The organism is Streptomyces sp. NPDC000983, from assembly GCF_040299205.1.
In the GTDB taxonomy this organism is placed as follows: domain Bacteria; phylum Actinomycetota; class Actinomycetes; order Streptomycetales; family Streptomycetaceae; genus Streptomyces.
Genome location: NZ_JBEPBM010000007.1, coordinates 197,678 through 293,646 on the forward strand (window position 1 = coordinate 197,678; position 95,969 = coordinate 293,646).

General features: G+C 72.1%; 77 protein-coding genes and 1 pseudogene. 54 read left to right on the plus strand and 24 right to left on the minus strand.

Going from position 1 to position 95,969, the window contains the following annotated elements:
- Nucleotides 1-62: 62 nt before the first annotated feature.
- From ABT296_RS10815 to ABT296_RS10845, 7 genes are all read right to left on the minus strand, one after another.
- Complete coding sequence (locus ABT296_RS10815; protein WP_351925510.1) at nt 63-782, minus strand: LAETG motif-containing sortase-dependent surface protein; 720 nt, start codon at nt 780-782, stop codon at nt 63-65.
- Nucleotides 783-932: 150 nt separating this feature from the next.
- Complete coding sequence (locus ABT296_RS10820) at nt 933-2,054, minus strand: LOG family protein (protein WP_351925512.1); 1,122 nt, start codon at nt 2,052-2,054, stop codon at nt 933-935.
- Between the two features lie 37 nt (nt 2,055-2,091).
- Nucleotides 2,092-2,499, minus strand: coding sequence for a VOC family protein (locus tag ABT296_RS10825; protein ID WP_351925514.1), 408 nt, complete (start codon nt 2,497-2,499; stop codon nt 2,092-2,094).
- A 107-nt stretch (nt 2,500-2,606) separates the two neighbouring features.
- A complete protein-coding gene (locus tag ABT296_RS10830; RefSeq protein ID WP_351925516.1) occupies nt 2,607-4,046 on the minus strand; it encodes a hypothetical protein in 1,440 nt (479 codons plus the stop codon).
- On the minus strand, nt 4,028-4,768 hold the full coding sequence (locus tag ABT296_RS10835) for an ABC transporter ATP-binding protein (protein ID WP_351925518.1): 741 nt from the start codon (nt 4,766-4,768) through the stop codon (nt 4,028-4,030). The genes ABT296_RS10830 and ABT296_RS10835 overlap by 19 nt, the downstream gene beginning before the upstream one ends.
- Before the next feature lie 204 nt (nt 4,769-4,972).
- Nucleotides 4,973-6,337 (minus strand): aspartate aminotransferase family protein, encoded by a 1,365-nt coding sequence (locus ABT296_RS10840; RefSeq protein ID WP_351925520.1) that lies wholly within the window; start codon nt 6,335-6,337, stop codon nt 4,973-4,975.
- 19 nt (nt 6,338-6,356) lie between these two features.
- A complete protein-coding gene (locus ABT296_RS10845; protein ID WP_351925522.1) occupies nt 6,357-6,887 on the minus strand; it encodes an Lrp/AsnC family transcriptional regulator in 531 nt (176 codons plus the stop codon).
- Between the two features lie 168 nt (nt 6,888-7,055).
- On the opposite strand from ABT296_RS10845, the gene ABT296_RS10850 reads away from it, so the two are divergent.
- From ABT296_RS10850 to ABT296_RS10880, 7 genes are all read left to right on the plus strand, one after another.
- Entirely contained in the window at nt 7,056-8,495 is a 1,440-nt protein-coding gene (locus ABT296_RS10850) for a gamma-aminobutyraldehyde dehydrogenase (RefSeq protein WP_351925524.1), read from the plus strand.
- A gap of 125 nt (nt 8,496-8,620) precedes the next feature.
- Nucleotides 8,621-9,799, plus strand: coding sequence for a polyamine ABC transporter substrate-binding protein (locus ABT296_RS10855; RefSeq protein ID WP_351925526.1), 1,179 nt, complete (start codon nt 8,621-8,623; stop codon nt 9,797-9,799).
- A 166-nt stretch (nt 9,800-9,965) separates the two neighbouring features.
- The gene (locus ABT296_RS10860) at nt 9,966-10,319 is read left to right on the plus strand and encodes a sortase-dependent protein (protein ID WP_351925528.1); all 354 of its coding nucleotides are present in this window, start codon (nt 9,966-9,968) and stop codon (nt 10,317-10,319) included.
- The gene (locus ABT296_RS10865; RefSeq protein WP_351925530.1) at nt 10,316-10,936 is read left to right on the plus strand and encodes a class F sortase; all 621 of its coding nucleotides are present in this window, start codon (nt 10,316-10,318) and stop codon (nt 10,934-10,936) included. Before ABT296_RS10860 ends, ABT296_RS10865 begins: the two co-directional genes overlap by 4 nt.
- Nucleotides 10,933-11,430 (plus strand): RNA polymerase sigma factor, encoded by a 498-nt coding sequence (locus ABT296_RS10870; RefSeq protein WP_351925532.1) that lies wholly within the window; start codon nt 10,933-10,935, stop codon nt 11,428-11,430. Before ABT296_RS10865 ends, ABT296_RS10870 begins: the two co-directional genes overlap by 4 nt.
- Nucleotides 11,414-11,908, plus strand: coding sequence for a hypothetical protein (locus tag ABT296_RS10875; protein ID WP_351925534.1), 495 nt, complete (start codon nt 11,414-11,416; stop codon nt 11,906-11,908). Before ABT296_RS10870 ends, ABT296_RS10875 begins: the two co-directional genes overlap by 17 nt.
- A gap of 57 nt (nt 11,909-11,965) precedes the next feature.
- Entirely contained in the window at nt 11,966-12,511 is a 546-nt protein-coding gene (locus tag ABT296_RS10880) for a hypothetical protein (RefSeq protein WP_351925536.1), read from the plus strand.
- Here ABT296_RS10880 and ABT296_RS10885 read toward each other — a convergent pair.
- From ABT296_RS10885 to ABT296_RS10895, 3 genes and pseudogenes are all read right to left on the minus strand, one after another.
- Nucleotides 12,501-13,640 carry a serine hydrolase domain-containing protein gene (locus ABT296_RS10885; RefSeq protein ID WP_351925538.1) on the minus strand — a complete coding sequence of 380 codons (1,140 nt, stop codon included), beginning with the start codon at nt 13,638-13,640 and terminating at the stop codon, nt 12,501-12,503. The genes ABT296_RS10880 and ABT296_RS10885 overlap by 11 nt on opposite strands.
- 143 nt (nt 13,641-13,783) lie before the next feature.
- Nucleotides 13,784-14,530 carry a glycerophosphodiester phosphodiesterase gene (locus ABT296_RS10890; protein WP_351925540.1) on the minus strand — a complete coding sequence of 249 codons (747 nt, stop codon included), beginning with the start codon at nt 14,528-14,530 and terminating at the stop codon, nt 13,784-13,786.
- Nucleotides 14,531-14,540: 10 nt separating this feature from the next.
- Nucleotides 14,541-15,701, minus strand: a pseudogene (locus tag ABT296_RS10895) (adenosine deaminase); the annotation flags it as partial.
- Between the two features lie 431 nt (nt 15,702-16,132).
- On the opposite strand from ABT296_RS10895, the gene ABT296_RS38715 reads away from it, so the two are divergent.
- Nucleotides 16,133-16,363: a DUF4190 domain-containing protein gene (locus ABT296_RS38715; protein WP_502977223.1), complete on the plus strand. Its 231-nt coding sequence runs from the start codon at nt 16,133-16,135 to the stop codon at nt 16,361-16,363.
- Nucleotides 16,364-16,531: 168 nt separating this feature from the next.
- Here ABT296_RS38715 and ybiA read toward each other — a convergent pair whose 3' ends face one another.
- Nucleotides 16,532-17,086 (minus strand): riboflavin biosynthesis intermediates N-glycosidase, encoded by a 555-nt coding sequence (gene ybiA, locus ABT296_RS10900; RefSeq protein ID WP_351925542.1) that lies wholly within the window; start codon nt 17,084-17,086, stop codon nt 16,532-16,534.
- A 211-nt stretch (nt 17,087-17,297) separates the two neighbouring features.
- Between ybiA and ABT296_RS10905 the strand changes: the two genes are divergently transcribed.
- The 8 genes from ABT296_RS10905 to ABT296_RS10940 all read left to right on the plus strand — a co-directional run bounded on the left by ABT296_RS10905 (nt 17,298) and on the right by ABT296_RS10940 (nt 26,906).
- Nucleotides 17,298-18,833 carry a gamma-aminobutyraldehyde dehydrogenase gene (locus ABT296_RS10905; RefSeq protein ID WP_351925544.1) on the plus strand — a complete coding sequence of 512 codons (1,536 nt, stop codon included), beginning with the start codon at nt 17,298-17,300 and terminating at the stop codon, nt 18,831-18,833.
- 53 nt (nt 18,834-18,886) lie between these two features.
- A complete protein-coding gene (locus ABT296_RS10910) occupies nt 18,887-20,134 on the plus strand; it encodes a polyamine ABC transporter substrate-binding protein (RefSeq protein WP_351925546.1) in 1,248 nt (415 codons plus the stop codon).
- Nucleotides 20,131-21,288, plus strand: a complete 1,158-nt coding sequence (locus ABT296_RS10915) for an ABC transporter ATP-binding protein (RefSeq protein WP_351925548.1) — start codon at nt 20,131-20,133, stop codon at nt 21,286-21,288. The genes ABT296_RS10910 and ABT296_RS10915 overlap by 4 nt, the downstream gene beginning before the upstream one ends.
- On the plus strand, nt 21,288-22,214 hold the full coding sequence (locus ABT296_RS10920) for an ABC transporter permease (RefSeq protein ID WP_351925550.1): 927 nt from the start codon (nt 21,288-21,290) through the stop codon (nt 22,212-22,214). The genes ABT296_RS10915 and ABT296_RS10920 overlap by 1 nt, the downstream gene beginning before the upstream one ends.
- Nucleotides 22,215-23,015 carry an ABC transporter permease gene (locus ABT296_RS10925; RefSeq protein ID WP_351925552.1) on the plus strand — a complete coding sequence of 267 codons (801 nt, stop codon included), beginning with the start codon at nt 22,215-22,217 and terminating at the stop codon, nt 23,013-23,015.
- Nucleotides 23,016-23,038: 23 nt separating this feature from the next.
- Nucleotides 23,039-24,466 (plus strand): NAD(P)/FAD-dependent oxidoreductase, encoded by a 1,428-nt coding sequence (locus tag ABT296_RS10930; protein WP_351925554.1) that lies wholly within the window; start codon nt 23,039-23,041, stop codon nt 24,464-24,466.
- A gap of 116 nt (nt 24,467-24,582) precedes the next feature.
- The gene (locus tag ABT296_RS10935) at nt 24,583-25,044 is read left to right on the plus strand and encodes a hypothetical protein (RefSeq protein WP_351925556.1); all 462 of its coding nucleotides are present in this window, start codon (nt 24,583-24,585) and stop codon (nt 25,042-25,044) included.
- Between the two features lie 68 nt (nt 25,045-25,112).
- Entirely contained in the window at nt 25,113-26,906 is a 1,794-nt protein-coding gene (locus ABT296_RS10940; protein WP_351925558.1) for a chitinase, read from the plus strand.
- Here ABT296_RS10940 and ABT296_RS10945 read toward each other — a convergent pair.
- On the minus strand, nt 26,845-27,717 hold the full coding sequence (locus tag ABT296_RS10945) for a phosphatase PAP2 family protein (RefSeq protein WP_502977224.1): 873 nt from the start codon (nt 27,715-27,717) through the stop codon (nt 26,845-26,847). The genes ABT296_RS10940 and ABT296_RS10945 overlap by 62 nt on opposite strands.
- Before the next feature lie 158 nt (nt 27,718-27,875).
- A complete protein-coding gene (gene gabT / locus ABT296_RS10950) occupies nt 27,876-29,210 on the minus strand; it encodes a 4-aminobutyrate--2-oxoglutarate transaminase (protein ID WP_351925560.1) in 1,335 nt (444 codons plus the stop codon).
- Nucleotides 29,211-29,450: 240 nt separating this feature from the next.
- Here gabT and ABT296_RS10955 point away from each other — a divergent pair, with 240 nt between their 5' ends.
- The 3 genes from ABT296_RS10955 (at nt 29,451) to ABT296_RS10965 (ending at nt 35,237) form a co-directional block, all read left to right on the plus strand.
- Nucleotides 29,451-31,550: an ATP-binding protein gene (locus ABT296_RS10955; RefSeq protein WP_351925561.1), complete on the plus strand. Its 2,100-nt coding sequence runs from the start codon at nt 29,451-29,453 to the stop codon at nt 31,548-31,550.
- Between the two features lie 92 nt (nt 31,551-31,642).
- On the plus strand, nt 31,643-33,247 hold the full coding sequence (locus ABT296_RS10960; protein WP_351925562.1) for a PucR family transcriptional regulator: 1,605 nt from the start codon (nt 31,643-31,645) through the stop codon (nt 33,245-33,247).
- Between the two features lie 544 nt (nt 33,248-33,791).
- Nucleotides 33,792-35,237, plus strand: a complete 1,446-nt coding sequence (locus ABT296_RS10965) for an aldehyde dehydrogenase family protein (protein ID WP_351925564.1) — start codon at nt 33,792-33,794, stop codon at nt 35,235-35,237.
- 159 nt (nt 35,238-35,396) lie between these two features.
- Here ABT296_RS10965 and ABT296_RS10970 read toward each other — a convergent pair whose 3' ends face one another.
- Nucleotides 35,397-38,216, minus strand: coding sequence for a glycoside hydrolase family 3 C-terminal domain-containing protein (locus ABT296_RS10970; protein ID WP_351925566.1), 2,820 nt, complete (start codon nt 38,214-38,216; stop codon nt 35,397-35,399).
- Between the two features lie 391 nt (nt 38,217-38,607).
- On the opposite strand from ABT296_RS10970, the gene ABT296_RS10975 reads away from it, so the two are divergent.
- The 7 genes from ABT296_RS10975 to ABT296_RS11005 all read left to right on the plus strand — a co-directional run bounded on the left by ABT296_RS10975 (nt 38,608) and on the right by ABT296_RS11005 (nt 49,841).
- Entirely contained in the window at nt 38,608-40,299 is a 1,692-nt protein-coding gene (locus tag ABT296_RS10975; RefSeq protein ID WP_351925568.1) for an extracellular solute-binding protein, read from the plus strand.
- A gap of 27 nt (nt 40,300-40,326) precedes the next feature.
- Nucleotides 40,327-41,361 carry an ABC transporter permease gene (locus ABT296_RS10980; protein ID WP_351925570.1) on the plus strand — a complete coding sequence of 345 codons (1,035 nt, stop codon included), beginning with the start codon at nt 40,327-40,329 and terminating at the stop codon, nt 41,359-41,361.
- Nucleotides 41,358-42,287: a carbohydrate ABC transporter permease gene (locus ABT296_RS10985; protein WP_351925572.1), complete on the plus strand. Its 930-nt coding sequence runs from the start codon at nt 41,358-41,360 to the stop codon at nt 42,285-42,287. Before ABT296_RS10980 ends, ABT296_RS10985 begins: the two co-directional genes overlap by 4 nt.
- A 364-nt stretch (nt 42,288-42,651) precedes the next feature.
- Nucleotides 42,652-44,865, plus strand: a complete 2,214-nt coding sequence (locus ABT296_RS10990; RefSeq protein WP_351925574.1) for a WD40/YVTN/BNR-like repeat-containing protein — start codon at nt 42,652-42,654, stop codon at nt 44,863-44,865.
- Nucleotides 44,865-46,832, plus strand: a complete 1,968-nt coding sequence (locus tag ABT296_RS10995) for a beta-galactosidase (RefSeq protein ID WP_351925576.1) — start codon at nt 44,865-44,867, stop codon at nt 46,830-46,832. Before ABT296_RS10990 ends, ABT296_RS10995 begins: the two co-directional genes overlap by 1 nt.
- The gene (locus tag ABT296_RS11000) at nt 46,829-49,087 is read left to right on the plus strand and encodes a glycosyl hydrolase family 95 catalytic domain-containing protein (protein ID WP_351925578.1); all 2,259 of its coding nucleotides are present in this window, start codon (nt 46,829-46,831) and stop codon (nt 49,085-49,087) included. Before ABT296_RS10995 ends, ABT296_RS11000 begins: the two co-directional genes overlap by 4 nt.
- 37 nt (nt 49,088-49,124) lie before the next feature.
- Complete coding sequence (locus tag ABT296_RS11005; RefSeq protein ID WP_351925580.1) at nt 49,125-49,841, plus strand: glycoside hydrolase family 12 protein; 717 nt, start codon at nt 49,125-49,127, stop codon at nt 49,839-49,841.
- A 64-nt stretch (nt 49,842-49,905) separates the two neighbouring features.
- Here ABT296_RS11005 and ABT296_RS11010 read toward each other — a convergent pair whose 3' ends face one another.
- On the minus strand, nt 49,906-51,948 hold the full coding sequence (locus tag ABT296_RS11010) for a glycoside hydrolase family 31 protein (protein WP_351925582.1): 2,043 nt from the start codon (nt 51,946-51,948) through the stop codon (nt 49,906-49,908).
- A gap of 68 nt (nt 51,949-52,016) precedes the next feature.
- Nucleotides 52,017-53,024, minus strand: coding sequence for a LacI family DNA-binding transcriptional regulator (locus ABT296_RS11015; RefSeq protein WP_351925584.1), 1,008 nt, complete (start codon nt 53,022-53,024; stop codon nt 52,017-52,019).
- 357 nt (nt 53,025-53,381) lie between these two features.
- Between ABT296_RS11015 and ABT296_RS11020 the strand changes: the two genes are divergently transcribed.
- From ABT296_RS11020 to ABT296_RS11050, 7 genes are all read left to right on the plus strand, one after another.
- The gene (locus tag ABT296_RS11020; RefSeq protein WP_351925586.1) at nt 53,382-55,313 is read left to right on the plus strand and encodes an acyl-CoA dehydrogenase family protein; all 1,932 of its coding nucleotides are present in this window, start codon (nt 53,382-53,384) and stop codon (nt 55,311-55,313) included.
- Between the two features lie 86 nt (nt 55,314-55,399).
- Nucleotides 55,400-56,656, plus strand: a complete 1,257-nt coding sequence (gene dxr / locus ABT296_RS11025) for a 1-deoxy-D-xylulose-5-phosphate reductoisomerase (protein WP_351925588.1) — start codon at nt 55,400-55,402, stop codon at nt 56,654-56,656.
- Nucleotides 56,653-57,957: a M50 family metallopeptidase gene (locus tag ABT296_RS11030; protein WP_502977225.1), complete on the plus strand. Its 1,305-nt coding sequence runs from the start codon at nt 56,653-56,655 to the stop codon at nt 57,955-57,957. The genes dxr and ABT296_RS11030 overlap by 4 nt, the downstream gene beginning before the upstream one ends.
- 202 nt (nt 57,958-58,159) lie before the next feature.
- Nucleotides 58,160-59,317, plus strand: a complete 1,158-nt coding sequence (gene ispG, locus ABT296_RS11035; protein ID WP_351925590.1) for a flavodoxin-dependent (E)-4-hydroxy-3-methylbut-2-enyl-diphosphate synthase — start codon at nt 58,160-58,162, stop codon at nt 59,315-59,317.
- Between the two features lie 139 nt (nt 59,318-59,456).
- Nucleotides 59,457-60,305 (plus strand): GNAT family N-acetyltransferase, encoded by an 849-nt coding sequence (locus ABT296_RS11040; RefSeq protein ID WP_351925592.1) that lies wholly within the window; start codon nt 59,457-59,459, stop codon nt 60,303-60,305.
- Nucleotides 60,306-60,337: 32 nt separating this feature from the next.
- On the plus strand, nt 60,338-60,868 hold the full coding sequence (locus ABT296_RS11045) for a GNAT family N-acetyltransferase (RefSeq protein ID WP_351925594.1): 531 nt from the start codon (nt 60,338-60,340) through the stop codon (nt 60,866-60,868).
- 81 nt (nt 60,869-60,949) lie between these two features.
- The gene (locus ABT296_RS11050; protein ID WP_351925596.1) at nt 60,950-62,653 is read left to right on the plus strand and encodes a proline--tRNA ligase; all 1,704 of its coding nucleotides are present in this window, start codon (nt 60,950-60,952) and stop codon (nt 62,651-62,653) included.
- 66 nt (nt 62,654-62,719) lie between these two features.
- Here ABT296_RS11050 and ABT296_RS11055 read toward each other — a convergent pair whose 3' ends face one another.
- Nucleotides 62,720-62,965 carry a hypothetical protein gene (locus tag ABT296_RS11055; RefSeq protein WP_351925598.1) on the minus strand — a complete coding sequence of 82 codons (246 nt, stop codon included), beginning with the start codon at nt 62,963-62,965 and terminating at the stop codon, nt 62,720-62,722.
- A gap of 189 nt (nt 62,966-63,154) precedes the next feature.
- Entirely contained in the window at nt 63,155-63,475 is a 321-nt protein-coding gene (locus tag ABT296_RS11060) for a helix-turn-helix domain-containing protein (protein ID WP_351925600.1), read from the minus strand.
- Between the two features lie 447 nt (nt 63,476-63,922).
- Here ABT296_RS11060 and ABT296_RS11065 point away from each other — a divergent pair, with 447 nt between their 5' ends.
- Genes ABT296_RS11065 through ABT296_RS11080 form a run of 4 tightly spaced genes read left to right on the plus strand, consistent with a single transcriptional unit; the run spans nt 63,923 to nt 66,535 of the window.
- Nucleotides 63,923-64,513, plus strand: a complete 591-nt coding sequence (locus ABT296_RS11065) for an RNA polymerase sigma factor (protein ID WP_351925602.1) — start codon at nt 63,923-63,925, stop codon at nt 64,511-64,513.
- The gene (locus tag ABT296_RS11070; RefSeq protein ID WP_351925604.1) at nt 64,510-65,313 is read left to right on the plus strand and encodes a BN159_2729 family protein; all 804 of its coding nucleotides are present in this window, start codon (nt 64,510-64,512) and stop codon (nt 65,311-65,313) included. The genes ABT296_RS11065 and ABT296_RS11070 overlap by 4 nt, the downstream gene beginning before the upstream one ends.
- Nucleotides 65,310-65,963 carry a WhiB family transcriptional regulator gene (locus tag ABT296_RS11075; protein WP_351925606.1) on the plus strand — a complete coding sequence of 218 codons (654 nt, stop codon included), beginning with the start codon at nt 65,310-65,312 and terminating at the stop codon, nt 65,961-65,963. The genes ABT296_RS11070 and ABT296_RS11075 overlap by 4 nt, the downstream gene beginning before the upstream one ends.
- A 32-nt stretch (nt 65,964-65,995) precedes the next feature.
- On the plus strand, nt 65,996-66,535 hold the full coding sequence (locus ABT296_RS11080) for a hypothetical protein (RefSeq protein ID WP_351925608.1): 540 nt from the start codon (nt 65,996-65,998) through the stop codon (nt 66,533-66,535).
- 129 nt (nt 66,536-66,664) lie between these two features.
- Here the strand turns inward: ABT296_RS11080 and ABT296_RS11085 are convergent, their stop codons facing one another.
- From ABT296_RS11085 to ABT296_RS11095, 3 genes are read right to left on the minus strand one after another with little or no spacing between them, the layout of a single operon-like run.
- Complete coding sequence (locus ABT296_RS11085; protein WP_351925610.1) at nt 66,665-67,567, minus strand: aminoglycoside phosphotransferase family protein; 903 nt, start codon at nt 67,565-67,567, stop codon at nt 66,665-66,667.
- A 27-nt stretch (nt 67,568-67,594) separates the two neighbouring features.
- Nucleotides 67,595-68,059: a ferritin-like domain-containing protein gene (locus ABT296_RS11090; protein WP_351925612.1), complete on the minus strand. Its 465-nt coding sequence runs from the start codon at nt 68,057-68,059 to the stop codon at nt 67,595-67,597.
- Nucleotides 68,056-68,583: a hypothetical protein gene (locus tag ABT296_RS11095; protein WP_351925614.1), complete on the minus strand. Its 528-nt coding sequence runs from the start codon at nt 68,581-68,583 to the stop codon at nt 68,056-68,058. Before ABT296_RS11095 ends, ABT296_RS11090 begins: the two co-directional genes overlap by 4 nt.
- Before the next feature lie 196 nt (nt 68,584-68,779).
- Here ABT296_RS11095 and rimP point away from each other — a divergent pair, with 196 nt between their 5' ends.
- The 9 genes from rimP (at nt 68,780) to ABT296_RS11140 (ending at nt 80,792) form a co-directional block, all read left to right on the plus strand.
- Entirely contained in the window at nt 68,780-69,307 is a 528-nt protein-coding gene (rimP, locus tag ABT296_RS11100; protein WP_351925616.1) for a ribosome maturation factor RimP, read from the plus strand.
- A 2-nt stretch (nt 69,308-69,309) separates the two neighbouring features.
- Nucleotides 69,310-70,296, plus strand: a complete 987-nt coding sequence (gene nusA, locus ABT296_RS11105; protein ID WP_351925618.1) for a transcription termination factor NusA — start codon at nt 69,310-69,312, stop codon at nt 70,294-70,296.
- A gap of 90 nt (nt 70,297-70,386) precedes the next feature.
- A complete protein-coding gene (locus ABT296_RS11110) occupies nt 70,387-70,665 on the plus strand; it encodes a YlxR family protein (protein ID WP_351925620.1) in 279 nt (92 codons plus the stop codon).
- A gap of 146 nt (nt 70,666-70,811) precedes the next feature.
- Complete coding sequence (gene infB, locus ABT296_RS11115; RefSeq protein WP_351925622.1) at nt 70,812-73,940, plus strand: translation initiation factor IF-2; 3,129 nt, start codon at nt 70,812-70,814, stop codon at nt 73,938-73,940.
- 150 nt (nt 73,941-74,090) lie between these two features.
- Complete coding sequence (locus tag ABT296_RS11120; RefSeq protein WP_261719582.1) at nt 74,091-74,384, plus strand: DUF503 domain-containing protein; 294 nt, start codon at nt 74,091-74,093, stop codon at nt 74,382-74,384.
- A 33-nt stretch (nt 74,385-74,417) separates the two neighbouring features.
- A complete protein-coding gene (rbfA, locus tag ABT296_RS11125; RefSeq protein WP_351925625.1) occupies nt 74,418-74,864 on the plus strand; it encodes a 30S ribosome-binding factor RbfA in 447 nt (148 codons plus the stop codon).
- Nucleotides 74,861-75,766 (plus strand): tRNA pseudouridine(55) synthase TruB, encoded by a 906-nt coding sequence (gene truB / locus ABT296_RS11130; RefSeq protein WP_351925627.1) that lies wholly within the window; start codon nt 74,861-74,863, stop codon nt 75,764-75,766. The genes rbfA and truB overlap by 4 nt, the downstream gene beginning before the upstream one ends.
- Nucleotides 75,767-76,238: 472 nt before the next feature.
- Nucleotides 76,239-79,706 carry a trypsin-like peptidase domain-containing protein gene (locus ABT296_RS11135; protein ID WP_351925629.1) on the plus strand — a complete coding sequence of 1,156 codons (3,468 nt, stop codon included), beginning with the start codon at nt 76,239-76,241 and terminating at the stop codon, nt 79,704-79,706.
- Between the two features lie 126 nt (nt 79,707-79,832).
- Nucleotides 79,833-80,792 carry a bifunctional riboflavin kinase/FAD synthetase gene (locus ABT296_RS11140; RefSeq protein WP_351925631.1) on the plus strand — a complete coding sequence of 320 codons (960 nt, stop codon included), beginning with the start codon at nt 79,833-79,835 and terminating at the stop codon, nt 80,790-80,792.
- Nucleotides 80,793-80,860: 68 nt separating this feature from the next.
- Here the strand turns inward: ABT296_RS11140 and ABT296_RS11145 are convergent, their stop codons facing one another.
- Both ABT296_RS11145 and ABT296_RS11150 read right to left on the minus strand, forming a co-directional pair.
- Complete coding sequence (locus ABT296_RS11145) at nt 80,861-84,526, minus strand: SCO5717 family growth-regulating ATPase (protein WP_351925633.1); 3,666 nt, start codon at nt 84,524-84,526, stop codon at nt 80,861-80,863.
- A 478-nt stretch (nt 84,527-85,004) separates the two neighbouring features.
- Complete coding sequence (locus ABT296_RS11150) at nt 85,005-85,331, minus strand: DUF397 domain-containing protein (protein WP_351925635.1); 327 nt, start codon at nt 85,329-85,331, stop codon at nt 85,005-85,007.
- A 317-nt stretch (nt 85,332-85,648) separates the two neighbouring features.
- Here ABT296_RS11150 and rpsO point away from each other — a divergent pair, with 317 nt between their 5' ends.
- The 5 genes from rpsO to ABT296_RS11175 all read left to right on the plus strand — a co-directional run bounded on the left by rpsO (nt 85,649) and on the right by ABT296_RS11175 (nt 91,119).
- Nucleotides 85,649-85,936 (plus strand): 30S ribosomal protein S15, encoded by a 288-nt coding sequence (rpsO, locus tag ABT296_RS11155; RefSeq protein ID WP_015657483.1) that lies wholly within the window; start codon nt 85,649-85,651, stop codon nt 85,934-85,936.
- Nucleotides 85,937-86,286: 350 nt separating this feature from the next.
- Nucleotides 86,287-88,506, plus strand: a complete 2,220-nt coding sequence (locus ABT296_RS11160; protein ID WP_351925671.1) for a polyribonucleotide nucleotidyltransferase — start codon at nt 86,287-86,289, stop codon at nt 88,504-88,506.
- Nucleotides 88,503-89,882, plus strand: coding sequence for a M16 family metallopeptidase (locus tag ABT296_RS11165; RefSeq protein WP_351925638.1), 1,380 nt, complete (start codon nt 88,503-88,505; stop codon nt 89,880-89,882). The genes ABT296_RS11160 and ABT296_RS11165 overlap by 4 nt, the downstream gene beginning before the upstream one ends.
- A gap of 41 nt (nt 89,883-89,923) precedes the next feature.
- Nucleotides 89,924-90,676: a 4-hydroxy-tetrahydrodipicolinate reductase gene (gene dapB / locus ABT296_RS11170; RefSeq protein ID WP_351925639.1), complete on the plus strand. Its 753-nt coding sequence runs from the start codon at nt 89,924-89,926 to the stop codon at nt 90,674-90,676.
- Entirely contained in the window at nt 90,676-91,119 is a 444-nt protein-coding gene (locus ABT296_RS11175; RefSeq protein ID WP_351925640.1) for a tetratricopeptide repeat protein, read from the plus strand. Before dapB ends, ABT296_RS11175 begins: the two co-directional genes overlap by 1 nt.
- 43 nt (nt 91,120-91,162) lie before the next feature.
- On the opposite strand, the gene ABT296_RS11180 is transcribed toward ABT296_RS11175, so the two are convergent.
- Complete coding sequence (locus ABT296_RS11180; protein WP_351925642.1) at nt 91,163-91,714, minus strand: SCO5741 family PH domain-containing membrane protein; 552 nt, start codon at nt 91,712-91,714, stop codon at nt 91,163-91,165.
- A gap of 233 nt (nt 91,715-91,947) precedes the next feature.
- Between ABT296_RS11180 and thyX the strand changes: the two genes are divergently transcribed.
- From thyX to ABT296_RS11195, 3 genes are all read left to right on the plus strand, one after another.
- Nucleotides 91,948-92,688, plus strand: coding sequence for an FAD-dependent thymidylate synthase (thyX, locus tag ABT296_RS11185; protein WP_351925644.1), 741 nt, complete (start codon nt 91,948-91,950; stop codon nt 92,686-92,688).
- Between the two features lie 210 nt (nt 92,689-92,898).
- Nucleotides 92,899-93,798, plus strand: a complete 900-nt coding sequence (gene dapA, locus ABT296_RS11190) for a 4-hydroxy-tetrahydrodipicolinate synthase (RefSeq protein WP_351925646.1) — start codon at nt 92,899-92,901, stop codon at nt 93,796-93,798.
- A 154-nt stretch (nt 93,799-93,952) separates the two neighbouring features.
- On the plus strand, nt 93,953-95,638 hold the full coding sequence (locus ABT296_RS11195; protein WP_351925648.1) for a ribonuclease J: 1,686 nt from the start codon (nt 93,953-93,955) through the stop codon (nt 95,636-95,638).
- The last annotated feature ends 331 nt before the right edge of the window (nt 95,639-95,969 follow it).

A 95,969-nucleotide genomic window follows, 5' to 3' on the forward strand; every position in this document is an offset into this window, starting at 1 on the left:
CCCGGGATCCGGCTACGGCGGGCCCCCTCGCCCGACGGCGCAGGTGGCCCGCCGTTTCGGCGTCAGCGGTCGTTGCTCGCGCCGCGTCGGCGCAGGCCGAAGAAGACGGCGCCGCCACCGATGGCGACCAGCGCGACCGCGATGCCCGCGATCAGCGGGGTGTTGGAGTCGGCGCCGGTCTCGGCGAGGTTCGACTCACCGGCCGGGGAAGGGGCGTTGCTGGAGGTGTCCGCGGGGGCGGTGCTGTCGCCCTCGGAGGGCGTCGCGGCCGGGGTCTCCTCGGCCGGGGTGGAGGCGTCGTCCGACGGGGTCGCGCTCGGGGTGGCGCTGTCCGACGGGGCCGGGGTGTCGTCCTTCTTGCACGCGGTGGACGGGGTCGTGAGGTTCGGCTTGATGTCCTCGTCGACCTGGTTGCCGGCCTTGACGTGGATGCGGTACTCCGCGTCCGGCTTCCAGTCCTCGGCGAAGGTGATGGTGACGCCCTCGCGCGAGCCCTCCACGACCTGCTCGCCGACCTTCTTCAGGTCGGCGCCGTTGTTCTGCAGGTAGACGGTGACCGTGGCCGGGACACCGGTCGGGTCCACGTCGGTGACGGTGATGACACCGTTGTCGCCGTCGCACTTGGCCTCGGCGGAGAACTCGTTGATGTTGCACGCGAACGCGTTGCCGCCGACACCGAGCACGAGAGCGGCCGAGGCGGAGGCGATACCGAGCGCGCGCACGGAGCGGGCGACGGCACGGCGGGATATGCGGGAGGCGGGGGAGGCTGACAGGACTGGCACGTTGGTCCTTCACTTGGTGCGCGTATGCGGGGGGTTGAAGGAGCGGTGACGCACACGCATCTCCACTCCCGGGAGGCTCACAGGTTTATAAGTGCTGCGTAAGTAGTGTCAACGCATATGCAGACCCTGGGCCTTGGCTTTGCCCTCTTATTAATCCCCGAGACGTTTCAACGCCTCCGGAACCTCCTCGATCCGGTCGACCAGGGCGATTCGGGACTCCATCGACCGTTCCCGCGCGAGCGACTTCAGCAGCGGCCAGGCCGGCAGGCGCTCCGTCCAGTGCGCCCGGTCCACCAGCACCATGGGTGTGGGCTCGCCCCGGGACCCGTAGTAGTTGGGCGTGGCGTTGTCGAAGATCTCCTGCACGGTGCCGGCGGCGCCCGGCAGGAAGACCACGCCGGCGTTCGCGCGGGCCAGCAGGCCGTCCTCGCGGGTGGCGTTGGCGAAGTACTTGGCGATGTGCGAGGCGAAGGCGTTCGGCGGCTCGTGCCCGTAGAACCAGGTGGGGATGCCGACCGAGTCGCCGCCGCCGGGCCAGCGGTCGCGCACCTCGAAGGAGGCGGTCGCCCAGGAGGTGATCGACGGGGTGAACCCGGGTTCCTTGGCGAGGAGTCGGAGGGCCTCGCCGAGCATCGCGTCGTCGAGCGGAGCGGCGTACGCGCCGAGGTTCGCCGCCTCCATGGCGCCGGGTCCGCCGCCGGTGGCGACGGTGTACCCGTCCCGCGCCAGCTCCCGTCCGAGACGGGCGGCGCCCGCGAACGCGTCGGTGCCGCGGGCCATGGCGTGACCGCCCATGACGCCCACCACCCGCGCGCCGCGCAGGAGTTCGTCGAGCGCGTCGGAGACGGCGTCGTCGTGGACGGAGCGGAGCATCGAGCCGAGGATGTCGCCGTCCGCCTTGGTCCGCTGGAACCAGGCGTAGGTGAGGGCGTCGGGCGTCCGCTCGTAGCCCGCCCGCAGTCCGGTGAAGAGTTCGTCCGGGGTGTAGAGCAGGCCCCGGTACGGGTCGAAGGGGAGGTCGGGTACCGGCGGGAAGACCATCGCGCCGTCCGCGCGGACCTTCGCCTCCGCGTTCTCGCGCATCGGGCAGCCGAGGAAGACGGCGCCCGTCGTGTCCGTGGCGAGCAACTCACGTGTGCGGTCCGTCAGATCGACGGCCTGGACACGGAATCCGGCGAGGGTGCCACGCGCCGAGACGGTGGCGTCGAACTCCTGGAGCGTTTCTATCTCACGGTCGTCGTGGTGGGCCGCATGGGCGGGCATCGTCTGCACCCGCCCATGCTAGAACCGCACCCGACAAGGCAGTTGGTCAGCCCTCGACGGCGGCCGGGTCCATCCACACGACCTCCCAGCCGTGGCCGTCGATGTCCTCGAAGCCGCGGCCGTACATGAAGCCCATGTCCTGGACCCGCTCCGAGGCGGTGCCGCCGGCGGCGACGGCCTTCTCGACCAGCTCGTCGACCTTCTCGCGGCTCTCCGCGCTCAGACAGAGCAGCACCTCGCTGGTCTTGGTGGCGTCCGCGATCTCCTTGTCGGTGAACGTGGAGTAGAAGGGCTTGGTGAGGAGCATCGCCACGATGGTGTCGCTGATCACGACGCTCGCCGCGTTGTCGTCGCTGAACTGGGCGTTGAGCGAGTAGCCCAGGTCGGTGAAGAACTTCTTCGAGGCGTCGAGGTCGGCCACGGGCAGGTTCACGAAGATCATCTGCTGGTACATCGGGGTTTCTCCCATCGGTGTCGGTCGGTTCGCAGGGGTAGACGGGGGACCCCGGCGGAACTCATCGGCGTTCGGAGATCTTTTTTCCGAGGATTCCGCGGACCGCCTCAGCGGGCCAGCGGCAGCGCCGCCAGCTCGGCCACGATCAGCGTCAGCGGCCCGAACACGGCCAGCAGGGCGCCCGCGCGCAGGGCGGCGGCGCCGCGCAGCACGGTGGGCGGGGCGCCCAGGCGGAGCAGGGCGGCCGTGGTGTCGGCGCGGGCCTGGCGGGCCTCGACGGCCGCGGTGAGCAGGGTGGCGACGGCACAGCAGGTGACGACCGTGGCGCCGAGGACGGTCAGCGGGCCGAGGGCACGGCCGGAGCCGGACGGGTCGTTGAGCACGGCCATGGCGTACCCGGCCGAGGCCACCGCGCAGACGATGCCGAGCGGGCGGCCGATCCGGACGGCCTCCTGCATCAGGATCCGCCCGGCCAGCAGCCGCAGCGCGCCCGGGCGGACGGACTGCAGCAGTCGGCCGCACAGGTGGGTCAGGCCGGGACCGGCGAGGGCCAGGCCGACGGCGGTGAGCGCCCAGCCGACGAGGACGGCGGCGGGGCCGGTGGGCAGCCCGCTGGGCATGGCGGCGGCACGCGTACCGACGGTGCTCGCGTACGCCTCCACGGCCAGCCCGGCGGCGAGGACGGCGACACCCCAGGGCAGGCCGGTGGGGGTGGCCGTGAGCGCAGGGCCGTCGTCCGCGGCGGACGAGGTGGACACGGTGGGCGCGGCGGACGGGGCGGAGCCCGGGTCCGCCTGGGCCGGCTCGTCGCCCGGACGCGGGAAGCCGTACGGGGAGCCGTACGAGGAGCCGTCGCCCTCGGACACACGGTCCGCGAGGGCGGGACCGCCGGCCGGAGCCGGAGCCGGAGCCGGGCCCCGGCCCGCGCCCCGCGACCCGAAGCGGCCGTACGCGCCGAACGTCTCCCGCGTCCCCGGCCCGCGGCCGGGCGCGAAGCGGCCGAGGTGCCGGGCGCCCGCCGCCCTGGCCTGCCGGGCCTCGCGGGGCCGGGTGACCAGGGCCACCGACGCCGAGGCCGCCGCCGGGACCAGGGCCAGCAGGGTCAGCGCCGCGGGCAGCGGCAGCGGCTGCGACGCGGCCAGGAACTCCTCGGCCGTCCCGTCGAACGGCATGCCCGTCAGGTCTCCGCGCAGGTGGAGGAAGAACAGCAGCGCCAGCATCGACCCGAGCAGCGTCGACAGCGCCGTGGTGGCGGCCGACACGGCCATCAGGCGCAGCGGGCCCAGTCCGATCGCTGCGAGCCCCGGGCGGGGCCGGGTGCCCGGGTCGGTGCGGGCCACCGCGACGGCGAAGTGCACCGTCGCGGCCAGCGGCGCCGCGCACCAGACCAGGCGCAGCACGGACGAGCCCGGGGAGTCGCCGTGGGTCATGGCGTGGCCCAGGGCGCACAGCAGCAGGAATCCGGTGCCCGCCGAGGCCGCCGCCACCAGCAGGCGGCGCAGCTGTACGGCGGGACCGGAGCGGCGGGTCAGACGGAGAGCGAGCACGCCGCCCGGCCTTCCGCCTCGGCCATCGGCGGCAGGTGGACCGTGTGCACGCGCCGCCCGTCCAGCAGCGCCACCGTGCGGTCCGCGAGCGCCGCGGTCTCCGTGTCGTGGGTGGCGAGGACGACGGTGATGCCGTGCGAGCGGGCCGCCGTGGTGAGCGTGCGCAGCACATGCGCGCGGTCGGCGCGGTGCAGCGGCGCGGTGGGTTCGTCGGCGAACAGCACCGTCGGGGCCGGGGCCAGCGCGCGGGCGATGCAGACGCGCTGGCGCTGCGCCTGGGTCAGCTCACGGGGCCGCCTGCGGGCGCACTCGCCGATGTCGAGGCGCTCCAGCCACTCCAGCGCCGCCGTCTTGGCGCGCCGCCGGCCGGTGCCGCGGAGCATGAGGGGCAGCGCGGCGTTCTCCCAGACGTCCAGCTCGGGGACCAGCGTCGGCTCGGGGTCGATCCAGCCGAAGCGGTCCCGGCGCAGCCGTTCACGGCCGACGGGGCCCAGGGTGTGCACGGGCGCGCTGTTGAACCAGACCTCACCGCGCTGCGCGGGCAGCTGGCCGGACAGACACCGCAGGAGCGTGGTCTTGCCGCTGCCGCGCGGGCCGCTGACGGCGAGGATCTCGCCCTCGCGTACGCCGAGCGAGACACCGCCGAGCGCGGGCGAGCCGTCGGGGTGGGTGAAGTGCAGGGCTCGGGCCCAGAGCACATCGTTGTCGGGCGGGGCCTCCATGCGCGTACACCTCGTTCTGATCCGTTTTCCCTGCCGTGATCCCCCGTGCGGGGGAACGAAGACAGGGCCGATCGGTCACTCGGCACGCTAGGCAGTCCGTGCGGAAGGGCCGGACAGCACGCGGCCCCGGGCCGCCGTTTCTCACTCGAACGGACGGCACCGGGGCCGGTGTTGATCATGCAGAACTACGATCGCTCCGGACGGTCAGAGCTTCGTCCACGCCTCCGTCAGCGTCGCCCGCAGGATCTGCTCGATCTCGTCGAAGGTCTCCTGGTTGGAGATCAGCGGCGGGGCGAGCTGGATGACCGGGTCGCCGCGGTCGTCGGCACGGCAGTACAGGCCGTTGTCGAAGAGGGCCTTCGACAGGAAGCCGTACAGGACGCGCTCGGTCTCCTCCTCGTTGAAGGACTCCTTGGTGGCCTTGTCCTTCACCAGTTCGATGCCGTAGAAGAAGCCGTTGCCGCGGACGTCGCCGACGATCGGCAGGTCGTGCAGCTTCTCCAGGGTGGCGCGGAAGGCGCCCTCGTTGTCGAGGACGTGCTGGTTGAGGCCCTCGCGCTCGAACAGGTCGAGGTTGGCGAGGCCGACCGCGGCGGAGACCGGGTGGCCGCCGAAGGTGTAGCCGTGCAGGAAGGTGTTGTCGCCCTTGTAGAACGGCTCGGCCAGGCGGTCGGAGACGATGCAGGCGCCGATCGGGGAGTAGCCCGAGGTCATGCCCTTGGCGCAGGTGATCATGTCCGGGACGTAGCCGAACTTGTCGCAGGCGAACGTCGTGCCGAGGCGGCCGAAGGCGCAGATGACCTCGTCGGAGACGAGCAGCACGTCGTACTGGTCGCAGATCTCACGGACCCGCTGGAAGTAGCCGGGCGGGGGCGGGAAGCAGCCGCCCGCGTTCTGCACGGGCTCCAGGAAGACCGCGGCGACGGTGTCCGGGCCCTCGAAGAGGATCTGCTGCTCGATCTGGTCGGCGGCCCAGCGGCCGAAGGCCTCGGGGTCGTCGCCGAAGAGCGGGGCGCGGTAGATGTTGGTGTTCGGGACCTTGTGCGCACCCGGCACCAGCGGCTCGAAGGGGGCCTTCAGGGCCGGCAGGCCGGTGATGGACAGGGCGCCCTGCGGGGTGCCGTGGTAGGCGACCGCGCGGGAGATGACCTTGTACTTGGTGGGCTTGCCGGTCAGCTTGAAGTACTGCTTGGCGAGCTTCCAGGCGGTCTCGACGGCCTCGCCGCCACCGGTGGTGAAGAAGACCTTGTTGAGGTCGCCCGGGGCCTCGTGGGCCAGCCGCTCGGCCAGCTCGACGGCCTTGGGGTGGGCGTAGGACCAGACGGGGAAGAAGGCCAGCTCCTGCGCCTGCTTGGAGGCGGTCTCGGCGAGCTCGGTGCGGCCGTGGCCGGCCTGGACCACGAACAGGCCCGCGAGACCGTCGAGGTACCGCCTGCCCTTGTCGTCGTAGATGTAGGTGCCCTCGCCCCGGACGATGGTCGGAACGGGCGACTTCTCGTACGAGGACATGCGGGTGAAGTGCATCCACAGGTGGTCGTACGCGGTCTGGCTGAGGTCCTTGGAGCTCACGGTTATCGGGTCCTCACGGCTATCGGGTTCCCCACATGTAGGTCTGCTTCTTGAGCTTCAGATAAACGAAGCTCTCGGTGGAGCGCACTCCGGGGATGGCGCGGATACGTCGGTTGATGACTTCCAGCAGGTGGTCGTCGTCCTCGCAGACGATCTCCACCATCAGGTCGAAGGACCCGGCGGTCATCACCACGTACTCGCACTCGGACATCGAGGTCAGCGCGTCGGCGACCGACTCCACGTCGCCCTCCACATGGATGCCGACCATCGCCTGGCGCCGGAAACCCACGGTGAGCGGGTCCGTGACGGCGACGATCTGCATCACGCCCTGGTCGAGCAGCTTCTGGACGCGCTGGCGCACGGCCGCCTCGGACAGGCCCACGGCCTTGCCTATGGCGGCGTAGGGACGGCGGCCGTCCTCCTGGAGCTGTTCGATGATGGCGAGGGAGACGGAATCCAGGTGCGGCGAGCTGCCGTTTCTGGATTCGCGGGGGGACTCGCGGGAGTCCCTGAGGTCTGCGCTTCGACTGGCCACGGCCTCACTGTGCACGAGGTCTCGACGGTTTCGCAAGGGCCCGGCGATGAAATTCGTTGTTTACGTGGGCGACTCCTGCGGATTTCGCAGTTCTGGCGGGATCGGGGGTGTTGAAAACGTCGGGACGCCGATTAGGGTGGGTGTCTCAGCAATCGGACAGTGCAACCTGACAGGAGGCCGGCAGTGAGCACCGAGCTGCGTCGTCTGCGCAACTACATCAACGGTGAGTTCCGGGACGCCGCCGATGGACGGACCACCGAGGTGGTCAACCCCGCGACGGGCGAGGCGTACGCGACCGCGCCGCTGTCCGGGCAGGCGGACATCGACGCCGCCATGGAGGCCGCCGCCCTCGCCTTCCCCGCCTGGCGCGACGCCACCCCCGCCGAGCGCCAGAAGGCCCTCCTGAAGATCGCCGACGCCTTCGAGGAGCGGGCCGAGGAGCTGATCGCGGCCGAGGTGGAGAACACCGGCAAGCCGATCGGTCTGACCCGGACCGAGGAGATCCCGCCGATGGTGGACCAGATCCGGTTCTTCGCCGGTGCGGCCCGCATGCTGGAGGGCCGCTCGGCCGGCGAGTACATGGAGGGCATGACCTCCATCGTCCGCCGCGAGCCGGTCGGCGTCTGCGCGCAGGTCGCGCCGTGGAACTACCCGATGATGATGGCCGTGTGGAAGTTCGCCCCGGCCATCGCCGCGGGCAACACGGTCGTGCTGAAGCCCTCGGACACCACCCCGGCCTCCACCGTGCTGATGGCCGAGATCATCGGCTCGATCCTGCCCAAGGGCGTCTTCAACGTCGTCACCGGCGACCGTGACACCGGCCGCCTCATGGTCGAGCACCCGACCCCGGCGATGGCCTCCATCACCGGTTCGGTCCGCGCGGGCATGTCGGTCGCGGAGTCCGCGTCCAAGGACCTCAAGCGGGTCCACCTGGAGCTGGGCGGCAAGGCGCCGGTCGTGGTCTTCGAGGACACCGACATCGCCAAGGCCGTCGAGGACATCTCCGTCGCGGGCTACTTCAACGCCGGCCAGGACTGTACGGCCGCCACCCGCGTCCTGGTCCAGGAGTCCATCCACGACGAGTTCGTGGCCGCCCTCGCCAAGGCCGCCGCCGAGACGAAGACGGGGCAGCCGGACGACGAGGACGTGCTCTTCGGCCCGCTGAACAACCCCAACCAGCTCAAGCAGGTCTCCGGGTTCATCGAGCGGCTGCCCGCGCACGCCAAGGTCGAGGCCGGCGGCCAGCGGGTCGGCGACAAGGGCTACTTCTACGCCCCGACCGTCGTCTCCGGCCTGAAGCAGGACGACGAGATCATCCAGAACGAGGTCTTCGGCCCGGTCATCACCGTCCAGTCCTTCTCGGACGAGGCGCAGGCCGTCGAGTGGGCCAACGGCGTCGACTACGCCCTCGCCTCCTCGGTGTGGACCAAGGACCACGCGCGCGCGATGCGGATGTCGAAGACGCTGGACTTCGGCTGCGTCTGGATCAACACCCACATCCCGCTGGTCGCCGAGATGCCGCACGGCGGCTTCAAGAAGTCCGGCTACGGCAAGGACCTCTCCGGCTACGGCTTCGACGACTACACGCGCATCAAGCACGTCATGACGTCCCTGGACGGCTGACCCTCCCCGCACCGGGCCGCGGGTGCCGGACACCGAGTCGTCATCGACAAGGTGTCCGGCACCCGCGGTTTCGTTTGACGAGCCGTCCATTGTCCGGCCCGGCCGGCGGGCGCCATGCTGCGGGAATGCTCCCCTCGACGCGCACCCCGCGGCTGTCCCGCCGTTCCCTGCTGCTGGCCCTCGGCGGCGGCGCGCTCGCCGGCTGCGGGGTGCCCGCCGCCTACGTCGACCCCGGCGACCGCGCCGGAGCCGACCTGTCCGCCACCGAACGACGGCTCACCTGGGCCAACTGGCCGCTCTACATCGACGTCGACGACGAGGACGCGACCAGGCGGCCCACGCTGGACGGCTTCGAGCGGCGGACCGGCATCGCGGTGGAGTACGTCGAGGAGATCAACGACAACGACGAGTTCTTCGGGAAGATCAGCCCCGCCCTGATGAACCGTCAGCGCACCGACCGCGACCTCGTCGTCGTCAGCGACTGGATGTGCGCGCGGTTCGTACGGCTGGGCTGGGTGCAGGAGATGGACCGCTCCCGGCAGCCCAACGTCACCGAGTACCTCGACCCGCTGCTGCGTTCGCCCGCCTTCGACCCCGGCCGCAGGTCCGCGGTGCCGTGGCAGTCGGGGATCACCGGCATCGCCTACAACCGCCGCCGGGTGGGCCGCGAGATCCGGCGGGTGTCGGAGCTGTGGGCGGACGACCTGAAGGGGCGCGTCACCCTGCTCTCCGGTCTCGACGAGGCGTTCGCGCTGCTGATGCAGGGCAACGGCGTCGACATCACGCGGTGGACCGCCGACGACTTCCGCACGGTGTGCGAACAGGTCCGGCGGAAGGTGGACAGCGGTCACATCCGCCGCTTCACCGGCAACGACTACATCAAGGACCTCTCCAGCGGCGACGTACTGGCCTGCCAGGCGTACTCCGGCGACGTCATCCAACTCCAGGCGGACGACCCGGACATCGAGTTCGTCGTGCCCGAGGAGGGCGCCGAACTCTGGTCGGAGTCGCTGATGATCCCCAACCTCGCCCGCCACAAGACCAACGCCGAGCGGCTGATCGACTACTACTACGAGCCCGAGGTCGCCGCGGAACTCGCCGCCTGGGTGAACTACGTCTGCCCGGTCCCCGCCGCCCGGGACGTCCTCGCCGGGTCCAAGGACGAGGAGACCGCGGCCCTCGCCGAGGACCCCCTGATCTTCCCCGACGCGGCGATGCGCGAACGGCTCGCCGTCGCCCGGGACATCACCGCCGGGGAGCGGGTCGACTTCGGCAAGGAGTGGAACGCGATCGTGGGCCTGTAGGGCCTGTAGGGCCTGTAGGGCCTGTGGTGCCGGTAGGGCCTGGCGGTACTTTGCCTGTTCTTTACAACCCGGTCGGCCTCTGCCTCGTCTCTCCGCCCGACCACTCACGCGGTACGCCCGGCCACCGTCCGGGAACCGGTGCCGCGCGGACGAAGGAGAGCGATTCATGCGCCGAACGACCATCGGTGTCCTGGCACTGACGTGCACCGCCGTACTGGCATCCGCCGGACCGGCCCTCGCGGACGGGGGTACCGCGACCCCGAGCCCCGTCTCCACCGGCGCGCCCACCGAGCGGCCCGGGGACTCGCCCGCCGAGGCCCCCAGCCCGGTGCCCAGCACCGAGCCGACCCGGGCGCCCGCCGAGGACCAGGTGTCCGCCGTACCGAGCGGCGCCCCCGACACCGGCGTGACCGCCGGCTCGGACGGGTCGGACGCCGGGCTGATCGGCGGGGGAGCGGCCGTCGTCCTGGGCGGCGGGGCCCTGTTCCTCGTACGGCGCCGGCGGGCGACCGGCGCATGAGCCCGCTCTCCAGGCGCGCCCTCGGTGCCCTGGCGCTCGCGGCCCCGCTGGCGGCGTGCGCCCCCGGCGGGTCCGCCGCGGCCGGGGGCGCAGGCTCCGCGGATTCCTCGGCGCCGAGCGCGCGGGGCACCGTACGGCCCGCCCCGCCCGGCCCCGCGGACCCGGTCCGGCTGCGGATCCCGGCGATCGGGGTCGACACCCCGCTGATCAGGCTGGGGCTGGCCCCGGACGGCACCGTGCGGGTGCCCCCGGTCACGGCGGACGACCGCGCCGGCTGGTACGAGCACTCGCCGGCGCCCGGCCGGCCCGGCCCGTCGGTGATCCTCGGCCATGTCACGGTCGGCGCCTACGGGGACGGGGTGTTCCGGCGCCTGGGCGAACTGCGCCCCGGCGACCGGATCGCGGCGCGCCTGGAGAACGGCACGACCCCCGAGTTCACGGTGACCCGGCTCAGGACGGTGGCCAAGTCCCGCTTCCCCACACAGGAGGTCTACGGGAACGTGGACCGGCCGGAACTGCGTCTCATCACCTGCGGAGGGCCGCGCGGCGGCGACGGGTACCGCGACAACGTCATCGTCTTCGCCGCCCTGGCGTCCGGCACCTCGGGAGAACGTTGAAACGGTCCGGCTCGCGCGACAGGGCCGCCTCGGAGCTCTTCGCCGCCGTCTATCCACGCCTCGCCGGCTGGTGCCGCCGACTGGTCGACGACGACGAGACGGCCCACGAGATCGCGTCCGAGGCGTTCACCCGGCTGTGGGCGCGCTGGACGGCGGTGGCCGAACCGCGCGGCTTCCTCTACGTCACCGCCGCCAACCTCGTGCGCGACCACTGGCGCAAGTGCGAACGCGAGCGCAGGGCGGTGCGCCGGGCCGGCGACGAGATGGCCGTCGGTCCGCGCAACGAGCAGGCGGACCCCTCGGTCCGCCTGCTCGTGCAGTCCCTGCCCGAGCGGCTGCGCGTACCGATCCTGCTGCACTATTACGCCGACATGCCCATCCGGGAGGTGGCCGCGCTGACCGACCGCAAGGAGGGGACCGTCAAGGCGGACCTCCACGCGGCCCGCGAACTGCTCCGCGCCCACCTGAGGAGAAGCGTTGATCAGACACTCTGACGAGGGCCCGGACCTCGACCCGGACGACCCGCTCACCCTCCTGCTGCGGCCCCCCGCCGAGTACCTCGGCCCGCCGCCCGGCCGCTTCGGCGCCGTCCGCCGGGCCGCGTCCCGCCGCCGGAGGCTCAGGGCGGCCGTGGGAGCCGCCGTGACCTGCGGTGCCGTGGCCCTCGCGGTCCTGCCGTCGGTCCTGTCGGGGACCAGCGCCCCGGCGCGCCCGGCCGATCCCCTCGCCCCGCCCCCGGTGACCGCACCCGCGACCGGTCCCTCCGAGGCCCCCACCCCGGCGCCGGCCGCCCCGTCCGACGCCCCCTCCACCTCGCCCACCGCCTCCCCGACGCCCGAGCCGTCGACCGCGCGCCCCGGCGACGATGCCACCCGGACGTCCCCGCCGGCCGCGAACACCCGCCCGGCCGACGTCCCTTCGGAGCCGACCACGGCCGTCCCGTCCGTCGGACCGTCCACGAGGGAGAGGTGATCCACCCCACGCCGGAACACTTTTGAACACGTTCAACTTCGGGCGTACGCTGCCGTCATGAGCGACAGAGCCGCCCTGCTGAAGGGCATTCGCGTCTGGTTGGTGTTCTTCGTCGTCTGTCTGGTGCTCAGCGGCGCCACCGCCTTCCCCCTCGTCCACGAACTGCGCTGGACCGAGGAGCTGTTGAGGTCCCTCTCGGTGCCCGAGCACCTGCCGGCGCTCATGGAGTGGATCGAGCGGGTGCGCCGGGGCCTCGACACCGCCGACGCCGAGTACCCCTTCCTGCTGTACGGCACGGACTGGCTGGCCTTCGCCCATCTCGTCATCGCCGTCGCCTTCTACGGGCCCTACCGCGACCCGGTCCGCAACATCTGGATCGTCGAGTGGGGCATGATCGCCTGCGCCGGCGTCATACCGCTCGCCCTGATCTGCGGACCGGTCCGCGGCATCCCCTTCTGGTGGAGCGTGATCGACATGGCCTTCGGGGTGTTCGGAGTGATCCCGCTGTACGTCGTACGGCGCCGGATCAAGCGGCTGGAGGCGCTGACCGGCGTCACCGAGGTGCCCGCCGCCCCCAACGCCCCCGCCGCCGTCAGCGGTTGAACGCGGGGAACGCGAACCGCTGCACGATCGGCAGGCCCTCGCCCTTGGCGTCCGTGGAGTTGACGGAGTACACCACGGTCCGGGAGAGGTCCCGGGTCGCCGCGACCACGGTGTGATAGCCGGGGCGGGAGCCGGTCTTGCCCCAGATCACCCTGCCGTTGAGCTCGAAGCGCTCCAGACCCGCGCCCATCGTGGCGCCCGGCACGTCCGGCACGGTGAACATCTCCCGCAGCTGCGGCTCGGGCACCGCACGGCCGCTGAACAGGCCCACCAGCAGCCGCTCCAGGTCCGCCGTGGTCGAGATCATGTCTCCGGCGGCGAAACGGTCGGTCATGTTCCACTCGGTGACGTCCGTCAACTCGCCGCCGATCCAGTCGTATCCGCGGTTGTGCGGGCCGTGGATCCGCGGGTCCCCGCCCTGGGGGAAGGAGCTGTGCCGCATGCCCAGCGGCCGGAACACCCGCACCTGCGCCTGGTGCGCGAAGGAGTCGCCGGTCACCTTCTCGATCAGCAGACCGAGCACGGTGTAGTGGATGTTGCCGTACCGCTGCCGCTCGCCGGGGCCGTACGAGGGGTCGGGGCCCTTGGCGACGGACGCGGCGACCACCTCGGCCGGGGTGAGGGTCTCGAAGCGGTGCTCGTACCCGGCCTCGACGGAGTCGCCGAGCGAGGCGCCGGGCTGGAGGTTGCTGGTGAAGTTCAGCAACTGCCGTACGGTGATGGGCTCGAAGTCGTCGGTCAGCAGGCCGGGGAGGTACTCCTGGACCGTGCCGTCGAGCGAGATCCGGCCCTCGGCGGCCAGGTTCAGGGCGACCGCCGCCGTCACCAGCTTGGTCGTCGAACCCGCCCGGAAGCGGGCGTTCTTCAGGGCCGGGGCGCCGGACCGGAGGTCCCGCACACCGGCCACGCCGTGCCAGCTGCCGTCGCCGCCCACCCGGACCTGCGCGGCGGTCGCGGTGTCGTCGGGCAGCCCGGCCAGCGCCGCGCGCAGCGCCTCGACGTCGGGTCCGGCCGTGGTGGTGGCCGTGACGGCCGGGGCCGGCGCGGCGGAGGCGGGCGCGGCCAGCGGGACGGCGGCCAGCGCGAGGGCCAGGGAGGCGGTCAGGGCGTAGCCGTGGGTGCGTCGCATCGGTGCTCCAGGGATCGACGATGTGTCGTGATCATCCTGCGAGCGCGGCCCCCCGCACCGGATCGTCGGTGAGGAGGGCCGTCGGCCCTGGCGTCTCCCCCAGCAACACCCCTGATTCCTGCGGGTGTTGTAGGGGATCGCACCTACGGGCGCGGAGCGGGACGCCGGTCGGGGCGCAGCGCCGGGCGCCGACGGGCGCTTCGGTCGGGGCGGGTGAGCGCGTGGAGCGTGTCGATGCGGTTGGTGGTGATGGAGTCGACGCCCAGCGCGATCAGCCGGCGCATCGACCGGCGGGTGTCGGGCGTCCACACCGACAGCAGGTGTCCGCCCGCGTGGACGCGCTCGGCGAGCGCCCGGTCCACCAGGCCGAAGCGGTAGTTGAGCCACCGCGGCCGGACCGCGTCGAGCAGCGCGGGCCGGGGCGGCGCGAGCGTCGTCCAGGTCAGCGCGATCTCCGCGTCCGGGTCGGCGGCGCGCACCGAGAGCATGGCGCGGGCGCCAGCGCAGTAGTACACGCGGTCGGCCGCGCCCGACTCCCGGACCACGTCCACGATCCGGCGCGCGGTGCGCACGTCCGGTTCGCCGGGCAGGTCGAGCATCAGCCGGTGACCGGCGGTGGCCGCCAGCGCCTCGGCCAGCGTCGGCACCCCGCCGTCGGTGCGGTCCCGCACCTCGTCCGCCGACAGCGAGCGCAGGGGCCGGTCCAGCCCCCACAGCCGCTTCAGCGTCCCGTCGTGCAGCAGGACGGGCACGCCGTCCCGGGTCAGCCGTACGTCGGTCTCCACCGCGTCGGCGCCCCTCAGCAGCGCCGAACGCAGCGAGTCGAGCGTGTTCTCGCGGAACAGGTACGGATTGCCGCGGTGGGCCACGGCGGTCACGGTGTCGGTCATCGGCGCGCGGTCAGGAGGCCGGCCGGGCGGCGGTGTACGCGTCGATCTCGGCCCCGAGCCGGGCCTTGCCGGGCTCGTCCAGGAACGACGCCTCGACCGCATTGTGCGCGAGGCGGGCCAGGCCGGGCTCGTCCAGGGAGAGCAGCCGGGCGGCCACCGCGTACTCGGTGTTGAGGTCGGTGCCGAACATCGGCGGGTCGTCGGAGTTGATCGTCACCAGGACCCCGGCCCGGACGAACTCCTTCACCGGGTGCTCGTCGAGGGTGCGCACGGCCCGGGTGGCGATGTTGGAGGTGGGGCACACCTCCAGCGGGATCCGCCGCTCCGCGAGGTGCTCCAGCAGCTTGGGGTCCTGCGCGGAACTGGTGCCGTGGCCGATGCGCTCGGCGCCCAGATGGGTGAGCGCGTCCCAGACCGTCTCCGGGCCCGTGGTCTCGCCCGCGTGCGGCACGGAGCGCAGGCCCGCGGCGATGGCCCGGTCGAAGTACGGCTTGAACTGCGGCCGCGGTACGCCGATCTCGGGGCCGCCGAGGCCGAACGAGACCAGGCCCTCCGGGCGCAGCCGGTCGTCCGTGGCGAGCCGCACCGTCTCCTCGGCGGCCTCCAGGCCGGCCTCGCCGGGAATGTCGAAGCACCAGCGCAGCACGGTCCCGAACTCGGCCTCGGCCGCCTTGCGGGCGTCCTCGATGGCGTCCATGAAGCCCCGGGGGTCGATACCGCGGCGCGTGGAGGAGAACGGGGTGATGGTCAGCTCGGCGTACCGCACCTGCTGCCGGGCCAGGTCGCGGGCGACCTCGTAGGTCAGCAGCCGGACGTCCTCCGGGGTGCGGATCAGGTCCACCACCGACAGGTACACCTCGATGAAGTGCGCGAAGTCCGTGAAGGTGAAGTAGTCCGCCAGCGCCTCGGGGTCGGTGGGCACCCGGGAGTCGCGGTGGCGGGCGGCCAGCTCCGAGACGATGCGCGGGGAGGCGGAGCCGACGTGGTGCACATGGAGTTCGGCCTTGGGCAGGCCGGCGATGAAGGCGTGCAGGCCCTGCGGGGTGCCGGCGCCGGTGGTGGCGGTGCGGTCGGTCAAGGTTCCTCCCCGGAACGGCGCCGTTCGCCGGGGGCGGCGGGGCGCGGGTGATCGGCTGATCGGTGGCTCGGGATCATCGTAGGCCGGGGGCGGGGGGTGCGGGGGGTCGCCGTAGCATGGCGGGACGCGCGACGGAGGGGGCCCGCATGTCCGACGACACGCCGCAGAGTGGGCCGGGGGGTTCCTCGGCGGACTCCGGGGGGAATCCGTGGGCGCCGCCTGCGGACGCCTCGCCGGCGGTTCAGGGGTCGGAGGGGCCCGGGTACACCATGTGGTCGGTTCCTTCGGTTCCTTCGGCGCCCTCGGTGCATGACCAGCAGACGATGGCCTCCATGCCGGTGCCGCATGTGCCGCTGCCGCCGTACGGGCAGGGGGAGCCTGTGCCGCCGCCGCCCATCGCGCCCGACGGGCCCGGGCAGGTCGCCTATGGGCATCCCGGGCCCTACGGGGGTGTCGGGGCGTATGGGGCGCCGGGTGGTTATGGCTATCCGTGGGGTGGTGGGCAGCCGGTGCCCAGTAACGGGATGGGGATCACCTCGCTGGTGCTCGGGATCATCTCCGCCGCCGGGTTCTGTCTTTGGCCGGTGGCCATCGTGGTGGGGGTGCTTGCGGTGATCTTCGGGTTGATCGGGCGGGGGAAGGCTCGGCGGGGGGAGGCCACGAATGGGGGGCAGGCGTTGGCGGGGGCGATCTGTGGGGTGGCGGGGGTTGGGTTGGGGTTCTGCATGGTGGTGTTTCTGATCGCTACGAGGTAGCTCCGCGGGGTTGGCGGATCTTGGTGCGGCGCCGTTTGGGCTGGTCGCGCCGTTCCCCGCGCCCCTGTGGGGGTGGGCGGTTGTTTGTTGGGTGCGGCCTCGTTGTGGCTGGTCGCGCCGTTCCTCGCGCCCCTGTGGGGGTGGGTGGTTGGGCGGGGATTTTTGTGGTCAGGGAGTGAGGCGGGCTCTGGCTTCCATCAGGGCGAAGCCCAGGAGGTTGGGGCCCTTCCAGCGTTCCGGGTGCCAGGCTTCCTTGTCCTTCGTGGAGAGGCCGATGCCCCAGATCCTGTCCACCGGGCTCGCTTCCACCAGGACGCGGTGGCCCGTGCCCAGGAGGAACGTGCGCAGGTTCTCGTCCGAGGAGAACTTGTGGACGCTGCCCTCGACCACGATGTCGAACCGTTCGCGTGCCCAGACCGTCTCGTCGAAGCCGCGCACCAGGCGCCCCGCGTTCTTCGCCTCCGCGGGGTGCTCCGCCGCGAGGACCAGGCGCTCGGCCTCCGCGTCGCCGAACAGCCTCGCCTTGGCCGCCATCATCCAGTGCTCGGCGGTCGCGTACGCCACGCCGTCCACGGTGAACGGCGACGGCCACCACTGACTCAGACAGCTCGCCGTGACCCGCCCGTCATGAGCGGGCCGGTGCCCCCAGAAGTGCAGATACTTGATGTCCGCCCCTGCGCGGACCTCCCTGACCAGGGCGTCCCGAGAATCGATCTTTGCCATGCACGCGAGTCTGACAGGCACCACGGACACTCCGTCCTGGGTTTTTCGCGTTCACTCGACACCTGGTCGACAGATTCCGTCGCGTAACCAAAAGGCAACAACGGAATCACTTGTTGGAGTCGTATTGCTCTGTCAGGATCGGCACTCAAATCGAGCTGGAGCTACGCCACCCGACCCCGTGAACCGCGGGGCGAAGGCGGAGGAGAGCGACATGCACAACCCGGGCAACGCCACCCCGGAACGATTCCCCGCACACGAGCGCTTCGCGGCCGGTGCGCAGTACATCGCGGGCCGCCTCACCCGGGGCACCTCGGGCCGTACGCACGCGGTCGTGGACCCCGCCACCGGGGAGGAGGTCCTCACCTACGAGCTGGCCGGCACCGCCGACGTGGACGCCGCCGTCGCCGCCGCCCGCGCGGCCTTCCCCGCCTGGGCCGGCGCCACCCCGGGCGAGCGCTCCGACGCGCTGCACCGGCTGGCCGCCGTGCTCGCCGAGCGCGCCGAGGAATTCGCCCGCGCCGAGTCCCTGCAGTGCGGCAAGCCGCTGAAGCTGACCCGTGAGTTCGACGTGCCGGGCACCATCGACAACACCGCTTTCTTCGCGGGTGCCGCCCGGCATCTGCAGGGACAGTCGGCGGGGGAGTACTCCGGGGACCACACGTCCTACGTACGGCGTGAGCCGATCGGTGTCGTGGGGTCCATCGCGCCCTGGAACTATCCGCTCCAGATGGCCGCCTGGAAGATCCTCCCGGCGATCGCCGCGGGCAACACCATCGTGCTCAAGCCCGCCGAGCTGACCCCGCTGACCTCGCTGCTGTTCGCTGAGGCGTGCACCGCGGCCGGGCTCCCCGACGGTGTCGTCAACATCGTCACCGGGACGGGCAAGGAGGCCGGTGAGCGTCTCGTCGGCCACCCCGACGTCGCCATGACCTCCTTCACCGGGTCCACCGCGGTCGGCAGGCGGGTCGCCGAGATCGCCACCGCGACCGTCAAGCGGATCCACCTGGAGCTCGGCGGCAAGGCGCCCTTCCTCGTCTTCGACGACGCCGACCTGGACGCCGCCGTCAACGGCGCGGTCGCGGGGGCGCTCATCAACACCGGCCAGGACTGCACGGCCGCCACCCGCGCGTACGTGCAGCGGCCGCTGTACGAGGCGTTCGTGGAGCGGACCGCCGCCCTCATGGAGACCGTCCGGCTCGGCGACCCCTTCGCCGCCGGGACCGACCTCGGGCCGCTGATCTCCCACGTCCAGCGCGACCGGGTCGCCGCCTTCGTGGACCGGGCCCGCGGCTACGCCCGCGTGGTCACCGGCGGCGAGGCCCCCGAGGGCGACCTGGGCAAGGGCGCGTACTACCGGCCGACGCTGGTCGCCGACGCCGCCCAGGACAGCGAGATCGTCCAGTCCGAGATCTTCGGACCGGTCCTGGTGGTCCTGCCCTTCGACACCGACGACGAGGGCATCGCCCTCGCCAACGACACCCCGTACGGTCTGGCCGCCTCCGCGTGGAGCCGGGACGTGTACCGGACGGGCCGCGCCACCCGCGAGATCAAGGCGGGCTGCGTGTGGGTGAACGACCACATTCCGATCATCAGCGAGATGCCGCACGGCGGCTACAAGGCGTCCGGCTTCGGCAAGGACATGTCCGCCTACTCCTTCGAGGAGTACACGCAGGTCAAGCACGTCATGTTCGACAACACGGCGGTCGTCAGGAAGGACTGGCACCGCACGATCTTCGGGGACCGATAGCAGCCAGGCCGCTCGACCGGCGGCCGCCCACCCTCCGAAAGGGCACCAAGCGCATGGAGCAGTTCGAGCCCGACCGCCTTTCGCCGGCCCAAGTGGCCGCCATGCGGCGCAGCTTCCGCAACGGCAGGGCCTCGCTCAGCCGCCGTTCGCTGCTGCGCGGCTCCGCCGGCGGGGCGCTCGCGGTCGGCGGCCTGGGCGCGCTGAGCGCCTGCGGCATCCCGGCGGCGGGCAAGACCGAGGGCGGCCAGTCGGCCGACGACCACTCGGCGAAGGAGAAGAGCGTCAGCTTCTCCAACTGGACCGAGTACATGGACGTCGACGACAGCGGCAAGCGCCACCCCACCCTCGACCAGTTCGCCGAACGCACCGGCATCAAGGTCAAGTACACCGAGGACATCAACGACAACGTCGAGTTCTTCGGCAAGATCAAGCCCCAGCTGGCGGCCGGCCAGGACACCGGGCGCGACCTCATCTGCGTCACCGACTGGCTCGCCGCCCGGCTGATCCGGCTCGGCTGGGTGCAGAAACTCGACCCGTCCAACCTGCCCCACGCCTACGCCAACCTGTCCTCCCAGTTCCGCTCCCCGGACTGGGACCCGGGCCGCGCCTACTCCTACGTATGGCAGGGCATCTCCACCGTCATCGCCTACAACAAGAAGGCGCTGGACGGGGTCGAGGTGAAGACCCTCTCCGACCTGCTGGACAACCCCAAGCTCAAGGGCCGGGTCGGGTTCCTGTCGGAGATGCGCGACAGCATCGGCATGACCCTCCTCGACATGGGCAAGGACCCCGGCGACTTCACCACCGACGACTTCGACGCGGCCGTCGCCCGGATCCAGAAGGCCGTCGACAAGGGCCAGATCCGCCGCTTCACCGGCAACGACTACACCTCCGACCTGACCAGCGGCGACTTCGCCGCCTGTATCGCCTGGGCCGGTGACGTCGTGCAGCTCAAGGCGGACAGCCCCGACATCGACTTCCTGATGCCCGACAGCGGCTACATCACGTCGACGGACAACCTGATGGTGCCGAACAAGGCCCGGCACAAGACCAACGCGGAACGGCTCATCGACTTCTACTACGAGCCGAAGGCGGCCGCCGAACTGGCCGCGTACATCAACTACGTCTGCCCCGTCGACGGGGTCAAGGACGAACTGGCGAAGATCGACGAGGATGCGGCGAACAACCCGCTGATCATCCCCGACAAGGCCATGGCGGCGAAGTCCCGCGCCTTCCGCTCGCTGAGCTCGAAGGAAGAGACCGAATTCGAAACGAAGTTCGCGAAGCTGACGGGGGCGTGACCGACGTGACCACCCAGAACGACACCACCGGCGACGTCCGCCTCACCGGGATCAGCAAGACCTACGGCGGCTTCACCGCCGTACACCCGCTGGACCTCACCGTCCCCCAGGGCTCCTTCTTCGCCCTGCTCGGCGCCTCCGGCTGCGGCAAGACCACCACCCTGCGCATGATCGCCGGCCTGGAGGAGCCGACGTCCGGCACCGTCTTCCTCGGCGACCAGGACGTCACCGGGCTGCCGCCGTACAAGCGGCCGGTGAACACCGTCTTCCAGTCCTACGCGCTCTTCCCGCACCTCGACATCTTCGAGAACGTCGCCTTCGGTCTGCGCCGGCGCGGCATCAAGAGCGTGAAGAAGCAGGTCGAGGAGATGCTGGAGCTGGTCCAGCTCGGCGAGCAGGCCCGCAAGAAGCCGCACCAGCTCTCCGGCGGCCAGCAGCAGCGCGTCGCGGTCGCCCGCGCGCTGATCAACCACCCCAAGGTGCTGCTGCTCGACGAGCCGCTCGGCGCCCTCGACCTCAAGCTGCGCCGCCAGATGCAGCTGGAGCTCAAGCGCATCCAGACCGAGGTCGGCATCACCTTCGTGCACGTCACGCACGACCAGGAGGAGGCCATGACGATGGCCGACACGGTCGCCGTGATGAACGCGGGCCGCGTCGAGCAGCTCGGCGCCCCCGCCGACCTCTACGAGAACCCGCGGACGACGTTCGTCGCCAACTTCCTCGGCACCTCCAACCTCATCGAGGCCGAGGTCGACACCGGGAGCGGCGCGGAGATCGTGGTCAGGGCGGGCGGCGGCAAGCTCGTCCTGCCCCGGGCCCGCTGTACGGCCCCCGCCGAGACCGGCGGCAAGGTGCTGGTCGGTGTGCGCCCCGAGAAGATCTCCCTCACCCACGCCGACGACGCGGGCGAGATACCCGACGGCCGCAACCGCCTCACCGGCAAGATTGCCGACGCCTCGTTCATCGGCGTCTCCACGCAGTACGTCATCGACAGCCCCGTCTGCCCCGAACTCTCGGTCTACGCCCAGAACGTGGACCGCGACGCCCGGCTGGTGCCCGGGGCCGACGTCGTCCTGCACTGGTCCCCGGCCCACACCTTCGGACTGGACGCCGCCCAGGCCATCGACGCCGGCATCCAGGAAGAGGCGGTCTGATGGCGACGGTCACCGAGGCGCCGCCGGTGGCGCCGGCCCCCGAGAAGGCGAAGCCCCCGCGCAGGCGGGGCCGCTGGACCCCGTACCTCCTGCTGCTGCCCGGACTCGCCTGGCTGGTGGTGTTCTTCGCGCTGCCGATGGTCTACCAGGCGTCGACCTCGGTGCAGACCGGCTCGCTGGAGCAGGGCTACGAGGTCACCTGGCACTTCTCCACCTACTGGGACGCGCTGACCGAGTACTACCCGCAGTTCCTGCGGTCGGTGCTGTACGCCGGTTCCGCGACGATCCTGTGTCTGCTGCTGGGCTATCCGCTGGCGTACCTCATCGCCTTCCGGGCCGGCCGCTGGCGGAACCTGATCATGATCCTGGTGATCGCGCCGTTCTTCACCAGCTTCCTGATCCGCACCCTCGCCTGGAAGACGATCCTCGCGGACGGCGGCCCGGTGGTGGGCGCGCTGAACTCGCTGCACGTCCTGGACGTCACCAGCTGGCTCGGCATGACCGCGGGGGACCGGGTGCTGGCCACCCCGCTGGCCGTGGTCTGCGGTCTGACGTACAACTTCCTGCCGTTCATGATCCTGCCGCTCTACACCTCGCTGGAGCGGATCGACGGCCGGCTGCACGAGGCCGCGGGCGATCTCTACGCGCGGCCGGTCACGACCTTCCGGAAGGTCACCTTCCCGCTGTCGATGCCGGGTGTCGTCTCCGGCACGCTGCTCACCTTCATCCCTGCCGCCGGTGACTACGTCAACGCCGATCTGCTCGGTTCCACCGACACCCGCATGATCGGCAACGTCATCCAGTCGCAGTTCCTGAGAATTCTCGACTACCCGACGGCGGCGGCGCTCTCCTTCATCCTGATGTTCGCGATCCTCATCATGGTGTCGCTGTACATCCGTAAGTCCGGCACGGAGGATCTGGTTTAAATGGCCTTCGTCAACTGGCTCCGGCGCAATTTCGTCGTCATCGCGGGCCTTTTCACGCTCGGATACCTGCTGCTGCCGAACATCGTCGTGACGGTGTTCTCCTTCAACGAACCGAAGGGCCGCTTCAACTACGAGTGGCAGAAATTCTCCACCGACGCCTGGACCGACCCCTGCGGGGTCTCGGGGCTGTGCTCCTCGCTCACCCTCAGCCTCCAGATCGCCTTCTGGGCGACGCTCGGCGCCACCGCCCTCGGCACGATGATTGCCTTCGCCCTGGTCCGCTACCGGTTCCGGGCGCGCGGCGCGGTGAACTCGCTGATCTTCATGCCGATGGCCATGCCCGAGGTCGTGATGGCCGCCTCGCTGCTCACCCTCTTCCTCAACATGGGTGTCCAGCTGGGCTTCTGGACCATTCTCATCGCCCACATCATGTTCTGCCTCAGCTTCGTCGTGACGGCCGTCAAGGCACGCGTCATGTCGATGGACCCGAGGCTGGAGCAGGCCGCGCAGGACCTCTACGCCGGTCCCCTCCAGACCTTCCTCAGGGTCACCCTGCCGATCGCGGCACCCGGAATCGCCGCGGGCGCGCTGCTCGCCTTCGCGCTCTCCTTCGACGATTTCATCATCACCAATTTCAACGCGGGCTCCACCGTCACCTTCCCCATGTTCGTCTGGGGTTCGGCACAGCGCGGAACGCCCGTTCAGATCAATGTCATCGGTACCGGCATGTTCCTCATCGCCGTACTGTTCGTCCTGGCCTCCATGGTCATCAGCGGCCGACGCAACAAGCAAAAGGCGTAAAGCCAATGTAGGGAGTTGAAATCATGGCCCCTGGCGCCATGAGTCGTGGCAATCACTGGACAAAGGCACTTTCTGAAGCGCAGCCGGTTCCGTACTGGCTGGACGACCCCGGCAGGCCGCACCCCGCGCCCGCGCTCACCGGTCCCGAGAGCTGCGACCTGCTGGTCGTCGGCGGCGGGTACAGCGGACTGTGGACCGCGCTGCTGGCCAAGGAGCGCGACCCGCACCGGGACGTCGTCCTGCTGGAGGGCCGCGAGGTGGGCTGGGCCGCCTCGGGCCGCAACGGCGGCTTCTGCGCCGCCTCCCTCACCCACGGGCTGCCCAACGGGCTGACCCGCTGGCCCGACGAGATCCACAGGCTGGAGGAGCTGGGCGCCCGCAACCTCGACGAGATCGAGGCGGCGGTCGCCCGGCACGGCATCGACTGCGACTTCGAACGCACCGGCGAGATCGACGTCGCCACCGAGACCTACCAGGCGTGGGAACTGCGCGACTGGTACGAGGAGATGGAGCGCCGCGGCCTCGCCGAGGGTGTGGAGTTCCTGGACGCCGACGCGGTCCGCGCCCACGTCGACTCGCCGACCTTCCAGGCCGGCCTGTACGACCGCCGCGGGGTCGCCATGCTCAACCCCGCCAAGCTGGTCTGGGGCCTCAAGGCGGCCTGCGTCCGCCTCGGCGTCCGCGTGTACGAGCACACCCCCGCCCTCACCCTGAAGCCGTACGGCGCCGGAATGTCCGTCTCCACGCCCTACGGCGAGGTCCGCGCCCGCCGGGTCGCCCTCGGCACGAACATCTTCCCCAACCTGGTCAAGAGGGTCCGCGCCTACACCGTCCCGGTCTACGACTACGCCCTGATGACCGAGCCGCTCAGCCCCGAGCAGCTGAAGTCGGTCGGCTGGCAGGGCCGTCAGGGCCTCGGGGACAGCGCCAACCAGTTCCACTACTTCCGGCTCTCCGCGGACAACCGGATCCTGTGGGGCGGCTACGACGCCGTCTATCCCTACGGCGGCCGGGTGCGCGCCGAGCACGACGACCGCCCGGAGACCTACGCGAAGCTCGCCGGGCACTTCTTCACCTGCTTCCCGCAGCTGGAGGGGGTGGGCTTCACCCACGCCTGGGGCGGCGCGATCGACACCTGCTCGCGGTTCTCGGCGTTCTTCGGCACCGCCCACCAGGGCAAGGTGGCCTACGCGGCGGGCTTCACCGGGCTCGGGGTCGGCGCGACCCGGTTCGGCGCCGACGTGATGCTGGACCTGCTGGCCGGGGAGCGCACCGAGCGCACCGAACTGGAGATGGTCCGCAGGAAGCCGCTGCCGTTCCCGCCCGAGCCGTTCGCCTGGACCGGGATCGCGCTGACCAAGTGGTCGCTGGCCCGCGCCGACGCGCACGGCGGGCGGCGCAACCTGTGGCTGAAGGCCATGGACCGGCTGGGTCTGGGCTTCGACAGCTGACCCTGTGACCCGTCTCACCCGGACGGGTGAGGAGAACCCGCGTAATGGCGGGCCGGGACCTTCCTCTCCCTCGTGGCGCACAAGGCGTCCACGACGGAAAGAGGGAGGTCCCCGTCATGACAGGGGCGAAAACGGCGGTCGAGTGGCTCGCGTCCGTGGCTCCGGACCCCGAGTCCTGCCGCTGGGAGTGGGAGCGCAACCCGCACGGGGTCGCGCTGCTGCCCGCCGGGAGGGCCTGGGACGTGCTCATCCTGCCGGGCGAACTCGGCTATCCCACCCTCGACGTGCTGACCCGGGTGCTGGACCTGCCGGGGCCGGTGCTCGTCGACTTCGGCGACGCGCGCATGGGCTTCTTCGTGCCGCCGGGCACCGCGGCCCGCTGGCTGGGCACCGGGATCCGCAGCGCGGGCGCCGGCACCTGGATCGTGGTGCCCTACCCCGGGCGCGCCACCGGCGGCGTCCGCTGGCTGGTCCCGCCGGACGGCTCCGGCACCCTCACCGACCCGGCCCTGCTGGAACTGGCCATGCACGAGGCGGCGGCGGGCCTGGCGACGGAGGGCGACGGCCGGAACCCTTGACAAGCTGATTGGTCTGGACCAAATTGAGCGCGCTCCACCCTCCAATTCCCCCATGCCCGGAGGCACTTGTGGACCGCCCCAGACCTCTCCTCGCCCTGCTCACGGCCACCCTGCTGGCCGGAACCGGCATCACCGCGCTCTCGTCGGCCGCCCGTGCGGCCGACGCGGACCTGGCCAGGAACGGAGGCTTCGAGTCCGGACTCGACGGGTGGACCTGCACCGCGGGCACCACCGTCGGCTCACCCGTGCGCAGCGGCGCCTCGGCGCTCCGGGCGACCCCCGCCGGCAGCGACAACGCCCGGTGCGCGCAGACCGTGACCGTGAAACCGGACTCCCAGTACACCCTCTCCGGCCATGTCCGCGGTTCCTACGTCTACCTCGGCGCGAGCGGTACCGGCACCACCGACGTCTCCGCGTGGACCCAGTCCGCCCCGGACTGGCAGCGGCTCGGCACCACGTTCCGCACCGGCCCCTCCACCACCAGGGTCACGATCTACACCCACGGCTGGTACGGCACCGGCGCCTACCACGCCGACGACGTCTCCCTGGTCGGCCCGTCCGTCGACCCCGGTCAGCCACCCGCCCCGCCCACGGGCCTGCGCACCGGCACGGTCACCTCCTCCAGCGTCGCTCTGTCCTGGACCGCGGCGAGCGGCGCCACGAGCTACGCCGTGTACCGCGACGGGGCCAAGGTCCAGACGGTGAGCGGCACTTCGGCGACGGTGACCGGACTGGCGCCACAGACGGCGTACTCCTTCCAGGTCGCCGCCGTGAACGACGCCGGGGAGTCCGCGAAGTCCGCCGCGGTCACCGCGACCACCACCGCGGGCGGCGGCGGCTCCTCCGACCTGCCGCCGCACGCCCTCGTCGGCTATCTCCACGCCAGCTTCGCCAACGGCTCCGGGTACACCCGGCTCGCCGACGTCCCCGACAGCTGGGACGTCATCGACCTGGCCTTCGGCGAGCCGACCTCGGTCACCTCCGGAGACATCCGCTTCGACCGCTGCCCGGCCACCGAGTGCCCGGGCGTCGAGAGCGACGCCGACTTCAAGGCCGCGATCCGCGCCAAGCAGGCGGCCGGCAAGAAGGTGCTGATCTCCATCGGCGGCCAGAACGGCCAGGTGCAGCTCACCACGACCGCCGCCCGGGACGTGTTCGTCAGCTCGGTCTCGAAGATCATCGACGAGTACGGGCTCGACGGCCTCGACATCGACTTCGAGGGCCACTCGCTCTCCCTGAACGCCGACGACACGGACTTCAAGAACCCGAAGACCCCCGTGATCGTGAACCTGATCTCGGCCCTGAAGACCCTCAAGGCCAGGTACGGCGACGACTTCGTGCTGACCATGGCCCCGGAGACGTTCTTCGTCCAGCTCGGCTACCAGTACTACGGCACCGGCAGGTGGGGCGGCCAGGACCCGCGGGCCGGGGCCTACCTTCCGGTCATCCACGCCCTGCGCGAGGACCTCACCCTGCTCCACGTCCAGGACTACAACTCGGGCCCGGTCATGGGCCTCGACAACCAGTACCACTCCATGGGCGGCGCCGACTTCCACATCGCCATGACCGACATGCTGCTCACCGGCTTCCCCGTCGCCGGCGACGCGAACAACGTCTTCCCGCCGCTGCGCCCGGACCAGGTGGCGATCGGCATGCCGGCGTCCACCAACGCGGGCAACGGCCACGTCGCCCCCGCCGAGGTCGTCAAGACCCTCGACTGCCTGACCCGAAAGGTGAACTGCGGCTCGTACGCCACCCACGGCACCTGGCCCGCGCTGCGCGGCCTGATGACGTGGTCGATCAACTGGGACCGCTACTCGAACTGGGAGTTCCAGCGGACCTTCGACGGCTACTTCGGCTGACCGCGAGCACGAAGCACGTCAGCAGGAGCGTGCCCAGGCACCAGCCGCCCGCCACGTCCAGCGGCCAGTGGTAGCCGCGCCGGACCAGGCCGAAGGAGACGCCCAGGACCAGGGCGAGGCAGACAGCCACCAGGGCGCGGCGGGCGGCCGGGGAGCGCAGCAGGGGCAGCAGGAGCAGGGTCGCGGTGCCGTAGGCGACCACCGCGGTGGTCGTGTGACCGGAGGGGAAGTAGCCGGTGGCCGGCGGCACGGCCGGGGTGCCCGGCCGGTCGGTCAGCACCTTGAGCGGTACGACCAGGGCCGGGACCAAGGCCATCAGCAGCGTCCCGGCCGCGGCCGGCCACCACCAGTGGCCCGCACCGGCCCGCCGGGACCGCAGGGCCGTGTACCCGAGGGCCAGAGCCAGCACGGGTACGGCGACCTGCACGTTGCCCAGGTCGGAGAGGAGTTCGGAGACGCGATCGGGGTGGACGAGTGCTCGGCTGAGCCGCTCGTCCACCCGTACCAGCGGGCCGTCGGCGACGACCTGCCAGGTGATCAGCGCGAAAAGCAGGGCCGGAAGCCCGAGAAGTCCCAGGAGGGAGCGGAACGAGGTCGGCCGCCCCGGAACAGGGGGGGTGGTTCCGGGGCGGCCGTCCGGACCGGATCGTCGCGCGCCCCGGGGGGTTTGGGGCGGGCGACCGTCCGATCGGTGAGGAGATCCGGAGCCAGAGGCCCCGTTCGTGTGCGCGAGGGCACGACCGGGTCGAAGCTGGGGAGGCCCCGGCCCGGTGTCGCCCACAGTGCCCTGTGGACGGGGTGTATCTCTCATCTGGGTAGAACCTACGACAGGGGGTGGGTCCAGGACAGCAGGATCGGAGTCCCGACAGACACCTCGCACACGTTCTTCACACGCTCCTGCCTCCGTGGCCCCGGTCCCGCGCGGCCGTCGAGCGGCCTTCGCGCGGGACCGGTGGGGCCCGTGGGGCGTCAGATGCGGGAGAAGGCCTGCTCGATGATGTCGAGGCCCTCGTTCAGCAGGTCCTCGCCGATCACCAGCGGCGGCAGGAAGCGGAGCACGTTGCCGTAGGTGCCACAGGTCAGGACCAGCAGGCCCTCGGCGTGGCAGGCCTTGGCGAGGGCGGCGGTCGCCTCCGCGTTCGGCTCCTTGGTCGCGCGGTCCTTGACCAGCTCGATGGCGATCATCGCGCCGCGGCCGCGGATGTCGCCGATGATGTCGAACTTCTCGGCCATGGCGCCGAGACGGGCCTTCATGACCGCCTCGATGTCCTTCGCCTTCGCGTTGAGGTCCAGCTCCTTCATCGTCTCGATGGAGCCGAGGGCGCCGGCGCAGGCCACCGGGTTGCCGCCGTAGGTGCCGCCGAGGCCGCCCGCGTGCGCGGCGTCCATGATCTCGGCGCGGCCGGTGACGGCCGCCAGCGGCAGACCGCCGGCGATGCCCTTGGCCGTGGTGATCAGGTCCGGGACGATGCCCTCGTCCTCACAGGCGAACCACTGGCCGGTACGGCAGAAGCCGGACTGGATCTCGTCGGCGACGAAGACGATGCCGTTGTCGTTGGCGAACTTCACGATCGCCGGCAGGAAGCCCTTGGCCGGCTCGATGAAGCCGCCCTCGCCGAGCACCGGCTCGATGATGATCGCGGCGACGTTCTCGGCGCCGACCTGCTTGCTGATCTGGTCGATGGCCTGCGCGGCGGCCTCGGGGCCGGCGTTCTCGGCACCGGTCGGCCAGCGGTAGCCGTAGGCCACCGGCACCCGGTACACCTCGGGCGCGAACGGACCGAAGCCGTTCTTGTACGGCATGTTCTTCGCGGTCAGCGCCATCGTCAGGTTCGTCCGGCCGTGGTAGCCGTGGTCGAAGACGACGACGGCCTGGCGCTTGGTGTACGCGCGGGCGATCTTCACCGCGTTCTCGACGGCCTCGGCGCCCGAGTTGAACAGCGCGGACTTCTTGGCGTGCTCACCCGGCGTGAGCTCGGCGAGCGCCTCGGCGACCTCGACGTAGCCCTCGTACGGCGTGACCATGAAACAGGTGTGCGTGAAGTCGGCGAGCTGGGCGCTCGCCCGGCGTACGACCGCCTCGGCGGAGGCGCCGACGGAGGTCACGGCGATACCGGAGCCGAAGTCGATCAGGCGGTTGCCGTCGACGTCCTCGATGATGCCGCCGCCCGCGCGCGCGGTGAACACCGGCAGCACGGAACCCACGCCCTGCGCCACCGTCGCGAGACGGCGGGCCTGAAGCTCCTGCGACTTCGGGCCGGGAATGGCGGTGACGACGCGGCGCTCCTGCGGAAGGTCGGTCATGAGGGGCTCCTGGGGGTTTTGCGGATGCTTGTCTTCTCTTTTCTCGCAGGCTAGGACGGAGAACGGGGGGTGGGCATGCTCCATGTGGGCGTTGTCGGCGTGGTCGGTTGTCCGCCGTGGACATAGCGGCAGCGGGGCTCCGCCCAGCGTGCCGGGGCGGCTAACGGTGAACTCCCCTTGCGGGGGCGTTAGATTGACTCGCTGACGGTGGACGGAACGGCTGGTCAGGGGGCAACGGCGATGGACAGCGACGGGACGCAGGACGCGCGGGGCACGCATGCGACACCTGTGCCGCGATCACGCTCCGCCGTTCCGCCCAGGCCGACGGCGCCGCCCAGGCCGGACGGGTCCGCCTTCCTGGCGTGGCTGCGGACGTCCCGGCCGGAGGCCGCGCCGGGGGTGTGGCGGTTCGGGCACGTGGCCCGGCCGGAGGAGGAGCCGGAGGTCGTCCCCGCACGTCAGCTCTTCAGCGGGGCGCTGATCGCCTTCCTGGTCGGCTGGCTGATCTGGTCGCTGCTGTGGAACGGCTACCTCGGCGGCTGGTGGGTCCTGCCGCTGCTGGCCATGACGGACTCCTGGACCGACGCCCACTCGATGAGCCGGGTGGTGCTCAGCTACACCTGGTACGTCGTCGTCGCGCTGACGATCATGGTGAGCGTGGGGCGGCTGGGCCGCTGGTCGGAGATCTGGCGCCGCTACCTCGCGCCCGTCCTGCGCCGGGTCACCGCCCCCCAGGCCGCCCAGACGCCCCCGCCCCCGCAGGAGGACCCCGCCGAGTGGCCCGCGCTGCGCGCCGCCGGGGCCCAGGACGCCGCCGAGCGGCTCGCCGCCGAGGCGCGGGCCGGACGGATGCGGGACGTCGACCACGCCCGCATCACCCGGGCCTGGCAGAGCGTGCGCAGCGGCCGCCACCCCCTCGCCACCTTCACCGGCGCGGTGCTCCAGGACGGCGCCGCCGCCTGTCTCCACCCCTCCGGCGCCCGCGACCTGCCCGCCCGGCACGCCCGCCACGACCTGGTGACCGGCCAGGTACGGCTCGGCACCACCGCCGACGACGCCCGCAACCCCTACGCCTACCGCGGCACCGGACTCGCCCTCGGCCCCGAGCTGCTCGGCACCTCGATGATCGCCGTCGGCCCGGCCGGCGCCGGAAAGACCGGCAGCGTCGTCCGGCCGCTCGCCGAGTCGCTGTGCCTGCACGCCCTCGCCGGACGCGCCGCCGTCGTGGTCGTCGGCGCCGCGGGCGCCGGGCTCGGCGAGGCCGACGCCTACGACGTCGTCGTCCGCGTCGGGAACCCCGAGTCCGTCTACGACCTCGACCTGTACGGCGGCACCACCGACCCCGACGAGGCGGCGGCCGTGCTGGCCGAGGCCCTGGTCGGAGATCTCGCCGACCCGCACCCCGGCAGCGACAGCCGGCGCTCCACGACCGTACTGGCCCAACTGCTCGGCCCCTTCCGGGCGGTCCACGGACGCTTCCCGTCCGTGCCGGAGCTGCGCCAGCTGCTCGACGGCGCCCCCGGACCGCTCGCCGCGCTGCGCACCGCGCTGGAGGGCTCCGGGCAGGAGTCGCTGCTGCGGGAGCTGGACGCGCGCGAGCGGCAACTGGCGCACCCCGGCGACGTGGGGGGCGTCCTCGCCGACCGGGTGGCGCTGCTGGACCGGCCCGCGTTCGCCGGGTTCTTCGACACCTCGGGACAGTCCCGGCCCTTCTCGCTCAAGGCCCTGGACCACCCCGTACGGGTCCGGATCGACCTGCCCGCGCGCGGGCACGCCGACGCCTCACGGATGCTGGCCCGCCTCGTCCTGGCCCAGTTCACCGCGAGCGTCGCGGTGCGCGAGGACCGTTCGCTGTTCGCCTGTCTGATCCTCGACGACGCGACCGGCGTGGTGACCCCCGAGGCCGTCCGCGGCATCCAGCGGCTGCGGTCCGGGAACGCCGGGGCCGTCCTGACCCTGCGCAGCCTGGACGACGTGCCCAGGCCCCTGCGCGGACCGCTGCTGGGCGCCGCCGGATGCCGGATGGCGCTCTCCGGGCTCACCCCGTGGGACGGCCAGGACTTCGCAGAGGCGTGGGGCAAGGAGTGGACCGAGGCACGCGACGTCACCGACCGGCAGATCATCGCCGAGACACCGGCCGGGAAGGCGGTGCACGCGGTGCGCCGGGTCATCACCGGCAAGGCGCCGACCGCGCGGGCCGTCACCGTGCGGCAGGTCGAGCGGGAACGCTGGTCGGCCTCCGAACTGGCGCACGCGGTGCCGCCGGGGCACGCGGTGCTGTCGCTGACCAGCGTGCGCGGCGAGCACGCGCCGCCGCTCCTGGTGGACCTGCGGCAGTGACCTCGCCTCCGTACGGTGCGGCGGAATCGGCATAGGCTGTTCATACACGGCGGCCAAAAGTTCGGCGCCGCCCCCGTCGACCCGAAGGCCCCATGCCTCCCACGCTCGCCTCACTCGTCCACCACTCCGCGCTCAAGCTGACCGTGCGGGCGGGCGAGGACCGGCTCGACGTGCCCGTGCGCTGGGCCCATGTCAGCGAACTCGCCGACCCCGTCCCGTACATGGAGGGCGGGGAACTGCTGCTGATCACCGCGCTGAAGCTGGACGCCGAGAACCCCGCGGAGATGCGCCGCTACGTCAAGCGCCTGGCCGGCGCCGGGGTCGTCGGGCTCGGCTTCGCGGTCGGCGTCAACTACGACGACATCCCGCGGCCCCTGGTCGACGCCGCCCGCCAGGAGGGGCTGCCGCTGCTGGAGGTGCCGCGCCGCACGCCGTTCCTCGCGATCAGCAAGGCCGTCTCGGCGGCCATCGCCGCCGACCAGTACCGGGCGGTCACCGCCGGGTTCGCCGCCCAGCGCGAACTGACGAAGCAGGCCCTCAACGACGGGCCCGAGGGGCTGCTCGCCGCGCTCGCCGCGCAGGTCGACGGCTGGGCCGCGCTCTACGACGCCTCCGGCGCCGTCGTCGCCACCGCCCCCGAGTGGGCGGTCCGCCGGGCCGCCCGGCTCACCGCCGACGTGGAGCGGCTGCGGGAACGGCCGGCGCCCGCCTCCGCGGTCGCCGGCGGACCCGAGAACGAGGACCGGGTCGAACTGCACAGCCTGGGCACCGGCCGCGGACCCCGCGCCGCGCTGGCCGTCGGCACGGCCGCGGCCCTCGGCACCGCCGAGCGGTACGCCGTCCACTCCGCCATCGCCCTGCTGACCCTCACCACGGAACGCTCCCGCTCGCTGCACGCGGCGGAGCAGCGGCTCGGCGCGGCGGTGCTGCGCATGCTGCTCGCGGGCGAGCCGGACCACGCCCGCGCCGTCGCCGGGGACCTGTACGGGCAGGTCCTCGACGCGCCCTTCCGGATGATGGTCGCCGAAGCCGTGACGCCGGCCGGCGTGGAGGCCGCCGCGGGGCACGGCGGCGATCCGCTCGGGGCGCTCGCCGAGGTCGTGGAGTCGGCCGCGGCACGGGCCGGGGAGGCGGTGCTGGTGGTCCCGGAGGGGCAGCGGCTCGTCGTGCTCGCCGGGGACGGCGGCGCCGCGGTGTCCGCGTGCGCGGAGTACGCGGCGGAGCTGGAGGCCGCGCGGGTGGGTGGCGCGGTGCGGGAGGCGGGCGGGGAGGGCGAGCTGGTCGTCGGGCTGTCGGCGCCGGCCGGGCCGATCGCCGCGGCCGCCGCCTACAAGCAGGCCGAGCAGGCGCTGTCGGTGGCCCGGCGGCGGGGCCGGGTGCTCGTGGAGCACGAGCGGATGGCGGCCGGGTCGGTGGTGCCGCTGCTCGCGGACGACGCGGTGCGGGCGTTCGCGGACGGGTTGCTGCGGGCGCTGCGCGAGCATGACGCGACGGGGCGGGGGGATCTGGTCGCCTCGCTGCGGGCGTGGCTGTCGCGGCACGGGCAGTGGGACGCGGCGGCGGCGGATCTCGGGGTGCACCGGCATACGCTGCGGTACCGGATGCGGAGGGTCGAGGAGATCCTCGGGCGGTCGCTGGACGATCCGGATGTCCGAATGGAGCTGTGGCTGGCCTTGAAGGCGACAACTGCCGACTGACGGCCCACCTGCAAACCACGCAACCAACCACGACGGCGCCGCACGACCCAAGGGCCTCGACCACCGTCCCACCCCAGGGGCGCGGGGAACTGCGCGACCAACCACGACGGCGCCGCACGGCCCAAGGGCCTCGACCACCGTCCCACCCCAGGGGCGCGGGGAACTGCGCGACCAACCACGACGGCGCCGCACGGCCCAACGGGCTCGACGAGCGTCCCACCCCAGGGGCGCGGGGAACTGCGCGACCAACCACGACGGCGCCGCACGGCCCAACGGGCTCGACGACCGTCCCACCCCAGGGGCGCGGGGAACTGCGCGAACAACCACGACGGCGCCGCACCCGACAAGTGACCCCTCCGAACCGTCAGCCGGGCGGGCCGCTTCTCGCGGTCCTGGGTGGGCGCGGGCTCACTCCGCCAATTCGTAGCAGCCGGATTCCGTAGTGCTACGAGTCGGACAAGCGTCCGCCGGAGCTCGCGCGCCTACCGTGGGGGGCGGAATCAGGAACTTCACCCCCTCAACGCGGAAGGGCCGGGACTCGACAATGACTTCCACCTACGCCTTCTGGCTCGCCGGCCGCCAGGCCACCGGCGCGGACACCTTCGACGTCATCTCGCCGTGGGACGGCCGGACCGTCGGCAAGGTCAGCGTGCCGACCGACGCGCAGGTCGAGGAGGCCGTGGCCGCCGCGTACGCCGTACGGGACGAGTTCGCCGCCACCCCGGCACACGTGCGCGCCGCCGCCCTGGACCACGTGAGCCGCCGGCTGGCCGAGCGCACCGAGGAGATCGCCCAGCTGATCTCCGCCGAGAACGGCAAGCCGGTCAAGTGGGCCCGCGGTGAGGTCGGCCGTGCCGTCTCCGTGTTCCGCTTCGCCGCCGAGGAGGCCCGCCGCTTCAACGGCGGCGAGGCCCAGCGCCTGGACACCGACCCCGGCGGTCAGGGCCGGCTCGCCCTGACCCGGCGCTTCCCCAAGGGCGTCGTGCTCGGCATCGCGCCCTTCAACTTCCCGCTGAACCTGTGCGCCCACAAGATCGCCCCGGCGATCGCGGCCGGCGCGCCGATCATCCTCAAGCCCGCGCCCGCGACCCCGCTCTCCGGCCTGATCCTCGGCGACCTGCTCGCCGAGACCGAGCTGCCCGCCGGGTCCTGGTCGATCCTGCCGGTCGCCAACGACAGGATGCCCGCCCTCGTCCAGGACGAGCGGCTCCCGGTGATCTCCTTCACCGGCTCCGAGAAGGTCGGCTACGCGATCATGGACTCGGTGCCGCGCAAGCACTGCACCCTGGAGCTGGGCGGCAACGGCGCGGCCGTCGTGCTCGGCGACTGGGCGAGCGACGAGGACCTGGACTGGGCCGCGACCCGGATCGCGACCTTCTCCAACTACCAGGGCGGCCAGTCCTGCATCTCGGTGCAGCGGGTGATCGTCGACGCCTCCGTCCACGACCGCCTGCTCCCGCGCATCGTCGCCGCCGTCGAGGCCCAGGTCACCGGCGACCCCTCCGACGACGGCACCGACGTCGGCCCGCTGGTCAGCGAGGACGCCGCCAAGCGCGTCGAGGCGTGGGTCCAGGAGGCCGTCGGGGCGGGCGCCTCGCTGCTGACCGGAGGCAAGCGCGACGGCGCCTCCTACGCGCCGACCGTGCTGACCGACCTGCCGGCCGGCACCACGCTGGCCTGCGAGGAGGTCTTCGGCCCGGTCCTGTCGGTGCAGAAGGTCGACGGCGAGGCCGAGGCCTTCGCCGCCGTCAACGACTCCAAGTACGGCCTCCAGGCGGGCGTGTTCACCCACGACGTCCAGGCCGCGTTCCGCGCCCACCGCGCCCTGGAGGTCGGCGGCGTGATCGTCGGCGACGTGCCCTCCTACCGCGCCGACCAGATGCCCTACGGCGGCGCCAAGCAGTCCGGCGTGGGCCGCGAGGGCGTGCGGTACGCGATGGACGACTACACCTACGAGCGGGTCCTGGTCCTCACCGGCCTCGCCCTCTGAGCCGTCCTGTCTGAGCCGTCCTGACGGCCCCGACGGCCGGAACCCGAACTGTGCGGGGGTTCCGGCCGTCGGCGTACCCTCCGAAGAAGCGCGAAGGGGCCCGGCACCGGTGCTCCCCGGCGCCGGGCCCCTCCTGCCGTGCCGGCCTGGTCCGGACCCTCAACCGGAGAAGCCGACCTGCGCCAGCCGCAGCGGGCCGCGCAGTCTGAGGCGGACGTCATGGACGCCCGCGGCGCCGAACTCCGCTTCCAGCAGCACATGTTCGTACGGTCCGGTCGGCTCCTTCACGGTCAGCACCGCGTACCCGGAGCCGCCGTCGAGCGACACCTCCACGGTCCCCTCGCCGGACACCGTCGCCGTCACCCGGGTGACGCCCGCGCCGAAGTCGCAGGCCCGGTAGAGGAGTTCGGCAGACCGGGAGCCGGACGGCGTCACCGCGTCGCCCGAGGTCCGCGTCCGGTCGACGATCGCGGAGCCGCTCTGCTCGTCGAAGTCCGCCGCGTCCAGGCCGTGTTCGCGCACCGCCCGGGGCGGCACCGGCACTCCGTCGAGCTCGACCGTCGCGCGCAGCCGGGCGTCCTCGCTGGAGCCGCCGACCATCAGCTCGTACGGGCCCGGCTCCAGGTGCGGGCGGCCGTGCGCCACGTCCCAGAACTCGAAGGCGGACAGGGGCACTTCGAAGGCGACCTCGGCGCGCTCGCCCGGGGCCAGGGTGATCCGGCGGTGGGCGAGCAGCTCGCGGCGCGGACGCGGGACCGACGGGTCCACGGCCCGGGCGTAGAGCTGGACGACCTCGTCGGCCGTGGGACGCCCGGTGTTGGTCACGGCGCAGGTGACCCGTACCGACTCGCCGGTCACCCGGGTGGTCAGGTCGCCGTAGGAGAAGGACGCGTAGGACAGGCCGTGGCCGAACGGGTAGAGCGGGCTGCCCTCGAAGTAGAGGTAGGTCTGGCGGCCGCCGATGATGTCGTAGTCCAGCAGGTCGGGCAGATCGGCGTCGTCCGCGTACCAGGTCTGCGGGAGCCGGCCGGCGGGGGAGACGTCGCCGGCCAGGATCCGGGCCAGCGCGGTGCCCGCCGCCTGGCCGCCGTGGGCCGTCCAGAGCAGGGCGGCCAGTGAGCCCGGATCGACCGCGTAGGGGTAGGCGGAGACCAGCGCCAGCACCGTGCGCGGGTTGCCGGCGCGGGCCGCGCGCAGCAGGCGTTCCTGCTGGTCGGGGAGGCGCAGGGTGGTGCGGTCCTCGGTCTCGCGGCCGTTGATGTGCGGGTCGTTGCCCGCGACCACCAGCACCACGTCGGCGCGGGCCGCGGTCCGCCGTACCGCCTCCTCGCCGCGTTCGACGACGAGCAGTTCGAAGATCTCGGCGCCCTCCTCGGCAACCTTCACCCCGTCGGCGGCGACACAGACGTGCCGACCCGTGCCGAGGTGCCGAAGGAGGTGTCCCCCGTCGTGCGGTTCCAGCCGGAACGTCTCCTGCACCACCCAGCCGCCGGGCTGCTCGGCGGAGGCGCGGACCCGGCCGTCCTCGGCGACCGACAGATAGCGGCCGTCGGGAGCGCGCAGCGTCAGCACGCCCCCGCCCCAGTCCACCAGGGCCAGTTCGGTGCCCACCGGGTCCGTGGTCAGCGCCGGCAGATCGGTCCGGCCCGCCAGCAGCGCGGGGTCCAGGGCGCCCTCGGCGCCGCGCACCTCGTCGTCGGCCGCCGCCTGCGGCACGTACAGGAACGCGCCCGCCGAGGTGCGCAGCCGGATCCGGTCCACGCCCTCCACGAACTCCACCCGCTCGGCGCCGAACCGTTCGTAGAGGCCCTCCAACGGGGTGGAGCGGTGCATCAGGGTGCCGCTGTACCAGTCGAGCTTGCACTCGTCGGCGAGCAGTCCCACCACGGCGATCCGGGTGTCCGGGGCCAGCGGCAGCACCCCGTCGTTGCGCAGCAGGACGACCGCCTGCTCGGCCGCCTCCAGGGCGAGCGCCCGGTGTTCGGCGGTGTCGAAGGCGCCGGGGTCGTCGTACCCGTCGAACTCGCCGAGCCGGAACCGCACCGACAGCTGGCGGCGGACCGCGGTGTCGAGGTCGGCCTCGGACAGCAGGCCCCGCTCGTACGCCCCGCGCAACCGGCCGGTGATGATCGAACCGTCCGTGCCGTGGTCGGTGAAGCTGTCGACGCCGGCCCGCAGCGAGGCCGCCGTCGCCTCCTCGTGGGTGTCGAAGTAGTGCTCGGAGTCGACCAGGTTGGACGGCGCGCCCGCGTCCGAGCAGACCAGCAGCTCCTCGTCGGTCCAGGTGCGCAACTGCTCGCGCAGATACGGCGAGACATGGTTGGGGCGGCCGTTGACCAGGTTGTACGCCGGCATCACCCCGGCCACGGCGCCCGCCTCCACCGTCTCGCGGAAGGCGCGCAGGTCGTACTCGTGCAGGACGCGCGGCCGCACCGAGGCGGACGAGGTGTCGCGGTCGGTCTCGTTGTTGTGGGCCAGCCAGTGCTTGAGGACCGGCGCGGTGCGCCAGTACACCGGGTGGTCCCCGCGCAGACCCCGGGTGTAGGCGGTGGCGATCGCGGAGGTCAGCCGCGGATCCTCGGAGTAGCCCTCCTCGTTGCGCCCCCACAGGGGGTGGCGCAGCAGGTTGACGGTGGGCGACCACACGTTCAGGCCGACCCGCTCGTCCCGCACCCGCATCGCGCGGGCCTCCCGGGAGACCGCCTCGCCGACCCGGCGCACCAGCTCGGGGTTCCAGGTCGCGCCGAGCCCCACGGCCTGCGGGAACACGGTCGCCGGGCCCATCCACGCCACCCCGTGCAGGGCCTCCTGCCCGGTGCGGAAGGCCGCCACCCCGAGCCGCTCGACGGCCGGGGCGAACTGGTGCAGGAAGCCGATCCTCTCGTCGAGGGTGAGCCGCCGGAGCAGATCGTCGACGCGCTTCGCGAACGGCAGGCCGGGATCGCGAAAAGGCTCAGTGGGCGGCGGGTGTGCGGTCACGTGGGGATCCCCTTGCGATGGATCGGTACGGCTCTTTCGAAGCGCTTCGATGCTCATTCGACGCAGGGGTGGGTGTCAAGGGATCGGCACTGCCAGTTCAGGCGGCCCATGAGAAATGGTCATGCCGCCGGTCGTGGAGGAATCTTGGGAACGACCCTTGTGCGCCCATGGGTGTTCACTTAACCTCGCAGCAACATCGAAGCGCTTCGACTGATTCGCACACCGGGATCCCATCGAGCACACGGGGTCCCGTCGGGCTCACCGAGGTCTCAGGACACTCACCGGGCCCACCGAGGTCCGAGCAGCGCTTCAGCTCAGCCAGTTCCACTTACGACACCGCAGCCGACGGCCCACCGCCGGGTGTCCAGGTGCGCCACGAAGGGTTGACGCAATGACGCCGAACGCCTCCTCGGGATCCTCCGCGCCCAGCCGGAGAAGCTTCCTCGCCTCCTCGGCGGTCGCCGCCGCAGCGGTGGCGGGAGGAATGCCGCTCCTCGCCGCGTGCGGCGATTCCGACAGCGGCTCGCGCGAGGGCACCACGTCGGGCAAGGACGCCAAGAAGATCCTGCCGGCCTACGTCGCCAGCAATGTCGTCGTGCCGGACATCCCCGCCAAGAACGGCTCCGCCGCCGGGTTCACCAGCAAGCTGGAGCTGGCCGGCCTGAAGACGTCGGTGCCCAAGAAGCTCGGCAAGGGCGGCAGGATCACCGTCATGTCGCCGTTCTGGGGCTCACCGCCCAAGGGCGACAACGCCTACTACCGGGCGATGAACGACATGATCGGCGTGGACGTCCAGTGGCAGAACCAGGACGGCAACACCTACGAGCAGAAGCTCGGCGCGGTCCTCGCCTCCAGCGAGGTGCCCGACGTGGTCGTCGTGCCCGGCTGGAACATGAGCGGCAAGATACCCACCGCCATCATCAGCAAGTTCGCCGACCTCGGCCCCTACCTCTCCGGGGACGCGGTCAAGGAGTACCCGAACCTCGCCGCGATCCCGAGCGACTCCTGGCAGCGCTCCATCTTCGGCGGCAAGCTGCGCGGCCTGCCCATGCCCTCCCCGTGGGCACCCAGCATCGTCCCGCTGTACCGCCAGGACATCTTCGAGGAGGAGGGGTACGAAGTACCCAAGTCCTGCGACGAGTTCCTGGCCCTGGCCAAGGACATCACCAACGCCAAGGCCAAGCGCTGGGCGTGCATGGACATGAAGTGGACCGCCTTCCAGGCGTTCGGCGTCCTCTCCGGCAGCGAGAAGCCGCTCGGCTGGAACCTGGTCGACGGCAAGCTGGTCTACCGCATCGAGACCGAGGAGTACCTCGAGGCGCTGGAGTGGTCCCGCAAGCTCTTCGAGGCCGGAGTCGTCCACCCCGACGCGAAGATGGGCAAGAACGCCCCCGACCCGGGGCCGAAGTTCGCCAAGGGCGAGTTCCTCATCTACGCCCAGAACATCTCGCAGTGGTGGAGCCGCACCGCCGAACAGGCCGTGTCCAACCCGGACTTCAAGGTCTGGGGCATGGACGTCTGGGGCCACGACGGGGGCAGCCCGACCATGTGGGCCGAACAGCCCGCCGGCATCTTCGCCTTCGTCAACAAGAAGGCCTCCGAGGCGGTCGTCCGCGAGGTGCTCGCCGTCGCCAACGTCACCGCGGCGCCGTACGGCACCAAGGAGTACATGATGACCAACTACGGTGTGGAGGGCACCCACTACACCGTCAAGGACGGCATCCCCACCAAGACCGACCAGGGCAACATCGACGTGCTCAACGCCTACGTCATGGTCGCGAGCCCCGCCGCCACCATCGCCCACCCGGACTTCCCCGATGTCGCCAAGGGCCAGGTCGAGTGGCAGCAGCGGATGGGCGCCTTCACCAGGAAGAGCTCCTTCTACGGCATGCAGATCACCGAGCCGAGCCGCTACACCAACCTCTCCAACGACTTCGAGCAGTTGGAGGACGACATCGTCCGCGGCCGCAAGAAGATCTCCGACATGCAGCAGGCCGTCTCGGACTGGAAGAGCAAGGGCGGCGACAAGCTGCGCGACTGGTACAAGCAGATCCTCGACCAGAACGGTTCCGCGGCCAACTGATCCGGCACCGAGGCAAGGAGAACGGCCGTGTCCCACAGCACGGTGCCTCGGAGCAGGACCGAGGCCGACACGACGGCGAAGTCCCCGGCGGCATCCGGTGATGCCACCGGGCCGGGTGGCGGACCGCCCGCGGGGAAACTGAGCCTGCGGCACAGGTTCGGACGCGACCGCGTCCTGCTGCTGATGACGCTGCCCGCGCTCGTCCTGGTACTGCTCTTCAACTACGTGCCGATCCTCGGCAACGTGGTCGCCTTCCAGGACTACGACCCCTACATCAGCGAGAACGGGATCGTCTCCATCCTGCACAGCCCCTGGGTGGGGATGGAGAACTTCCAGCGGATCTTCGAGGACTCCGCGTTCTGGCAGGCCGTCGAGAACACGCTCGTGCTGTTCTTCCTCCAACTGGTGCTGTTCTTCCCGATCCCGGTACTGCTCGCGCTGCTCATCAACAGCGTGGTCAGGCCCCGGGTGCGCGCGGTCGCCCAGGCCGTGCTGTACCTGCCGCACTTCTTCTCGTGGGTGCTGGTCATCGCGGTCTTCCAGCAACTGCTGGGCGGCGCCGGGCTGCTCTCGCAGCTGCTGCGCGACCACGGGTACGACGGCATCGACATCATGACCGACCCGAACACCTTCAAGTTCCTGGTCACCGCGCAGGCGGTGTGGAAGGACGCCGGCTGGGGGATCATCGTCTTCCTCGCGGCGCTGGCCGCGGTCAGCCCCGACCTGTACGAGGCTGCCGCGATGGACGGCGCCAACCGGTGGCGGCGCATGTGGCACGTCACGCTGCCCGCGCTCCGTCCGGTGATCGCGCTGCTGCTGGTGCTGCGGGTGGGTGACGCGCTGACCGTCGGCTTCGAACAGATCCTGCTGCAGCGCGACGCGGTGGGACCGGGCGCCGCGGAAGTGCTCGACACGTTCGTGTGGTGGAACGGCGTGCGCAACCAGGACTTCGGCTACGCGGCCGCGGCGGGCCTGGTCAAGGGCGTCATCAGCATCGGACTCGTACTGGCCGCGAACAAGGTGGCCCATCTGATGGGCGAGCAGGGGGTGTACAAGAAGTGACCGCCGTCATGGAGAAACCGGTGCGCGGCCGGTGGGCCGGCCCGCCCCGGCCGGTCTGGGAGGAAGCGCCCACCAGGGGCGGGCTGGCCGGCAAGGCGCTGGTGCTGGGGCTGGCCTGCCTGGGGATCCTCTTCCCGCTGTGGATCGTCGTGGTCACCAGCCTGTCCACGCGCCAGAGCATCGACGAGGCCGGCGGACTGGTGATGATCCCCCAGGACATCACCTTCGTCGCCTACCAGGAGCTGCTCAGCGGCGGCCAGGTGACCCGCGCGGCGATCGTCAGCGTGCTGGTCACCCTGGTCGGTACGGCGTTCTCGATGACGGTGTCCGTGCTGTGCGCCTACGGGCTCTCGCGCAGCGGCTCGCTCGGGCACCGGTGGATCCTGATGACCCTGCTGGCCACGATGTTCTTCAGCGCCGGCCTCATCCCCACCTATCTGCTGGTGCAGACGCTGGGGCTGACCGACAGCTATCTCGCGCTGATCCTGCCCAGCGCCATCAGCGTCTTCAACATCCTGGTGCTGCGCGGCTTCTTCATGGGCATCTCACCCGAACTGACCGACAGCGCGCGGATCGACGGGGCCGGGGACGTCCGGATCCTGTGGCAGATCGTCCTCCCGCTGTCCCGGGCCGTCGTCGCGGTGATCACGCTGTTCTACGCGGTCGGGTACTGGAGCGCGTGGTTCAACGCCTCGCTGTACCTCAACGACCAGGACATGATGCCGCTGCAGAACGTGATGATCCAGCTGGTGCAGAAGCAGGAGGCCCCGGTCGGTCTGGGGCAGGCCATCAAGACGGGCCAGCTGTCCGGGCTCGGGGTGCAGATGGCCGTGATGGTCATGGCGCTGCTCCCGGTCGCCGTGCTCTCGCCCTTCGTCCAACGCCACTTCAAGAAGGGCATGCTGACAGGCGCGGTAAAGGGCTGACCCCAGCCCTTCCACCCCAGCGGGGCAGACCCGCCCCTTCGTCCCAGCGCCGGGCCGGCTCCCCCCGGCCCGGCGCCTCCCGCCACACTCCCCACCAGCCCGCGGGCTGTCGTGCCATACGTCCCCTCAAGCCGCGGGCCGTCGTGCCGCACGTCCCCCAAGCCGCGGGCAGTCGTGCCGCTGGGGCGGCACGGGTGGGCGCGGGCGGCACCGCTCAGCGCCGGGCGCCCGTTCCACCCCGGCACCAGCACCGCGCACCTCCCAAGCACCAGCACCAGCACCCCGCACCGCCCCAACCACCAGCACCCCGCACCACCCCCGTACCCCCGCCCCCGTACACGCCCCCAACCCTGCGAGGTCCCCCATGCTCAGCCGCCGCACCGTCCTCGCCGGCACGGCAGCCACCGCCGCCCTCACCACCCTCCCCGCAGGACAGACCCACGCCCAGGCCCAGGCCCAGACCCAACCCCAACCCGCCACCCCCGCCTACCGCTGGCGCAACGCAGTGATCGGCGGCACAGGATTCATCACAGGCACCCTCTTCCACCCCACCGTCCAAGGCCTCGCCTACACCCGCACAGACATCGGCGGCGCCTACCGCTGGGACGACCGCACAGCCCGCTGGACCCCCCTCCTCGACCACCTCGGCTGGGACGACTGGAACCTCCTCGGCGTAGAGGCCCTCGCCATCGACCCCGCCCACCCCGACCGCCTCTACGCCGCCGTAGGCACCTACGCCCAGCCCTGGGCCTCCAACGGCGCGGTCCTCCGCTCCGAGGACCGGGGCGCCACCTGGGCGCGAACCGACCTCCCCGTCAAGCTCGGCGCCAACGAGAACGGCCGCGGCACGGGCGAACGCCTGCTCGTCGACCCCCGCGACAGCGACACGCTCTGGCTCGGAACCCGCCACGACGGCCTCCTGAGATCCACCGACCGCGGCGCCACCTGGGCCCCCGCAGAGGCGTTCCCCGGCGTGCCCTCCGCCACCGGACAGGGCGTCACCCTGCTGGTCGCCGCCGGCCGCACCCTGTACGCGGGCTGGGGCGACTCCGACGGCACCGCCGCCAACCTCTACCGCACCACCGACGGCACCACCTGGGAGGAGGTCCCCGGCCAGCCCTCCGGCACCGCCGCCAGGGTCCCGATCCGCGCCGCCCACGACCGGTCCGCCCGCCACCTGTACCTCACGTACGCCGACGCCCCCGGCCCCAACGGCCAGTCCGACGGCAGCGTGCACCGCCTGTCCACCCTCGACGGCACCTGGACCGACGTCACCCCGGTGAAGCCCGGCGGGACCGCCGCCGACGGCTCGGCGGACACCTTCGGCTACGGCGGCGTGGCCGTCGACGCCCGCCGCCCCGGCACGGTCGTCGTCTCCACCAACAACCGCTGGGCCGCCGTCGACACCCTCTACCGCAGCACCGACGCCGGCCGCACCTGGACCTCCCTCAAGGACTCCGCGGTCCTCGACGTCTCCGAGACCCCCTACCTCAAGTGGGGCGGCGAACAACCCAAGTTCGGCTGGTGGATCCAGGCGCTCGCCCTCGACCCCCACGACTCCCGGAACCTGGTGTACGGCACCGGCGCCACCCTCTACGGCACCCGCGACCTCAAGCACTGGGCCCCGCGCATCCGCGGCCTGGAGGAGGCGTCGGTGGTGCAGCTCCTCTCACCCCCGGCCGGGAAGGCGCACCTGCTCAGCGGGTCCAGGGACATCGGCGTGATGTACCACGACACGCTCACCGCCTCGCCCTCGCGCGGCATGGCCACGAACCCCGTGACCGGCTCGGCGACGGGCCTCGCGCAAGCCGCGCGGAAACCGGCGTACGTCGTGCGCACCGGCTGGGGCGACCACGGCAACGGCGCCCACTCCTTCGACGGCGGGCGGACCTGGGAGCCCTTCGCCGCCCAGCCCGCCCTCGCCCCGAGCGCGCCGGGCCCGATCGCGGTCAACGCCGACGGCACCGTACTGCTGTGGGTCTTCGTGCACTGGGACGGCACCAGGCACCCCGCCTACCGCTCCGCCGACCGGGGCGCCACCTGGACCGAGGTCGCCTCCTTCCCCAAGGGCGCCACCCCGCTCGCCGACCCCGCCGACCCGGCCCTCTTCTACGCCTACGACACCGACACGGGCACCCTCCTCGCGAGCACCGACGGCGGCCGCTCCTTCACCCCGCGCGCGACCCAACTACCTTCGGGCGACAGCCAGTTCAAGGTCGCCGTCGCGCCGGGCCGCTCCGGCGACCTGTGGCTGAGCGCCAAGTGGAACGGCCTGTACCGCTCGACCGACGGCGGCGCCGCCTTCACCAGGGTCGACAGCTGCTGGGCCTCCTACACCCTCGGCTTCGGCCGGGCCGCCGACGGCACCGGCTACCCGGCGCTCTACCAGGTCGGCTCCACCGAGGCGATCACCGCCGTCTACCGCTCCGACGACGAGGCCGCGAGCTGGGTACGGATCAACGACGACCGCCACCAGTGGGGCTGGACCGGCGAGACCATCACCGGCGACCCCCGGGTGTACGGCAGGGTGTACCTCGCCACCAACGGCCGGGGCGTGCAGTACGGGGAGCCGGTCTGATGCCGGGTCTCCAGGACGTCACCCGCGGCCGCATCCTCTTCGGCGGCGACTACAACCCCGAGCAGTGGCCCGAGGAGACCTGGCGGGAGGACGTCCGGCTGATGCGGCGCGCCGGCGTCAACTCCGTCACCCTCGGCGTCTTCTCCTGGTCCCGGATCGAACCCAGGCCCGGGGCAAGGGAGTTCGGCTGGCTCGACCGCCTGATGGACCTCCTGCACACCCACGGCGTCGGCGTCGTCCTGGCCACCCCCACCGCCTCGCCCCCGCCCTGGCTCGGCCACCTCCACCCAGACACCCTCCCCGTCGACCGGGACGGCCGCACCGAGTGGTGGGGCGGCCGCCAGCACTTCTCCCACTCCAGCGCCACCTACCGCCGCCACGCCGCCGAGATCACCGAGGACCTCGCCGCCCGCTACGCCGGCCACCCGGCCCTGACGATGTGGCACATCAACAACGAGTACTGCACCTACGACTGGGGCGACGAGGCCGCCGCCCGCTTCCGCGACTGGCTGCGCCACCGGTACGCCACCCTCGACGGCCTCAACTCCGCCTGGGGAACCGCCTTCTGGAGCCAGGGCTACGGCGACTGGGCGGAGATCCACACCCCCCGCCACGGGCACTACCTCAACAACCCCTCCCAGGTGCTCGACTTCAAGCGGTTCACCTCCGACATGCTGCTGGAGTGCTACGTCGCCGAACGCGACATCGTCCGCCGGCACACCCCGCACCTGCCGGTCACCACCAACTTCATGCCGCTGTGGGCCGGTCAGGACGCCTGGCGCTGGGCCGAGGAGGAGGACGTCGTCTCCGTCGACCTCTACCCCGACCCCCGCGACCCGCTGGGCGCCCAGCACGGCGCCCTGGTGCAGGACATGACCCGCTCCCAGGCCCGCGGCCCCTGGATGCTGATGGAGCAGGCCGCCGGCGCGGTGAACTGGCGGGGCGTCAACCACCCCAAACCGCGCGGACTGAACCGGCTCTGGTCGCTCCAGGCCGTCGCCCGGGGCGCCGACGCCGTCTGCTACTTCCAGTGGCGCCAGTCCCGGCAGGGCGCCGAGAAGTTCCACTCCGGGATGGTCGGCCACGCGGGGGAGCGGGGGCGCACGTACCTGGAGATCGAGCGGCTCGGCGCCGACCTGGCCAGGATCGCCCCCGAGGTCGCCGGCACCCGCACCGCCCACGACATCGCCGTCCTGCACGACTGGGACTCCTGGTGGGCCGGCGCCCACGAGGGCCGGCTCTCCGGCGAGGTCGACCACGCCCGTGTCCTCACCGCCTGGCACCGGGCCCTGTGGGAGGCCCACCTCGGCACCGACTTCGCCCACCCCGAGCACGACCTCACCCCGTACCGACTGGTCGTCGTACCGCAGGCGTACGCCCTCGGCGACACCGCGATCGACAACCTGCTCGGCCACGTCCGCCGGGGCGGCACCCTCGTCTGCGGCTTCCTCACCGGCGTCGCCGACCCCGACGACCGGGTGCGCCCCGGCGGCATGGACGCCCGGCTGCGCGAACTGTTCGGCATCCGCACCCTGCACGAGTGGTGGCCGCTGGAGGCGGGGGAGAGCGTCGAGTGCGGGGGGCTGCGCGGCACGCTGTGGTCGGAGGAGATCGAGAAGACCGACGACGCCCACGCCGAGGCCGTCTACAAGGGCGGCGAGCTGGACGGCCTGCCCGCGGTCCTGCGCACCGGCCGCGCCTGGTACCTCTCCACCCTCCCCGAGCCGGCGGACCTGAGCGCGCTGCTCCTGCGGATCGCCGGGTCCGCGGACGTACGGCCCGTGCTCGACGGACTGCCCGCCCAGGTCGAGGCGGTCCGCCGCGGCGAGGCCCTCTTCCTGCTCAACCACTCCCGCGAGCCCGTCACCGTCACCGTCCCCGGCACCCACCGCGACCTGCTCACGGACACCACCGTCACGGACGGACTCACCCTCGGCCGGTACGGGGCGGCGGTGCTGAAGCCATGACCGCCGACCCCGTCCACGGCACCTGGGAGAGCGCCCCGGCCGCCCGCTGGGAGGACGGCTTCCTCAGCGGCAACGGCCACCACGGCGCCCTTGTGTTCGGCGATCCGAACGACGACCGGGTCATCGTCACCCAGCACACCCTCGTCCGCCCCAACGGCGGCGAGCACGCCCGCCCCCCGGAGCTGGCCGACGCCCTCCCCGAGCTCCAGGACCGGCTCCTCGCGGGCGAGACCGACGCCGCCGAGAGCTTCACCGACGGCCGCCCCCTGCAATGGGTGCAGCCCTTCCACCCGGCCTTCGCCGTCCGGCTGCGCCGACCGCAGACCGGGGAGCGGCCCGGCGACTACCGCCGCTCGGTCGACTTCACCACCGGCGAGACGACCGCCACCCGCGCCGACTGGTCCAGCCGGGTCTTCGTCTCCCGCGCCGACGACGTGATCGTCCAGCAGGTCACGACCGCCGGACCGCGCCTGGACATCACCCTCGACCACCGCCTGACCGGCGCCCCGGCCGGCCTCGGCATCGGCCAGGGCGCCCTGCTCACCCCCGAGGGCGCCCTGCTCAGCCTGCGCGCCCGCTACCCGGCCGCCGACCGCGCCTACACCGGCGTCACCCTCGTCCTGGTCACCGGCGGCACCCCGGCCCTGGTGCCGCCCGGCGTGCGGATCGAGGGCACCGCCACCGTCCTGCTCCTGACCCGGGTCCGCCGCCACACCGGCGAACTGGACGTCCTGGCGGAGGGCCGCGCCCTGCGCGCCCTGCTGCCCGACGCCGAACCGGACGTCCTCGCGGAGGCCCGCGCCCTCCGGCCCGGCGTCGAACGCCCCTACGAGACGCTCCTCGCCCGGCACCTTCCCCTCCACCGCACCGCCTACCGGCGGGCCGACCTCGACCTCGGCGGCGATCCATCGGACCGCGCCCTGCCCGGCTCCGCCCTGCTGACCCGGCCCCGTAGCGCCGCCCTGCTGGAGCGGCTCTTCGCGGCCGGCCGCTACCACCTGCTCTCCAGCAGCGGACTGCTGCCGCCCCGGCTCACCGGACTGTGGACCGGCGACTGGGACACCGCCTGGTCGGGCGCGTTCACCACCGACGCCAACCTCGGCCTCCAGATCGCCTCGGCCGCCGCGGCCGCCCTCCCGGAGGTCACCGAGGCCCACGCCGCCCTGATCCAGAGCCAGTTGCCGCACTGGCGGGACAACGCCCGCGCCGTCTTCGGCGCCCGCGGGGTGGTGGCCCCCGCCCACACCGACGGCGAGTCCGGACACGTCTACCACTTCAGCCGCGAGTACCCCCTGCACCTGTGGACCGCGGGCGCCGACTGGCTGCTCGGCCCGCTCCTCGACCACGACGCCGTCCGCGGCGAACGCGATCCGCGCACCGCCGCCGTCCTCGCCGAAGTCGCCGAGTTCTACGAGGACTTCCTCACCCGCACCGACGACGAGGGCCGGCTGGTCGTGGTCCCCTCCTACTCGCCGGAGAACCGGCCGGCGAACGCGAGCTGGGGCGCCGTCAACGCCGCCATGGACCTCTCCGCCGCCCGGCACGCGCTGCGCACGGCCGCCGACCACCACCCGGCCCCGCCCGAGCGCGCGGCCCGCTGGCGCGCCCTGGCCGACCGGCTCCCCGCGCACCGCGTCAACGCCGAGGGCGCCCTGGCCGAATGGGCCCACCCCGGCCTCGCGGACTCCTACGACCACCGCCACCTCAGCCACCTCTACGGCGTCTGGCCCCTCGACGAGATCAACCCCTACGACACCCCGCGCCTCGCGGCCGCCGCCCACCGGGCCCTGGAACTGCGCGGCACCGAGAACGACTCCGCGCACGGCCACCTCCACCACGCCCTCGTCGCGGCCCGGCTGCGGGACGGCGAACGGGTCGCCGACGCCCTCGGCCAGGTCCTGGACGGCGACTTCTTCCACGCCTCCCTGATGAGCGCGCACTACCCGGGCCGGGACGTCTACAACGCCGACGCCGCCCACACCCTGCCCGCGGTGCTGATCGAGGCGCTCGTCCAGTCGACCCCCGGCCGGCTGGTGCTGCTGCCCGCGCTGCCGCGCGCGTACCCGCGGGGCCGGATCCGGGGTGTGCGCACCCGGTTCGGCGCCGAGATCGACCTCCACTGGAGCCCGCAGTGTGCGGGCGCGGTGATCCGTCCCGCCCGCACCGTCCGGATCGAGCTGATGACTTCCACCGGCGCGAGACCGCTCGACCTCGTCGCCGGAGAAGACCACGTCCTCACCCCGGGGACGTGGTGACTCCCCGCATTTCCCCCCACCCATGGAAGGGACACCCATGGCAACAACCCGCACACTGGGCCGCGTCGCCCGGGCCCTGCTGGCCCCGGCGCTCGCCCTCGGCGCCACGGTCGGCCTGGCCTCCGCCCCCGCCCACGCCGCGATCTGGAGCTCCTGCGACCAGTGGGGCAACACGACCCTGAACGGCTACACGCTCTACAACAACATCTGGGGCTCCGGCGCCGGCGGCCAGTGCGTCTGGGCCAACTCCGGCACCAGCTGGGGCGCCTGGGCCAACCACCCCAACACCGGCGGCATCAAGTCGTACCCGAACGCGAAGAAGGTGGTCAACAAGTCGATCACCTCGCTCGCCTCGCTGAGCAGCGCCTACAACGTCACCGTCCCGTCGTCCGGCGCGTACAACACCTCGTACGACATCTGGGACACCGACTACGACTACGAGATCATGCTCTGGGTCAACCACAACGGCGCCGTCGGCCCGCTCGGCACCTCGCAGGGCACGGTCACCCTGGGCGGCCACACCTGGAACGTCTACAAGGGCGACAACGGCGCCAACCAGGTCTTCTCGTTCCTGCGCACCTCGGACTCCAACTCCGGCACCGTCAACATCCTGCCGGTCCTGAAGTGGATCAAGGACACCAAGGGCTGGATGGGCAACGAGACCATCGGTGACGTCCAGTTCGGCTACGAGATCACCTCGTCCTCCGGCGGCCTGGACTTCATCACCCACAACCTGACGGTCAGCAGCAGCTGACCCGAAGGCCCCCGACCCGCGAAAGGTGCGGCCGGTCCCTCCCCTACGGGACCGGCCGCACCCGCTATTCGGCGATCGGCAGCCGGGCGCCGTCCCGCAGGAACAGCGGGATGCGGTCCAGCGGGGCGTCGACGGTCACCGCGGCCCCGCCCGGGTACGTCCGCCCGGTCCACGCGTCCGTCCACTCCGCCCCCGCCGGCAGATACACCGTGCGCACGGTGGCGCCCGCCGTCAGCACCGGCGCCACCAGCAGGTCCCGGCCGAAGAGATAGGCGTCGTCGACCGACCAGGACGCCTGGTCCGCCGGGAACTCAAGGAACAGCGGCCGCATCACCGGCAGCCCCTCCTCGTGCGCCTGACGCATCACGTCGAGGACGTACGGCCGGAGCCGCTCGCGCAGCCGCAGGTACCGCTCCAGGATCGGCCCGGCCTCCTCGCCGTACGACCAGACCTCGTTGGGGCCGCCGGTCATGTCCGGGCCCAGGGGCGTGCCGGGGTCGCGGAAGCCGTGCAGGCGCATCAGCGGGGACAGCGCGCCGAACTGGAACCAGCGGACCATCACCTCCCGGTACGCCGGGTCGTCCGGGTCGCCGCCGTGGAAGCCGCCGATGTCGGTGTTCCACCAGGGGATGCCGGAGAGCGCGGTGTTGAGGCCGGCCGCGATCTGGCGGCGCAGGGTCGGGAAGTCGGTGCCGATGTCGCCGGACCACAGCGCGGCGCCGTAGCGCTGACTGCCCGCCCAGGCCGAGCGGTTCAGCGTCAGCACCTCGCTCTCGCCGGCCGCGAGCAGCCCCTCGTGGAAGGTGCGCGAGTTCTCCGCCGGGTAGAGGTTGCCGACCTCCAGGCCCGGGCCCGCCCAGTAGCGCATGTTCTCCTGGAAGCCCGGCTTCAGCTCCGGCTCGCAGGCGTCCAGCCAGAAGGCCGTGATGCCGTACGGGACCAGGTAGTTGTCGCGGATCCGCGACCAGACGAACTCCCGGGCCTCGGGGTTGGTGGCGTCGTAGAACGCCACCTGGACGGTGGAGGCGACCTCCTTGTCCGGCCAGTCGGCGTGCGCCGCCGGTCCGTACTGGGTGCCGATGAAGTAGCCGCGCTGCTCCATCACCGGGTGGTTCTCCGACAGCGGGGACACCGACGGCCAGACGCTGACCACCAACTTCACCCCCAGCTCGTCCAGTTCGCGGACCATCGCCGCCGGGTCCGGCCACTCGCTGGGGTCGAACTTCCACTCGCCGAGGTGCGTCCAGTGGAAGAAGTCGCAGACGATCGCGGACAGCGGCAGCCCCCGGCGCTTGTACTCCCGTGCCACGTCGAGGAGTTCGTCCTGGGTGCGGTAGCGCAGCTTGCACTGCCAGAACCCGGCCGCCCACGCGGGCAGCATCGGCGTACGGCCGCTCACCGCGCTGTAGCGGCGCTGGCCCTCGGCCGGGTCGCCCGCGGTGATCCAGTAGTCGATCTGCCGGGCCGAGTCCGCGACCCAGCGGGTGCCGTTGTGCGCCAGCTCCACCCGGCCGATCGCCGGGTTGTTCCACAGCAGGGTGTAGCCGCGGCTGGAGGTGAGCACCGGGACACTGACCTCGGCGTTGCGCTGGACGAGGTCCAGGACCAGGCCCTTCTGGTCCAGCCGGCCGTGCTGGTGCTGGCCGAGGCCGAAGAGCTTCTCGTCGTCGTAGGCGGCGAAGCGCTGCTCCAGCCGGTGGTGGCCGTTGCCGACGGCCGTGTACAGCCGCGGTCCCGGCCACCAGAAGTGGGCGCGTTCCTCGGCGAGCAGCTCCCCGCCGTCCGAGGTGCGCAGAAAGCGGATCAGTCCCTCGGCGTCCACGTCGACGGTGAGCGCGCCGACGACCAGCCGCCCCCGGCCGTCCTCGATCTTGACGGTGGAGGAGGCGGGCGGCGCCTGTTCCAGCAGCGCGCCCGGCAGGTCCTCCAGCAGCGGCCCGCCGAGCCGGGCCCGCACCCGCACCGCGTCCGGGCCCCACGGTTCGACGCGGACCGTCTCCTGGCGGCCGCTCCACTCCAGCGCGCCGTCGCGCTCGCGGAACGTGCCGACGGTGGGGGAGGACTGCGCCAGGCTGACCTTCACTTGGTTCTCGGCAGGCTGATTCACGAGGCGTACTCCTGAACGATGACAGGGGGAAGCCGCCCCCGCGGGGGCCGCACAGGGGGTCGTACTGATCAGGAAGCGGCCGGTCCCGAGCTGGCCCGGACCGTCAACTCGGGTGCGATGAGCACGACTTCGTCCTCGCCCCGGCCCGCCAGCTTGGCGACGAGATGCGCCACCGCGTGCCGCCCCATCTCCTGGGCGGGGATGGAGACGGAGGTGAGCCGCACCGAGGCCTGGGTGGCGACCTGGTCGGGGCAGACGGCGACCACCGACACGTCCTCCGGCACGGCACGGCCCTGCTGGCGCAGCAGGGCGAGCAGCGGCTCCACCGCCGACTCGTTCTGCACGACGAAGCCCGTGGTGTCCGGGCGCTCGTCGAAGATCCGGGCCAGGGTCACCGCCATCGCGTCGTACCCGCCCTCGCAGGGGCGGTGCAGCAGCCGTACGCCCAGCTCCCGGCCGCGCGAGCGCAGCCCGTCTAGGGTGCGCTCGGCGAAACCGGTGTGCCGTTCGTAGACCGCCGGGGCCTCGCCGATGACGGCGACGTCGCGGTGGCCGAGCGCGGCCAGATGCTCCACGCAGAGCGCGCCGGTCGCCCGGAAGTCGAGATCGACGCAGGTCAGCCCGGAGGTGTCGGCCGGCAGGCCGATCAGCACGGCGGGCTGGTCGGTGTCGCGCAGCAGCGGCAGCCGCTCGTCGTCCAGCTCGACGTCCATCAGGATCATCCCGTCGGCGAGCCCGCTGCGGGTGACCCGGCGCACGGCGTCCGGTCCCTCCTCGCCGGTGAGGAGCAGCACGTCGTAGCCGTGGGTGCGCGCGGTGGTCGCCACCGCGATGGCGATCTCCATCATCACCGGCACGTACATGTCGGTGCGCAGCGGGATCATCAGCGCGATGATGTTCGACCTGCTGCTGGCCAGGGCCCGGGCGCCGGCGTTGGGGTGGTAGCCGAGTTCGCGGATGCTCTGCTCGACCCGGTGCCGGGTGGTCGCGGAGATGGACCGCTTGCCGCTGAGGACATAGCTCACCGTGCTCGCCGAGACTCCGGCGTGCTGGGCGACCTCGGCGAGGGTGACCATCCAGCTCTCCAAGCTTTGTGAAGCGCTTCGACAGTGCGCACGATGAACAGGGGCGGGTGAGGGTGGTTCGACAGTAGCTCCACCGCGAGTGGGTGTCCATAGGTTGTCGAAGCGCTTCGACAGCCAATTGGGCCCAGGCTGTCGAAGTCCGTCGAGTCCGGTCCGCCGGGTCCGTCCGGTCCCTTCGACCCGCCCGGCCCGTCGGGGACACGGTATTGCGTCGACATCGGCCGAACGGCCGCACGCGGGGTGGCCACCCCGCCCCGGATCGGGTACATACGATCGAGTAGCACCGATCGGTAACTCCCGGTCCCGCAAGGCCTGTCACAGCCCCCTATGCGCGGCGAGGTGAGCCTCATGTCCGCACCAACCCCCAAACCCACCGTCACCGAACGTGAGGCCCGCCAGGTGGCGGAGGCGGCCCGCGAACAGGACTGGCGCAAGCCCAGCTTCGCCAAGGAACTGTTCCTCGGACGCTTCCGCCTCGACCTCGTCCACCCCCACCCCATGCCGGCCGACGAGGCCGTCCAGCGCGGCGAGGAGTTCCTCGCCAAGCTCCGCGACTTCATCGAGACCAAGGTCGACAGCGCCCTCATCGAACGCGAGGCCCGCATCCCCGACGAGGTGATCAACGGCCTCAAGGAACTCGGCGCCCTCGGCATGAAGATCGACACCAAGTACGGCGGCCTGGGCCTCACCCAGGTCTACTACAACAAGGCCCTCGCCCTGGCCGGCTCCGCCTCACCCGCCATCGGCGTGCTGCTCTCCGCCCACCAGTCCATCGGCGTGCCCCAGCCGCTGAAGCTGTTCGGCACGCCCGAGCAGAAGGACCGTTTCCTGCCGCGCTGCGCCCGCACCGACATCTCCGCCTTCCTCCTCACCGAGCCCGACGTCGGCTCCGACCCGGCCCGCCTGGCCGCCTCGGCCGTACCGGACGGGGACGACTACGTCCTCGACGGGGTGAAGCTGTGGACCACCAACGGAGTCGTCGCCGACCTGCTCGTCGTCATGGCCCGGGTGCCGCGCTCCGAGGGGCACAAGGGCGGCATCACCGCCTTCGTCGTGGAGACCAACTCGCCGGGCATCACCGTCGAGCACCGCAACGCCTTCATGGGCCTGCGCGGCATCGAGAACGGCGTCACCCGCTTCCACCGGGTGCGGGTGCCCGCCGCCAACCGCATCGGCCCCGAGGGCGCCGGCCTGAAGATCGCGCTCACCACCCTGAACACCGGGCGGCTCTCCCTGCCCGCGTCCTGCGTGGCGGCCGGCAAGTGGTGCCTGAAGATCGCCCGCGAGTGGTCGGCGGCGCGCGAGCAGTGGGGCAAGCCGCTCGCCCACCACGAGGCCGTCGGCGCCAAGATCTCCTTCATCGCGGCCACCACCTTCGCCCTGGAGGCCGTCACCGACCTCGCCTCCCAGATGGCCGACGAGGACCGCAACGACATCCGCATCGAGGGCGCCCTCGCCAAGCTCTTCGCCTCCGAGACGGGCTGGCGGATGGCCGACGAACTCGTCCAGATCCGCGGCGGACGAGGCTTCGAGACGGCCGAGTCGCTCCGGGCGCGCGGCGAGCGCGCGGTCCCCGCCGAACAGATCCTGCGCGACCTGCGCATCAACCGGATCTTCGAGGGCTCCACGGAGATCATGCACCTGCTGATCGCCCGCGAGGCCGTCGACGCCCACCTCACGGTCGCCGGCGCCCTCATCGACCCCGACACGTCCCTCCAGGACAAGGCGAAGGCGGGCGCGGGCGCGGGCGTCTTCTACGCCAGGTGGCTGCCGAAGCTGGTAGCCGGACAAGGTCAACTTCCCTACTCCTTCGGCGAGTTCAAACGAGAGGTCGACCTCTCCCCGCACCTGCGGTACATCGAGCGCACCTCCCGCAAACTCGCCCGCTCCACCTTCTACGGCATGTCCCGCTGGCAGGGCCGGATGGAGACCAAGCAGGGCTTCCTCGGCCGGATCGTCGACATCGGCGCGGAACTCTTCGCGATGAGCGCGGCCTGCGTACGCGCCGAGCACCTGCGCGCCCACGGCGAGCACGGCCGCGAGGCGTACCAGCTCGCCGACGCCTTCTGCCGCCAGTCCCGGCTGCGCGTGGAGGAACTCTTCGGCCGCCTGTGGAGCAATACGGACGAAATGGATCGCAAGGTGGTCAAGGGCGTCCTGTCCGGCACCTACACCTGGCTGGAGGAGGGCATCGTCGACCCCTCCGGCGACGGCCCCTGGATCGCCGACGCCACCCCCGGCCCCAGCGAGCACCCCAACATCCACCGCCCGATCGGCTGACCTCCCGGCGACAGGATGTTCCCCTCCGCGGCGCGGGAGGGGGACACCCTGCCCGGCCGGGGACGCGTTACGGCAACAATGGAGGCATGAGCGACTCTCCAGCCCCCCTCGCCGACCCGCATCTGGTGTACGACCCCGTCGCGGGTGACGGCCCGAAGGACGTGGTGATCCTCGGCTCCACCGGGTCGATCGGCACCCAGGCCATCGACCTCGTCCTGCGCAACCCCGGCCGCTTCCGGGTGACCGCGCTCTCCGCCAACGGCGGCCGCGTCGCCCTCCTCGCCGAGCAGGCCCACCTGCTGAAGGCGCGCACGGTCGCGGTCGCCCGCGAGGACGCCGTACCGGAGCTGCGCGAGGCCCTGCGGACCCGGTACGGCGCGGGCGAGCCGCTCCCCGAGATCCTCGCCGGACCCGAGGCCGCCACCCGGGTCGCCGCCTCCGACTGCCACACGGTCCTCAACGGCATCACCGGCTCGATCGGACTGGCCCCCACGCTGGCCGCCCTGGAGGCGGGCCGCACCCTCGCTCTCGCCAACAAGGAGTCGCTCATCGTGGGCGGCCCGCTGGTCAAGGCGCTCGCCAAGCCGGGCCAGATCATCCCCGTCGACTCCGAGCACGCGGCGCTCTTCCAGGCCCTCGCCTCCGGCACCCGCGCCGATGTGCGCAAGCTCGTCGTGACCGCGTCCGGCGGCCCCTTCCGCGGCCGCACCAAGGAGCAGCTGGCGCACGTCACCGTCGAGGACGCCCTCGCCCACCCGACCTGGGCCATGGGCCCGGTCATCACGATCAACTCCGCGACCCTCGTCAACAAGGGGCTGGAGGTCATCGAGGCACACCTGCTCTACGACATTCCCTTCGACCGCATTGAGGTCGTCGTGCATCCCCAGTCGTATGTTCACTCGATGGTCGAGTTCACCGACGGATCCACGATCGCCCAGGCGACGCCCCCCGACATGCGGGGGCCGATCGCCATCGGTCTGGGCTGGCCCGAGCGCGTCCCCGACGCGGCGCCCGCCTTCGACTGGAGCACCGCCTCGACGTGGGAGTTCTTCCCGCTCGACAACGAGGCGTTCCCCTCGGTGAACCTCGCCCGCCACGTCGGTGAGCTCGCGGGTACGGCCCCGGCGGTGTTCAATGCCGCCAACGAGGAGTGCGTCGAGGCCTTCCGGGCCGGCGCGCTGCCGTTCAACGGGATCATGGAGACGGTGACCCGGGTGGTCCAGGAGCACGGCACCCCGGTCTCGGGAACCTCGCTCACCGTCGCGGACGTCCTCGAAGCGGAGACCTGGGCGCGCACCCGGGCCCGGGAACTGGCGGCACAGACGGCGGAGGCCCGTGCATGACGACCTTGATGTTCATCCTCGGCATAGTGGTCTTCGCCGTCGGGCTGCTGTTCTCGATCGCGTGGCACGAGCTGGGGCACCTGTCCACCGCCAAGCTCTTCGGCATCCGCGTGCCCCAGTACATGGTCGGCTTCGGCCCGACCATGTGGTCGCGGAAGAAGGGCGAGACGGAGTACGGCATCAAGGCCATCCCGTTCGGCGGCTACATCCGCATGATCGGCATGTTCCCGCCGGGCGCCGACGGCCGGCTGGAGGCCCGCTCCACCTCGCCCTGGCGCGGCATGATCGAGGACGCCCGCGAGGCCGCGTTCGAGGAGCTCAAGCCGGGTGACGAGACCCGCCTCTTCTACACGCGCAAGCCGTGGAAGCGGGTCATCGTGATGTTCGCGGGCCCCTTCATGAACCTGATCCTCGCGGTGATCCTGTTCCTCACCGTGCTGATGGGCTTCGGCATCTCCCAGCAGACCACCGACGTCAGCTCGGTCTCGCAGTGCGTCATCTCCCAGAGCGAGAACCGCGACACCTGCGAGAAGGGCGACCCCGCCTCCCCGGCCGCGGCCGCGGGCCTGAAGGCGGGCGACCGGATCGTCGCCTTCGACGGGGTGCGCACCGACGACTGGAACGAGCTCTCCGACCTGATCCGCGCCAACCCCGGACAGCAGGTGCCGATCGTCGTCGAGCGCGGCGGCGAGGAGGTCACCCTCACCGCGAGGATCGCCACCAACCAGGTCGCCAAGAAGGACTCCAGCGGCCAGATCGTCGAGGGCGAGTACGTCACCGCCGGCTTCCTCGGCTTCAGCGCCGCCACCGGCATCGTCAAGCAGGACCTCGGCTCCTCGGTGACGTGGATGGGCGACCGCGTCGGCGACGCCGTGGACTCCCTCGCGGCCCTGCCCGCCAAGATCCCCGCCCTGTGGGACGCGGCCTTCGGCGACGGCCCGCGCGAGGCGGACTCGCCCATGGGCGTGGTCGGCGCGGCCCGGGTCGGCGGTGAGATCTTCACCCTCGACATCCCGGCCTCGCAGCAGCTCGCCATGGCCGTGATGCTGGTCGCCGGCTTCAACCTCTCGCTGTTCCTGTTCAACATGCTCCCGCTGCTGCCGCTCGACGGCGGCCATATCGCGGGCGCCCTGTGGGAGTCCCTGCGCCGCAACCTCGCCCGGGTGCTGCGCCGCCCGGACCCCGGCCCGTTCGACGTGGCCAAGCTGATGCCGGTGGCGTACGTGGTGGCCGGGATCTTCGTCTGCTTCACCCTCCTGGTACTGATCGCGGACGTCGTCAACCCGGTGAGAATCTCCTAGCCACACACCGTTCACGGGGGCCGGGCACCCTGGGGTGTCCGGCCCTTCACCATCGGGTGGGTTTACCGGGCCGGGCGTCCCTCCGCCGGGTGGTTCCGGGCGGCGGAATGCTCGTACGATCGCCGGTGCCGTAATCTCGAAGGCCGGGGCCCGCCGCTGACGGGACCGGACCTTGATCCACGACTTGGGGTTGCACAAGCAGATGACTGCGATTTCTCTCGGCATGCCGTCCGTCCCGACCAAGATCGCCGAGCGCCGTAAGAGCCGGCAGATCCAGGTCGGATCCGTGGCGGTCGGCGGGGACGCGCCGGTCTCGGTCCAGTCGATGACCACGACCCGTACGTCGGACATCGGGGCGACGCTCCAGCAGATCGCCGAGCTGACCGCCTCGGGCTGCCAGATCGTGCGCGTGGCCTGCCCCACGCAGGACGACGCCGACGCGCTGTCCACCATCGCCCGCAAGTCGCAGATCCCGGTGATCGCCGACATCCACTTCCAGCCGAAGTACGTCTTCGCGGCCATCGAGGCCGGCTGCGCCGCGGTCCGGGTCAACCCGGGCAACATCAAGCAGTTCGACGACAAGGTCAAGGAGATCGCCAAGGCGGCCAAGGAGCACGGCACCCCGATCCGCATCGGCGTGAACGCCGGCTCCCTCGACCGGCGTCTGCTCCAGAAGTACGGCAAGGCGACCCCCGAGGCGCTCGTGGAGTCGGCGCTGTGGGAGGCGTCCCTCTTCGAGGAGCACGACTTCCGGGACATCAAGATCTCGGTCAAGCACAACGACCCGGTCATCATGATCGAGGCGTACAAGCAGCTCGCCGCTCAGTGCGACTACCCCCTCCACCTCGGTGTCACCGAGGCCGGCCCCGCCTTCCAGGGCACCATCAAGTCGGCCGTCGCCTTCGGCGCCCTGCTCTCCCAGGGCATCGGCGACACCATCCGCGTCTCGCTGAGCGCGCCGCCGGCCGAGGAGGTCAAGGTCGGCATCCAGATCCTGGAGTCCCTCAACCTCAAGCAGCGTGGCCTGGAGATCGTCTCCTGCCCCTCCTGCGGCCGCGCCCAGGTCGACGTCTACAAGCTGGCCGAAGAGGTCACCGCGGGCCTGACCGGCATGGAGGTCCCGCTCCGCGTCGCCGTCATGGGCTGTGTCGTCAACGGCCCCGGCGAGGCCCGCGAGGCCGACCTCGGCGTCGCCTCCGGCAACGGCAAGGGCCAGATCTTCGTCAAGGGCGAGGTCATCAAGACGGTCCCGGAGTCCAAGATCGTCGAAACCCTCATCGAGGAGGCCATGAAGCTGGCCGAGCAGATGGAGGCGGACGGCGTGACCTCGGGCGAGCCGTCGGTGTCCGTCGCCGGCTGACCCGCGCGCACGGCCGGGAGACCGGCTCCACCGCCCCGGTGCCGTTCGGCGCCGGGGCGGCCCCGTCGGCGGGGGCGGCACTCCACAACCGCGCCAGGTACAGTGCGGAGATCAGCAGTCTTAGTGTGAGGTCCCGCCGTTGTTGACCCAGACCACCTCCCGGGTCCTCGAACCGACCGACCTGGACGCAGCGCTCGCCGTTCTGGACCGCGAGCCGGTCGTGAACGCCTTCGTCACGTCCCGCGTCCAGGTGGCCGGCCTCGACCCCTGGCGCCTGGGCGGCGAGATGTGGGGCTGGTACGAGGACGGCATGCTGACGTCCCTGTGCTACGCGGGCGCCAACCTGGTCCCCATCTGCGCCACCCCGCGAGCCGTCCGCGCCTTCGCCGACCGGGCCCGCCGGGCCGGCCGCCGCTGCTCCTCGATCGTCGGCCCCGCCGGACCCACCGCGCAGCTCTGGCGCCTGCTGGAGCCCGGCTGGGGCCCCGCCCGGGACGTGCGGTCCCACCAGCCCCTGATGGTCACCGACCGCATGCCGGAGGCGATCGCCCCCGATCCGTACGTCCGCCGGATCCGCAAGGACGAGATGGACACGATCATGCCGGCCTGCGTGGCGATGTTCACCGAGGAGGTGGGCGTCTCCCCGATGGCCGGTGACGGCGGACTCCTCTACCAGGCGCGGGTCGCCGAACTCGTCGGATCGGGCCGCTCGTTCGCGCGTCTCGACGAACACGGCAAGGTGGTCTTCAAGGCGGAGATCGGCGCCGCGACCGAACGCGCCTGCCAGATCCAGGGCGTCTGGGTGGCCCCCGAGTACCGCGGGCAGGGCCTCGCCGCCCCCGCCATGGCCGCCGTACTGCGCTACGCGCTGGCCGACGTGGCCCCGACGGTGAGCCTCTACGTCAACGACTTCAACACCGCGGCCCGCCGGACCTACCGCAGGGTGGGGTTCGAAGAGGTGGGCGCGTTCATGAGCGTCCTGTTCTGAGAACGGCCCGCGGGCCCCTGTACCCTCCCCGCATGGACCTCGTCATCGGCCCCCTGGACCTGTCAGCCCACGTGGACGAGGCCCTCGCCGTCCAGGCGGTCGCCTTCGGACTCGGCCCGGACGAGGTCGCCGTACGCCGCCAGATCGTGCTGCGCCACATGACCTACCCCGGCGCGCGGGCCCTCGGTGCCACCGAGCACGGACGGCTCGTCGGATTCGTGTACGGCATGCCCAACGACCGCGCCCACTGGTGGTCCACGGTCGTCGAGCCGTACCTGCGCGCCCGGGACAACGACCACTGGCTCGACGACTCCTTCGTCATCACCGAGCTGCACGTCCACCCCGGCCACCAGCGGCGCGGCGCCGGCCGAGCCCTGATCACCGCGATCACCGACGGCGCCGCCGAGCCCCGCTCGATCCTCTCCGCGATCGACACCGAGAGCCCGGCCCGCGACCTGTACCGCTCGCTGGGCTACACGGACCTGGCCCGCCAGGTCCTCTTCCCCAGCGCCCCCAGGCCCTACGCCGTCATGGGCGCCCCCCTGCCCCTGCGCAGGCTCTGAGGCGTTAACCGATTTCCGCCGCCCCGCACCGCCCGGCTAACCTCCTAGCCATCACCTTCACGCAGCAGGAGTACGACACCCATGGCGAACGCACCGGTCCAGCGCATGTCCCAGTTGATGGCGAAGACGCTGCGCGATGACCCGGCGGACGCCGAGGTCCTCAGCCACAAGCTCCTCGTCCGGGCGGGATACGTCCGCCGCACCGCGGCCGGCATCTGGTCCTGGCTGCCCCTCGGCAAGCGGGTCCTGGCCAACGTCGAGCGCATCGTGCGCGAGGAGATGGACGCCATCGGCGCCCAGGAGGTGCTGCTGCCCGCGCTGCTGCCGCGCGAGCCGTACGACGCCACCGGCCGCTGGGACGAGTACGGCCAGGAGCTGTTCCGGCTCAAGGACCGCAAGGGCGGCGACTACCTGCTCGGCCCCACCCACGAGGAGATCTTCACCCTGCTGGTGAAGGACCAGGCGTCCTCCTACAAGGACCTGCCGGTCATCCTCTACCAGATCCAGCACAAGTACCGCGACGAGGCCCGTCCGCGGGCCGGCATCCTGCGCGGCCGCGAGTTCCTGATGAAGGACTCCTACTCCTTCGACACCGAGGACGAGGGCCTCGCCCACTCCTACGCCCTGCACCGCCAGGCCTACCAGCGCGTCTTCGAGCGCCTCGGCCTCGACTACCGGATCTGCGCCGCCACCGCGGGCGCGATGGGCGGCTCGAAGTCCGAGGAGTTCCTGGCCCCGGCCGAGGCCGGCGAGGACACCTTCGCCGACTGCCCCAACTGCGACTTCGCGGCGAACACCGAGGCGATCGCCTACGAGCTGAAGCCCGTGGACGCCGAGGGCGTGGCCGCGCTGGAGGAGATCCCGACCCCGGACACCCCGACCATCGAGACCCTCGCCGCCCACCTCGGCGTGCAGGCCTCGGCCACCCTGAAGAACCTCCTGGTCAAGGTCGACGGTGAGATCGTCGCCGTCGGTGTCCCCGGTGACCGCGAGGTCGACCTGGGCAAGGTCGAGGCGCACTTCGCCCCGGCGGCCGTGGAGATGGTGACCGAGGAGGACTTCGCGAGCCGGCCGGACCTGGTCCGCGGCTACGTCGGTCCGCAGGGCCTGGGCGAGAAGGTGCGCTACCTCGCCGACCCGCGCGTGGCCCCGGGCACCTCCTGGATCACCGGCGCCAACAAGGAGGGCACGCACGCGAAGAACGTGGTCGCGGGCCGTGACTTCACCGTCGACGAGTACGTCGACGTCGTGGTCGTCCAGGAGGGCGACCCCTGCCCGAAGTGCGGCACCGGCCTCAGCCTGGACCGCGCCATCGAGATCGGCCACATCTTCCAGCTCGGCCGCAAGTACGCCGACGCCCTCAAGCTCGACGTGCTCGGACAGCACGGCAAGCCGGTGCGCGTGACGATGGGCTCGTACGGCATCGGTGTCTCCCGCGCGGTCGCGGCCCTGGCCGAGCAGACCGCGGACGACAAGGGCCTGTGCTGGCCCGCCGAGGTCGCCCCGGCCGACGTGCACGTGGTGGCGGCCGGCAAGGCCCTGCAGACCGAACTCGCCCTGGAGGTCTCCGGGAAGCTGGCGGCGAAGGGCCTGCGGGTCCTGTGCGACGACCGCGCCGGGGTGTCGCCGGGCGTGAAGTTCACGGACTCCGAGCTGATCGGTGTGCCGCACATCCTCGTGGCCGGCCGCCGAGCCGCCGAGGGCGTCGTGGAGCTGAAGGACCGGCGCACCGGCGAGCGCGAGGAGCTGACGGTCGAGGAGGCCATCGCCCGCCTGAGCGCCTGAGTAACCGCGCAAGGCCCCCGTCAGGGGGCCGAGCGCGCTCAGGGTTCTCACCGTGCCGGCCGCGGATCAGCCGGCTTCGGCCCCGTGGACGCAGGGCAGCAGTTCACGGGGCAGGTCCACCCGCATTCCGCAGAAGCAGCGCAACGGACCGCCCCGGGAGGCGGGAGCTCCCAGGTCGATCATCAGGATGTCGGCCACTTCTCTCAGGACCTCCCCCGCCGACGCGTCTCGGGCAACCCGGATGCTGACTTCGTCGGGGTCCCAGAGCGCGATGCTCGTGAGGCCTTCGGTCACGGCGATGTGGACGCACACAGCTGTCTCCCCAGGGATGCTCTACGGCATGAGCGGTCCGCTCCGGGAGGTCAGCGGCAGCCTGATGTTACCGATGACTGTGGGGTTCGGGAGCAGTTTCGTCATTTTCCGTAGTCACACAGGCCCCCTGCGTCACAAGCTACGGCGTGCGGTGCTGCGGACCCCCAGGGCGGTCGGACGGCGCTTATCTCAGACGATGCGACTGACCTGAAGCATTGCCTCGGCATCCTTCAGCAATGCGCGCTGGCGTGACTCCGGCAGTTGCCGGTACAGCTTCAGCAGCCGGGCCTCGCGTTCGTCCCCGCTGGGGCCGGGTATGGGACGGCCGACCGCCTCGAAGAACTCCCTCGGCGTCGTCTGCGCGCCCCAGCGCCGGAACACCTCGACCATGGCCCGCAGTTTCTCCGGGTCGATGCGCGAGGTGCCGCGGGTGCGGTTCATCCAGGCGTTGAGGGTCGGGTAGGAGATACCGGCCTCGGACGCCAGGTCCTTCTGGGTCTTGTCGCTCACTTCTGCGAGGAGACGTTCGAGGAGAGCGGCCAGATCCTCGCCTCGGTGCGGTGGGGGGTCCTGGCCGGGCTCTGCGTCCCCTGGGCGGCTCTGCTCGTTCGTCACGCCTCAGAGGATCGACCATTGATATCTACAAGTGCAAGTAGATCGCAGATCGGTTCTGGGCGGTTTTGGTGTGCGGAGGGCTCCCCGGCGGAGGAAGTGCCTCCGCGCGCCCCATCCTCCTCTGGATCTCCTCAACTTTCACTCTGTGCACGCATCTTGACACGATATACATCTACGTGAAGACTGTAGATAACTTCGGATGTGGATCGCGGCCCCCGATGGCGTGCGGGCTGCCGGCTTCTGCCACCTCATGAATCTACATCTACATGAATATTGAAGATCTGGCGTGAAGTCGCCCCTCCACGCCGTCCCCGCCACCCATGCCGAACAGGAGAACCGATCGTGTCCCAACCGGACCACGTCACCACCGCCCAGGCCGGCCCCGAACCGGAGCTGGTAGCCCGGGCCCGCACCGGCGACCGGGAGGCGTTCGCCGCGCTCTACTACGAGCACTACCGCGCCGTGTACACCTTCCTGCTGGTACGCACCCGCAACAGGCACCTCGCGGAGGACCTGACCCAGGAGGCGTTCATCCGCGCCCTGCGCCGCATCGAGGACTTCACCTGGCAGGGCACCGCCTTCACCGCCTGGCTGAAGACCATCGCCAAGAACCTCTGGCTCGACGAACTCGGCCGCGGCCGGGTCCGGTTGGAGACCCCGGTCGCCCAGTTCGACGATCTCAGGGACGCGGCTCGCGCCACGGAGCCGCGCGCCCCGCGCGAACTGGAGGCGATCGAGGCCCACGAGACGGTCCAGACCGCCCTGCACGCCCTCAACGCCCGGGAACGGCACTGCGTCGAACTGCGCTTCCTGAACGAACTGACCCCGCAGGAGACGGCCCTGGCGATGGGCCGCAGCGTCGGCGCGGTCAAGACCCTCACCTACCGGGCGCTGCAGAAGCTGCGCCGGCCCGCCGGGGCGGTGTCGGCGTGAACAGCAACCTTCCCCGCGCGGTCGGAGTGATCAGCGCGGTCCTCGACGCCGTACGGCCCGAACAGGCGGCGGCCGTCGCCTCCGCGCTGGACTCCGCGCACCTGCTGGTCGACCCCCAGCGCTCGTTAGCCGCGGTGCTGCGCCGCACCGCGGACGGCGGTTGGTCCCGCGGGCCGCGGGCCCTCACCGACCTGGAGCGCAGGGCCCTGGCCTGGGACGCCTCCTGCGCGCGGGCGCGGACCGTGGCGGACGCCATCGAGAGCCATCTGGCCGGCCACGCGGGTCCCTCCGACGTCCGGGTCGACGGCGACCGGGTCCGGGTCGTGCTCCGGGTGGACGGCCCCGCCCCCTGGGCCCGCTGGCGCGTCTACTTCGGCATCACCACGATCGGCGAGAGCACCCGCCCCCACCTGGTGGTCGGCGAGGGGGAGCGCGAGGGAGTACGGGTGACGGTGGTCGCCCACGGCGCCGCAGCACCGCCGAAGCGGGACAGCGGGGCCGGGGAACGCCGCTACCGGCTCGGCCGGGTGATGTACGACCTGACGCTCCCGCAGCGCGACGCGCACGGCGACGTCTGGTACTTCCAGGGCTGGCGGCGGCACGACGGCATGCCGCTGATGTCCCTGGACAGCCGCCCCGAGCGGTGCTCCCTGGCCAATGTGGTGGCCCACCTCGGGCCGCTGGCGCCGGTGCGCACCGTGATGCCCGCCGCCGAGGCCGCCGTCGTACCGATGCCCACCGCGCCGGCGGACCCGGCCGAGGACTCCGCGCTGCGCACCCCGGCCGGACCGGTCGGATGAGCCTCGACGCACCGGGCCGCCCCGCCACCCGAGCCGTCGCGCCGGCGGACGGGGGATCGCGGGCCTGGGAATCGAGCGCGGCCTGCGGCCAGCGCGACGCGGAACTCTGGTTCTCCCGCAGGTCGTCGTCGGCGGCCGTGGCGATCTGCGCGTCCTGCCCCGTGCTCGACGCCTGCCGGGCCGCCGTGCTGCAACGGGAACGGGGCCTGCCCCGCTGCCGCCGCCAGGGCGTCGTCGCCGGACTGACCGGCGCCCAGCGCCACGCCCTGGACCGCCTGGCCGGCCGTCAGCAGGCCCAGGACCGACGGCAGGCGCCGCCCCGGCAGCGGACGCCGGACCGCCGACCGGCACAGGACGCCGCACCGGCACGGGACACGGAACCGGCACCCGACGTCCGGCCGGTGGCCGCACGCCGGCCAGCCCCGCCCCCGGGCGGCGACCGGCCCGCGACCGTCCCCGCACAGCCCGCGCCCTGCGGAACCCGCGCCGCCTACCAGCGGCACCTGCGCCGGGGCGAGCCCGTCGACGACGCCTGCCGGGCCGCCAACGCCCGTGACGCCGGCCGCTACCGCCGTACCGGATCCACCAGGGAGCGGGCCGACGCCGCCCGCTCCCGGGACGGCCCCGCCGGACAACGCGCCCCGCACTGAACGCCGTTCGCCCACCGCCACCGGAGAACCACATGTCCCCGACCCCCTCCGACGCGCCGCCCACCGGGACGCCGGGCCTCCTGGGCCGTACGGCCGCGCTCCTGCTGCGGCCCTTCAGACGGCGGGGCCGCCCGCGCGGCCGCCTCGTCCGGGACCTGGACGACGTCCGGCGCGAACGCGACCGCTGGCAGGGCCACGCCGACTCCTACGAACGGGAGCTGTCCGGCGTCCGCCTCGAACGCGCCCACCTGCTGGCCTGGCTGGCCGCGCTGCACCCGGCGAGCGCCGTGCTCACCCCCGGCCCCGCGACCGGACCCGAGGGCGGCCACCGGCTGTCCATCGAGGCGGGCGGACGGCAGCTGACCTGGCGGCTGCACCCTGCCGACCTCGCCCTGTTCCCCCACATCCCCTACGGCCGGAGCACGGCCCTTCTCGTCGACGGACCCCAGGCCCCCGACCAGGCCGCCCACCTCCGCAGGCACACCCGTCTGCTGGCGATGGAGCAACTGCTGTTCACGGCGCCGGCCGAGCGATGGGCACCGACCCGGCCCCCGCGCCGGGACGACCCCTGAACCCGTACGCGCACCGGGCGACCCCGCCCCGCGAGACCCCGGTCGGCAGGCTCGGGAGGCAAGCCGGCCGGACCCACCACGCCCCCCTGCGAGCTCCCAGCAGGGGGGCGTGGTCACCTCCGTACGGCCCTACAGCCAGCCGGCGAACTCCAGCAGCAGCTCCGCGTCCTGCGGCCGACCCACCCGCAGCGCGCGCACACCCGACTCCACCGCGCGGAACAGCGTCCAGCCCCGCAGCCGTTCGGCGTCGACCTCCAGCGAATCCGCGAGCCGCTTCACCCGGCGCCGCGTCGTGGCCGCCCCCGACGGGGAGGCGATCAGGTCCTCCACCCGGTCGCGCACCAGCCGCGCCAGATCGAACGCGCACTCGCCGACCACCGGGTCCGGCCCCACCGCCAGCCAGGGCGCCCGCTCCCCGGCGAGCACCTTGCTCTGCCGGAACGTGCCGTGCAGCAGCCGGTGCTCGGGCGGCGCGGCCAGCAGCTCCGTCCGCGCGGCGAGCGCCGCGTCGACCAGCGCCGTCACCGCCGCGTCCGCGGACCCGGTCGCCCGCATCGCCTCGGCCTGCCGTCCGGTCCGCTCGGCCACCGTCTCGAACACCTGGTCCGCCGGCGGCTCCACCCACAGCCGCCGCAGCGTCCCGGCCGCCTCCAGCAGCGCCTTGGCCTCCGGCAACGACCGCACCGACACATCGGGATGCAGCCGCTCCAGCAGCAGAACCCCGGCCTCGTCGGCCCCCGTCTCCCGCAGCTGTACGGCGCCCAGCCCGTCCCAGTGCGCCAGCGCGGCCCGCTCGCTCTCGGGGCGGGCCCGCTCGGGCGCCAGCTTCAGCACGGCCGGCGTCCCGTCGGCCCGCCGGACCAGGACGACCAGGCTGCTGCGCCCGCCCGGCACCTGCACCCGCTCCACGGTCAACTCGCGTAGCGCCACGGCCCGCTGAGCCGTCTCGGGCAGCTTCTCCAGCCAGCCCCCGGCGTCCGGTGCCGTCTCACCGAGCGCCCTGACCAGACGCGGCGGCGGTTCGAAAGCCATACGCGAGAGTTTCCTTTCCAGTACGCGTCACGCCGTGGGCGTCGCCGATGCCGACCCGGTGGCCGCCCGCTCGGCGAGCCCAGGGAAGGCTACGCTCTCGCCGCGCCAGCGCACCGCCCGCACCGCCGCCTCGCTCAGCGCCGCGGCAGCCGCGCGCCGCCGCTCGCCCGTCGTGGCGCGCACCAGGTCCGAGTAGACCCCGGCCACGCCGTCCTCCACCGCGGCGGCCAGCCGGGCCGCCGCGGGCGAGTCCGGCACCGGGAACGGCAGCGCGTACCCGGCCTCGGCGGCCACCGGCTCCCCGCCCAGCTCCAGCACCTCCCGCACCAGGTCGTCCCGCCGCTCCCGATGGGCGTCGTAGCCGCCCCGGGCCTCGTCGCGCCGGCCCTCGCGGATCGCGCCGCCGACGACGCCGTACCCGTACACCGCCGCGTGCTCGGCGGCCAGCGCCGCCTGCAGGGCGGTCAGTTCTCCGGCCTTGGCCTTGCTCACGAGTCGGCCTCCGTCAGCAGATGGACATGGGCGGCTCCGGCGGCCGCCACCGAGGCGAGCAGCCGGGCCAGTTCACCGGGGACCCGCAGCAGCGCCTCGCTCCTGCGGTCCGCCAGCTCCTGTTCGGCCGTCGCGAGCATCGCCAGCGCGTCCTTCCCGTCGGCCGGCACCGCTGCGGGAGCCGTAGCGGCGGAGGCGGATGCGGACGGGGAGGGCTGGGCGGACCTCGCCGCCGTACCGCCGAAGGCCTCCGCGTGCCGGACCACCTCCGCGCGCAGCGGGGCCAGCCGCTCCGTCAGCGCGGGATGGGCGGCGGCCACCGCGGCGTAGCGTTCCGCGAGTTCCGCGCTGTCCCGGGCCGCACGCGCGCGTGCGCGGTCGGCGGCCGACGGGCTGCCGCCCCCGGTGCCGTCCACGTCCGGACCCGGGGAACAGCCCGTCAGCAGGGCGGCGCCTGCGGCCGCGAGGAGCAGGCTCCTTCTGCGCGGCCCCGAGGGCTCGCGCGACGGCGGGGGAAACGGCACGGCAGTCGTCCTCGGTGCTCGTACGGCAGGGGGAGGGCGGCACGCCCGTGATCACGGTACCCGTGGACCCGCCGACGGCCACTCACCGGCACCCGCCCACTACCCGATGGACGGCAACACACCTTGGGACCGGATACCCTTTGACCAGACACGCGACCCATCCCACAACAGCACACGCGGCCGAGGAGTCACCCGGATGAGCACGACCCAGAGCGAGAGGCTTCGAGAACTTCTGGAACCGCTCGTCAGCTCCCAGGGCCTGGATCTCGAAGAGATCGCCGTGGACTCCGTAGGACGCAAGCGGGTGCTGCGCGTCGTGGTCGACTCCGACACCGGTGCCGACCTGGACCGGATCGCCGATGTGAGCCGCGCGCTCTCGGCGAAGCTCGACGAGACCGACGCGATGGGCGAGGGCGCGTACGACCTTGAGGTGGGTACCCCCGGTGCGGAGCGCGAGCTCAAGGAGCGGCGGCACTACGTGCGCGCCGTCGACCGCCTGGTGAGGTTCCAGCTCGCCGAGGGCGGGGACCTGGTCGCCAGGATCCTGACCGTCGACGACGAGGGCGTCGAGCTCGAGGTCCCCGGTGTGAAGGGCCGAAAGGCGACCTCGCGCCGGCTCGGCTTCGCCGACATCGACAGGGCCCGCGTCCAGGTCGAGTTCAACCGCAAGGACAAGCAGGACGAGCAGGATCTCAAGGATCTCAAGGAAGAAGAGGAGGCGTAGCCGTGGACATCGACATGAGCGCCCTGCGGGGCTTGGTGCGGGAGAAGGAGATCTCCTTCGACCTGCTGGTCGAGGCGATCGAGTCGGCCCTCCTCATCGCCTACCACCGCACCGAGGGAAGCCGCCGTCACGCGCGCGTGGAGCTCAACCGGGAGACCGGACATGTGACCGTGTGGGCGAAGGAGGACCCCGAGGACCTGGAGGAGGGGCAGGAGCCCCGCGCCTTCGACGACACCCCGTCCGGCTTCGGCCGTATCGCCGCCACCACCGCCAAGCAGGTCATCCTGCAGCGGCTGCGCGACGCCGAGGACGACGCCACGCTCGGCGAGTACGCCGGACGTGAGGGCGACATCGTCACCGGCGTGGTCCAGCAGGGCCGCGACCCGAAGAACGTGCTCGTGGACATCGGCAAGCTGGAGGCCATCCTGCCGGTGCAGGAGCAGGTGCCCGGCGAGACCTACCCGCACGGCCTGCGGCTGCGCTCGTACGTCGTGCGCGTGGCCAAGGGCGTCCGCGGTCCGTCCGTCACCCTCTCGCGCACCCACCCGAACCTGGTGAAGAAGCTCTTCGCCCTGGAGGTGCCGGAGATCGCCGACGGTTCCGTCGAGATCGCCGCCATCGCGCGTGAGGCCGGTCACCGTACGAAGATCGCCGTCCGGTCCACCCGTTCGGGTCTGAACGCCAAGGGCGCCTGCATCGGCCCCATGGGCGGCCGGGTGCGCAACGTGATGGGCGAGCTGAACGGAGAGAAGATCGACATCGTCGACTGGTCGGACGACCCGGCCGAGATGGTCGCGAACGCGCTGTCGCCGGCCCGCGTCTCCAAGGTGGAGGTCGTGGACATGGCGGCCCGGTCCGCACGGGTCACGGTGCCCGACTACCAGCTGTCGCTGGCGATCGGCAAGGAAGGGCAGAACGCCCGGCTGGCGGCCCGGCTGACCGGCTGGCGCATCGACATCCGTCCCGACACCGAGCCGTCCGGGGAATAGATCCACCGCACCGGTGGCTTAGATCACGACAACAACCGTTCGATTCTTGCCCCAAAGGGGTGAGGTCGGTGCGGGGAGGTAGACTTAAGAGTGTCTGGCCGGACGCAAGCCCCAGCATGCCCCGAGCGCACCTGCGTGGGGTGCCGGGAGCGAGCGGCCAAGAAGGACTTGCTGCGCATCGTGGCGATCGAGGACGAGTGCGTTCCCGATCATCGCGGTACGCTGCCCGGCCGGGGTGCTTATGTGCACCCCGCCCTGGTCTGTCTCGATCAGGCGGTACGTCGTCGGGCGTTCCCCAGGGCGTTGCGTGCCCCGGGTCCGCTCGGCACCGAGGCGTTGCGCCTCTACGTCGAGCAGGCAACACCGTAAGAAGCGTCGCGCGGATCCCCGTGCGGCCCTGGTACCTCGCGAGTTGGAAGTAGGTCGAGATTGCGATGAGCACTCGATGAGTACGCGATGAGTACGCCCATGAAGTAGCGACGGTCCGGCCGCAACCCGGACCTAAAAGGAGCGAAGTGGCTAAGGTCCGGGTATACGAACTCGCCAAGGAGTTCGGGGTTGAGAGCAAGGTCGTCATGGCCAAGCTCCAAGAACTCGGTGAATTCGTCCGTTCGGCGTCTTCGACCATCGAAGCGCCCGTCGTCCGTAAGCTGACGGACGCCCTCCAGCAGGGAAGCGGTGGCGGCAAGCCCGCCTCCGCCCGTAAGGCTGCCCCGGCGAAGCCGGCAGCCCCCTCTCCGGCGCAGGCTGCCCGTCCGGCCGCCCCGCGCCCGCCGGCCCCCAAGCCGGCCGCCGCCGAGAAGCCCGCGGCTCCCGCCGCGCCGGCCGCTCCCGGCCCCCGTCCCACCCCGGGCCCGAAGCCCGCGCCGCGGCCCGCCCCGGCGTCCCCGGCTCCGACCACGCCCGAGTTCACGGCACCGCCGGCGGCTCCCGCCGCCCCGGCCGCCGCTCAGGGCCAGGGTCAGGGCCAGGGCTCCGGTACCCGTCCGGGCGCCTCGCGTCCCGGCGGTCAGGCCCCGCGTCCGGGTGCCCCGCGTCCCGCGGGCGGTCCCGGCCAGGGTGGTCAGGGCCGCGGTGACCGTGGCGACCGTCCGGGCGCTCCGCGTCCGGGTGGCCAGGCCCCGCGTCCCGGTGCCCGTCCGGCCGGTCCCCGTCCGGGCAACAACCCCTTCACCTCCGGTGGCTCCACCGGCATGGCGCGCCCGCAGGCGCCCCGTCCCGGCGGCGCCCCGCGTCCCGGCGGCCCCGGTGCTCCCGGCGGCGCTCCGCGTCCGCAGGGCCAGGGCGGTCCCCGTCCCCAGGGCGCGGCGGGCGGTCCCCGTCCGCAGGCTCCGGGCGGCGCGCGTCCGACCCCGGGCGGGATGCCCCGTCCGCAGGGCGGCCCGCGTCCCGGCGGCGGTCCCGGTGGCCCGCGTCCCAACCCCGGCATGATGCCGCAGCGTCCCGCTGCCGGCCCGCGTCCCGGCGGTGGCCCCGGCGGCCGCGGTCCGGGCGGCGCGGGTCGTCCCGGCGGCGGTGCCGGTGCCGGTCGTCCCGGTGGCGGCGGCTTCGCCGGCCGTCCCGGCGGCGGTGGCGGCGGTGCCCGTCCCGGTGGCGGCGGCGGCTTCGCCGGTCGTCCCGGTGGCGGTGGCCCCGGCGGCGGTGGCGGCGGCTTCGGTGGCGGCGGTGGCCGTCCCGGCTTCGGCGGTCGTCCCGGTGGTCCGGGTGGCCGCGGTGGCACGCAGGGCGCCTTCGGCCGTCCCGGCGGTCCCGCGCGTCGTGGCCGCAAGTCGAAGCGGCAGAGGCGCCAGGAGTACGAGGCCATGCAGGCCCCGTCGGTCGGCGGCGTGATGCTGCCTCGCGGCAACGGCGAGTCCATTCGCCTGTCGCGCGGTGCGTCCCTCACCGACTTCGCGGAGAAGATCAACGCCAACCCGGCGTCGCTCGTCGCGGTCATGATGAACCTCGGCGAGATGGTCACCGCGACCCAGTCCGTCTCCGACGAGACCCTCCAGCTCCTCGCGGGCGAGATGAACTACACGGTTCAGATCGTCAGCCCGGAGGAGGAGGACCGCGAGCTGCTCGAGTCCTTCGACATCGAGTTCGGCGAGGACGAGGGCGACGAGGACGACCTGGTCGTGCGTCCGCCGGTCGTGACCGTCATGGGTCACGTCGACCACGGTAAGACCCGACTGCTCGACGCCATCCGCAAGACGAACGTCATCGCGGGCGAGGCCGGCGGCATCACCCAGCACATCGGTGCCTACCAGGTCTCGACCCTGGTCAACGACGAGGACCGCGCGATCACCTTCATCGACACCCCGGGTCACGAGGCGTTCACCGCCATGCGTGCCCGTGGTGCCCGGTCGACGGACATCGCGATCCTGGTCGTCGCGGCCAACGACGGCGTCATGCCGCAGACGGTCGAGGCGCTCAACCACGCCAAGGCGGCCGACGTCCCGATCGTCGTCGCGGTCAACAAGATCGACGTCGAGGGCGCGGACCCGACCAAGGTGCGCGGTCAGCTGACCGAGTACGGCCTGGTGGCCGAGGAGTACGGCGGCGACACCATGTTCGTCGACATCTCCGCCAAGCAGGGTCTGCACATCGACTCGCTGCTGGAGGCCGTGGTCCTCACGGCCGACGCCTCGCTCGACCTTCGGGCCAACCCGAACCAGGACGCGCAGGGCATCTCGATCGAGTCCCGTCTCGACCGCGGCCGCGGTGCCGTGGCGACGGTCCTCGTCCAGCGAGGCACGCTGCGGGTCGGCGACACGATGGTCGTGGGCGACGCCTACGGCCGGGTGCGCGCCATGCTCGACGACAACGGCAACAACGTCGCCGAGGCCGGTCCCTCGACGCCGGTCCAGGTCCTGGGCCTGACCAACGTCCCGGGTGCGGGCGACAACTTCCTGGTGGTCGACGAGGACCGTACGGCCCGTCAGATCGCCGAGAAGCGCGCCGCCCGTGAGCGCAACGCCGCGTTCGCCAAGCGCACGCGCCGCGTGTCGCTGGAGGACCTGGACAAGGTGCTCAAGGCCGGCGAGGTCCAGCAGCTGAACCTGATCATCAAGGGTGACGCTTCCGGTTCCGTCGAGGCGCTCGAGTCGTCCCTGCTCCAGCTGGACGTCGGCGAAGAGGTCGACATCCGCGTCCTGCACCGCGGTGTCGGTGCGGTCACGGAGTCCGACATCGACCTGGCGATGGGCTCCGACGCCATCGTGATCGGCTTCAACGTCCGCGCGGCCGGCCGCGCGGCGCAGATGGCCGAGCGCGAGGGTGTGGACGTCCGGTACTACTCGGTCATCTACCAGGCGATCGAGGAGATCGAGGCGGCCCTCAAGGGCATGCTCAAGCCGGAGTACGAAGAGGTCGAGCTCGGCACGGCGGAGATCCGCGAGGTCTTCAAGTCGTCCAAGCTGGGCAACATCGCCGGTGTGCTCATCCGCTCCGGCGAGGTCAAGCGCAACACCAAGGCGCGCCTCATCCGCGACGGCAAGGTGGTCGCGGAGAGCCTCAACATCGAGGGCCTGCGTCGCTTCAAGGACGACGTCACCGAGATCCGCGAAGGCTACGAGGGCGGTATCAACCTCGGCAACTTCAACGACATCAAGGTCGACGACGTCATCGCGACGTACGAGATGCGCGAGAAGCCGCGCGCCTGACCGTCGTAGCAAGCGATCGGGGCCGGTCGGCGGGGCTATTCCCTCAGGGAATTTCCGTCGATCGGCCCCGGCCGTTGCGTGTACGGTTCCCGTATCGGTGCCCGAGTGAGGCACCCGTACCCCGAACCGGCGGGACATCCGGGCACACACATGTATGTGGGGACGCTGTCCTTCGACCTGCTCCTCGGCGACGTCCACTCGCTGAAGGAAAAACGCTCCCTCGTCCGACCGATCGTGGCCGAACTCCAGCGGAAGTACGCGGTGAGCGCGGCGGAGACGGGACATCAGAACCTCCACCGCAGGGCCGAGATCGGGCTCGCGGTGGTCTCCGGGGACACGGGACACCTCACCGACGTACTGGACCGCTGCGAGCGGCTGGTCGCCGGGCGCCCCGAGGTGGAACTGCTCTCGGTTCGACGCAGGCTCCACAGCGACGAAGACTGAAGCAAGAGATCAGCACTTTAAGGAGACGGACCAGTGGCCGACAACGCTCGGGCGAAAAGGCTGGCGGACCTCATCCGGGAGGTGGTGGCCCAGAAGCTGCAGCGCGGGATCAAGGACCCGCGGCTCGGCTCGCACGTCACCATCACCGACACCCGGGTCACGGGTGACCTGCGGGAGGCGACCGTCTTCTACACCGTGTACGGAGACGACGAGGAGCGGGCCGCGGCGGCGGCCGGACTGGAGAGCGCCAAGGGCGTGCTCCGTTCCGCGGTCGGCGCGGCGGCGGGCGTGAAGTTCACCCCCACGCTGACCTTCGTGGCCGACGCGCTGCCCGACACCGCCCGCACCATCGAGGACCTCCTCGACAAGGCCCGCCAGTCCGACGCCAAGGTGCGCGAGGTCTCGGCCGGCGCCGCCTACGCCGGTGAGGCGGACCCGTACCGCAAGCCCGGTGACGACGAGGACGACGCCGCCGAATGACGCAGAAGCAGACCACGCCCGACGGACTTGTCATCGTCGACAAGCCGTCGGGCTTCACTTCGCACGACGTGGTCGCCAAGATGCGCGGGATCGCCAGGACCCGACGCGTCGGCCACGCCGGCACCCTCGACCCCATGGCGACGGGCGTGCTCGTCCTCGGTGTCGAGAAGGCCACCAAGCTCCTCGGTCACCTCGCGCTGACCGAGAAGGAGTACCTGGGCACCGTCCGGCTCGGCCAGACGACCCTGACCGACGACGCCGAGGGCGAGATCACGGGGTCGGCCGACGCCTCGAAGGTCACCCGGGCCGCCGTCGACGCCGGGATCGCCCGGCTGACCGGCGACATCATGCAGGTGCCGTCCAAGGTGAGCGCCATCAAGATCAACGGCGTGCGCTCCTACAAGCGCGCCCGGGACGGCGAGGAGTTCGAGATCCCCGCCCGCCCGGTCACCGTCTCCTCCTTCACGGTGTACGACGTCCGGGACGCCGTCGCCGAGGACGGCACCCCCGTCCTGGACCTGGTGGTCTCCGTCGTCTGCTCCTCCGGCACCTACATCCGGGCGCTCGCCCGCGACCTCGGTGCCGGCCTGGGCGTGGGCGGCCACCTCACGGCGCTGCGCCGCACCCGGGTCGGCCCGTACAAGCTGGACGCGGCCAAGACCCTGGAGCAGCTCCAGGAGGAGCTGACCGTCATGCCGGTCGCCGAGGCCGCCACGGCCGCGTTCCCCCGCTGGGAGGTCGACGACAGACGGACGAAGCTGCTCCTCAACGGTGTCCGCCTGGAGATGCCCCAGGAGTACGCCGGCCGCGGGGCGGTGGCCGTCTTCGACCCCGAGGGCCGCTTCCTCGCCCTCGTCGAGGAGCACAAGGGCAAGGCCAAGAGCCTGGCCGTCTTCGGCTGAGGCCGGATCCGCCCGTGGAGCGGCGCGCACGGGGTCGTTCGCTGCCCGCCGCTCCACGGTCCCCCCTCGGTTCCCCCACCCCTAGGGTGTATCCAGCCGACCCCGCTTGTTCACCCTTGCGGGCGGGCGCTCGGAGTGAACCGAGGGAGCGGAAGGGGGCGCGTTCACCACGCGATCTGTCCCGCTGATCATCCCGCGCCTACCGTCGAGGACGGCTACGGAGGTACGGCGGGGAGGTTCGACCATGGCGGCCCGGGAAGGTCACGGGGCTTCCGGTGCGCGGGGGTACGCGGGCGCCGACACGGGTGCGAGCGGGGCCGCCCCGCGTGGGCCCGCTTCCGGCGGCAGGGGCGGGCGGGGGCTCGCTTCCGAGGGAACGGGCGAGTGGGGACTCGCTCCCGAGGGCACGGGCGAGTGGGGACTCGCTTCCGAGGGCAAGGAAAAGCGGGCACTCGCTCCCGATGACGCCCTGGTGCGGATCGACGATCCCGCGGGCCGACCGCGCGGCCTCGGCTTCGTGGCCGACCACCACGGCACGGTGATCACCAGCCATGAGGTGGTGGACGGCCGCTCCCGCCTGGTCCTGCGGACCGCCGTCGGCGACGAGCGCCCGGTGACCGCGGACGCGGTGACCCCCCTGCCCGAACTCGGTCTGGCGCTGGTGCGCACCACGGGGCTGCGTGCCCGCCCGCTCCCGGTGACCGTACGGGACACCGTCGAGCCCGGCCGGTACGTCAGGCTCCCGGCGGGCGGCTGGCGCGAGGCACGCGTGCTGGGCGTCACCCCGGCCGCGTACGGCGCCGCCGACCAGGGCCGCCGGATCGGCGACACCCTTGACCTGGCGATGGGCACGGCAGGCCGCGACGCCCTGCGGCCGGGTGGCGGCGCCGCCGGGGGACCGGTGCTGGACGCGGAGACGGGCGCGGTGATCGCCGTACTGGCCACGGGGGTCCGCGGCGAGCACCGGGACGGGGGGTTCGCGGTGCTGCTGCGGCCGCCCGGCGCGGCAGTCGGTTGGTCCTCGCCCGGGGTCGGTGCGCCCTTCGGCTCGCGGCCGCCCGGGGTCGGTGCGCCATCCGGTTGGTCCCCGCCCGGATCCGGCGCCCCTTCCGGGAACGCGGCCGTCTCCGGGTCCGGCCCCCTCGCCGAGGTGCTCCAGGAGAACGCGACCACGGTCCCCTGCTACGGCGCCGACCTGAACCCGGCGGCCGTGCTGGAGCTGACGGCGACCACGGTCGGCCAGGACGGCCCGCCCCTCGCGCCCGGCCCCGAACCGGTGCAACGCGCCTCCACTGCAAGGGAGTTCGAGGCATTCACGGTCTGCCCCCGGAGCGCCGTACTGGCCCTCGTCGGCGCCCCGGGAAGCGGCCGTACGACCGAGCTGGCGCTGCTGGCGGCCCGTCGGCACCGGGGTCCCGCCCCGGCTCCGGCACTCTGGCTGCGCGGCGCCGATCTGCGGGACGGCGACACCTCGGTGGCGGACGCCGTCGGCCGGGCGCTGGCCCGCGCCGCCCGGATCGTCGCCGCGTCCCGCTCGGCCGCCCCGGCGGACCTCGGCGACATCGCGCCGGAACACCTCGCCCGAGCCGTCGGCCGACCGCTGCTGCTGCTCCTCGACGGCCCCGAGGAGATGCCCCCGCTCTCGGCCCACCGGCTCCCCGAGTGGACGGCCGGAACGACCGCCTGGCTCGGGCGTACGGGAGCGAAGCTGGTGGTGGCCTGCGGGGCGGAGTACTGGGAGGAGGCGGGGGCCGGATTCCCCGGGGAGGTGCTCCACGGCGTGCCGGACGACGGCGCGCGGGGGCTGCCGGCCTGTGTGCGGCTCACCGGGCTGACCGCGCCCGAGGCCCACGAGGCCCGCGCCCGCTACGGCGTCCCCGAGGACGTGCTCGCCGCCCGGGACGCCCGCCACCCCCTCACCCTCCGGCTCCTGTCCGAGGTCCGCGCCGCCCTCCCCGACGCCCCGGACGCCCGTACCGACCGGCACGGCGTCCTCGCGGCGCACCTGGACCTGATGTGCCTGCGGGTCGCCGTGCGCCTCGCCGCCGAGAACGGCCTGCGCGGGCCCGCGGTGCGCCGGCTCGCCGCCAAGGTCGCCGGCCAGGTCCACGAGGCCGCCCGCCGCAGCCTGGGCCCGGGACAGGGCGGACTGGACCGGGAGTCCTTCGAGGCCGTCTTCCCCTGGGGCCCCGCGCCCGCCGCGCTCGGCGGAGGAACCGGCTGGGCCTCCGCCGTACTCACCGAGGGGCTCCTCGTCCCCGCCGGGCACGGCTACCGCTTCGCCCACGAGGAGTTCGCCGACTGGATCCAGGGCACCCACCTCGACCTGGACGAGGCTCTGCGCGCCCTGGTCCACCGCGACCGCGCCACCGACCCCCACCCGGTCCCCGTGCCGCATCACCGCATCGGCCCCGTCGTGGAGGCCCTCCTCGTCCTCGCCCGCCACCGCGGACCCCTCCGACTGGCGCTGCGGCTCCAGGAGTTGGCCGACGCCCTGGACGCCGACCCGCGCTCCTGGTGGGCCGCCCGCCTCCTCGCCCTCACTCTGCTGAGAGTGCCCGACGCCACCCCGTACACCGACGTACTGCGGCTGCTCGCCGACCGGATCGTCTCCTGGCGGCGCCAACAGCGGCCCGTACCCGACGAGTTCGGCCCCGGCTTCTGGACCGAGGTCCCGGTGCCGGACGACACCCGCCTCGACCTGCTCCACCGGCTCGTCCTGGCGGACACCCGGACCGGACCCCGCTACCTCGACGCCGTGGCGGAGCTGCTCACCGCCGACGCCGGCGCCGGAGCCGTACAGCGCCAACTCGTCCACTGGTTCCACGACGACCGCCCGCTGCCCGCGACCCCGCACGCCACCGTCGCACGGGCCGCGCAGGCGCTGCTGCACACCCACCGGCACGGTGCCCTGGACGACCTCACCGAGACCCTCGTCGAGGCCGCGCACGCCCGCGCCGACGAACTCCTCGCCGTGCTCGCCGAGGAGGAGCCCTCCGCGCTCTGCCGGGCCGTCGACCGATGGGCGCACGACGAGCGGCCCGCACGCCGGGTCGCGGCCATGGCCTACGGACTGAGGGTCGCGCCCCTGGTCCGCACCGACGCCGACCGCGCACTCCTGCGCCACGCCGCCCTCGCACTCCTCGCCCACCCCGCCGACACCACCCTGCACGGCGGCGCGCTCGCCCTCCTCGTCCGCGACCCGCACACCCGGGCCCGCCATCTCCCGCCCGCCCTGCGGCACTTCGCCGCAGCAGACCCGCAGTTCCCGCCCAGCGCCCTGGCCGGCGCCCTGACCACCCACCCCGAACCGGTCCTCGACGCCTTCCGGGAACGACTGCGCCGGCCGGGAGCCGGGCCCGCGCTGCGGGTTCTGGCCGATGTGACCACCCCGTCGCTGGCCCGCCGGGTCGCCGCCCTCGTCCAGGAGGCGGTGGAGCGACGGCCGGAGACCGCCGGCGACGTCGCCGCGTACGTCCATCGCCGCCTGGAACACGGACCGGTCGCCCGCGCCGTACTGTTCCCGCTGGTCACAGGGCTGCTGGACGGCGGGCCCGAGCAGGTGCGGGCCGCGCTCGCCGGTGTCCTCGCGGTCCCCGGCACGCCCGGCTCGCGGCCCCTGCGCCATGAACTCCTGGAGTTCCTCCTGGCCCGTGAGCGCGATCCCGCCGTCCTGGACGCGGTCCTGCACGCGGCCGCGCAGCAGGACGGCGAGGGCCTGCGCGAGCTGGTCCACCGCACCGGGCTCCTGCTGGCCCGCACCCCGTACGGCGCGACCGTCTTCGACCGCGGCCTCGTCGACCTGGGACGTCATGTCCCGGGCTTCGCCGCCCGGGTGGCGGGCTGGCTCGCCGACGCGCCCCAGGACTGGGCGGTCGTGGTCGGTCCCGGCACCCGCCGCGCGATCGGGAACCTGGCGGGCGTCTCGGTCCCCGTGTGACCGGATCGTGTTACGTGCGAACCGTCACAGCCCCCATGCCGATGCGGGGCGGGAGCACCCGGCATGGCACCCTTAGACCTGCGTAGAAGGTAGTGACGGACACGGGTTCGACAAGGAGCGGTCACAGTGCAGCGCTGGCGTGGCTTGGAGGACATCCCCCAGGACTGGGGGCGCAGCGTCGTCACCATCGGGTCCTACGACGGTGTCCACCGCGGACACCAGCTGATCATCAGGCACACCGTGGAGCGCGCCCGCGAACTGGGCCTGCCCGCCGTGGTCGTCACCTTCGACCCGCACCCCAAGGAAGTGCTGCGCCCCGGCACCCACCCGCCGCTGCTCGCCCCGCACCACCGGCGGGCCGAACTGATGGCGGAACTGGGCGTGGACGCGGTGCTGGTGCTGCCGTTCACCACCGAGTTCTCCAACCTCTCCCCGGCGGACTTCGTCGTCAAGGTCCTCATCGACAGGCTGCGCGCCAAGGCCGTCGTGGAGGGCCCGAACTTCCGCTTCGGCCACCGTGCCGCCGGTGACGTCGAGTACCTGGCCGAGCTGGGCAAGACGTACGACTTCGACGTCGAGGTCGTCGACCTGTACGTGTCCGGCGAGGCGGGCGGCGGGCAGCCGTTCTCCTCGACCCTGACCCGGCGTCTGGTCGGCGAGGGCGACGTCGAGGGCGCCGCGGAGATCCTCGGCCGCCCGCACCAGGTCGAGGGCATCGTCGTGCGCGGTGCCCAGCGCGGCCGCGAGTTGGGCGTGCCGACGGCGAACGTCGAGACGCTCCCGCACACCGCGATCCCCGCCGACGGCGTCTACGCCGGCTGGCTGCACGCCCAGGGCGAGATCATGCCGTCCGCGATCTCCGTCGGCACCAACCCGACCTTCGACGGCACCGAGCGCACGGTCGAGGCGCATGTCATCGACCGCGTGGGCCTGGACCTGTACGGCCTGCACGTAGCCGTCGACTTCCTGTCCTACGTCCGCGGCCAGGTGAAGTTCGACTCGCTGGACGCGCTGATCGAGCGGATGGGCGAGGACATCAAGATCAGCCGCGACCTGACCGCCGCGGCGGAGGCCGCCGAGCGGTAACCGCCCCACGACGCCGAAGGGCGGCCGGTGCTTTTCGGCACCGGCCGCCCTTCGTTGTTCGCTACGCCCTACTGCGGCGGCTGCTGCTGCTGGGGGTGCTGCGGCTGCTGGTACGGGTACGGGGGCTGCCCCTGCTGGGGGTACGGCTGGCCCGGCTGCTGCTGCGCGGGGGGCTGGCCGGGTTGGGCGCCGGGCTGGGCGTAGGGCTGGCCCGGCTGGGCGTAGGGCTGGCCCGGCTGGGGGTAGGGCTGCGCGGGGGCCTGGCCCGGAACCTGGCCGGGGGCGGGGGCGTACGGCTGACCGGGCACGGGCTGGCCCGGAATCTGCTGGCCCGGCATCGGCGGGGCCGCCACCGGCGGCGGGTTGCCGTCGCTGGTCCACAGACCGTGCGACTGCTGGTGGCGCACGAAGTCCTCCGCGACCATCGCCGCGAGGTTGAAGTACGCCTCCCGCACCTTGGGCCGCATCATGTCGAGGTCGACCTCGGCACCGGCGGAGAGATGCTCGTCGAAGGGGACCACGATGACACCGCGGCAGCGGGTCTCGAAGTGGCTGACGATGTCATCCACCTTGATCATCTTGCCGGTCTCCCGCACACCGGAGATGACGGTGAGCGAACGCGAGACGAGATCGGCGTACCCGTGGGCCGACAGCCAGTCCAGCGTCGTGCTGGCGCTGCTCGCACCGTCCACGGACGGCGTGGAGATGATGATGAGCTGGTCGGCGAGGTCGAGCACACCGCGCATGGCGCTGTAGAGCAGACCGGTGCCCGAGTCGGTGAGGATGATCGGGTACTGCCTGCCCAGCACGTCTATCGCGCGCCGGTAGTCCTCGTCGTTGAACGTGGTCGACACGGCGGGGTCGACGTCGTTGGCGATGATCTCCAGCCCGGACGAGGCCTGGGAGGTGAACCGCCGGATGTCCATGTACGAGTTGAGGTACGGGATCGCCTGCACGAGGTCACGGATGGTGGCCCCGGTCTCCCGGCGCACCCGGCGGCCGAGGGTGCCGGCGTCCGGGTTGGCGTCGATGGCGAGGATCTTGTCCTGGCGCTCGGTGGCGAGCGTCGAGCCGAGCGCGGTGGTCGTGGTGGTCTTGCCGACACCGCCCTTGAGGCTGATGACGGCGATCCGGTAGCAGGAGAGCACGGGCGTACGGATGAGGTCGAGCTTGCGCTGCCGCTCGGCCTCCTCCTTCTTCCCGCCGATCTTGAACCGGCCGGCCGCGGCCGCCGGGCGCCCGCTCTTCGCCTTCTGCTTCTTGTTGTTGAGCAGCCGGTCCGACGACAGTTCCACGGCGGCGGTGTAACCGAGCGGCGCGGCACCGGGGTTGGTGGGCTGCCGCTGGTCGTGCTGGATGGGCTGCGGCCAGGCGGCCCCGGCGCGGGGGTCGACGGGCTGCTGCGGCACGGCGGCGGGCGGCTGGACCTGCGGCTGGGCAGGCTGCTGCGGGACCCCGGGGTGGGCCTGCGGCGGCACGTCGGCCCGCTGCTGCGGGAAGCCGTAACCACCGGGCTGCGCGGGGGAGTTGGGCACGGGCTGTTCCGGCTGCGCGGGCTGTGCCGCGGGGGTGCCGGGCTGGGGGAAGCCGTAGCCGGCCTGGGGCTGCGCGGGCTGACCGGGCTGTACGGGCGGGGCTGCCGGGGTGGCCGGCTGCGGGAAGCCGTAGCCGGGCTGCGGCGCGGCCTGCTGGGGGAAGCCGTAACTGCCCTGCGGGGGCGCGGCCTGCGGGGCCGGCTGGGGGACCGGGGGCTGCTGGGCGGCGGCACCGGGGTGCGGGAAACCGTAACCGCCCTGCTGCGCCGGGGCGGACGGCTCCGCCGGGGGCTGGGGGAAGCCGGGCACCGGCTGCTGCTGTGCGGGGGCCGGCTGCGCGGGCGGCTGGTTCCACGCGGCGGGCGCCGGCTGCGGGGCCTGCGGCTGGAAGGGCTGCTGGGGCGGGAACGGCTGCTGCTGCGGCGCGGGCGCCGGGGGCTGCTGGGCGGCGGGCGCGGGCTGGGCCTCGGCGGGAGCGGTCGGCTGCTGCGGCTGCACGGGCCACTGGGGCGCGGCGACCGGGGCGGCGGGCTGGTACGACGGCGGCAGCGGAGGCATCCCGGCCTGCGGTGTCGGCGGGGGAGTCCAGGCCGGAGCGGGCTCCTGCGGGGCCTCGGCCACGGGTGCAGTGGCAACAGGGGGGACCGCGTCCTGCGGCTCGGCGGGCGCGGCGTCCTCGGGCTCGACGGCGGCCGGTACGGCGTCCTGCGGCTCCGGGAGGTCCGGTACGGCGTCCTGCGGCTCGGGTTCCTGGTGCACCGGCTCGGAGACCACCGGCGCCAGGGAAGCCGGCGCCACCGGTACCGCGTCCACCGGCTCGGAGTCCACGGGCTCCGCCGCAACAGGCTCCGCCAGCGCAGGCTCGGCGTCCGTCGGCTCGGCGCCAACCGGCTCCGGGTCAACCGGTGCCGGGCCGACCGGCTCAGAGTCGGACAGCTCCGCACTGGCCGGCACCACGTCCGGCTCGGCCTCCGCCTCGGCCTCGGCCTCTGTTTCGACCTCCGCCGCCTCCTGCTCGCCCGACTCCGCGTCAGCCGACTCGGCATCGACGACAGCGTCGGCCTCGACGTCCGTAAGGTCCGCGTCCCCAAGTTCCGACTCCGGAGTCTCCGCCTCGGCGGCCTCAACCTCGGCCTCAACCTCCGCGAGCTCCCCCTCGGCATCGGCATCGGCATCGGCATCGGCCTCGGGAGCCAGGACAGCAGAGTCCGTCTCCTCCTCGGAAGCCTCGTCCGGCGTCTCCGCCGACTCCACCTCTCCGGCGGCGCCACCGTCCCGAGCCTCGGGCTCGGCTTCAGAGGCTGCCGCGACCGGCGCCGCCCCCTCCGCGGACGCGTCCACGTCGGACTCCTCCGCCCGCTCCTCGATCTCCCGCTTCAGCGTGGCGGCGGAGAACCGCATGGTCGCGCCGCTCTCCAGATCACCGCTCCCGGAGTAGGAGTCCGGCACGGGCTCCTCGGCAGCAGCCGGAACGGGCGCCGGAACCGGAGCCGGCGCACCCCAGGGCTGCTGGAGCCCGGGAAGATTCGGCAGGCCCGTCACGGAGCCCCCGTCGGCGGAGGGAGCCGAGGGAGTCGAAGGCCCCGCCCCCTGCCCACCCTGCGGTTCGAACCCGCTGCCCACCGGAAGCCTGGGCACCGCGACCGGCCCCGCGGCGGCCGGCGGCGCCGGCGTGAACGGCGCCCCGGGAGCGGGAGCGGGAGCGGGAGCGGGCGGAGTGAACGGTGCCCCCGGCGCGGGCGGAGTGAACGGTGCCCCCGGCGCGGGCGCGACAGGCGCGGGCGGCGAGAAAGGCGCCCCCGGCGCGGGAGCCGAGTGCGGCACCGGCGGCGTCAGCCCCGGCAGCGAGGAAGGCAGCGCGGTGGGCGAAGGCGTGAACGTCGGAGTTCCGGGAACCGCCGCACCGCCGGCACCGGGTCCCGGAGTCGCGGCACCGCCCGCACCGGGTCCCGAAGAGGCCGTACCCCCCGGCCCCGCCGGACCCCCCGTGGACCCGGAAGCCCCCGAAGTTCCCGACGCCCCCGACGCGCTCTCGTCCCGCCCCGCACCGGCGGAGCCACTGGCGTTCTGCGTGTACCAGGCGGGCGGCGCGTAGTCGATGGTGAACTCGCCCGTGATCTCGTTGGCCGACTCCGCGTCGGGCTGGTCATCGCCGGGTGTGGCCCAGCCCCCGCGGATCCCGTCCCGATCGCTGCTCACAGTTCCTCCTGGTGTGGTCGAACACCCCCATGCCGTGCCGGGGCGACCGTTGTTCGTCGTCCGAAGTCGTTCGAGGTAGTCCGTTCCAGTCGGCTCTCCCCCTGGGACGCCGACGCCCGGTCCACCGGTTCTGGCGTCGCGCCCGGTACCAGCCTAATCACCACAGGCATCACCTCGGCAGGCCCGTCCGCTCCCGAGCACCGGCCCACTCCGTCACAGCCTGCCCCGAAGTGGCGTACGCAGCCGTCCTATTGGTGAACAAACCGGGCGACACCTGTGAACAATCCGGAACGAAAGCGAAGCAACCGATCAACCCGACCGCTCGAACCACCGCCCCCGGCCAGCGGGTTGGCGACCGCGGGGACACCCCGCACCCGGCCGTGAGGCACAACACCCGCACGGCACCGGCGCACAGCGCCCCCGCACGTACAGGACGTCCGCCACGTACGGACGCGGCCCCGCGGTCGCCACCGCACCGTCAGCCCGCGTCGGCGACCCCGCCCCGCGCCGCGGACTCCGCGCCGGGACCCTCGCCACGCGCCGCGGACTCCACGTCGAACTCGCCGTCCCGCGCGCCCAGCACGAACGCCCGCCACTCCGCCGCGGTGTAGCGCAGCACCGTCCCCGGGTCGAGCGAGGACCGCATCGCCACCGCCCCGGCGGGCAGGTACGCGATCTCGACCCGCTCCTCGTGCGCCTCCGTACCCGGCGCGCTCCGCCACTCCACGCCCGAGATGTCGAGGGCGTACAGCTCGTCCCGCTCCCGATCCTTGCGGGCCTTGGTCTCCTCGTCCGTCTCCGCCATGCCGGCGACCCCTTCCAGGCTGTCCGAGCTTCCCGATTCCGGGCTTTTCGACCCCTCCGGGCGGTCCGGCCCCCGGAGCATGATCGGCGCGCTCACCCTAGTGGCGGAATCCCCCCGATCGGGGTGGTTCCGTAACCGATGCGAGCCCGCCCACCTCCGGCTGGTACGCTGAGTGACGGCCGTTTGTGTACGCACCCCCGGAGCGCTCGCTCTGGAGGCCGCGCTCAGCGGATCCCCGCCTCCCGAGTAACGGAAGCTCCCCCGAGACACAGACCGGGGGCACTCGGTGGCCATTCAGAAGACTACGAGGAGTACGCGTGCCGCTCGACGCCGCTACGAAGAAGCAGATCATCAGCGAGTTCGGTCAGAAGGAGGGCGACACCGGCTCCCCCGAGGTCCAGGTCGCCATGCTCTCGCGTCGGATCTCCGACCTCACCGAGCACCTCAAGACCCACAAGCACGACCACCACTCCCGCCGTGGTCTGCTGATCCTGGTCGGTCAGCGCCGCCGCCTGCTGCAGTACCTGGCCAAGAAGGACATCCAGCGCTTCCGTGCCCTGGTCGACCGTCTCGGCATCCGCCGCGGCGCCGCGGGCGCCAAGTAAGACGCCGTGAAGGGAGCGGTTCCCGTCGAATGGGGGCCGCTCCCTTTGCTGTACGTGCGGAGTGTCACACACGCTTTGTAGTGTGGTAGCAGAACGCACGACGTACGACGCAAGCCGTACGACACGGCGTGACAGCGCCCGCCCACCCGGGTAGGGCCATGTCACGACCACGAACGAGGAGAAGCGCACCTCGCCGCCGCCGGTCCTCGGTAGTGGCCCCCGGGGGGAAGCGAGCCCCGGGTGCTTCGATCGAAGACCGGCCCGCACGACAAGGCGCGCTTCTCCACAACCGTCCCCCTGCCACACGGGCAGCACGGGACCAAAGACGACAAGTTATGGAGAAACCGCTAGTGGAGAACGAGACCCACTACGCCGAGGCCGTCATCGACAACGGCGCCTTCGGCACCCGCACCATCCGCTTCGAGACGGGCCGCCTGGCCAAGCAGGCCGCCGGCTCCGCCGTGGCGTACCTGGACGACGACACCATGGTGCTGTCGGCCACCACCGCCTCCAAGAACCCCAAGGACCAGCTCGACTTCTTCCCCCTCACGGTGGACGTCGAGGAGCGGATGTACGCCGCCGGCAAGATCCCCGGCAGCTTCTTCCGCCGTGAGGGCCGTCCCTCCGAGGACGCCATCCTCACCTGCCGCCTGATCGACCGCCCGCTGCGCCCGTCCTTCAAGAAGGGCCTGCGCAACGAGATCCAGGTCGTCGCGACGATCATGGCCCTCAACCCCGACCACCTGTACGACGTCGTGGCGATCAACGCCGCGTCCGCGTCCACGCAGCTGGCCGGCCTGCCCTTCTCCGGCCCGATCGGCGGCGTCCGCGTCGCGCTGATCCGTGGTCAGTGGGTGGCCTTCCCGACGCACACCGAGCTCGAGGACGCCGTCTTCGACATGGTCGTCGCGGGCCGCACCCTGGAGGACGGCGACGTCGCGATCATGATGGTCGAGGCCGAGGCCACCGACGGGACCATCAAGCTCGTCCAGGGTGGCGCCGAGGCCCCGACCGAGGAGGTCGTCGCCGCCGGTCTGGAAGCCGCGAAGCCCTTCATCAAGGTCCTGTGCAAGGCCCAGGCCGACCTCGCCGCGAAGGCCGCCAAGCCCACCGGCGAGTTCCCGATCTTCCTGGACTACCAGGACGACGTCTTCGAGGCGCTCTCCGCCGCCGTCCGCCCGGAGCTGGCCTCCGCGCTGACCATCGCCGGCAAGCAGGAGCGCGAGTCCGAGCTGGACCGCGTCAAGGCGCTCGCCGCCGAGAAGCTCCTGCCGGAGTTCGAGGGCCGCGAGAAGGAGATCTCCGCCGCGTACCGCTCCCTGACCAAGCAGCTCGTCCGCGAGCGCGTGATCAAGGAGAAGAAGCGCATCGACGGCCGCGGTGTCACCGACATCCGCACCCTGGCCGCCGAGGTCGAGGCCATCCCGCGCGTGCACGGCTCCGCGGTGTTCGAGCGTGGCGAGACCCAGATCCTGGGCGTCACCACCCTCAACATGCTCCGCATGGAGCAGCAGCTGGACACCCTCTCCCCGGTGACCCGCAAGCGCTACATGCACAACTACAACTTCCCGCCGTACTCCACCGGCGAGACCGGCCGCGTGGGCTCCCCCAAGCGCCGCGAGATCGGCCACGGCGCCCTCGCCGAGCGCGCCCTGGTCCCGGTCCTGCCGACGCGCGAGGAGTTCCCCTACGCGATCCGCCAGGTCTCCGAGGCGCTGAGCTCCAACGGCTCGACGTCCATGGGCTCGGTCTGCGCCTCCACCATGTCGCTGCTGAACGCCGGTGTGCCGCTGAAGGCCCCCGTCGCCGGTATCGCCATGGGCCTGATCTCCCAGGAGATCGACGGCGAGACGCACTACGTCACCCTCACCGACATCCTCGGTGCGGAGGACGCCTTCGGCGACATGGACTTCAAGGTCGCCGGCACCAAGGAGTTCGTGACCGCCCTCCAGCTCGACACCAAGCTGGACGGCATCCCCGCCTCCGTCCTGGCCGCCGCCCTCAAGCAGGCCCGTGACGCCCGCCTCCACATCCTCGACGTGATGATGGAAGCGATCGACACGCCGGACGAGATGTCCCCGAACGCCCCGCGGATCATCACCGTGAAGATCCCCGTGGACAAGATCGGTGAGGTCATCGGCCCCAAGGGCAAGATGATCAACCAGATCCAGGAGGACACGGGCGCCGAGATCACGATCGAGGACGACGGCACCATCTACATCGGCGCCGCCGACGGTCCGTCCGCCGAGGCCGCCCGCACCACGATCAACGGCATCGCCAACCCGACGATGCCCGAGGTCGGCGAGCGCTACCTGGGTACGGTCGTCAAGACCACCACCTTCGGCGCGTTCGTCTCGCTGCTCCCCGGCAAGGACGGTCTGCTGCACATCTCGCAGATCCGCAAGCTCGCGGGCGGCAAGCGCGTGGAGAACGTCGAGGACGTCCTCGGTGTGGGCCAGAAGGTCCAGGTCGAGATCGCCGAGATCGACTCCCGCGGCAAGCTCTCCCTGATCCCCGTGGTCGAGGGCGAAGAGTCCGCCGACGACAAGAAGGACGACGCCGACAAGTGACGTCGAACAGCTCCAAGGCGACGGCCCGCACCTCCTCGGAGGCGCGGGCCGTCGCCCGTACCCAAACCCTCGTCAAGGGCAGCAACGGCATCGGCACGGTCCGTAAGACCACCCTCCCGGGCGGCCTGCGCATCGTCACCGAGACCCTCCCCTCGGTCCGCTCCGCGACCTTCGGCATCTGGGCGCACGTCGGCTCCCGCGACGAGACGCCCGCCCTGAACGGCGCCACGCACTACCTGGAGCACCTGCTCTTCAAGGGCACCTCCCGGCGCAGCGCGCTGGACATCTCCTCCGCGATCGACGCCGTCGGCGGCGAGATGAACGCGTTCACGGCCAAGGAGTACACGTGCTACTACGCGCGCGTGCTCGACACCGACCTGCCGCTCGCCATCGACGTCGTCTGCGACATGCTGACCGGCTCGCTGATCCTCGAGGAGGACGTCAACGTCGAGCGCGGCGCGATCCTCGAAGAGATCGCCATGACCGAGGACGACCCCGGCGACTGCGTGCACGACCTGTTCGCGCACACGATGTTCGGCGACAACCCCCTCGGCCGCCCGGTCCTCGGCACGGTCGACACGGTCAACGCCCTCACCGCCGACCGCATCCGCCGCTTCTACAAGAAGCACTACGACCCCACCCACCTGGTCGTCGCAGCCGCGGGCAACATCGACCACACCAAGGTCGTACGACAGGTCCGCGCGGCCTTCGAGAAGGCCGGCGCGCTCGGGAACACCGACGCCACGCCCATCGCCCCGCGCGACGGCAGGCGGGCCCTGCGCACCGCCGGCCGCGTCGAACTGATCGGCCGCAAGACCGAGCAGGCGCACGTCGTCCTCGGCATGCCCGGGCTCGCCCGCACCGACGACCGCCGCTGGGCGCTCGGCGTGCTGAACACCGCCCTAGGCGGCGGCATGTCCTCCCGGCTGTTCCAGGAGGTCCGCGAGAAGCGCGGCCTGGCGTACAGCGTGTACTCGTACACCTCCGGCTTCGCCGACTGCGGCCTGTTCGGCGTGTACGCCGGCTGCCGCCCCAGCCAGGTGCACGACGTACTGAAGATCTGCCGCGACGAACTCGACCAGGTCGCCCAGCACGGCCTCACCGACGACGAGATCACCCGCGCCGTCGGCCAGCTCCGCGGCTCCACGGTCCTCGGCCTGGAGGACACCGGCGCGCTGATGAACCGTATCGGCAAGAGCGAGCTGTGCTGGGGCGAGCAGATGTCCGTCGACGACATGCTGGCCCGGATAGCCTCGGTCACCCCGGACGAGGTCCGCGCGGTGGCCCGCGACGTCCTGGGGCAGCGGCCCTCCCTGTCGGTCATCGGCCCGCTGAAGGACAAGCAGGCGTCCCGTCTGCACGAAGCGGTCGCGTAGCCCTCTCCCGCGTAAGCCCCTCCCTCTAAGGAAGCAAGAAGATGAGCAAGCTGCGAGTGGCGGTCCTCGGCGCCAAGGGCCGGATCGGTTCCGAGGCGGTACGGGCCGTCGAGGCCGCCGAGGACATGGAGCTGGTCGCCGCCCTGAGCCGGGGCGACAAGCTGGAGACCCTGACCGAGACCGGCGCCCAGGTCGCCGTCGAACTGACCACCCCCGACTCGGTGATGGCCAACCTCGACCACTGCCTGAGCCACGGCATCCACGCGGTCGTCGGTACGACGGGCTGGACCGACGAGCGCCTCGCGCAGCTCAACGCATGGCTCGCCGCCTCACCGGGGACCGGTGTGCTCATCGCGCCGAACTTCTCCATCGGCGCCGTGCTGAACATGAAGTTCGCGCAGATCGCAGCGCCCTACTTCGAGTCGGTGGAGGTCGTCGAACTCCACCACCCGAGGAAGGTCGACGCTCCCTCCGGCACCGCCACGCGCACGGCCCAGCTCATCGCCGAGGCCCGGCGCGCGGCGGGCACCCCCGAGGCACCGGACGCCACGGAGACCGCCCTCGACGGGGCGCGTGGCGCGGACGTCGACGGCGTTCCCGTCCACTCCGTACGCCTGCGGGGGCTGCTGGCCCACCAGGAGGTCCTGCTCGGCGGTGAGGGCGAGACCCTCACCATCCGCCACGACTCCCTGCACCACAGCAGCTTCATGCCGGGCATCCTGCTCGGCGCCCGCCGCGTGGTGACCACGCCCGGCCTCACCTTCGGCCTGGAACACTTCCTGGACCTCGGCTGATGCGCGCCAAGCTCACCTACGCCCTCACGGCCGCCGTCCTGCTGATCTACTTCGTCCTGGTCGGCAGCCGGGGCTTCATGCTCATCAAGGCCGGCACCCTGCTCACGGTCACCTTCGGCGTCGCGGTGCTGATCCTGCCGGTGATCGGCCTGTGGTTCCTGTGGAAGAACACCCAGTTCGTCCGCCGGGCCAACGCCCTCGCCGCGGAACTCGACGCCGAGGGCGGACTGCCCGTCGACGAGCTGAAGCGCACCCCCAGCGGCCGCATCGACCGGGACTCGGCCGACGAGGTCTTCGCTCGCCGCAAGGCCGAGACGGAGGACGCGCCGGACGACTGGCGCAGCTGGTTCCGCCTCGCCGTCGCCTACCACGACGCCCGGGACACCCCCCGGGCCCGCAAGGCGATGCAGCGGGCGATCGCCCTCCGCGAGACGACGGGCTGAGCCCCCGGGCGGGCCGGAACAGGCCCTGGGGCGGGCCCAGGGGCTAGTGGCCCGCCTCCGCGGCCCAGGCCTCGACGGTGTCCGCCGCCCGGTCGAAGGCGTCCGGGCGGCCCAGGAAGTCCGCGTCGTGCGTGGTCATCAGAGGCGTCGGCTCGCCCCCCGAGCGGGCGCCGCGCACCAGCGTCAGGGCCTGCCCCTGGAGGGTGCGCGGCAGTCCGAGCCAGCGCACCGGCTGCTGCACCGTGCGCACCGCCACCACCTGCGCCCAGGGAAGGGTGCGCGTGGTGAAGAAGCCGACCTGGCGCAGACCCTGCGCGCTCACCCACACGCCCATGCGCAGCAGCCGCAGCGACGCGGCGATCACGGCCAGCGCGATACCGAAGACCACCGCGGCCGCGCCGGGCGTCCCGGCCAGCGCGATGATGACCGCCGCGAAGAGCACGTACGAGGCGAGCAGCAGCAGGAGCGCGGCCGCGCCGACCCGCCAGGGGCCGGGACGGTAGGGACGCCGCCAGCGGTCACGGTCGTCGAAGGGCAGCGCGACGTCGTCGGCTGCTTCGAAGGCGCGGTCGGCCGTAAGGAAGGGCAGGGGCACGGCTGGTCCTCACTCAATCCATGCTGGGGCTGTGCCCGGTGAGGCTATCGACCCCGGTGCCGGCTCACCACCCTTGGGGGTCCATGGGAGTACCCCCTCGGGTCGCCGGTCCAGGACCCGGCGACCGTAGGGCGCCCGCGACCGCCCGGTCTGCGGTGACTCGTCCAGGGGGCCCCGGCGGGCCCGTAGAGTGGGCGCCGCCCGAGTGAAGCGATGGAAGGACCCTCCGAGTCGTGACCGACACCCCCGCCGACGATCTCAAGCCCAGCTTCCGCAGCGATGTCACCGTCGAGTTGGTCAAGCACAGCGCGGCCGACTCCGACGTGCTGTGGGCCGCCCGCGTCTCCACCGCCGGCGAGCAGTCCCTGGACGAGCTGAAGAAGGACCCCGAGCGTTCCAAGGGACTCATCAACTACCTGATGCGGGACCGGCACGGCAGCCCCTTCGAGCACAACTCGATGACCTTCTTCATCAGCGCCCCGATCTTCGTCTTCCGCGAGTTCATGCGGCACCGCGTGGGCTGGTCGTACAACGAGGAGTCGGGCCGGTACAGGGAGCTCCAGCCGGTCTTCTACGTCCCCGGCGAGTCCCGCAAGCTCGTCCAGGAGGGCCGCCCGGGCAAGTACGTCTTCGTCGAGGGCACCCGGGACCAGCAGGAGCTGACCGGCCGGGTCATGGAGGACTCCTACCGCCGGGCCTACGAGTCGTACCAGGAGATGCTCGCCGCCGGCGTCGCCCGCGAGGTCGCCCGCGCGGTCCTCCCGGTCGGCCTGTTCTCCTCGATGTACGCCACCTGCAACGCCCGCTCGCTGATGCACTTCCTCGGCCTGCGCACCCAGCACGAGCTGGCGAAGGTGCCGTCCTTCCCGCAGCGGGAGATCGAGATGGTCGGCGAGAAGATGGAGCAGGAGTGGGCCCGGCTCATGCCGCTCACCTACGCCGCCTTCAATGCGAACGGGCGTGTGGCCCCGTAACTCGTCCGAGTTCCGGGCCGGGCACAGATGTGCGCATCAGCCCTACGAGGTGTCCGGATTGCGGCATTTAGAGAAGTTCATCTAGCCTGATCAAACGGACCCGGCACTGCTTGAACCCCCGAGCAGGCAGTGCCGGGCTCCATCTTTGTCCGGACTTTTCCCTTACCCCTAGGGCAGACCACGCCTTGAGCAGCGAGTAGCGTGTAACCCATGGCTCCGACCTCCACTCCGCAGACCCCCTTCGGGCGGGTCCTCACCGCCATGGTCACGCCGTTCACGGCGGACGGCGCACTCGACCTCGACGGCGCACAGCGGCTCGCCACGCACCTGGTGGACGCAGGCAACGACGGCCTGATCATCAACGGCACCACCGGCGAGTCCCCCACCACCAGCAATGCGGAGAAAGCGGAGCTCGTACGAGCCGTACTGGAGGCGGTCGGCGACCGCGCCCACGTCGTCGCGGGCGTCGGCACCAACGACACCCACCACAGCCTCGAACTCGCCCGCCAGGCCGAGAAGGCGGGCGCACACGGCCTCCTGACCGTGACGCCGTACTACAACAAGCCCCCGCAGGAGGGCCTGTACCGCCACTTCAGGACCATCGCCGACGCCACCGAGCTGCCGGTGATGCTCTACGACATCCCCGGCCGCAGCGGCGTCCCGATCAACACCGAGACCCTCGTCCGGCTCGCCGAGCACCCCCGGATCGTCGCCAACAAGGACGCCAAGGGCGACCTCGGCCGCGCGAGCTGGGCCATCGCGCGCTCCGGCCTGGCCTGGTACTCCGGCGACGACATGCTCAACCTGCCGCTGCTCTCCGTGGGCGCGGTCGGCTTCGTCTCCGTCGTCGGCCATGTCGTCACCCCCGAGCTGCGCGCCCTCGTCGACGCGTACACCAGCGGTGACGTCCAGAAGGCGACCGAGATCCACCAGAAGCTGCTCCCGGTCTACACGGGCATGTTCCGCACCCAGGGCGTCATGACCGCCAAGGCCGCGCTCACCCTCCAGGGCCTGCCCGCGGGACCGCTGCGCGCGCCCATGGTCGAGTGCTCACCCGAAGAGATCGAACAGCTCAAGATCGATCTTGCCGCGGGCGGGGTACAGCTCTGACAACGGACTTCGCGCGGTCGTCCGCGCACTGAACTTCACAACTGAATAAGCGGGCCACCGGTGCCCGCGCCACATCCAGACAACTGCTTCTGCACGAACGTCACGCGCGCCACGTGCCCACCGGTACGTGGCGTGTGTGGTTGAGGAGAGTCTTTTGAGTCATCCGCATCCTGAACTCGGCCCGCCCCCGCCGCTCCCCGAAGGCGGCCTGCGGGTCACCCCGCTCGGCGGCCTCGGTGAGATCGGCCGGAACATGACCGTCTTCGAGTACGGCGGCCGCCTCCTGATCGTCGACTGCGGCGTGCTCTTCCCCGAGGAGGAGCAGCCCGGAATCGACCTGATCCTGCCGGACTTCTCGTCCGTCCGGGACCGCCTCGACGACATCGAGGGCATCGTCCTCACCCATGGTCACGAGGACCACATCGGCGGCGTCCCCTTCCTGCTCCGCGAGAAGCCGGACATCCCGCTGATCGGCTCCAAGCTGACCCTCGCGCTGATCGAGGCCAAGCTCCAGGAGCACCGCATCCGCCCGTACACCCTTGAGGTGGCGGAGGGGCAGCGCGAGCGCATCGGCCCCTTCGACTGCGAGTTCATCGCGGTCAACCACTCCATCCCCGACGCCCTGGCGGTGGCCATCCGCACGCCGGCCGGCATGGCCGTGCACACGGGCGACTTCAAGATGGACCAGCTCCCGCTGGACAACCGCCTCACGGACCTGCACGCGTTCGCCCGTCTGAGCGAGGAGGGGATCGACCTCCTCCTCTCCGACTCGACCAACGCCGAGGTGCCGGGCTTCGTCCCGCCCGAGCGGGACATCTCCAACGTCCTGCGCCAGGTCTTCGCCAACGCCGGCAAGCGGATCATCGTGGCGAGCTTCGCCAGTCACGTCCACCGCATCCAGCAGATCCTGGACGCGGCCCACGAGTACGGCCGTCGCGTCGCCTTCGTCGGCCGCTCGATGGTCCGCAACATGGGCATCGCGCGGGACCTCGGCTACCTGAAGGTCCCCCCGGGCCTGGTCGTCGACGTCAAGACCCTCGACGACCTCCCGGACCACGAGGTCGTGCTGGTCTGTACGGGCTCCCAGGGCGAGCCGATGGCGGCCCTGTCCCGCATGGCCAACCGGGACCACCAGATCCGCATCGTCGACGGCGACACGGTCATCCTGGCGTCGTCGCTCATCCCCGGCAACGAGAACGCGGTCTACCGCGTGATCAACGGCCTGACCCGCTGGGGCGCGAACGTCGTCCACAAGGGCAACGCCAAGGTGCACGTCTCCGGCCACGCGTCCGCGGGCGAGCTCCTGTACTTCTACAACATCTGCCGCCCGAAGAACCTGATGCCGGTGCACGGCGAATGGCGCCACCTGCGCGCCAACGCCGAGCTGGGCGCCCTGACCGGCGTCCCGCACGACCGCATCGTCATCGCGGAGGACGGCGTCGCCGTCGACCTCATCGAGGGCAAGGCCAAGATCTCCGGCAAGGTCCAGGCGGGTTACGTCTACGTCGACGGCCTCTCCGTCGGCGATGTCGGCGAGCCGGCGCTCAAGGACCGGAAGATCCTCGGCGACGAGGGCATCATCTCGGTCTTCGTGGTCGTGGACTCGTCCACGGGCAAGATCACCGCCGGCCCGCACATCCAGGCCCGCGGCTCCGGTATCGAGGACTCCGCCTTCGGAGGCGTCATTCCGAAGATCACGGAGGTCCTGGAGCGGTCCGCCCAGGACGGAGTGGTGGAGCCCCACCAGCTCCAGCAGCTCATCCGCCGCACCCTCGGCAAGTGGGTCTCCGACACCTACCGGCGCCGGCCGATGATCCTCCCCGTGGTGGTGGAGGTCTGACGGATCGTCGGCTCTGACCTGCGCGACCACGGAGCGGGGCGCCTCGATTTGCATCGGGGCGCCCCGCTCCAGTACGTTTACGTCTCCACCCCAAACAGGACCCCGGCAGTTTTGTGCGCCGAGTCAGTCCTGAAGGGGGCGGGAAATCCGACTCAGAACTTCTGATAAAGTCGGAACCGCCGGAAAGGGAAACGCGAAAGCGAGAACCTGGAAAGCACCGAGGAAATCGGATCGGGAAGATCTGATAGAGTCGGAAACGCAAGACCGAAGGGAAGCAGCCCGGAGGAAAGCCCGAGAGGGTGAGTACAAAGGAAGCGACCGTTCCTTGAGA

Coding starts and splice junctions, on each gene's coding strand:
- ABT296_RS10825 (WP_351925514.1), bottom strand. CDS start 2,499: ATGTACCAGCAGATGATCTTCGTGAACCTGCCCGTGGCCGACCTCGAC.
- ABT296_RS10835 (WP_351925518.1), bottom strand. CDS start 4,768: ATGGAGGCCCCGCCCGACAACGATGTGCTCTGGGCCCGAGCCCTGCAC.
- ABT296_RS10855 (WP_351925526.1), top strand. CDS start 8,621: ATGCTCCCCTCGACGCGCACCCCGCGGCTGTCCCGCCGTTCCCTGCTG.
- ABT296_RS10860 (WP_351925528.1), top strand. CDS start 9,966: ATGCGCCGAACGACCATCGGTGTCCTGGCACTGACGTGCACCGCCGTA.
- ABT296_RS10865 (WP_351925530.1), top strand. CDS start 10,316: ATGAGCCCGCTCTCCAGGCGCGCCCTCGGTGCCCTGGCGCTCGCGGCC.
- ABT296_RS10880 (WP_351925536.1), top strand. CDS start 11,966: ATGAGCGACAGAGCCGCCCTGCTGAAGGGCATTCGCGTCTGGTTGGTG.
- ABT296_RS10885 (WP_351925538.1), bottom strand. CDS start 13,640: ATGCGACGCACCCACGGCTACGCCCTGACCGCCTCCCTGGCCCTCGCG.
- ABT296_RS10890 (WP_351925540.1), bottom strand. CDS start 14,530: ATGACCGACACCGTGACCGCCGTGGCCCACCGCGGCAATCCGTACCTG.
- ABT296_RS38715 (WP_502977223.1), top strand. CDS start 16,133: ATGGGGATCACCTCGCTGGTGCTCGGGATCATCTCCGCCGCCGGGTTC.
- ybiA (WP_351925542.1), bottom strand. CDS start 17,086: ATGGCAAAGATCGATTCTCGGGACGCCCTGGTCAGGGAGGTCCGCGCA.
- ABT296_RS10905 (WP_351925544.1), top strand. CDS start 17,298: ATGCACAACCCGGGCAACGCCACCCCGGAACGATTCCCCGCACACGAG.
- ABT296_RS10910 (WP_351925546.1), top strand. CDS start 18,887: ATGGAGCAGTTCGAGCCCGACCGCCTTTCGCCGGCCCAAGTGGCCGCC.
- ABT296_RS10920 (WP_351925550.1), top strand. CDS start 21,288: ATGGCGACGGTCACCGAGGCGCCGCCGGTGGCGCCGGCCCCCGAGAAG.
- ABT296_RS10925 (WP_351925552.1), top strand. CDS start 22,215: ATGGCCTTCGTCAACTGGCTCCGGCGCAATTTCGTCGTCATCGCGGGC.
- ABT296_RS10930 (WP_351925554.1), top strand. CDS start 23,039: ATGGCCCCTGGCGCCATGAGTCGTGGCAATCACTGGACAAAGGCACTT.
- ABT296_RS10935 (WP_351925556.1), top strand. CDS start 24,583: ATGACAGGGGCGAAAACGGCGGTCGAGTGGCTCGCGTCCGTGGCTCCG.
- ABT296_RS10945 (WP_502977224.1), bottom strand. CDS start 27,717: ATGAGAGATACACCCCGTCCACAGGGCACTGTGGGCGACACCGGGCCG.
- gabT (WP_351925560.1), bottom strand. CDS start 29,210: ATGACCGACCTTCCGCAGGAGCGCCGCGTCGTCACCGCCATTCCCGGC.
- ABT296_RS10955 (WP_351925561.1), top strand. CDS start 29,451: ATGGACAGCGACGGGACGCAGGACGCGCGGGGCACGCATGCGACACCT.
- ABT296_RS10960 (WP_351925562.1), top strand. CDS start 31,643: ATGCCTCCCACGCTCGCCTCACTCGTCCACCACTCCGCGCTCAAGCTG.
- ABT296_RS10965 (WP_351925564.1), top strand. CDS start 33,792: ATGACTTCCACCTACGCCTTCTGGCTCGCCGGCCGCCAGGCCACCGGC.
- ABT296_RS10975 (WP_351925568.1), top strand. CDS start 38,608: ATGACGCCGAACGCCTCCTCGGGATCCTCCGCGCCCAGCCGGAGAAGC.
- ABT296_RS10990 (WP_351925574.1), top strand. CDS start 42,652: ATGCTCAGCCGCCGCACCGTCCTCGCCGGCACGGCAGCCACCGCCGCC.
- ABT296_RS10995 (WP_351925576.1), top strand. CDS start 44,865: ATGCCGGGTCTCCAGGACGTCACCCGCGGCCGCATCCTCTTCGGCGGC.
- ABT296_RS11000 (WP_351925578.1), top strand. CDS start 46,829: ATGACCGCCGACCCCGTCCACGGCACCTGGGAGAGCGCCCCGGCCGCC.
- ABT296_RS11005 (WP_351925580.1), top strand. CDS start 49,125: ATGGCAACAACCCGCACACTGGGCCGCGTCGCCCGGGCCCTGCTGGCC.
- ABT296_RS11015 (WP_351925584.1), bottom strand. CDS start 53,024: ATGGTCACCCTCGCCGAGGTCGCCCAGCACGCCGGAGTCTCGGCGAGC.
- ABT296_RS11020 (WP_351925586.1), top strand. CDS start 53,382: ATGTCCGCACCAACCCCCAAACCCACCGTCACCGAACGTGAGGCCCGC.
- dxr (WP_351925588.1), top strand. CDS start 55,400: ATGAGCGACTCTCCAGCCCCCCTCGCCGACCCGCATCTGGTGTACGAC.
- ABT296_RS11030 (WP_502977225.1), top strand. CDS start 56,653: ATGACGACCTTGATGTTCATCCTCGGCATAGTGGTCTTCGCCGTCGGG.
- ispG (WP_351925590.1), top strand. CDS start 58,160: ATGACTGCGATTTCTCTCGGCATGCCGTCCGTCCCGACCAAGATCGCC.
- ABT296_RS11045 (WP_351925594.1), top strand. CDS start 60,338: ATGGACCTCGTCATCGGCCCCCTGGACCTGTCAGCCCACGTGGACGAG.
- ABT296_RS11050 (WP_351925596.1), top strand. CDS start 60,950: ATGGCGAACGCACCGGTCCAGCGCATGTCCCAGTTGATGGCGAAGACG.
- ABT296_RS11075 (WP_351925606.1), top strand. CDS start 65,310: ATGAGCCTCGACGCACCGGGCCGCCCCGCCACCCGAGCCGTCGCGCCG.
- ABT296_RS11080 (WP_351925608.1), top strand. CDS start 65,996: ATGTCCCCGACCCCCTCCGACGCGCCGCCCACCGGGACGCCGGGCCTC.
- ABT296_RS11085 (WP_351925610.1), bottom strand. CDS start 67,567: ATGGCTTTCGAACCGCCGCCGCGTCTGGTCAGGGCGCTCGGTGAGACG.
- rimP (WP_351925616.1), top strand. CDS start 68,780: ATGAGCACGACCCAGAGCGAGAGGCTTCGAGAACTTCTGGAACCGCTC.
- ABT296_RS11120 (WP_261719582.1), top strand. CDS start 74,091: ATGTATGTGGGGACGCTGTCCTTCGACCTGCTCCTCGGCGACGTCCAC.
- truB (WP_351925627.1), top strand. CDS start 74,861: ATGACGCAGAAGCAGACCACGCCCGACGGACTTGTCATCGTCGACAAG.
- ABT296_RS11150 (WP_351925635.1), bottom strand. CDS start 85,331: ATGGCGGAGACGGACGAGGAGACCAAGGCCCGCAAGGATCGGGAGCGG.
- dapB (WP_351925639.1), top strand. CDS start 89,924: ATGAGCAAGCTGCGAGTGGCGGTCCTCGGCGCCAAGGGCCGGATCGGT.
- ABT296_RS11175 (WP_351925640.1), top strand. CDS start 90,676: ATGCGCGCCAAGCTCACCTACGCCCTCACGGCCGCCGTCCTGCTGATC.
- dapA (WP_351925646.1), top strand. CDS start 92,899: ATGGCTCCGACCTCCACTCCGCAGACCCCCTTCGGGCGGGTCCTCACC.